Genomic DNA, 115,343 nt, shown 5'->3' with positions numbered 1-115,343 from the left:
CCAGGTAATTGCCGGTACCGTCCGGCGAAGAAGCCGTCTGATGATAAGCGTCATTGGCATTGGCATAGCCACTCAGACGGCACCAGGGTGCCTGTGGCAACTGCCCGGCTACTTTATCTGATACCAGGACTACATAACCAGCTCCTTCACCCAGATTCAGCCCTGTTCTGGTATCATCAAAAGGCCGGCAAGGCTGTGTATCCAGGATCATCAGGGTGTTGAACCCATTAAGGGTAAAACGGGTCAGGGAATCAGCTCCTCCGGCTATTACTACATCTGCCAGGTTATTACGTATCAGCCGTGATCCGTACATCAGCGCATTAGCTCCCGAAGAACAGGCCGTGCTGATGGTAGTCACCTGGTGCTTTACTCCCAGGGCATCTGCCACCAGTTCTGTAACGGTACCGCATTCATGCTGTACTACCTCCCGGAGATGACCTTTATGATGGTCGGGCAGGTAAGCACGGAAAAAATCTTCTGTTTTATCCATTCCCCCTACCGTGTTGCCGGAAACAAAACCCGCCCGGTATTGGGATATGTCTCCTAATCCCGTGCTTTCCCAGGCAGCTTTAGCAGCAATCATACTTAATAAAGCCGTCCGGCTGGTGGTAACAGGTAATCCGGCCTGTTGAGCCAAAGCCGCATTACCGGCCTTTACCTCTGCCACAGGAAAAGTAGCCCGGTGATTGGACGACAGGTATTGCATAGGCCCCATTCCCGGCTGCATGCTCCGGAATGCATCCAGACAAGCTTCCAGTTGCAGGCCAATTCCGCAAATAACACCGCCGCCGGCTACCCATACCTGTTCACTCATCCCTTCTTATTTTGATGCGCAGTAATGAATGTTGCCATCGTGCGCACAGAACGGAAAATCTCCGGCCCCTGTTCAGGATTGGTCAGCTTTATATTATAATGCTGCTGTAATAATACAATCAATTCCAGGGCATCAATGGAATCCAGTCCAAGCCCCTCTTTAAATAAGGCCTGATCATCCCCGATATCTGCTGGTTTTACTTCCTGTAAATTCAGCTGTTCTATGATCTGTGCTTTCAGATCGGCCATCAATTTTTCCATGTTATAATTACGTTCCTTTTATTTATATAATGCAGTCACCTGCTGCTCATTTAATTCCTTTGCTCCTGGCAGCTCCTGCTTTTCTACCAGGTACATCACCACTTCATAGGCCTGCTCCATTACTTCCACCCATCCGCATAAACAGGCCTGCAGCGGTGTGGTAGCCAGCAACTGTTGCACATAAGCGGTCATAAACGCTGCATTAAAGCTATCAGACACAAAAAACGTATGCTCCCCCTTAAATCCATGACGGATACAAATTTCTCCGATCACGATATTGGGGAGCGTATATACAAACAGTGCCGGGCTGGCAAATTCCTTTACCGTATCATAATAACGGAGGTCAGTATCCAGGCTGGCACTCCTGTTGGATAGTACCAGGCCCACCTCTTCCGGTGCGTAACTGGTCATATCACTTGTCTGCAGTAATACTTCTGCTGCCAGCCATCCCAGCTTACTGAGGGCATCCATTTTATGAAATTTGGGATACTGACCCGAAAACCGGTCGTATCCGCTACGCAGGAATTCCTGCAATTCCATATCCGTATTTGCCTCCCATATCCGCTGCCCGTTAAGGGTAACCCCATGCTCCCGGATAATACAACTGCCCGTTATATATGCTGCCGCCTGCTTCAATCCTATTGTTCCTTTAATTTTTCTGTCAATTCAATCGTTCTGGCCAGCCGCTTTAAAGCGGTATCATGGTTCTTCACAAATGGATTGCTCATATCCCATACATATCCTGCCAGTACTGAACAGATCTGCTGCTTGATGACAGGATCTGCGTCCTTTTTAAAGAAAATGGTATCCAGGGTCCCCTCATACCAGGCCATTACATAGGAACGGAAAGTATTTACGCCCTGCATGGTTGGTTCCATATATTCTTTTTCCCAGTCTACCGCTTCTCCTTTCAGTTTGCGAATGACCAGCTTGGCCGCAGTTTGACTGCTTACGCAGGCCAAAGTTACACCAGAAGAGAAAATCGGGTCCAGAAATTCTGTTACATTGCCTGTCAGCACAAAGCCATCTCCATAAAATTTATCGGTAGTGGCCGACCAGGACTGCAATATCCTGGGTTCAAATGCCATTTCCACATCTCTGAAACGCTCCCGGGTATAAGGTTCGGCTTCCATCAGTGCCCTGAGCTGCTGCTCCGGCGTGCCGGGATACTGGTCAAAAAAGGACGGATCCCCTACAAAACCCAGGGAAGTGATCCCGGTAGAAAATGGAATGATCCAGATCCATACGCCAGGCTGATGCACTACGGCCGTAATACGGTTTGGCTCATCCGCCATAGAGCGGCGCACATCTATCATATGTGAAAACAGCGCCTTGCGGGGCTGCAGGTTAGAATTACGCTCCAGGTTAAACAGCCGGGGTATCACCCTGCCATAACCACTTCCGTCCACAATAAAGCGGGCAGCTATTTCTTGCTGATTGCCATGCACATCTTCTACGGTGGTTACAGAATCTGATCCATCAAACCGTATAGCAGTAACGGTGCTTTCATAAGCTACCGGAACGCCCATACGTTCTACCTCATCGGCCAGTGTTTTATCAAAATCGGCCCGCTGTACCTGCCAGGTCCAGGTCCAGCCGGGAGTATACTGCTCTGCAAAAGTAAAGTCACAAAGGGCACCCTGTTTTACAAACTTGGCACCTGACTTTTGCTGAAATCCCTTTGCCTGAATAGCTTCAATGAAACCAGCTTCTTTAAGGGCTTCCATACTTCGGGGCAACAGGCTTTCACCTATTACAAAACGGGGAAATTTTTGTTTTTCAACAATTTTGACTTTAAAACCGGCCTGGTGAATAATCGATGCCGCTACGGTACCAGCTGGACCCGCACCAATTACCAACACATCCACTTGTTCAGTTTTCATAATCAGGGGATTTACAATTTATGTATGAGGTTATGCTTTTTTACATTTCAGGAGGGTATAGCTCAATCCCATCTGATCATTTTCTGCTACTATCTGCAACCCGGCATCCTGTATACATTTAAAAAAGTCGTCTGTATGGTACATCTGGCTGTTGCCATTTGCCATAGCCGTGAAGTACAGCGACGTTTGCTGCAGACAGAACGCGGCCGACTTAAACACCTGCCGGTTCCAGAAAGGTTCCAATATATAAATAGTCCCGTTTGCGGTCAATGCTTCCCGGCAACGTTTCAAAATAGACACAATTTCCGCTTCAGAAAAACAATCCAGGAACTGGCTCATCCAGATGGCATCAAAGTCTTTCGGAAAAGGCAGGCTCTCATCCAGGATATTGGCAGTGTGAAAAGATACTCGGTCGCTCACTCCCGCTTCTACCATCTTTTGCTGTGCCAGGGCGATCTCTCCCGGTAAATCAAAAAGGGTGACCTGCACTTCAGGATCATAAGCCGTACAGGCCAGTGTCCATTTACCGGTGTTACCACCGATGTCCAGTAACTTACGGGGTTTATTTTCAAATACGATAGGCAGGGCCTGTGGAAAAGCGAGATCAGAATAATAGTGATCAAAGTCAAACCAGCTTTTACCTACTTCCGGCGATAACAAAGGCAATCCTGGGTAGATGGTATCCCATGGACCCAGTTCCTTCAATCCGGCAGGTTTTCCTTCCCGCAGGCTCTCCTGCAGATGATACATGCCCTTATAACAGATATCCTGTGTAAAGTCCATGTTGATACGGGTGAGCTGATCATGCAAAATGAAGTACCCGGTTTTCGTAAGCGTATACTTTTTGTCGTTTACAATTACCAGGTCCATCCCCAAACCAGCTTCCAGCAATACCCTTACGGCATAGCGTGAGAGGGTTACTTTTTCCAGTATTTCTTCAATCGTAATACCATTGCTCCTGCTGTCGCTCACTGCCTGTAAAATGCCCATGTCACGCAGCGCACGGGTAGCCTGAAATGCAATAGGTGCAAATGCCAGTGCCAGCGCAGCTTCTTTCGCCTGTAATGCCGTTTTAGTTTCTTTATTAAAAAAATCCATTATTATTTTCTGATTACAAATGATCAATTGTTACTTAAGCTAAACACCATTGCAGCATTACATCCGCCAAATCCCGATACGGTTTTCAGGAAATGACGCATTTCCTTTTGCCGCAAAGTACCTGATACCTTTACCGGCATACTTACCCCCAGCGTTTCAAATCCCAGGGTAGGCAGTACTGTTTTTTGCTGCAAACAGGCCATACCAATAATGGCTTCTATCAATCCGGCAGCTCCCAGCGTGTGTCCGTAATTGCCTTTGAGGCTGTTTACCGGTACTTCCTGCAAAGCTGCCAGATGCAAGGCTTTCGCCTCCATTTCATCATTATATAAAGTGGCTGTACCATGTGCTGATACAAAACCAATGTCATATGGAGTCAGTCCGCTGCCTTTCATGGCCAGCTGCATAGCGGTACTTAGCTCAGCGCCTGTACGTGATGGCCCTGATATATGATTCGCATCATTGCTTACTGCTCCATTTCCCAACACTATCCTTTCCTTACCGGATACATGTGCCGGATCGTTGGTTAATATTACCGTAGCTGCACCCTCTCCCAGTGTAACGCCATTACGTGCCGCATCAAACGGGCGGCAGGGTGCATTGCTCACTGCCTGAAACGACTGAAACCCGGATAATACAAACTGGGTGACCACATCAGCTCCGGTAATCACTGCATGGTCATATAGCCCTGCATCAATTAAACGCTTACCGGTTAAAATAGCCAGCAGTCCGGAAATACAGGCATTGCTTACTACCAGCGGTGCATTGGCAGCATTAAAATGCCGGCCCAGTTGCTGAGCAGTATTAAATAGTTGCATAGTTGCCAGCGGGGGTGTTCCTCCTACCGCTTGCTGCTCCAGCAATTCTATATTCCCTTTTGTTGTAGAAACAATAAAAATGGTACGCTTATCTGCCAGGGTAATATCCGTTTGTGCCAATGCTCTTTTTACAGAAAGCATGATCAGCTGTTCAAACTTCGTATGCCCTTCCAGGTGATCTGCAGCTATGTATTCCGCCAGTTGCTGCTGATGCAACATAGCAGCATAAAACGGCGCTGCCGATAACGATGTATCGGCATGCCGGGTGATACCACTTTCGCCTGCGGCAACCCTGGTAAAGTTTTCCGCAGTAGTGTCACCTAATGGCGACACAATATTGTCTGCTGCTACAAACACCTCTTTCATAAAAAACGCCCGTTATAACACTCCCCATTGCTTTTTCCAATCTTCAAAAAATGGCGGGATGGTCAGCTGCAAAGTAGATGTTTCCTTATCCAGGAATACCTGCATGGATGACCCTTTCGCTACTATTTCTCCGGAAGCCGCATTATACAGGGTATATTCGAATTTTATTTTAGCTGCTGCGGTATCTATGTACCGTGTTTCTACAATGGCACGATCACCATAACGCAGCGACCGCTTATAATCACAGCTTACTTTTACTACCGGTACGGTATATCCGTATTTATAAATATCCAGGTAGCGTAAACCATATTTTTCGCCGAAAGCCTCTCTCCCGTCTTCAAAATACCTTACATAATGGCCATGCCAAACTATGCCCAGTGGATCTGCTTCATTAAATCTTACCAGTATATTGGCACGTTCGGTTAATTCCATATCTATCATTTACACGTTATACACACAGTGTGGTACTTACGCCTTTTTTGCTTTTTTACCCTTTGTTTTGTCAGCTGCTTTAGGTGCTGCCTGCTGCTGCGTTGCTTTTTCCGATGCTTTTTCTACTACCGGAGCTGGAGCAGGTTCTGGTTCTGCTTCTACATTACCATATGTACCTTTCCATTCTTTGTATTTACGTTTGTTAATGCTTTCCAGGCCTTTGTAAACCGTATAAGCCCAGTAGTTACGCCAGCTGAAGCCTTGTGCCTTACCGGTTATACGTTCTGTCATCAGCACTTTACGACGGCCCATATCTACCACGGTGGCATACATTGAACCTTCTTTTTCCGTTTTACTCATACCTTCCATTACAAATAATATCCCCAGGCCTTTTTTATCACCAAAATCAAAACCTTTTATCAGCTTAGCAATATCTTCCGGTTTCAGGTGTTGATAATCTGATGAATTATCAGATTTCATGGCATCAGTATTGGCCTTTTCATTCCGTTTATTTACCTCTGAGATATCTTTAGTCACATTCTTTTTATCAAATGCGTCGTCGATTTCGTATTTCTTGGGCTCATTTACGATTACCTGGTTAATACCGGTAAACTGGCGTTCGCGTACATCAGTCAGGTTCACATCTGCCATACCAATCATTTTTACCAGGGTAAAGTCTACCCCCAGCCAGGTTACAGGTACATCTGAAGAACCAAAGAATTCTTTAGGAGATTGTGCATTCACTATGCCGGAAAAGCATAATGCTACAGCAGATAAGGCAAACATTTTTTTCAGGTTCATGACAAAACAATATTTAGGGATTAATAAATATTTTCATTTCACATTGGGCCATCACGCGTCCTTCAAACAGCACTTTACCCGTTACCACTGTAGCGTTAAACACCTGGTGGGCTATGATGGTCTCCGTTTCTATAAATGCACCAGCAGGTGGCAATTCAAAAACTTCCAGATCCTTTACTGCACCAATAAAGCCAACCGGAACGGGTGTATTTTCCTGACGGGCAATATATCCCACTCTGGCGGCTGCGGTTTGTGCGATATTCTCCATTAATCCGGGTGTAGTAAACCGGCCATTTTCCACAAATATATTGTCAGCCGTAATCTGCAATCCTGTACGGGTGGCCTGCTCTTCTACTGCCAGTAAACCACCAATCATCACCATCGGTGGGCGCTGAGGAATATAATTGATGATATCGTCTTCCTGGATGAACATATTTTAAGTTTAAAAGCTGTTAGCCTTTAGCCTTTGGCTATTAGCCAGTTAAAGCGAATTATGGAAAGCGGTTAATTATTAGCTGCCCCTAAAGGACTACTAACCGCTAAAAGCTAATAGCTAACTGCTAATCGCTGTTTAACAGCTATTCCCAAAAATCATAATAATTAAACCACTGTTCCGGGTATTGTTTCACTTTTTCCTCCAGTGATGCCACAAAATCACTCACTGCCTCCTGCATTCCCTGGTTCCTGCGGCCCTGATATTGGCGCGGAGCAGTAGCATACAGATGGTAGTGCGTAGCAGATTCTTTAAAGGCGTATACCTGCGAAACCGGTACTTTAAAGGTAGCCGCCAGTAAAAACGGGCCTGCAGGAAACGATGCTTCCTGCCCTAAAAATGGTACCTGTAAGGTTTTATTCCCTTCTACAAACCGGTCGGCATGCATGCATACCAGTTCGTTGTTGTTCAGGGCGTCATTTATTGCGTAAATGTGCGATAAATCGTCCTTAATTACAATAATATTTACATTCCGCTTTCCTGTTACGGAAGCCAGATATGCTTTGATACGCTCATGCTCCCCATCAAACATCACTATATTGATACGGGTTTCGAGCCGCTTAAATAAATGCCCGGCCACTTCCCAGTTGCCCAGATGCGCACTCAGTAAAATCCCTCCCCGTTTACCCCCTGTTATCTCACGGAGATAATGTTCACCTTCAAAATGAAAGGTAAATTTATTATCCATATCGGCCATCACCACCACTTTATCAATGATAGTTTGCCCAAATACATAATAATTACGGTACAGGCTACACAACGCACGCCACCTGCTATACCCTAACTTCGTACGGAAGTACGAATAAATGGGTTTAGAGGAGCTATATGAAAACAAAAAATAATAAAATGCTACAAAACGCAACAGGAAATACGCCGGATACACACCTCCATACCGTAAAATACCGATAAAGATACTGTACCCTAGCTTGCTTCCTTTAGACTTTCCCTGCCAGGAAGGCATTATACCAGTTCTTTTTGCTTAACGCGGGTGGTCACATAATCGTAGAAATCCTGGAAGGTTACAATGGCCTGGAAATCTTCGGGTTTAACTTTAAAACCAAAACGGTCTTCTATCACTACCACCATATCAATATAGTCCAGGCTGTCCAGATCTAACGTGGCTTTGAGGTTAGCTTCAGGTGTAATCAATCCTGGCTCCGCTTCAAATTCTTCTACCAGGAACTTATTTGTGATGCTTATAATTTCTTTACTCTCCATAAAATGTGTAATCCAGATACAGGTTGATTGTGACTGTTAACTTTTATTAATAATGATTATAGATACCTTTTAAAGCCTAAATCTGTGCCACAAAGTTAAGAATATATCATTAGTTTGCTTCATGCCGGGGAGAATGGAATGCCCCGCCACCTCGTTGCAAGTTGACATTTTTTTATAAGTCTTTGAATGACAGCTATTTACCTTCCCACTTTTTGACAATCAGCGATGAATTGGTACCGCCAAAGCCAAAAGAATTAGACAAAAATATATTAAAATCTTTATTAATGGTATCTGCTACAATATTAAGTTTACTGGCATCCTCATCGGGGTTTTGCAGGTTGATATTGGGAGCAATGAACCCATGTTGCATCATCAGGGAAGAATATACAATTTCGCTGGCACCTGCCATCCAGCATTCATGGCCGGTCATTGACTTGGTAGAACTGACATAAGGCCTGGATCCCCCAAATACCTGGTGTATGGCACGGGCTTCACTGGCATCCCCTGCCGGTGTAGAAGTAGCATGTGCATTGATGTATCCCACATCTCCAGGTTGTAAACCCGCATCTTTCAGCGCTATTTCGAGCGACCTCACCGGGCCATCTACCGTAGGATTAGAAATATGGGCACCATTGGAAGAGAATCCGTATCCGATCACTTCTCCCAGAATAGTTGCGCCCCTGCGTTGGGCAGATTCCAGGCTTTCCAGGATCACAGTAGCTGCGCCCCCACTGGGTACCAGCCCATCCCGATCCCTGTCAAACGGCCGGGATGCCTTCGCAGGATCATCTTCCCGTGTGGAAAATGCGGCGATCGCATCAAAATTCCCCATCGCATAAATATTCACCTCCTGGGCGCCCCCACAGACCACACAGTCCTGCATCCCGTTTTTGATAAACATATACCCCAGCCCAATGGAATGTGATCCGCTGGCACAAGCTGCACTCACACTGAAATTTATCCCCCTCAGCTTAAAAATGGTGGCCAGATTCATATTTACGGTAGAATTCATTGTCTGAAATACAGAACCCGAACCTACCAGCATGGTATCTTTCTTTTCCCGCATAATATCGGTGGCTTCGATCACCGGTTTGGCAGAACTATCATTGCCAAACAAAAGCCCTACTGCTGTTTTATCAATATAGTCCGCATCAATACCCGCATGGGCCAATGCTTCTGTGGTAGACATAAAAGCAAACTCCGCCTGCTCCGGCATCATCAGCCGGGCCCTGCGGTCCAGCAGCCCTTTTAATTCCGGCCTTTCTACATAACCTGTCAATCCCGACCGGTAGCCAAACTCCTTCCTGTCCGTATCCAGCACAATACCAGAACGGCCCTTATATAATGAATCCCTCACCTCTTCCAGGTTTTTACCTATGCAGGAGTAGATTCCTAAACCAGTGATCACTACTCTGTTCATATTTAAGCTTTTAGCTGTTTGCTATTAGCCTTTAGTGATTTCCCGCTACAGGGTACCTAAAAACTAATCATTAGCAATTGATATTGAGCTATTAACAGTTCATCCATTTCGCTCCGGGCAGCTAAAAGCTAAGAGCTAAAGGCTAACTGCTTCCTACGTATGCAGCCCTCCATTAATCGACAACACCTCTCCGGTAATATACCCTGCTCCGGAGGAAGCAAAGAATGCAACAGCTTCCGCTACTTCTTCAGGTGTGCCAAAGCGGTTCATCGGCACCTGCGCTGCCAGCTCCTTTTCATTAAGTTCTGCTGTCATATCCGTTTTAATAAACCCAGGCGCTACTGCGTTGACAGTCACCCCGCGTTTAGCTACTTCCTGTGCCAGGGCTTTTGTAGCCCCTATTACCCCTGCCTTCGCAGCGGAATAGTTGGTTTGTCCAGGCAAACCTTTTATACCGGATAAAGATACGATGTTGATAATGCGGCCAAATCTTTTCAGCAACATCCCGTTCAATACTTGTTTGGTCACATTATAAAATCCGTTCAAACTGATATTCAATACATTATTCCATTGTGTACTAGTCATCCAGAATAACAGCGAATCTTCCCGGATCCCGGCATTGTTCACCAGTACAGCTATCTGCCTGTCTTTATTATTTTCTATCCAGCCTCCCAGTACAGTTTGCACTTCTGCCTCATCTCCCACATTAAACTGCAACAGCTCCCCATCACTTCCTGCGGCACGAACAGCTTCCAGTGTTTCATTGGCAGCCGCTTCATTGCCTTTATAATTGATTAATACATAATAGCCGGCTGCTGCCATTTTTAAACATATTGCCCTGCCTATTCCTCTTGACCCACCGGTTACTAAAGCACACTTCATGAATGATGTATTACGAATGATTAATGACGAATGTACCGCGTGTATTAAAACTTCACCGGTTCGTTTTTGATCAGGTATTCCTTGATTTTCTGAAGATCCTTGTACTTGGGTGTATCCTCAATAAATTTAGGAAAAATTGCCCTTACTTCCCGGTAGATCTTCTGTGAGCAAGTAGATAGCCGTGCTTCACAATCCAGATAATCTACTCCCTGCAACATGGTCATTACCTGTATAGCCAATACTTCAAAAGCATTTTCTATCACCCGGTTGGCCATTAAAGCGGCATTACAGCCCATGCTTACAATATCCTGGTTATCATTATTGTTAGGAATACTGTGTACATACATCGGGAATGACAATGTCTGGTTTTCTGCAACAGTTGAAGTAGCGGTAAACTGTACTCCCTGCATGCCAAAGTTGAAGCCTAGTTTACCCAGGTTCAGGAAGGGAGGGAACTTATGATTCAGCTTATCATTCAGCAAATAGTTCAGCTGCCTTTCCGACAACATGGAAAGTTTAGTGATCGCAATTTTCAGCTTATCCATCTCCAGAGATACATAATCGCCATGGAAGTTACCGCCATGGTATACGTTCTGATGATGATGGTCTACCACCGGATTATCACTCACCGAGTTCAGTTCCTGTACCACCAGCTTTTCAGCCTGTACCAACGTATCGTATATGGGTCCGAGTATTTGCGGTACACAACGCAGGGAGTAGTACTCCTGTACTTTATCTTTAAATATCTCTTCTTCCAGTTCTTTATATAGGTGATCCGGACGATGCCGTACCATCTTGCTGTCTTTCAGCATGTCACGCATGATGGCCGCCACTTTGTTCTGCCCCTCATGTTTTTTCACGATGTTCAGCTCGGCAGACAAATGATCATCAAATGCTTCCACAATTTCATTGATCATGGCCGACAGGGTGCAAGCCCATCCCAGCAACTTTTTAGCTTCTATCAGGTTTACCAGGCCTACCCCGGTCATGGCAGAAGTACCGTTAATAATGGCCAGGCCTTCCCTTACGTGAATGGATATAGGCTGAAGTCCCAACTCTGCAAATACTTCGGCGGTATCACGTATGGCGCCTTTATATAACACTTCCCCTTCTCCTATCAGCACCAGTGCCAGGTGTGCCAGCTGTACCAGGTCGCCACTCGCTCCCACACCACCATGCTCAAATACACAGGGATATACTTCCTTATTAATAAGATCGCACAACAAATGCACTACTTCCGGATGAATACCGGAACGGGCCTGCATAAAGCTGCTTAACCTTGCTATCATCAATCCCCTGGTCAATAAAGGGGGAAGCCATTTTCCTGAACCGGAACTATGGCTGCGGATAAGATTATATTGCAGCTGATGCGTGTCTGCATCACTGATCCGGTATTGTGCCATAGGGCCAAAACCAGTGTTAATGCCATAGATCAGTTTCTTTGCAGAGAACTTCTCCAGAAACAAAAAATTCTCGTTTACCTGTTGTAAGGCCGCTTGTTCCAATACCAGCTCTTCACCTCCAAACAATATCCGGTACACTTCATCCAGAGAGAGCGCCTTACTTCCTAATACCACCATCTTAATATTATATTAAATTAAATGTTCATTAGAAAAAACCTTCAAAAATAGCACAAAGATGCGTTTATCCTAATGCTTAAGGAAAAAATTTCTTTTGGAAAGCACTGCACAACAGTGCCGGCAGGTAATACCGGTAGGTTCGGTAGCCTCCCTGAAAGGATTATTGTGACATTCACATTTATTTTTCGGGATTAATGACAGTTATGTTTCATTTCCAGAAACGTTGCTTATGTGTTACAGGTGTTGTTCATTCTTCTGTTTCTTCTGCAGGTTTCACATATACCAGTACTTTGTCTATCCGGTGTGCATCCATATCTACAATCTCAAAGGTAAAGCCTCTCCACTCAAATTTTTCTCCTGTTTGGGGGATATGTTCCAGGTGGTGAAGGATAAAACCAGCCATGGTATCAAAGTCCTGTTCAAATTCGCTCATCCACTCCTCCCGGTCAAACTCGCTCAGGAAGTCATAAAACGGGATCTGGGCATCTACCAGAAAGGAACCATCTTCTCTTCTTACCATCTCATAATCATCCGTTTGGCCCGTTTCCGGCATATCTCCTACAATGGCTTCCAGAATATCATTCAAGGTGATCATTCCCAGGAAAGTGCCATACTCATCTACTATAAATGCAGCATGAATCTGCGTTACCTTAAATTTTTCCAGCACCTGGTAAGCGGAATTGTTTTCCGGTACAAACAAGGGCTTTTTAATGACCTGCTGCAGGGCTACTGTCTTTCCGGAAGCCGCATACAGGTCTTTGATAGAAACAAGTCCTTTGATACTGTCTATTTGCCCGTCACATACAGGATATACAGAGTGCAGGCTATCGTTGATCTTCGATTGATAAGAGCTAACCGGTTCATTTACATCCAGCCATACAATATCAGTACGGTGGGTCATCAAAGAGGTAATGTTACGGTCGCCCAGGTTAAACACCCGTTCAATGATCTCCTGTTCCGTTTCTTCAATGGCCCCGGAGGTGGTTCCCTCACTGATAATAGCTTTGATCTCTTCCTCCGTTACATGGGAATCAAACGGCTTAAGATTCAGTATCCGCATGATAACATTAGCGGAGGCGGTCAGTATCCAGATAAAAGGATAGGCAATACGGGTCAGTATATACATGGCGCCTGCCATCCTTTTGGCAATAGACTCCGGCTTGGCCGTACCTATACGCTTGGGCACCAGTTCGCCCAGTACCAGCGAAAAATAGGTGATCACCAGTACAATCAGAATAGTAGCAATGATGCTGCTATAAGGTTGTAAGAAGGGCACCTGATTAAGTAAAACAACTACTTCGGATTTAATGGTTTCACCGGCATAGATACCGGTTAAAATCCCTATCAATGTGATGCCTATCTGAACGGTAGACAGAAATGTTTCCGGATTATTGGCCAGCTTGAGGGCGGCCTTTGCTTTTTCATCCCCTTTATTTGCCATATTTTCCAACCGGCCCTTCCGTGCTGCACTAACAGCAGTTTCAGACATGGCAAAAATACCATTGAGCAAAATTAGGACGAGGATGATGACGACGACTTCCATGATTTAAAGACTAAAATATAAAATTATTCGAATAATAAGGTTAGAAAGGCCAAAACGATCCCTGCACCTATTGCCATTACCTTACGGCGGCTTAATTCATGGTGTTTGGTGCCACTTTCATAAAAGATGGTAGTGGAAATGTGTAAAAAAGCGCCTATTACCAGGGCGGTAACATATACCAGCGAATTAGTCACCACAGTAAACCGTTCTCCCAGTTGGGAAGCCAGTATAGCAGCGAATGGTGTTACACAGGCAAACAGCAGGATAATCCGCCATAGTTCCATCCGGCTCTTATTGGCATGCATCATAACAGTGATCAGTGTTAATGCCTCCGGGATCTTGTGTGCAGCCACCCCCAACATCAGGGAGGGTAAGGCAGAACGGTCTTCAAAATGAAAGCCCAGGGGAATCCCTTCCATAAAAGCATGAATAGATAACCCCAGCAATAATGGCGTTACGGCTATATGATGATGATGTTCAGAAGGTACATGAGTGTGCCCGTGCTCCATGCCATGCGATAGCTGCTGCAGGAATACCTGCAGGAAAAAGCCCAGTGCAATATAGATCCCGGCAGCATGGCCCAGCTCATGGTATACTTCCGGCAACAGGTGCATGATGGTTACCCCGAACAGGAAAGCCCCTGTGAATGCCAGTAAATAAATAGAAAAATTGGGGTGAATCCGCTTCACCGTCATGGGTATCACCCCACCGGCAATAGTCGCTGCCAGAATAAGTATTAAATAGCTCCAGTTCATGATATCAATTCAGACTCCAGTCTAATACGGCGTTGGAACACCCTTCCGGTCAGTAAGCCTATCAGTATTCCCAGTATAGCTCCTCCCGTAATATCCAACGGATAATGCACGCCTACATATATTTGTGCATATCCTATGATAGCTGCCCAGACGAGAAACAGCCAGGCATAACCCGGAATAATCTTTTTTAAAGTTAAGAAACAAAATGTACCCAGCGCAAAATGATTCGCGGCATGGGAAGAGGTAAAACTACCGCTTGATGGGCAGTACACCACCAATACCCGCACAAACTGGTTGATCAGCGGATCACGGCAAGGTCTTAACCTGCCCACCGCTTCCTTGATATACAGGCTGGCCTGATCTGCCAGGCCAAAACTGATCAGGAAAAAGAAAATCCAGAAAAGGCCTTTCCATCCATAGTTGATCGTTACAAATAATCCCAGAAACAGGTATAGGGGCGCCCAGAAAAAAGGCTCCCGCAGCATGGGCAGTATCACATCCAATGCGGCATTATGCCACTGGCCATTAATATGAAAAAACAATCTCAGATCAAAGCGGAGCAGGTTTTCAAGCATAGCTAGGCTTTTGTGGCTATTATAATCAACCGCGGCGATTGCTGCGCATCATAACCGTTAAAATGATAATCTCCAAAGATTTCCGTTATCTCCAGCCCCTGACGGGTAAACATGGCTTCAAAATCTTCCCTGGTGAAAGCATTCACGCTTTCCGTAAAATGAGCCCGCTGCATCTTATCCTTATCCAGGATATGAATGTCTTTCAGGAATTTCTTGTCCTTTGCCTCCCTGCGGATGTCAAACACTACATTGTCTTTTTCTTTCACTTCATCCACTATCAGGTGTTGGGCTACATAATTACTGTTCAGATAATCCAATACCAGCTTACCACCAGGCTTCAATGCATTTTTAAGGGTTCTCAGCGCATTGTCATTGTCCCGCTGACTATCAAAATATCCGAAGCTGGTAAAAAAGTTAAATACCACATCAAAGTAATTCACCCAGAAAGGCAGGCGCATATCATGCTGAAAAAAGCTCAGGCGTTCATTTTCCAGCTTCTTGGCAGCATTGATGCTTTCTATGGAAAGATCTATACCGGTTACGGTATACCCCTTATCCGCCAGGTAGCTGGCATGGCGCCCCTTCCCACAGGCCACATCCAGCATCAATGCATCTGCTGGTGGCTGCAGGTAAGCCAGCAGCTTATCTATAAATGCAGCCGCCTCCCGTTCATCACGGTTGCTATACAACAAATGATAATAGGGAGAATTAAACCAATCTTTAAACCAGAACTTTTCCGCTTCCATGTATATTCCGCTAATTAGCTATGAGCTGCGAGCTCGCAGCTCAATTCTTTTTATTATTGAACATCAAATATCGTGTGCTTTCATAAAACCCACGTGTTAAATTATCCATATATCTGGCGGTGTCCGGCTGTTGCAGCTGCACATCTTTCAACGGATCTCCCTGCAAATCATACAAGGCCGTACTCTTGCCATTATTATTTATTTCATACAGGTACCTTTTTCCATAAATGGCATAATAGCCCTGCTGATTACGCATATAGGTAATAAATGCATATTTCTCGGTACGGGTACTGTCAAACAGGTCGGTGCCCATTGTATAGTTTTTAAATGGCATACCCACCATTTTAGCTACCGTAGGATATATGTCCAGCAAACTGCCCGGCTCACTGATACGCTGTGGGGCCAGGTGCTTAGGGCTGTACATGAAGCAGGTAACCCGTACGCCTCCCGTGGCCATATCATATTCCGGCAGCGGAGTAAAGCTATAAGGGTTTAATATACAGTTATGGTCCCCAAACATCATAAAGATCGTATTATCCAGGTAACCATCCTTTTCTGCCATACTGATGAGGTGTCCTACATTATAATCCTCATAACGTAAAGCATTGAACTGGTCTATAGATACAAAACCGGATTGTTTGAACAGTTTCATATCAATATCTTTTTCTGTCAGCTTCTTAAAATCACCTGCCCCGGCGGTAGTGGTATAAGGAGGGTGATTGTCGGCCAGTTGCAGGAAAGCAACGAAAGGTTGTTTGTTATCGTTGGCCTTTTTAAAGATAGCACTGGCTTCGGTGATCAGGTCGTAATCAGATACGCCCCATACATCTGCCTTGGGTGATTTATAGTAACCTTCTTCAAAGATCTGTATGCTGTCTACGTTATTGGTAAATACAGCCCGGATATTCGCCCAGTTGGTATTTCCTCCCAGCATATAGTATTTCTGATACCCTTTGAACTGATCCATGATTACCCGTTGGTCTACCATTTTAGGATGCCTGCTGGCCGTTTTGGTACGGGCAATATCCGGCAGACCGGTAGTTACCGAATATACGGTGCGGGCAGTACTGATAGACGGTACAAAAAAGTCTTCAAACAATACCCCGTTTTTTGCCAGCCGTTGCATATTGGGCGTGGCCTGCATGGGGTTATTATACATACTCGTTACCGCTGCGCCGGTAGATTCCAGCATCACCAATATCACATTCAAACGGGGTTTATCCACACCGGGGACGGTGCGTACAAAGTTCAGCTGTTCCGCATTGGTGCTGTCTACTCCCAGGTATTTTGCGATATAGGGGTAATATTGTTTTGTTTTGGCAATATCGTAAGTATCTGATTGTACAGACAGGTTGGATACAAAATATAATACAGGATTCAATGCTAGACTGGAGACCCCATTATCCTTGGCAAACATGGCCTGGCTCCAGCGCAGGGGAAAATACGCCACATTCCCATATATACCCGCGGCGATCAATAATACCATCGACACCACATAAGCGGTGAAAGGCCAGTTCCTTAACTGCCGCCCCGGCTGCTGTGCAAAACGATTGAAAAGCAGGCGTTGCAGCCGGTATACCAGGTACATAAATACCAGGATGGCCAGGGTGCCCCGGATTACCGGATAACTTTGCCATACCATCTGCGCATTGGTCATCCGCTCGCCGGTAGCCAGAAAACGCATGATAGACGGGTCCAGCCGCAACCCCAGGTAATCATAATGCCCCAGATCCAGTATATAAACCAGGGTGAGTAACAGGTATACTATAAAGAAATACGTAAAGCTGATCTTACGGAAAACAGGCCGCGTGAAGAACCGGTCACGAAAAATAACCGCCAGTGCACCTATTGGCACGATTAATATTAAGGTAAGCCTCAGATCAAATTTTAATCCCAGATACCAGGCCTTGGTAATAATAGCCGGATCTGTAATGGTAGTCTTTATGAAGAAAAAGTAAAATATCAACCGGAACAATACCATTAAAAGAAAAAGGCATACTGTTTGAGCAAGCACATAACGGATATACCGGGGTACATTCCTCCAGGAGTACTTCATGTATACTTTAGCTGTTTTTTAAAAAGCGTAACCGCAAATATAGCATAAAAAACAGCTATGGAAATAGTGGGTGGTCAATCATATAAGGTCTTAGCCTCCATACTGTTACCATAACCGAAATAAAAATTACCGGGCAAAAGTGTTTTTTTTATATTTGCCTTCCTTTAAAAATTGAATCTTGTGGCACTGATCAAATCGATATCTGGTATTCGCGGTACTATTGGAGGTAAGCCTGGTGAGGGTCTTTCTCCGGTAGATGTAGTAAAATTCACAGCAGCTTACGGCACCTGGTTACTCCAGCAATCCCCTGACAACAAAAAAGTGGTGATTGGCCGTGATGGTCGTATTTCCGGTGAAATGGTAAAAAACCTGGTAGTATCCACCCTCAATGCTTTAGGCATCGATGTGGTAGACCTGGGACTTTCCACCACCCCCACTGTAGAACTCGCAGTTACAATGGAACAGGCTGCCGGCGGTATTATTCTTACTGCCAGCCATAATCCTAAAGAGTGGAACGCCCTCAAACTGCTCAACAGCGCAGGGGAATTCATCTCCGGAGAAGATGGCGCTACCCTGCTCGATATTGCTGCACGGGAAGATTTTAACTTTGTGGATGTTAGCAAACTGGGATCTTACCAACAGGATGACTCCTATCTGCAAAAACATATTGACCTCGTACTGAACTACCCCCTGGTAGATGTGCCTGCTATTAAAAAGCGCAACTTCAAAGTAGTGGTAGATGCGGTAAACTCTACCGGCTCCATGTTTGTTCCACCATTGCTGAAAGCGCTCGGTGTAGCAGAAGTGGAAGTACTGTTTGGAGAAGTAACCGGCAAGTTCAGCCATAACCCTGAGCCTCTTCCGGAAAACCTGACCGCCCTGTCCAATGAAGTGAATAAAAACAAATTTGACCTGGGTATAGCAGTAGATCCGGATGTAGACCGCCTTTGCTTTGTATGCGAGGATGGCAGCATGTTTGGCGAAGAATATACCCTGGTGGCAGTAGCAGACTATGTACTGAGCAAAAGAAAAGGTAATACCGTTTCCAACCTCTCCTCTACCCAGGCACTGAAAGATGTTACCCTTAAAAATGGTGGAGAATATCATCCTTCTGCGGTAGGTGAAGTGAACGTGGTGAGGAAAATGAAGGAAGTAAATGCGGTAATTGGTGGAGAAGGTAATGGCGGTATCATCGTTCCGGACCTGCACTACGGACGTGATGCCCTGATCGGTATCGGGTTATTCCTGAGCCACCTGGCCCACAGCCAAAAAAGCATCAAAGCACTGCGTAACAGCTACCCTGACTACTTTATCTCCAAAAATAAGATAGAACTGGACAAAGGAGTAGATGTAAAAACCATCTTTGAAAAAATTAAAGGCAAATACAAAAATCAGCCGCTGAATACAGAAGACGGTCTGAAAATCGAATTTGACAAGGATTGGGTACACCTCCGTACTTCCAATACCGAACCTATTATACGTATCTACGCTGAAAGTCAGAATGAAACTACAGCTGATAATATTGCCAAACGTATTATGCAGGATATCAAAGAATTCATGCACTAATATCGTAAGCATATCTTTTTAGGAGCCCCAAAAGGGTTATTACTCCCAAAAGTAAAAAAAGCCGTCTCAGATTGAGACGGCTTTTGTGTTTAATCCCCCATTTGGAATTGACTGATATTTTTTTAATCTTGTAGAAACAGATAGTACACAGAGGAGAATTAATGTTTAATTAACAACCAATATCTTTTTTAATTTGTCAACTTTGCTGCCAAAAGTAAAAGCTGTTCCGTGGAAAATATAACTGCATTAAAAGAGGGGGACGCAATTATATTTGAACAAGTATACGCAGCCTTCCACGAAAAATTATATTTCTATTTCCTGAAGCATACCCGTTCCCAGCAATTATCGGAGGAGCTGCTGCAGGCTACCTTTGTAAAGTTATGGTGCTACCGCAAAAACCTGTCTGACGACCATACCCTGTCAGAACAGTTGTTCCGGATAGCCAAAACTACTATGATAGATATGCTCCGCAAAAACAATAAACAACGGGCATTCCTGAAATCCTATACAGATAGCATCGGGCATACTTCACAGGTCACCGAACCCGCTACCCGGGACACGATGCACCATCTCCAATTGGAAATGGAAAAACTCCCCCCGGTACGCAAAAAAGTATTCATGCTCAGCCGCATTGACGGCCTGTCGCACAAGGAAATATCCCATCTGCTCTCCATTTCCCCTAAAACCGTAGAAGTTCATATCACCAAAGCACTAAAGCACCTGCGCCGTGTATTACTTACATTTTTCTACTGATCTTCCCCCCTATCTGTATCCCCATTGTAAATAAATTGTTACGGGTAAGGGATCATGTCATTTCAAACGTAGTATTCGTAAAGGCACCTGTTTTTATGGCTTTATCACCTGCATTATATCAACGCTTTATTAAAGGGCAATGTACCGAAGAGGAAGAAAGAGAGGTGCTATTATACTTTAAAGAACACCCGGAAGCGATGGAGGAATATCTCCAATGGCAGGACTGGGAAAATTTTGAACCGGAAGGCAAACTGCATCCCGTTGTTTCAGATAAAGTACTTCATAAAGTACAAAGTAAGATTTATGCCCGCTCCCGGATGTTTAAAGTACTCAGGCGGATAGCTGCTGCTGCAGTGCTTACCGGTAGTATAGTGCTGGTATGGGCACTGGCAGGCAACAGGCATCAGGTAGCGCCTCCCATCGGCATGGCATTACAGGCTGTCATTGCACCACTTTCAGATACACAGTATCATAAAAACAATGGACAAACAATCATAGCGCTGGTACTGGAAGATGGCTCTGCCGTACAATTACATCCTAACAGCCAGCTGCATTACCGGCGTCACTTTACTACCAGCAAAAGGGAGATCTGGCTAAACGGAACAGCCAGATTTGAAGTGGCACAGGACAGCAAACGCCCGCTCACTGTATATACCGCTTCCATCGGTACTACCGCCCTGGGTACAGCTTTTCTGGTAAAGGAAAATATCACCAACGGTAGCGTAACGGTAAAACTATTCAATGGTAAGGTGCGCATAGATCACCAGCAACAGCCCGGGCAACCCACTTTTGCGGCCCAATATCTGGTACCAGGAGATGAACTGAGCTATAACACCGGAGATGCCCGCCCGGTAATATGGAGTAAAAATAAACGGGTAAGTAAAACAATAGCGCCCAATGAGCAGCACACTACTGCCAATACAGGCCTGGTGTATTTTAAGCAGCCACTGCCTGCCGTGTTACAAACACTGGAACAACACTTTTCAACAACGATCAGCTACGATAAAAAAGCATTATCAAAAATTCGTGTAACCGCAGAATTTAGTTACAATGATTCTTTAGCGCAGATACTGGAAGTCATTGCCACACTGAATAACCTCCAGCTGACGCATACGGATAAAGGTTTTTCATTAACGAAATAATAAAGCATTAAACCAGCAAAAAATCAGGCTGCCCATGCGGCCAGGGAATGTATTGTCTAAAATTAACGCTATGATCAAACGCTTCGTCAACAAACACTCACTCCATAGTGCAGGGTTATTATTATTACTCTTTGCCCTCCGGCCTATCATCAGTCAGGCACAAAACAAGCCCGATGTAGCGGGGGTAGTACAAAGTCCGCAAGGCGAAAAAATGCCGGGCGTTTCCGTAAAAGCGGTACAGGTGGCTACCAACAAAATATCGTTCCAGGTAACCAACGAAAAAGGGCTATTTAAATTCGATAACCTGGTGGCTGGTGATAACTATGAATTTATTTTCTCCTCTGTAGGCTATAAAACACAACAACTGCAAGGATATACTATCAAGAAAGGAGAAACCATCAACCTGATTGTAAGAATGAAATTGCGTGATGACTCCCTGGCGCAGGTAGTGGTGGTAGGGTATGGTACCCAGAAGAAAGCCAATGTGACCGGTGCTATTTCACAGGTAGGATCAGAAGTATTTGAAGACCGCCCTATTACCAACATTGCCCAGGGGCTACAGGGGGCTATTCCTAACCTGAATATCACTTTTGGTGATGGCCGTATAGGAAGGGGTGGAGATTTTAATGTCAGAGGTATTACCTCCATTAATGGTGGTGGCCCATTGATCCTCATCGATGGCACACCTGGAGATATTAATATGATCAACCCCGAAGATGTGGCCAGTGTAACGGTATTGAAAGATGCGGCCTCTGCTGCCATCTACGGTGCACGGGCTGCTTTTGGTGTGATCCTCGTTACCACCCGCAAAGGCAAAACCGGTGCTCCCCAGGTACGCTATACCAATAGCTTCGGCTGGAGTAAACCTACCCGCCTGCCACATGTGGTAAATGATCCATTAGCTGCTGCCACGCTGCAAAATGAAGCCTATCGCGGTTATGCAGGTGGTGATCAGCCCGGTATGCCGGATGTGATCGCTTATCTTAAAAAACGCCAGGAAGATCCTTCTCTTCCCGAACTGGGAGTAGATGCTGCCGGTAACTTCATCCGGGGCGCCAACACCGACTGGTACCGCGAATTTTATAACGATCAGCAGCCTTTCAGTAAACATTATGTCAGCTTATCCGGTGGTAAAGGAAATACCAACTACTTTATCTCTGCCGGTTATATGAAACAACAAGGTGCCTTTCGTGTGGCTACGGATGACTATAAAAAATACAGCCTCCGCCTGAAACTCGACAACCAGGTAACCGATTGGCTGAAAATATATGATAATGTGGAAATGATCCAGGGCCTGTATGATGCACCCAACAAATTTGTGGCCAATGGATTTAATGTGTACCGCTACCTTTCCCTGTTTGCCAACCCTTATGAGGCAATCAAAACGCCCTCTGGAAATTATACACAGGCAGGGATGCTTACTTTCGGCCAGCTGGAAAAGGGAGGCCGCTCCCTGCAAAAGGATCAGCTCCTGAAAAATACACTGGGCTTCCAAACCAGTTTTTTAAACAACAAGCTGCGCTTTAATGGTGATTACACGGTGTTCGTTACCCAAAACCGGAACGATATTCAGAACATTCGCCTGAAATACGAAAACAAGCCCGGCAGTATCGCAGCTTATTCCAATCAGGACTACACCGCTGCTTCCATGGGTGAAACCCTCAACCAGGTAGTAAATCTGTACACTGAATATGAACAACGCATTGGGCAACACCATTTTAAAGGCCTGCTGGGTTTTAACCAGGAGCTGAATAAATATAGCTACTTTACTGCCCGCCGCGATGATAATATCACCCAGGAACAAAGCGCCCTGAACCTCACTTCCGGTGTGGCTACTGTAGGTGATAATAAAAGAGAATGGGCCATACGTGGTGTGTTTTATCGCCTCAACTATGATTTTAAAGACCGTTATCTGCTGGAACTGAATGGCCGTTATGATGGTACTTCCAAATTTGCAGACTCCAGCCGCTACGCTTTCTTCCCTTCTGTTTCAGCAGGGTGGATCATCTCAAAAGAACCTTTCTTCCAGCCTTTATCCAAAGCATTCAGCAACCTGAAAGTAAGGGCTTCTTATGGCTCATTGGGTAACCAATTGTCTTTATCAGAATATACCTACCTCAATACTCTGGGCGTGTATAAAACATCCGATATCCTGGATGGGGCACAGCCACTGGCAGTAGGTGCGCCGGGGTTGATGCCGGTAAATCTAACCTGGGAAACAGCTACTACGCTGGACTTCGGCCTGGACTTCACCGCGCTGCGCAACCGCCTGGATGTAGGATTCGACTGGTTTAACCGTACCACTACCCGCATGCTCACAAAAGGTAAGACCCTGCCTGCGGTATTAGGTGCAACAGAACCTAAACAAAATGCGGCCGACCTTTCTACCAAAGGCTGGGAGTTTTCTGTAAAATGGAACGACCGCAGCACCCTCTTTGGGAAGCCTTTCTCTTACAACTTCGGCGTAGTATTATCCGACAGCCGGTCTTTCATCACCAAATTTGATAATCCCAACAAGTTCCTGGGCGACTATTACGAAGGGATGGAATTAGGCGAAATATGGGGATATAAAACCCTGGGATTTTTTCAGACAGATGAAGAATACAAAACACACGTAGATCAGCGATTGGTACAGAGCCTGGCGTACAGCCTCAACGGACATCCAATGGCTGGTGATATCAAATTCGAGAACCGCAATGGGGATGATAAGATCAGTAATGGCAAAAACACGGTAGATGATCCGGGAGATATGTACAAGATTGGTAACGACCGCCCCCGCTATGCATATGGTGTGAGCGCCGGTGCCAATTGGAATGGCATTTCGCTTGATGTGTTCTTCCAGGGTATTGGTAAGCGTGACTTCTGGCCGGAAGCAGAGTCCGGTGTATTCTGGGGTTTCTACAACCGGTGGAACCAACCGGTATACGATCATATCTACAATAACTACTGGACGCCGGAAAATCCAAATGCCTACTTCCCACGTCCACGTGCCTACGATGCTTTTGATGCCAGCCGCCAGCTGGGTGTAAAACAAACACGTTACCTCCAGAATGCGGCCTATCTGCGGTTAAAGAACCTCACAGCGGGATACACCATTCCAGCTAAATGGACCACCCGTATTGGTATCGATAAGGCGCGGATTTTCTTCTCCGGTCAAAACCTGTTTGAATTTACCCGTATCTCCAAAGCATTTGACCCGGAAGGTATTAACGATGAAGTAGATGGGGGCACCAGCAACGGTAGAGGCTTTGTATATCCAATACAGCGCACCTATACATTTGGTATTGATGTGAATTTCTAAACCAGGTAACATTCTGGACCATAAAAAATTAACGGATGAAAAAGCAATTATTAGCATATACACTTTTAGTACTGGTAGCCATATCAGGTGCCTGTAAAAAAGACTTCCTGGAGCGTCGCCCACTCAGCGATATTGCACCACAGGATTTTTTCAACACCGAAAAGGACCTGGAAATATATACCAACAGCCTGTATGGCAACCTTCCCGGAACAGATATCTATTCGGCGGATAACACCAGCGACAATGTTGAAACGGCTTCTACCAACGAAGTAGTGGCAGGCCGTCATATAGTAAAAACAAGCGCTGGTGAAGCCGGCTGGAACTGGGGAGCACTGCGCAATATCAACTACTTTTTAAACAGCTATCAGAAAGCGGCTATTCCGGATTCTGTTAAAAATCACTATGCCGGTATTGCCCGCTTCTTCCGGGCACTCTTTTATCTGGAAAAAGTACAGCGCTTTGGTGATGTACCCTGGTACAGCTATCCGCTGGAAGCCAATAGCCCTGAACTATACAAAGCACGGGATTCACGTGTGCTGGTAATAGACTCCATCCTGGCAGACCTCGATTTTGCAGCGGCAAAGATCAAGGCCGGGAAAAACGTTTCCCGCATTACCAAATGGGCAGCGCTGGCACTGAAAGCACGGGTATGCCTCTTTGAAGGTACTTACCGCAAATACCATAGTGAGCTGGGATTAAGTGGTGCAGATGAATTGTTACAAAAAGCTGCTGATGCAGCAAAGGCTATTATGGATGGCGGCATGTATAAATTATACAGCACCGGCAAGCCGGAAACAGATTACCTCAACCTGTTTGCCGCCGATGCTGCCAATACGGATGAGGTTATCCTGGCCAGGGTATATGACCGCACCCTTAATAAAACCCATACAGCCAATGGTGCTTTTACCGTATCTACACTGGGCGCGCCTGGTCTTACCAAAGCACTCATCAATAGTTACCTCATGAAAGATGGTACACCTTTCTCTGCCGTACCTAACTATGCTACCATGCCTTACTGGGAAGAAGTAAAAAACCGTGATCCGCGCTTAGCCCAAACCATCCGCACGCCCGGTTACAAACGTATTGGCACCAACGTACCATTGGTACCTGATTACTCCGATGCCTTAACCGGCTACCAGGGTATTAAATTTGTAACAGGTACCGATCAGGATGGTTTTAACTCTAACAGCAATGACCTGCCTATCTTCCGTTATGCAGAAGTATTGCTGATCTACGCAGAGGCTAAAGCAGAACTCCACCAGCTTACACAGGGCGATGCAGATAAATCCGTAAATGTGATCCGTACACGGGCAGGCATGCCTTTCCTTATCCTGGCAGGGCTGACAGCTGATCCGGTGCTGGTGCAGCACAATCCTGGTGTTACAGATCCTGCCATCCTGGAAGTACGCCGCGAACGCCGTGTGGAACTGGCCATCGAAGGATTCCGCTACCAGGACCTGATGCGCTGGAAATTAGGTGCACTGCTGGCACAGCGTTTTCTGGGGGCTTACTTCCCTGGGAAAGGTGAGTTTGACCTGGATGGGGATGGTAAAAATGATATCGCCATCGTAGATGCCAGACCGGATAATCCGGTGAAAGGCTTACAATACTTTATCCTGAAACCAGACCGTGCATTAACAGAAGATACCAAAGGCAATATCATCGTACATCCGGTGGATATTAAAAAATTTGAGTCTCCCAAACATTACCTCTTTCCATTACCTTTAACGGAAATGTTGCTAAATAAAAACTTAACGCAAAACCCGGATTGGGAAAAATAAATCGGCGATGAATAAAAGACTGATCACACATACAGGTATCTTTCTGCTCTCTTGTCTGCTCACCCTTACAGCAGTAGCACAGGATACCCTGTTTCGCTTTGCATTGGTAACGGATACGCACATTGGTAATGAAAGCGGGCAGGAAGACCTGGAGCGTACAGTGGAAGATATTAATCATCAGAACGTGGCGTTTGTCATCTTCTCCGGCGATGTGACCGAATTTGGTACTGATGATGAATTAAAGCTGGCCAAAAGCATTATCAGCCGACTGAATAAACCCTGGTATATTGTGCCAGGCAATCATGACACCAAATGGTCCGAAAGCGGCTGTAATACTTTCCGCACCGTATTTGGGGATGAAACATTCAGTTTCGAGCACAAAGGATACTGGTTTATTGGTACCAACAGCGGCCCTAATATGCGTATGGGGCCTGGGCAAGTACCCAGGGAAAACATCGTATGGCTGGACAAACAGCTGCAAAAGAAATCCAACAAACAACAGCCCATTATTTACATCAATCATTACCCGCAGGATAGTTCGTTAAGCAACTGGTATGAAGTACTGGAACGCCTGCACGGACGCAATGTAAAGGCGATGATATGCGGGCATGGCCATACTAACCGCGCTTTTAACTTTGAAGGGATTCCGGGAATCATGTGCCGGTCCAACTTACGGGCGGGTGCCCCAATAGGTGGCTATAATATTGTTTCCATCGTGGGAGATTCCCTCCTGTTCAATGAGCGTACACCTGGTGTAGCTACCCTGGCCTCCTGGCATGGGGTACCTATCCCTACCGCCGATAAGCCGGTATGGATGGAACACCCTCCCCGGCCAGATTACAGCATGAATAAAGCCTTTCCTAACGTGCGGATAAAATGGGAAGTACAGGAATCCGGCGATATGGGCAGTGCTGTTGCGATTGCCGATGGTAAAGTGATCTACACCAATACCAACGGTGATATCAAAGCAGTAAATCAAAATACCGGAAAACTGATATGGAAATATACCACCAAAGGTAAAATATATGCTACGCCGTTAGTATACGAAAAGTATGTTGTGGTACCCGGTACAGACGGTAACGTATACTGCCTGGACCTTCGTAACGGTAAACGCTTATGGTCACAACCTACCGGCAAAGCTATTGTTTCCTCTGCAGCGCTATACAATAACCTGGCTATCATTGCCGGTTCTGACGGGCATTGCCGTGCCTGGGAAATCCCTACCGGCAAATTGCGCTGGGAGTATGCAGCTATACATGGGTTTGTAGAAACCCGGCCGCTGGTACAGGATGGCAAAGTGTACTTTGGCTCCTGGGGTAATAATTTCTATGCATTAGATGCCAGCACCGGCAAAGCTGCCTGGACCTGGACCAATGGGGCTACCAACCGGATGTTCTCTCCTGCTGCCTGCTGGCCCGTAATAAGTGGTAAACAGCTGTTCATGGTATCGCCCGACCGGTTTATGACCGTGCTCAACACCGACAATGGACAGGAAATATGGCGCTTTAAAGATGCAGACAACTGGGTGCGGGAATCAATGGGCATATCTGAAGACAATAACCGCGTATATGCCAAAACCATGCAGGGAAATATCCTGGCTTTCAATGCACGCAGCCAGCAAAGAGAACTGTTATGGCAATCGCCGGTACAATTGGGATATGATATCTGCCCTTCCCCTATCAATGAGCAAAAAGGAATTATTTACGTGCCCACCAATTCAGGGATCGTATATGCCTTATCTGCTAAGGATGGTGCATTATTATGGCAGCACAAGTTTTCCAACTGTCTTGTCAATACGGTACAGCCAATCGATGAAAGCACCGTTATCACATCTTCCACAGATGGCAAACTGCTTTGCCTTGAAATAAACAAGTAAGATAAATAGCTGATGGCCGGCGCTGTTTGTTCCTGGTAAACAGGCATGAATAGTGCCGGTCTTATTTCCCCTCACCTCTTCACGATAAGTTGTAGCATATTTTAGTTTATCAATACAAAAACATACAATATCATTGCGGTGTTTTTTATTTCCTACAATAATTTTTCTCCAGGATGAGTTCCCACATTATTACCAGGTTAATCCTTTGTCTTATTTTATCGGGCTGTACCTTCCTCATACAAATCATGGTGATATGGATGAGAAAGGTAATGCACAACAGCATGCTGAAATTAACCAGAATATTATACGTTTCTTAGACTTATAATGACAATGAAAAACTGGGTAGAAACAACTATTCTTCAATGGAAGACAGAGAATATAACATTAAGGCCGGGGGCGTCTCCAGCACAAATCAATGATACCGAAAAAATGTTGGGGTACCTATTCCCGGATGAATTCAAAACACTTTACTTACAAGTAAATGGATTTACAGACTTTGATTGGCGAAGTAATATGATTTCAATCTGGCCCCTTGACCGGATTATTAGTGAATATACCGATAGCCAGGATAAAAGCTTTATAGGCTTTGCTGACTACTTAATCAATAGTGCTACATATGGATTCCTGAAAAACGAAACAGGTGTATTTAAGCAAGTGGATCAATATGGGGCTCAGTTTCTGACATCGTCCTTCAAAAAAGCGATCGAACTAATTAATGCAGATAATAAGTTATTGTACTGATTACTTATTGCTCTACAAATTTATACTTTATCATTTCATCCGGGTCTCTTGCTACCCCGCATATGACTACCTCTGTCGATTATTCATTATCTTAACATTGCGTACAATATCTACTGGTTAAGCCTGTAGGCGCTTCTATTTCATCAAAAATGCTCAATAACCATGAAACAATTACTTAGAAAAGCCGAACAAAACAGGCAGTTTCTCTTGGGTTATTCTTTGGCTTTTGAAACAGCTTCCGGGAAAAAGAGTTGGAAAAAAATTGCTGCGCATTGGTATTCAGCCGCTGCCAGCGGGCATAAGAGAGCACAATTCTACTTAGGTACTTGTTATGATCATGGTAATGGCGTTCAGAAAGATGTTGGCGAAGCATTTAAATGGTATCTCAAAGCGGCCAACCAGGGGCATAGAGAAGCCCAATACAACATCGGCTTTTTCTACGCACATGGAGAATTCGTTGCCCTCGACTATAAGAAAGCTGTTAAATGGTATACATTATCTGCCAAACAAGGAGACACGGAAGCAGAAAGAGACCTGGGCTATTCTTACTTCTATGGTCATGGCGTTAAAGAAGATCATAAAAAAGCGATCCATTGGTATAAAAAAGCTGCACGCAAAAGCGATCCGAAAGCACTTTACAATCTTGGACTTTGTTTTAAATATGGAGATGGCGTATCTCAGTCAGACCGTTGGGCCAAACATTATTTTGAAAAAGCCAAAGCCCTGGGACACAAAGAAGCAAAAAAACAATTGAAGAAACATTAGCGATATCCCTCAATCCCACTCAAGATGATCTACATTCATTCTTTTTATCGAGAACTCGTCAAAATCACTATAGTATGTAGTAATTGGATATTTAGCTGAAATTTCAACTCCTTGTTTCCATGTCAAATGAACTACTGCAAAAGTAGGTGAAGACTCCTCTTTATTTGAAATATAAAATAGCACATCATCGTTAGGACCAAAACAGGCATATGCATGACGGGTAAACTGGGATAGTGTATGCTTTTCTGCGGACACATAAGTTTTATCCGCAATCGTTATACTTTTCCCCATTTCATTATCTAATTCAGCTTCATACCTTATCTTCTGGTCTATATCAATAGGATACCAAGGTTCTTTAAGAAAAGATAAGGGCTGTGATGAAAGGAAAAACACATCCATTGCATGTCGCTGAATTGCCACCACGGACAGGGATATTTCATCTGGAAACTCCACCAGGTCGTAAATAGAAAGCCCGCCCTCTGGAATTAAATAACATCTATTCTCCAGTTGAACAACAAGATTTAATGCTATTAGTTCATCCGTAAATAGCCCATTGGCACGACGAAAAATGGGCTGCATACCCAGGTAATGCTCATTGGGTCTCAGTATACCTCCTACCACATTCATAGATTCATCTTCGACTTTAAGCAATATAGTGCCAAGCGGTATATTATTAGAGAATAGTGTAGCATTCATTTTTCAATCCTTTGTGGAAAAAACTGATACATCTCAACATCAAGCGCAATTACCAGTTTAATAATAACCTCCTGATCCCTCCTAAGTGCTCTCTTTGTCATGGAAATTAATCTCCTTTTATGACACCGCCTCTTTCCCTATTACGGTCCAGTCGTCACTACCATGTCCTTTGGCTATCCAGCGGTCCATTTCGGCAGCTATCGCTGGCAATACAGCCAGGTGGGCGCCTCCTTTCTGGGCAGCAGCTATAAATAGTCCGGTATCCTTCCGCGCCATATTCAGCTCCCAGGAAGGTTCGATCTGTCCGCCGGCACTCATTCTTTGCAGCCGTTGTGCCAGCATATTACCAGGATTCCAGGAGGTAAATAAGGAAGCTACTTCCGGAATGGGGATTTCCATCGCTTTGGCCAGCGATAAAGTATCTGCCAGCCCTGCGGTAAGGCTCACCAGGAAAGAGTTGCCTATCAGCTTCATGCCTGCGGCCCGGCCCGTTTCCGGACCAAAATTGATCACCTTGCCTGTCATTTTTGACAAAGCTGGCTCCAATCGGGCAATCACTCCCTGATCACCAGATACCAGCATAAAGCCAGTGCTGGCCAGCGCATTTGGAGGACCCATAAACACAGGCGCATGCTGATAAGTAAATCCCCGCTGCTGCCATTCCCGGGTTCTTTGTATGGCCCCCTCCACCGAAGTGGTGGTATGATCTATAATAACAGCCCCCGGCTTTAATCCGGCTGCTGCCATCTCCAGCACTTCATTTACCGTGCCATCGTCTTTCAGGGTAAGATGCACCCTGTCGGCACCGCTCACTGCATCTACTATATTACTAAATGCTTTGGCCCCATCAGCTTCCAATGCTGTTGCTTTGGCTGCTGTACGGTTCCATACCTGCACTTCCTCCCCCTTGCTGATCATCGCCCTGACAAAATTGGAACCTAAGAGGCCCATGCCTAAAAATGCTATCCTCATGTCTTTTCTTTTGGATAAAGGTAAGACTTTCGGAAAAGTCAGTGCCAGACCAAGCGCCAATAACAAATCCGTAAACCAAATACAGGATTAAATCACCTGGTTGTAAACTACAATCAGGATTTATTAACAAAAGGTGTAAACCTATACCAGGACTAGACCCAATTTCTGCCATGGGCCTACGTTTGCATAGGGATATCCCGTATATGTCCCGTATATGTCCCGTATATATCCCGTAGATATCCCGACAATGTATCTGGTCGGGATATCTACGGGATATCTCCGGAATATGCATGGGATATATCTGGGTTTCTCTTAAAGTTTCTGGCGCTATTCCCCCTTTCATCATAGGATTATGACAGGTATTCCCTGATTTTGCCACTTTGAGCATATGCTGTAAATTGGGTACTTTAAGATTTTAACCCATTAACCCGAATGCTACATGAATCAGGAAAACGCCATTGAGCAATATTTACAGTCTTTAAAAGCCATGGGATTGAGTGAGGAAATGATCGCCATGTACCGGCAGCAGATGGCCCAATCCATGAATATGTCTAACGAATGGATGCAGCAGCTCAACCAGTTTGGGCAAAATATACAGCAGTTTAACCAGCTGTTTACCGGAGAAACCGGCGCTGACGAAGGCCATGAAGTACCGGAAGATATTGAACTGACCGACCCCAGCACACTCACTACCGAGGAGCAATGGGCCGTAGCCTGTGGGGCGGACCTGGCTTTCCAGAACGGGCAATATCTGAATGATCTGACCACCGGCCTCAGCAAACAGGACTGCCGGCAGCTGTTATCCACCTGGTGGGACATTGATAGTAAGGAAGAGCTGCTGGAAACCACTACCTGGCTGTTTAATGAAGGGCACCGCATTGCATATGATACCATCTGGCAGGCAATCAATACCGTTTCTATCAAGGAAAGCAAGGAATTTATCCGGGAATATGTGGCGGCCAACAAACTGGAAGAGGCAGATTATATGGAGAAACTCCGCAATATGCGTGATGCACTGGAGCTTTTCCGGGAAAAACAGGTGATTGACCAGGACACACAACCGGATATGCTGATCTGGGACTATGCCCGTGTGATCAACCTGGCCCGTGGCGGATTTGATGCCGGATATATCTCCCGGGAAGAAGCCCTCGCCCTGATCATGGCTTGTGTGCCCAATATCCGCAAAATGTATACCTCCTGGAAACAACTGTCTATCTCCTACCAGTTTGCCCGCTGTGTATGGAATGGTACAGATGGTACCGATTTAGATGCCATGCTGACAGGTATGCAGGTACTGCTCACCCACCCAAAAAGCCCGTGGATTACCTTACCATGGCATAGTTAAAGCCCTCTAAAGCTACTCAACCTTACAGCCTATAGGAATTGTGTAATATACGCCGGTGGCGGATTTACGCAATTCCTCTTTTATTTTTCGGAAAAAAAGCAGGACATTTGTGACGCTTTTAGCGCATCGTGATTTTTTTATATCAAAAACCAAACCTTCACATTGGAAAGAGTATATTTCGATAACGCAGCTACGACATCGCTGGACCCAGCCGTGCTGGATGCCATGATGCCCTACCTCACCGAAAAGTTCGGTAACCCATCCTCCATCTATTCTTACGGCCGGGAATCAAGATTAGGCATTGAAAATGCCCGCAAACTGGTAGCCAAAACATTAAATGCACATCCGGGAGAAATCTTCTTTACTTCCGGTGGTACAGAAAGCAGCAATACCGCTATTAATGCAGCGATTACTGACCTGGGATGCAAACACATCATCTCTTCACCCATTGAACACCACGCTACCCTGCATACGGTAGAACACCTGCATTGCAGCCAGGGTGTGGGACTGTCTTACGTAAGAATCCTGCCGGATGGTCACATAGATATGGAACACCTGCGTGAACTGCTGGCAAATGCAGGAGAGAAATGCCTGGTTACCCTAATGCATGCCAACAATGAAATCGGTAACCTCCTGGATATTTTTGCTGTGGGTAATCTGTGCAAGGAATTTGACGCCATTTTCCATTCCGATACCGTACAAACAGTAGGGCACTACCCTTTTGACCTGCGCAATACCCCTGTTCATTTTATTACCGGGGCGGGTCATAAGTTTCATGGTCCTAAAGGCGTAGGGATCCTGTACATCAATGAAAATGTAAAAATAAAACCATTCATCCAGGGAGGCAGCCAGGAACGCAACATGCGCGCCGGTACAGAAAACCTTTATGGTATTGTAGGCTTTGCCAAAGCTTTGGAACTGGCTACTACCCACCACGAAGCACACAGCAAACATATTAACGAAGTAAGGATGTACATGGCAGAACGGCTGGAAAAAGAAATTCCAGGCGTTACCTTCAATGGCGACCTCCACGGACGCAGCCTGTATACCGTACTCAACGTATCCTTCCCGAAATCGGAAAAGACTGAAATGATCCTGTTTAACATGGACATCAACGGTGTTTGCGCTTCCGGTGGCAGTGCGTGTACTTCCGGCGCTGATGCCGGCTCGCACGTTATCCGCGCCATCAACAGCAATCCTAACCAGATTGCCGTACGTTTCTCCTTCTGTAAAAATAATACCAAAGCAGAAGTAGATACCGTTATCGCCAAACTGAAAGAATTAATGTAATCACTATATACCAAAAAACTAAAGGGGGCCATCACCGATCAGGTGATGGCCCCCTTTTTTGAACATGGAGAAATGCTGTTGTCTGGTAAGGAAAGATTTTTTTTATTCCCCTATGGGGGTACCGTTTTTTGCGCACGTCATATAAATAACACCGCAGCAATGGAGGCTCTTTTACACGTTGCCGGTTAAAAATTATTTATATGGGACTTAAATATTTCGCCTTACTGCTCCTTGTATCCGCTGCCACCCGCACGGCTGTTGCCCAGGAAAAAATGACTGATCAAAACCCCGCCAGCCAGGAAAGCAGGCAGCACTATATGCTGCTCTCCGACTCCCTGACACAAACACATGGTACTACCGTACAGCAAACTTATAAAGCATATGACTTTTTGCAACTGAAGCAGGAGCGGAAAGACCAGCGCCGGGAATGGCGCCAGGAAAGACGTATGCAAAGAGCTGTCTTCGGGGATGCTCCTTATTACCGCCCTTACCACCGGTACGGATATGGCCGGTCGTATTACAGTGGATTTACCGGTACAGGATGGGTAGAATACCTGACACTGACCTCTGTAGCATTGGGTTTGTATAGCCTCTTTCATTAAGTATTTATCGCCATTCTAATCTCCCGGCAGGCCCCCCATTACGCCTGCCGGTTATACCATCACAACATTATTCAAAAAACAGGATTCATGTTAAATCTCAGAGCAACCGCTATTATCAGCGCTGTATGCGGTAGTTTGTTATTGGCCGGATGTGGCCGCCAGGTAACCAGGGTAAGCGAAAACGAACAAATAGATGTAAGTGGCCGGTGGAACAATACCGATTCCAGACTGGTAGCAGAAACCATGACTACCAATATATTGGCCGACAACTGGCTGAGTGCTTTTATGCAACGTCATTCCGATAAAAGACCGGTAGTGATCGTAGGCCTGGTAGCTAATAAAAGCCATGAGCACATTGATGCAGAAACTTTTGTAAAAGATGTGGAACGCTCTTTTATCGCATCTCAGAAAGTAAGGCTGGTACAGGGCGGCGCTAAACGGGAAGAACTTCGTGGAGAAAGAGGCGATCAGCAGAAAAATGCTTCCCTGTCTACCATGAAAAAATGGGGACTGGAAGTAGGGGCAGATTATATCCTGCAAGGCTCCATCAACTCCATTGTGGATTCTCACAAACGGCAGAAAGTAATGTACTACCAGGTAGACCTGGAGCTCACAGATATCCAAAGCAATGAAGTAGTATGGATAGGCAATAAAAAGATTGCCAAATATGTAAAGAACTAAGCACAGGCTTTAGACTAACAGAAGAACGGATGAACCAATATTTAAACAAAAAATGGGCATTGCTTATAACGGCAGTAATGTCCATTTTTGTTTCCTGCCAAACCTACAATAGCAAGATCTCCAGCTATTACACGCACCTGGCACAGGGCAGCTATGAAGCTGCTGATCGTGACCTGGACCATAACAAGTACCTGCAACGCAAGCGGAACAAATTGCTGTTCCTCCTGGAAAAAGGCCGCACCGCCTTTTTAATGGGCGACTATACTGCAAGTAACCAATACCTCAATGCGGCAGACTCCCTGCTGGAAAGCGGCTACCATCGTGTATGGGACCAGGCAGTAGGACTGCTCACCAACCCTGCCATGCAGCAATACCGGGGAGAGGATTTTGAAAAGCTGCTCATCCATTACTACAAGGCCATCAACTACCTGCACCTCCGACTGCCGGAAGATGCCGTAGTAGAAGCCCGGCGCATTACCCTCAGCAACAACGCACTCAATGATCAGCGCAACAATAACGCAAACAAGTATTCCAACGACGCTTTTTCCCTGATCCTGCAAGGGATCATCTATGAAAGCGCCCATCATATCAATGATGCATTTATTTCCTATCGCAATGCGGCTGATCTTTATCTTAAAAATAAAGACAACAGCTACTATGGTGTAAAACTTCCGGAGCAATTACAACAGGACCTGCTGCGCACGGCATATCTTAATGGCTTTCAATCTGAGCTGGCCTATTACGAACAACAATTTAACCGGACATATGTACCTGCTCCTGCTGCCCCTGGTGGAGAACTGTTGCTGTTCTGGGAAAACGGACTGGCGCCTGTAAAAGCGGAAAATAATATCTTCTTTACCCTCACCCAAAATGGCCCTGGCAGCTTTGGTTTTACGGATGAACAACATACGGTTTTTATCCCCTTTGATTTTAACCTGTTTCCCCGTGATTCTGCGCACCGGCTCAAGGGATTACAAACATTCCGGGTAGCCTTCCCTAAATACGTAGAACAGCCCCTTTACTTTACCCAGGCACAGGTAATGCCCGATAGCGCGCATGCAATTACTTTGGAAATGGTGGAAGATGTAAACAAACTGGCTTTCAAAACATTGCAGGAACGTTTCCTGAAGGAAATGGGGCTGGCACTGACCCGGCTGGCCATCAAAAAGCTGGCAGAACACGAGATCAAAAAAAAGGATGAAACAGCCGGACAGGTTTTTGACGCACTTTCTTTTCTGACGGAAAAAGCCGATACCCGCAACTGGCAAAGCCTGCCCTATGCGATCTACTATGCACGTATCCCCCTTAACCAGGGGAATAATGATATCAGCGTACAGTTGCGCAACATTCAGGGTACTACAAGTAAGGTAACGCTACAGGTAGAAGGAAAGGGGATTTTACAGACCCGCCATATTACCTCCCTGCAACGCTCCTGATACTTATGGCCTGCGTGATGAGGCAAGCCATCACGCAGGTACCATAAGTAACACTCCGGCAGTTACGCCTTAATGAAATAAAACGGCATCTGACAGCACTTCCCGTTCTCCTCCTTTTCGTTGTATATACAAATCAATGGACGGTGGCCGGCGCACATCGTAATACTGGATCTTTACAGGATGATATCCCTTTTTCAGCGCTATTTCCCCGCTTTTTTCAATATCCTGGTCATATTCTTCTATCAGCATTTGATCGTGTATAAAGAACTTCAGCCAGTTTTCCGCATGCCCGCTGAAGGTATATATACCATCTTCTGCCACGTATATATAACCAGTAAATTCAACACCCCATTCTTCTCCGCGGTGTACAATTTCTTTGAGGTCATAACTCTTTATCACTTTAGGTTCGCCAAAAGGTAGTTTTTCGAAACTGTCACGCTTACTTATTTTACCAGGTGCATAGCGGTATAACAAGCCCGGCGCAGGTGTTACTTTACTACCTTCAAACGGTGTCTGCAGCGTAAATTGTTTTTCCACCACATGGCTCTCGCCATCTTTAGTGAAGGCCATCGCCTTCACTAAAGTGGTTTTCTGCAGTAATAACGGACCGGTGTACCGTTGTTTTGGGGTGGATCCGTCTGTAGAATAACGTATATCCAGGCCCGGTAATGCCTTATCCAATGTTAGCTGCAGGGTATCTGTAAATACCGAGGAGGACGCACGGAACATAGGTGCGGGCGGCATTTTACGTGCCAGGGCAGGATCATGCCAGGAGATATTTTTGGTGATTTCAAAGGCATCGAACACCTGCCCGTTATCATCTATGGCCTGAAACTGCAACACGTTCCCGGCAATACGGGCATAACCGAAACAGAAACCGGTTCTCACTTTATTGGTGAACCATGAGCGGTTAGGTGCAGAATGTTCCACAGTGCCTCCGCTGCCACCGATATTGATATAACGTACTCCCTTATCACCATATGCCTTTCCATTCAGGAGGGGCCAGCTACGTTCATAGGTATGAATATGACCATAGAAAACAACATCCACGCCATATTTGTCGTACAGCGGCGGAAGGTCCTGCAGATCAGGATCACCCAATATGGAACGTGCTTTGTCCGTTTCTCCGAAGTCATCATTATCAGATGAATAAGAAGGACGATGATGCATCACTATTTTCCAGGGAGCCTTAGAGCGTGCCAGCTCCCATTCCAGCCAATCATACACTTCCGTGCCGCGGGTTACATCGTGGTCTGTATCAAACAGAAAGAACTGTGTATTTCCGTAGGTAAAGGTGTAATAATATTCCGGTGCCGGATTACTGAGATACTGATAGTAATAAGGCGCTCCATGTTCGTGATTACCCATAATCGTATACATGGGATAAGTGCGCATGAAGGGATATGCCGGAGCAAAAAACTCTTCCACCCAATTGCGTTTTACATAGCCATAATCGACCAGGTCGCCGCCATGAATGGCAAAGTTGGGACGCTCTTTCGCTGCCAGGTTCGTCAGCGTGCCCCACACGGGGGCATTTTGCTGGGAATCACTGAATACAGCAAATGCAATAGGCGTTCCTTCCTTTACTGCTGTTTTAAAAGTAGACACCTCGCTGAATAACGTATCCCCACCAGGCATGATACTAACGGTCCGGTAAAAATAGTCCGTTTCTGCTTCCAGTCCCTCCAATGCTACTTCCTGCATCGCCCGCACGTCTTTTGCCATGGCCTTCTGAGATAGATTCGGCTGCACCGCATCGTATTGTGCTGCGCCATATTCTACCCAGGACCTGCCCGCTTCGGAGGTTTCCCAGAGAATGCGCATACTGTGCTGTGTCGCAAATTGCAGATAAGGCCTTATGACGAAATAAGGTTTTTCACGCATAGCACTCCCACCTGCCCATAACAGCAGCAATAAAATAATTCTTTGCATACTTTCTTTTTAGTCTTTAAGAATCCACATAAGGGCATTTACATTATCACTTCCATACTGACGCTGAATGGCTTTATTGACTTCCACGCCGTTGTAGTCCAGTTCCTTTTGCGGATACATCCAGCGTACCGGTATCCTGTCTGAAGGAATGTTCATATTAGAAGCCGGATTTATCGGGAAAACAGGGTATCCCACACGCCTGTACTCAAAGTAGGCATTAAAGGGATGCTGCAGGAAATTGGAAAGATATTGTTGCAGGAAGATCTGTTTTAAACGCTGATCTGTATTCGTAGCAAAAACCACTGCCGGTTGCTTCAGATAAACATTACGCACATAGTCATCTGTAATAGGCATGTTATGGTGATACGCCGGATCATTGATGGTATTGTCTACTGTAAATTTCATAGCAGCTATAATAGCATCGTTGTAATAGTCGGCAGCATTACCGGTGACCCATCCCCGCACAGCAGCTTCCGCCAGCATAAACTTCATCTCCGCATAACTCAGCAAAAAAACAGGTTCGCCGGAAGGCAGTTCCAGGTAACGGTCGTTAATGGTGGAATAGTCACGGCTGCCTGCTACCTGTGAAATAACGGAATAAGATGCCGATGGATTAGGCGCCGTATAAGCGTTCCAGTCAGACACCAGCATGCCGCCTTGTATTTTCACCGGAGAAGGTTTGCCATAGTAAAACAACCGGCGGTCTTTCAGCGTTTTCAACGAATCGATGATCACGCTGCTCAGCATGATATATACGTAAGACTGGTTGTTTTCTTTATAGAACGGATATTTTTCACCTGTTTTATCATAAAACCGCAGCTGAAAGTTATCATCATTGCTTTGCATGATGGGCATGCTGCTGACAATCTTTTGAAAACGGCTCTTCACATTCAGATCAGTGTCGGCAGTTTTACGGAACAGGTTAGTCAGCACTTTCAGTTGGAAGGTGTTTACCATTTTCCGCCATTGCGTCACTTTTCCTCCGTAAATAGGATCTCCGGCAAAGTCTACTCCCTTGCCAAACAGCTCATCCGCTTTATCCAGTTCGGAAAGAATGCCCAGAAAAACATCCTTCTGAGAATCGTAGGCTGGTTTAATAATGTGGCTGTCTTCCCCTTTGATCGCCTGGGAATAGGGAACATCCCCCACCTGCATGGTGAGCTCAAAAAAGCGCCAGGCGCGTACCAGATGCCCAAGCGCAGTGTAAGAATTCTTCAACTCTTCACTGGTAGCAAGCGCTATCATTTTATCGATATTATTTAATACTACCAGGCGGTCAAAATATTCGGTACGGCTCAGGCGGTTATATTGTTCATCGTTCGCACTGGACGACCAACAGGTGTATTTCGCCAGCATGTTTGGACGCATGAAGTCCGTGTTGGTTTTAAAGGTAGTCCTGGTCATATCCAGCAACAATGTAGTAGCTAACATGGCAGAAGTAACCTTGGTGGTACGGGTAGGATCGGTATTGATCTCGTCAAATTTCGAGCAGCTGGCAAGCAGCAGTACGGTCAGGAATATACTTATATATTGTCTATACATGATGAAAGCATTAGAAGGTGAGCTTGATGTTAACGCCTATGTAACGGTTGGCGGGCGAGTTCAGGTCATCTTTTCCTTTATCAGGATCGGCATATTTAAATGCCTTGCGCCAGATAGCCACATTTTGACCAGTAAGCGCTACAGAAGCTGCGCTGGCACCGATGGCACGGTATATGTTCGCCGGCAGGCTATACAGCAGCGATACTTCACGGAGTTTGACAAAGGTGGGATTGAGCGCACCAGCTGGTACTCCACCTCTGAATTCCCGGGAGTAGGCTTCGTAGGAAACAGGGATATCATTCTTCGCAAATACACGGGTATCTTCAATAATACGACCGTATTTATCCTGTTTCATTTCTCCTGAAACCACTTTTACACCATTACCAACATAATTCACCAGGTGATTCACTACCTCATCATAACGCCACTGGTTATCGCTTTCAGGATGCGCCCCGGTATCCCACATTTTACTGTTCATGTATTCAAACATCAAACCGCCTACCCTGCCATCGAAACTGAAGCTAAGGGTAAAGTGATCATAAGTGAAGCTGTTTGTGAAACCAAAGATCCAGCTGGGGTCTGAAAAGCCAATCCGTGATTGATACTGGCTTTCCAAAGGCAGGCCGTTATCCTGGTGCACAATATTGCCGTTTGGATCTTTTTCCCAGGGTTCGGCAACATAAGCATCGCGGCGTTCTCCAATTTTTGTCCACAGGTTATCCGAAGAATAATTGGAATCCAGTGTTTTGAAGTATTCATGGGAGGTAGACCAGTTAAAGGCGGCGTCCCATCTGAATTTCCCCGTATTCACCGGTGTGCCGCTTACGGTGATCTCCACACCACGGCGCACATAGGATTCATTGGTATTTACCAGTGAGGAGGTAAATCCGGAAGCGGGTGAAATTTCCGCATTGATCTGCTGGTTATAACTATACTTATTATAGTAAGTCACATCCAGTTGCAGACGGTTTTTGAGGAACCAGGCCATGGTACCGATTTCCCAGGTACGGGCAGTCTTAGGTTTGATACTTCCGTCAAAAATGTTGGTAGGATAAGTACCGGTATTCAGGCCTTCCCATACGCCCAGCTCTGTGCTATAGGTGCGGTTGGTAGCGTAAACGTCGAGATCTCCTTTAGAAAGCGCCCAGGAACCACGTACCTTCCAGAAGTCCATCCAGTTGGGTAACTTAAACAGCTCTGACAATACTGTACTTCCACCTATAGAAGGATAAAAGTAAGAACGGGTAGCTTTTGGTAGTGTAGAGCTCCAGTCATTACGACCGGTTATGTCCACAAAGAAAGCGCTCTTCCAGCTAAGAGAGAGTCTGCCGAACAAAGAGTTCACCTGCTTGGCGCTGTGGCCGGTAAACACTTCCGGACGCTCCACCGATGCCGCCAGGGAATATAATTCCGGAACCGTTAACCCACCACGTGTTTTGCCGAGTAATGAATTGTTGCTAAAGTAATAAATGGTACCTCCCGCCAGTCCATCTATACCAAAATTGCCCACCTTTTTATTAATGGTGAAAATCAGATCGTTGTTGGTACTGAAACCGGTAGCTTGTTGTTGCTGATATAGCCCTTTGGACTCAAAACCACCACGGGTGGAGTTGATATTGATAGGGTTGCGTTTTATGTCTTCATTTCCATAATAATCTATTCCACTACGCAATTGTAAGCGTGCATCTTTGAACAGGGTATATCCTGCGGAGAGCATAGCATTGTAGGTATTCTGGTCTACTGCGTTCAGCTTTTCATAGGCAATGAGATATGGGTTGTCATACCATGTTGCGTACATCCAGTTCTGTTCAACCCCGGGTGTTACCCAGTAATCGCGAAACTTGGTCACATCATATTCTGGGCCGGTCCACATCAACAGGTTATAAATATATCCCTGGTTGTCATAGCCACTTCCCCATATCTGAGGTGATTTACGTTTGTTATATCCTACTGTGGCTTCCAACTTGAAACGATCTCCAAGTTTCATCTCGCCGCCTACGGAGAAGTTAATCATATTGGCTTTGGCATTGGGATACTGGCCTTTATTATAGGTATCCGTAAAGGACACCCGGAAGCTGCCATTTTCGCCGGATTGTGCTACGCTGATGTTGTTATTTGTAATGAAACTGGATTCCAGGAAATTCCTGAAATTATCCTTTCCCTGGGAGGTCAGCTCGGCTTCTTCCATTTTTTTAGTGACAGGGTTCCATTGCTGTGCTTTTCTGCCTATATCAAGGCGGTCACCCCAGATATAGTCTGTGGCGCTGTAGGTACCACCAAGGCCCGCGCTGTAATTATGCTGCACTTTGGGCAGGGTCAGAAACCCGGCATTGAACATGGTGTTGCTGTTGATAGAAACAGTCACTCCTTTTTTGCCACCTTTTTTAGTGGTGATAATGATCACCCCCTCCCCGCCGCGTTGTCCGTAAAGTGCCGCTGCTGTGGAGCCTTTCAGGACATCCATGCTTTCAATATCATCCGGGCTGATATCGCGCAGTGTCATATTACCGTAAGGCACACCATTGATTACCAGCAAGGGGGTACCACCTCTTAAAGAAATGTTAGGCGCTTCAAAAAACTCGGTACTGTTCCGGATCTGCAGACCGGCCACTTTACCAGTCAGGGAAGTGGCAATATCCACCCCTTTGACCCGCTGTACTTCTTCACCGGATACCCGTTGTATGGCATACCCTAATGCCTTTTCATCACGTTTGATACCCAGGGCCGTTACAACTACCTGTTGCAACCGGCGCTGATCCGGCGACAAAGTAATATTGATGACTGATTGATTATTTACAGGCACCTCCTTGTTGACAAAACCAATAAAGCTGATCACCAGGGTGGCATCTGCTTTTGCGCGGATGGAATAAGCACCATTTTCTCCGGTAGTAGTACCGCCATCACCGTCTTTTACACGTACGGTGGCACCTATTATGGGCTCGCCGGTTTCAGCATCTGTAATAGTCCCCTTACGTATGTCAGATTGCTGTACGCGGGCTGGTTTAGGAGCAGCATAGCGCATGGATACCGTTTTGCCGTCCAGCATGTATTCCAGTCCATAGGGCTGGAGCTGATCGAGTGCGTCTTTGAATTTTGCTGCCGAAAGCCGGACATGGTCCAGTTTGACCCTTTCCAGTGATTCCCGCTGGTAGGAAAATTCATATTCCGGTGCCTGTTGCTGAACAGCATCTACTACCCGGGCAAGATCGGTACGGGTAAGGTTTATCCGGATGTTTTGAGCGCTTACAAGTTGCGCCCAGCAGAGGGATAATGGTAACAGGCCCCATACCTTCCCAAACGGGCGCCTGTTTTTTGCAGACAACTTACTTTTTAGATTTTTTGTCATAGCTTCGTTGTTAGACGTTTTATTTTTTTAGATAAAGCACTTCCATGAGCGCTGTCCTGGCCGACAGCGCTTTATTTTTTTAGTGCAGGTGAGTGAATTAATTTTTATCTTACATCAATGCTGTCGCCATGTTGCCTAAAATGAATATTCCATACAAAAGAAATATGCTGTAATACTTTTTCCAATGGTGCACCATCGAATGTGGCAGTGATTGTTTTATCGCCCAAACTATTGTCATAGCGGAAATGAACATCATACCGCTGCTCCAGTTGCAAGAACACATCATTTACCGGTGTTTTATAGAACACCAGTTTACCGGTAGTCCATGCTTCAACCTTATCCGGCGTCTGGTTTTCTATAGATGCCGTGTTGTTGCTTTTATTATAGATCAGCAACTGGCCGGGCACCAGCATTTTCTCCGGTGCAGTATGTGATGTATCGTAGGAGACTCCTATACTTCCCCGTTGAAGCCCTACCCTCAGCTGGCCCGAAGCGGGATAGGCCGTTATACTAAAAGCGGTGCCATATACCCGTGTTTCCACCTGTCCTGCCTTCACTATAAAAGGCCGCGCTTTATCATGCGTTACTTCAAAAAAGGCTTCTCCCGTTAGTTCAACGGTCCTGTTTTTCTTATTATAGGTGGAGGCGTATCGTATTTGCGAATGCTCGTTCAGTATTACGACACTACCATCCGGCAATGTATCTTTCAGTATCTGGTGCCCCGTACCTTCATTGCTGACGATGTGCCATTCCGGCGCCGGAGGGCGTTGTACCAGCTTCCACCACCAATAACCTGCGGCGGCCAACAGGAATACAGCGGCAACTTTTAAGAGATTGATCCATTTGATGGACCGTTCCCTGTCCGGAAGATGCAGCAATACTTTTTCCTTCATATTTTCCTTTTGCCCGGGAGCAGCAGGAAACTCCACATTGTCCCAATGCTCCTGCATATAAGCATCCACCCAGCCTTCTCCCTGACTGGCAATCCAATCCTTCACTTGCTGCTGCTCGCTGTCGCTGAGACGTCCACGGAAAAAATTATCCAATTTTTCTTTATCCATATGTATATAACACGTACGGGAAATAATTTACCCGTACAGGGTAGGTGCACTTAATAATTTGTTAACCTTTACTATCTTTGCCCGCCCAACACCTATCATAACACGGACGGGAAATAATTTACCTGTACAGGCTGGCCGCACTCAATAATTTGTTAACCTTTGTTATCTTTCCTTTGTTATCTTTGATACAAATCGCCTAAATCTTGCAGAAACAGCACGAAAACAGGTTAAAAAGGATCATTGATGACACACATGACAAACTGTATTCGGTACTGTTTGGGATGTGTGCAGACCCACATTTATGTGAGGATATCATACAAGAAACCTACATCCGGCTATGGCAGCACCTACCTGCAGTAAAAGATGATCATGCCATACTGGCATTGCTACGCCAATACGCACGCAACCTGTTCCTGGATGAAATGCGAAAGCGGGTGAGGCAAAAAGAAATGCTCATGAAGATCTCCAGCCGGGAGCGCCTGGTTCATCCATCCGCAGATAAAAAGGTGCTGGACGAAGAGCGGCAGCTGGAGATACAGCGGGCTATCAGCAAGCTACCACAACAGCAGCAGCTTATTTTCAGAATGCATAAAGAGCATGATATGAGCTACCGGGAGATAGCTGCAACATTAGAGATCGCTACCGGAACTATTGAAAAACAAATGACGAGAGCACTACGGTCTATTCGTCACCACCTGAAAGGTAAAGATGACCTTGTCCATCTCTCCTAGCCTGTTATTTTTCTTTTCCCGCTGCTAAGAATTCCTGTTTATCACGTCATAAAATCTATCCCGGTACCCATCGCTGATAGGAATGGGCTGATTGGCAATCATCACGGTATTCTTTTCCACCGAGTTGATCTTATTCAGCGATACCAGGTACGAGCGGTGTACACGGATAAATTTGTCGGCGGGTAATTTTGTTTCAAATGATTTTAAACTACGCAGGGTAAGAACCGGCTGGAAAGGAGTATAAATTTTCGTATAGTCTTTCAGTGCTTCAATGAATAAAATATCTTCCAGATTGATTTTGATGATCTTGTATTCTGTTTTGATAAAGATGTAGTCGGCCACACTTCTGGCGTCCATGGTTTTCTGTTGATTAGCCAGCAGGTATTCATGGGCTTTGGAGGCCGCTTTCAGGAAGCGGTCAAACGGTACCGGCTTCAGCAGATAATCCACCACATCCAGGTCAAATCCATCCAGCGCATACTCTCCGTAAGCCGTAGTAAAGACTACCAGTGGCGGATACTTCAACGATTTCAGGAATTCAATACCCGTAATATCCGGCATTTTAATATCCAGGAATACGAGGTCTACCGGCTCATCCTGCAAAAACCGCAATGCCTTTGCCGCATTTTCAAACTTGCCTGCCAGCGTGAGGAAAGGGACTTTCTTAATAAAGTCTTCGATGATTTCCAGCGCCAGTGGTTCATCATCCACTGCTATACACTTTATCATTTTTTCAACACAATTTTTAGATCAACAATAAATTCATGTTCCAATTCTGTTATATCAATGACATGTTCATTTTCATATAATAGGTCCAGTCTTTTTAATACATTCTGTAAACCTATACCACCACGTTCTGCTACACGCTGTTTAAACAGGCTGTTTTTTACCATTAATCTTATCATATTATCCGCTATCGTTACTTTTATTGCTATAAATGAATGTTCTGTATAGCTGATCCCATGCTTGAAGGCATTCTCTACAAAAGGTACCAGCAGCATGGGCTCAATAGTTAAACCAGCTGCATCACCACTTACTTCACAATCAATATTTACGTTATTAGACAACCGTAATCTTTGTATATCTATATAGTCTTTCAGATAATCTATCTCCTGTTGCAGCTGTACACGGGCTTCATTTGACTCATAGATCATATAGCGCATAATAGTAGACAGCTTCAGTATAGCATGTTCTGTTTCTCCCGAGTTTTTATGCGCCAGGGAATAGATGGTATTGAGACAATTAAACAAAAAATGAGGATTGATCTGCGATTTAAGGAACTTTAACTCTGCATTCAGTTTTTCTACTTTTAATGCTTCTCTTTGTTTTTCGCTTTTAAACCATTCAAAAGCTATTTTAATAAATCCGCTCATGAACAACATCAGCAAGGCGAAGAATCCTGACCTCCGTAATACTTCCGGAAAAAACAGGTACCGCCAGTAAGAAGCCCCGTCCATCATTGCAATGCGAGGCCCCGGTGCCAGCCGGGGAATTACCCTGCTTTCCAGCACAGAATCCCTGCCTTCCTTATGGATATAAGGAAAAGGGATGGCCGGAATAACGGGCGCCGCCTGCGTAAGCGTAACAGGCATTACCGGTGCAAGGGAAAGGTCATTTACCATTACGGGTAATGCTTCTTCTTCCGGATGACGCCATCTTTTATATCGTGTAAACGGACCAGGGGGTCTTTCTGTTACTTCTTTGAACACCATTTTTTTGTCGGCACTAATGGTAACAGCTGTACCGGTGGGTAAAAAGGTTTTGAAAAAATAATAGTCCATGAATGCTTGCTGCATGGTAATAAATGCGACCAGCAACAATATGCTGGCAAAATAAAGCGCAATCTTCTTACCTGTAAATAGCCGGGGAATCAATACATAGATATTGAGATAAAAAATCCCGATCAGGAAAAGATTATCTATCAGCTCTTTTATAAAAAAGGCTTTATGTAATATCTGTATGCGATAAAGAAAAAAAGGAAAGAATAAAAAGCATGACCATCCCAGTATGTGCAGGATAATGATAAGCGGACGATTAGCAGACAGTTTCTTAAAGTTTACCATGGAGATTATTCGCACGATAAACTTACGGTCATGGAGGTTAAGCGGGTGTTAAAATTTGTTAATAGTTTTAAAGCTTATGTTAAAATTTAGCTCAGGCGAATACTGTTTATATAGCAAAACAATTCCTGTGCTAAGAATTGTTAACAACTCCTAACACCGTGTTAATATTTCTATAAAAGCATCCCTACTTCATAGCTGCCGTTATTTTCATAGCTATTAATTCTTCCCTGCTCACTGCAGGTATTTCCTGCTGTTTTAATTTCTCTGCCACTTTCAGCCCTACCCGCAATGCGTCTTCCCTGGAAGAAAAGGAGATATTCCCCGGCAATCCCGGAATAATATCCTGATTAATAAAGGGCTTTCCACCTATGCTCACTTTATATCCCCATCCACTACCCGTTTGAAACGGAGTTACCGCAATAGCATCTGCCATTGCGGTAACCTTTTTTGCAGTGTCCAAACGGCGGTATTGTACACAGACAATACACAACACCACCATCAAACACAGCCCCGTTATGATAACCTTATTACGCTTAATCATTTTTATTATAAGTAGCTAAAGGATCAAACTCAAACATGTTGTCAAACGGCAGATTGGAACTACTGCCCAGCATCACATACCCCCGGTTCTTTATACTGAATCCCACCGCATCTGTACGGGCTGCCCCTTCAAAGTCACGGCGTTGTGTCCAGCTATCATTTACCGGATCATATTCCCATACGGCTGTAGACAAGCTGCCACTTCCTTTTAAGCCGGTACAGATGTATCCTTTGTTATTCATCGCAAATGCAGCTGCATTACTTCCTTTGAAGTTGTAATTATCATCATAGGTTTCATCGCTTACATTATCAATTTTGCGCAGCTCTTTCCACTTGGTGGTAACAGGATCAAACTCGTAAAAGTCGGTTACATAACTATTGTTATTGGTGCCCATACATACATAAGCTTTATCGTTGATCACAAAAGCGCTCGCATTGGTTCGTTTGCCGCTGTTAAATGTATTTTCCTCTGTCCACTTGTCCGTATCGGGATCATATTTCCACATATCTATCAGGTAATTACCATCATTACCCGTACCCACATAACCTTTATCCAGCACAGAAAATGCAACAGCCCCTATTCTGGCGCTGCCCCCAAAGGGCGCTCTGGGTGTCCAGGCGTTCGTTGCCGGATCATATTCCAGGAAATCCTTTAATTTTTTAGTCCCATCATAACCTGTCCCTACATATCCTTTCCCTTTTATCGCCATCCCTATCGCATTAGTACGTGCAGCACCTGTAAAGTCGGCTATTTGTTTCCACTGGTTATCTGCCTGGGTATACACAAAGAAGTCCTGTAAACGTTTTTCTCCGTCATAGCCGGTACCTACATAAGCTTTATCATCAATCACAAATGCTACGGCAGCGCTCCGCGCCACACCTCTGAATTCAGCCCTTGACATCCAGTTACCTGCCAGTTCTGTTGTAGTACTTCCTTTTGAACAGGCAGCCATGGAAGCTACCAGTAGTATGCAATAACCCTTTAAATAACGCATTATCAATTCAGTTTTTACTGTGACCAAAATTATCCGTGGAAGCATTCCCACAAACTGGAAATAGATACACCCCCCTTTTTACAGGATAAAGACCTGTTTTTCATCTGCCAGTTCCTTTGTTTGCCCTCCCACCGCCCAAAGCCCCCTCCGGGAGCCATAAAGAGCAGATAAACTGTTTCGTCGATAAAATATTGCCATTGGCATATTAAACCGGCAGAAAGTATCTAACCTGTCTAAAATTGCGCACCATGAACAGTACCATGCACCGATTAATGAATACCATCTATACTCACCGGCGCAGCAGATACCTGCTATACGCCTTGCTGGCCACTACTGCCACTTCCTGCGAAAAAAAGGGCTTTACTTATGATAATATTATAGCAACACCAGACGAAACCAATTATACGATTACGGATACGCTTACCGTAGATATGCGTACCATACAGCTCGACTCAGTGATCACCTCCAACCAGGCCACCCTGCTGATAGGACAAAAGCAGGATCCCTCTTTCGGAAAAATTACTGCCGGTACTTTCTTCCAGCTGAAGCTGCCGGCTAATACCCTGGAAACCAAAGCCCTGTATGATTCCCTGGAACTGTTGATAAAACCTAATGGGTTTGTCTATGGCGACTCTACTACTACCCAGGAGATCCAGGTGTTTCCGGTATTGGAAAAAATACAGCCCAGTACGGATAATTATTATCTCTACAACACCAGCAACTTTGCTACCGGTAGTACCACCTTAGGTACTTTCAATGGCATAATACGCCCTAACGTAGATACGCTGCTGCATATAAAAATGTCTGACGCTAAAGGCGCTGAGATTTTTGACCTGTTTAAAAACAAGGCTGACGAAGTATCCAGCCAGAATAATTTCCAGGAATACCTCCAGGGGCTTGCACTGCAGGCCGGTACCAACAGTACCCTGGTAAATGGATTTCAGGGTAGCGAAAGCACGGTGATCATGCGGCTGCATTATCACCTCGATGGACTGGATGTAGAAAAAAAATACATTGATTTCACCTTGTACAATCCGCAGGTACAATTCAACAGGATACAGGCAGACCGTACCGGTACAGCCTTATCATCCCTTGCTCCCGGCGTGGATGGACTTTTATCCGATGCAACCGGCAACAGCACTTTTATACAAGCCATTACAGGTGTAGTAACACGGATAGACATTCCCTACCTCAAATCATTACCTGCTGTCAGCAAGTATTTTAAGCTGATACAGGCATCGCTGGTAGTGGCACCCATTGCAGGTACCTACAATGATTATCAGCTGCCTTACCGGCTCACCTTATGTGCAGCCAATAATAAAAACATGGTAACGGATACTTTGCCGGACCCTGTGAACGGCTATGCACAATACGGCAACCTGGTGATAGATAATATGCTGCATGAAAAAACAGCCTACACCTACGACATTACACGGTATTGCATCAACGAAATAAACAGTACCAATTATACCACCCGTGGTTTGGTACTGATCCCTTCCGCCTATGATGCCCGTACCCGGCTGGACCGGACCATTATAGGCGACCAGAAGAATAAAACCAACAGGATAAAGATCCAGGTGTATTACCTGTCGTATAAATAATTGTAATGAAGGAATCATTTAACATGCGGATAAAGTTATACACCGGTTTATGCAGCGGTTACCTGCTGCTAATGATAGGGCAAACCGCATATGCACAGCAGGGTATTAATTCCCTATATTCTGCTTATGGCATTGGCGACCTGGAAGAAAGAGATTACGGCCGTAATTTTGGCACCGGTGGCGCCGGTATTGCCCGGAAATCACTTGGCTACCTGAATGAATTAAATCCAGCTTCCTACGCAGCTATACCCAGACAGAACTTTTTACTGGACCTGGCACTGCGCGGACAAACGGTACAATATACCGGCAGTAATATGTCACAACAGGCAGGTGATATCAACTTTAAAAAACTGGCAATCGGGTTCAGGGTTAATAACTGGTGGGGAGCCAGTGCAGGGGTAACACCATTTAGCACGGTAGACTACAAGCTCCTCTCCAACAAATATATTGCAGGTACCCCTACTGCCGTTACAGGTACTACAGAGGGCAATGGTGGCATAAACCGGGCGTTTATTTCCAATGGATTTAAGTTGTCCAAAAACTTTTCCGCCGGTGTTTCTACCGCTTTTTTATTTGGCCCGATCAACAGTACAGAGAACTTTGGATCAGATACATTATTCACCGATTTCAACAAATATACCTTTAACACCAATTTTACAGCTGGGCTGCAATACAGCGGTAAGATAAAAGACTGGCAGTTGGGGTTGGGGCTTACCTACCGTTTCAATACAAACCTGCAGCTGCAGCAAACTATCAATATCCGGAATGATCAGGACATCTCCTCCTACAAGGAAGATCTTCCCAGGGAAAAATTCCAGTTGCCCGCCCAGATAGGATTAGGGCTATCCCTCAACAACGGGCCTATTACCTGGGTAGCAGATTACCGGCGGCAGCAATGGAGCGGACTGAACAACAAAACGTCAGGATATACCGTAACAGATGGGGAACGGTTTTCCGGAGGTGTGGAGTATACTTTTCAACGATATTATTACAACATGCCTATGGATGGCGTATCCTTACAGGCAGGATTCAGTTATAATAAATCTTACCTGGTGATCAAAAACAACCAGATCAAAGATATTTCAGGCACAATAGGAGCATCTGTTCCCAATCGTTCCGGCAGGATCAATTATTATGTTGGGCTGGAAGTGGGCCAACGGGGTACCAACGCTGCCGGGCTGGTCAAAGAAAATTATGTAAATGCAATTTTCCATTTCACCCTGCGTGATATCTGGTTTATTAAAAAACAATATGACTAATGGTTACCGGGAAAAGTTATTGATTGTACCACCATCCAAAAAGAAAAGCGGCTGTCATCCCTGGCAGCCGCTTTTATATTATTTACCCATCTCAATTTTCGTCCGGGTATTAATTACCTTTTCCGAAATCCGGTGCGGTTTTATCATACCAGATCCGTTCCTTACTCAGGGTAGGCACATCCTGTGCGTTAGGTGTAAATCCTTGGTCTTGTAAGGCTTTGGCCCAGTTGGCACGATTTACTTCTCCGGGATCATCCAGCCAGAAACGCCTAGGGATGACTTCATTAAACACTTCCCGTGCATAATAAGCAGAGCCCAGTTTAGGATAGCCTGTACGGCGGCAAAATACGAAGGCTTCATTACCCAGCCTGTAAAAGTTCAGGTATTGCTGGATATAGATACGCTCCAGGTCATTGGTACCGTTCAGCGCCACAGCCGGATTAGTCAGGTAAGCATTAATCTCGGTACTGCCATCTGTAGCAAAACCTGCTGTTGTGGATTTGGCAGCAATTGCTATTTCATTCATGGTTAAAATAGAAGAGGTAATCCCTTTCTTATACCAGTCGGCTGCAGAGCCCTTGGTATCCACGCCTCCCGCATATCCTTTCTGAATAAACTCTGCTATATAAAAGCAGGTTTCAGCGTAGGTTACTTCTACCGCCAGGAAATTATCCGTAGCACCATTTAGTTTAGGTGAAAAGAACTTTCTGTTGATAGGCGACATCAGGAAATAGTTCGTCACTTTATTACCAGCATTGGTATTTCCCACCTGGAACGCATTACTGAAATAAGCTGCTACGGTAGGATTGGTGGTCCAGTCGGCCGGACCTCCCTGGTACATGATCAGCGGATCAGCCGGGTTAATAAATGCCGGCAGTGTAGCTCCATATTTAGTCAGAGTATCTTTATAGGTACCTATCAGATCGTTCTTATCAAAATAGATGGGTAACCTGGGGTCCTTTACGGACTTGAGGAATTTCATGATAGAAGCGGTAGCAAACCTGCGGCTGCGATAGTCGATGTCTCCACCACCACCAAAGGCAGAATAAGTGGGGTTCATGAACTTTACCTGTCCGTTATCGCTGCTGATAGCCCCGGTAGGATTTTGCATCACCTGCTGGAAGATCTGCTTACATTTTGCATTATCCACAATTTCCAGCCGGGCAGCGATACGCAGTTTCAGCGTATTGGCCAGGCCTATCCATTTGGCCCAGTTGCTGCTGTAAAATATATCTGCGTCCCCATAGGTTTGTTCCAAAGGCACATCTGCAGCAGATAACATATTAATAGCGAGGTCCAGTTGTGCCAGACAGGTATCCAGCAGGGCCTGTTGCGGATCATATACCGGGCTGTAATTTTTCTCATAACGTCCCTGATCAGCTTCTGTATAAGGTATTGACCCATTCATATCTGTTACCTTGATCCCATTCATCACCTGCAATACATAAGTCACCGCTTTCATTTTCTGGTATTTGTCCTTATCCGTTCTGGCATCTATCTGTCTTCTTATCTCCAACAGATTGGGCAATACATTCATATAAAAGTTACGGTACCGGGCATTTACGTTACTTGTGATTTCGTAAGGGCTGGAGGTAACATGCTGGGTAAAACGAAATAGTTGTTCCATGGATTCATACACCCACTCTCCTCCCTGATAGGTGACCATTTTATCCTCTGAATAACTCAGGAGGAATTTAATATCCGGCGTTACTACCACGCTGGGGCTGGTATTGATATCCCCAAAGTTTTTGGTACAGGAGGCAGTACCCAGTAACAGGATCACCGGCAGGATGCGTATATATTGATGCAGTAGTTTTTTCATGATGCTTCTTTTTTATTTACACTAAAAATTCCGTTCAGGTGCTTGTTTAGAATGCAACGCGGATAGTACCCGCAATGGAGCGTGTCATAGGCAGGAAACCTTCCTCCCCTGAGTAAGCCGTGTTATTGGAATTATTAGATGCAGGATTGTAATTATATGGCAGGGTGTTGTACAAATAAAGTAAGTCGCGTCCTACTACCCCAATACTGAGTGCATTCAGTTTTAGTTTATTGCAGATAGCTGCAGGGAAACGATAACTCAGCGATACCTGTCTTAAAGATATCCAGGAATTTTCCTTGATCCAGAAATCAGCTACGCCGGTAGAAGAAGAGCCATAGCGGTAGTAATATTGCGGTGCATGTGAAGGCTCTACATAACCTGCTTTATAAGCATCCGCATAACTCATTCCCCCTACATCTACCTGTGTATTGTCTGGTTGTGTGATTTTGGTGCCGGGTGCAAATACACCATCCGGGATCACCCCATCATCATAAGTGCCGCCATCATTCGGATACTTGCTGGTCCAGGTAATACCGCCATGGTCAGCATCCCTGCCTGCCAGCGTGTTAGGAAATACCCCGGTGTGGGTACCGTAACGATAAGTGAGCAATACGAAGTCGCCACCTATTTTTGCATCCAGCAAGACATTTAGTGAAAATCCTTTATAGGTAAAAGTATTACCCCATCCACCACGGAACCTGGCATTGATATCCCCTACATCCTGGAGCACATTACTACGGGCCGGGAATCCTGTTCTGCCATCATCCCGCCATGCCAACAATGGTTTTCCGTTATTGGGATCTGCTATGGGTTTTCCGTTGGCATCCACCGCCTGGTAAGGGCTGGAATGAATACGCGTACGTAAGGTACCGTATGATTTACCCACGATAGCCCAGGTGCTGATCTCACCGATGTTGGCTCCCAGATCAAATTCTGTTCTGCCCGGATAGAGATCTACAATCAGGTTACGGTTGCGGGAATAATTAAGGTTGGTGCTCCATTCAAAGTTTTTGGTTTTTACCGGAGTAGCATCCACCATGATCTCAATACCCTTGTTCTGTATATTACCTGCGTTGATCAGGATACCATCCAGTCCGGATTCCTGAGGAGTGGTAATATCCAGGATCTGGTTACGGGTATTATCCTGGTACACGGATACATCAAGACCCAAACGGCTCTTCAGGAAGCGCATTTCCAATCCTACTTCCTTGGCTATTTTCCTTTCCGGTTTGAGATTGGCATTCAGCCCGATGAACTTTCCATTGATAGGATCCAGGTACCGGCTATAAGTGGAATAAGGCAGGTCACGGCCATTACCATATGTATACCCGCTGAATTGAAATCCGGGATTAATACTGAATGGATCTGTATCCTTACCCAATGCAGCGATGTTTCCTCTCAATTTACCATAAGAGATCCATTCCGGCATTTTAAAGGTTTCAGAGAACAACCAGGATAAGCTGACTGCCGGATAGTTATAAAAATTATTACCGCTACCATCAGAATAAGTAAGTGCAGAAGACCAGTCGCCACGGAAAGTAGCCTGCAGGAAGAGCTGGCCTTTATAAGCCAGGTCTGCACTTGCATAGAGGGAATTAAATACCTTTCTGTATTTAAGTCCGCCTTCTGTAAACGGCTTATCAATAGAGTTCGCGATGAAATAGTTGCCCGGATAACTTAGCCCTCCCCTGGTTTCACTATAGTTATAGGTAGTCCGGTAGTTTTGTGTTTCACCACCTATATACCCATTGAGTTCCAGATCACGGTTGATCGTTTTATTCATCATGAGCATCCATTTCATGAAATAACTTTCCTTACTGGTATGCCCCAGACCATACAACCCACCTTTGAAATCGGCCAGTTGTCCCAGTTCTTTATTTTCATTCTTGGTATATACATTATTAATGTTTCCTTCCAGCTGCAATTTGGCCCAGCTGGTAAGAGTAGCTGTTAATGCAATACGGCCACGCACCATTTGTTCGCGCTGGATGTAATTGTTTTCAAACAGATTAAACCAGAAACGGGACTCCGGAACCAGGTTTGTTTCATTGGGATTGTTTACATCAGGTACACCACCAAACTGACTGGTGTATTTATCTTTTTGCATCCAGTATTTAGTATCATAGTTACGTGGTAACAGCCAGGTAAAGAGCTTACCAAAATTATAGGAAGCAAAAGCATCCAGTCCGCCCAGTCTTGGCGGATTCTTTCCTTCAAAAGAAGTATAGTCTGCACTTACATCCGCACTTAAAAAGCTGTTCAGCGTATGTGTAACCCGCAGGCTAAACCCATTTTTCAGCAGGTTGTTGTTGTATACCACCCCTGTACTCTGATCGCGGGTATAAGACAACCGGAAGGTAGAGCGGTCGTTGCCACCATCCATAGATACGTTGGTAATAGTAGCATGTCCGTTTCTGAAAGCATCCAGGAAGTTATTGGGTTGTGCTACGTACCTGGTCGGGGTACCATCATAGTTGATCACTTCCTGTCCTGCAAAGCGGGGCCCCCAGTTTTCCAGTTCCCTTCCCTTTTGCCGGTCTATATAGGGCTTTCCGGTAGCAGGGTCTGTTGGAAATACTTTGGTCCTCCAGCGCTCGTTGGACTTATAGTTAGGATCACGAAAATCGGTATAGAAATCGCCTACGGTTCCACCGCCATATTCGTTTTGAAAGTCTGGACCGGAATAAGGCTGGAATACGCTGAAGGTTTGATTAACGTTTACGCCTATTCCTTTTTGTGCACGTCCTTTTTTGGTGGTGATCAGTATTACCCCGTTGATAGCCCTCGAACCATATAAGGCCGCAGCAGCAGATCCTTTCAGCACGGATACACTTTCAAAGTCTTCCATGTTGAGGTTTTTCAGGTCATTACCAAAATCGCGTCCGGTACCGTTGAAGGTATTGTTGTCCATGATCACTCCGTCAATTACAAAAATGGGCTGGTTGTTGTTGCCCAGGGTAGAGTTACCACGGATCAATATCTTGCTGCTACCAAACAAACCGCCGGCGCCCTGGTCAATTTGCACGCCAGCCACCTTGCCCTGTAAGGCATTGATGGGGTTTACTTCATTGGTGACTGCCAGGTCGGAGCCTTTTAAATCAGTGATGGAATACCCCAGTTGTTTCTTTTCTTTTTTGACTCCCAGTGCCGTTACTACTACTTCGCCCAATTGTTTGTTGTCTTCTTCTAATACGGCATTAATGGTGGTTTGGTTGTTTACGGCTATTTCTTTTTTCAGGTACCCGATGAAAGTGAAAACCAGGGTACCATTGCCGGGTACATTAATGGAATAATTACCCAGCTGGTCTGAGGCTGTCCCCGTAGTGGTGCCCTTTACCAATACAGATACGCCTGGTAAAGGAGCGCCTCCGGCTGTTACACGGCCGGTAACCTTTACGTTTTGTGCTAATGCTGTGCCACAGCAACACATTAGCAGGAACAGGGATAATGTCCTCCTGAAGGATGGATTTTTTGACCACATACATCTTAAGTTTTACTTTAGAATAACAATAAATAATTGGTTGATGTTAATTGGTTGCTCAAGCTCAAATGCCGGCTAATAAAATGATAGCGTCTTGAAAAAATGATCTGCTCTTCTCATTTGCTCTAAACGATTTAGCAATAGCCTTTCCTAAAGTTAACAACATATTAACACAAATGTTCATAGCCGTTTCACTATCACTGATGTTTTTTTACCTAAGTGCGTTTACAATTCGTTTACAACAATCGATTGTGTTTGTTGGGGAGAAGTGGGGGTTGGTTAACGGTTACCTTCACACGAAAAGTTGGCGAAGACTAAGGGAGTATTTTAAATACCATTTAACAGCTTCCGGAACCAATAGCCGGAGGCTTTAATAATCCTTTGCTGAGTTTCAAAATTCACATGTACCAGGCCAAAGCGGGCGCGATATCCCTCGGCCCATTCAAAATTATCCGTTAGTGTCCAGGCAAAATAACCATCTACGGGCACTCCTTCCTTTTTGGCTTTTAAAACCGCCCCTATGTATTCCTGGAAATAGCTGATCCGGTCGGTATCATTTATTTGCCCGTTTTCCAGCATATCATTAAAGGCTGCTCCACTTTCGGTAACAATCAGCTTTTTCACACCCGGATACGCTGCAAACTGCCTGATGATATGATACATCCCCTCTCCGCTTATTTCCCATCCCAGGCTGGTCATGGGTACATTCCGGTATTTTGCTTTTACTTCTGTTACCTTTAAAACAGGCATAAAAGCATTGTGGCGTACTACTAAGGGGAAATAATTCTGTACGCCAATAAAGTCAAAATTAAAAGGCAGCTTATCCCAGTCGCGCCACAGTGCATAACGGCGTTCAATTCTTTTTAGCAGGGGAAAGTCATCTACCGGATATCCCATCCCCAGGGATGGCTCAATAAACATACGGTTAAACAGAGCATCTGCCCGGCGGGCTGCCCGCATATCCTGTTCATTGCGGGTATAGGGGATGATTTGTGAGCAGGAAAAAGTAGTCCCTACATTCGCACCACTCACCTCCTCCCGTATTACCCGGCCGCCTTCCGCCTGTGCCAGCACTACATGATGTACCGCGGGTAAGAAATAGGAAAGGCCAAATTTCCCCGGTGCATGTACTCCCAGCATATAGCCCAATGCCGTGAAGCCAAAAGGCTCATTTAATACTATCCAGTTCTTTACTTTATTCCCATATTCCCGGGCACAGACACTTACATATTCAGCAAAAGCAAAGACGGTTCCCCGGTGACACCATCCGCCTTTTGCCTCCAGCGATTGTGGCAGATCCCAATGATATAGGGTGATAAAGGGTTCAAGCCCCAGTTCAAGACAGGCGTCAATGATCCGGTGGTAATAGGCCAGGCCGGCAGGATTAACCGCTCCTGTACCTGTGGGCATAATCCTCGCCCATGAAATAGAAAAGCGAAATACGGTAAAGCCCATTAGCTTCGCCAGCAGGATATCCTGTGTATAGCGGTTGTAAAAGTCGCAGGCCACCCGGGCATGACTTTTATCTTTTATTTTTCCTTTACGGCTGGTAAAAACATCCCAGATAGAGGCGCCTTTGCCATCGTGCTCAGCAGCCCCTTCATTCTGAAAGGCAGAGATAGTGATCCCCCATAAAAAATCGTCCCCGAAATCCTCCCGGGTAAAGGGTGGTGTATATGCCATGCCCTGCAGTTTACAATACTTTGATTGAACTATCTATTATGAAATTGTTAAGATGCAGGACCAGTACCTGTATATTTCCTGTTGCGCCCAAAGAAGCATTATAAAACGCCTTATTTTATTGTTATTTTTGGTACTGCTATTAAACCGAGGGTAAAGATAATGATAGGATTTAAACAAATTATTAATATATGTGTATGGAGCAGTTTTGCTGCTTTATATGCCTGCCAGGGTACCGGCACCAAGAGCCAGCCACCTGCCACCGACAGTATTCCGGCAGACACCGGTAATAAGATGGTACTCATTCCCGGAGGAAGTTTTCAGATGGGCGGAGATGATAGTACCGGACAGCCAGATGAGTACCCTAAACACCTGGTACAGGTGGATACCTTCTGGATGGATGAACATGAAGTTACCAATGCTGAATTTGCAGCTTTCGTGGCAGCTACAAAATATATTACTACTGCCGAAAGACCCATTTCCAAAGAGGAGCTGATGCAACAATTGCCTGCCGGCTCACCGGAGCCAGACAGCAGTATGCTCCAGCCCGGTTCCCTGGTATTCACACCTCCCGATCATGCGGTAGATTTACAGGATGTATCCCAGTGGTGGGCTTTTGTACCCGGCGCCAGCTGGCAGCATCCGGAAGGACCGGGTAGTAATATCACTGGTAGGGAGCAATACCCGGTTATTCACATTTCCTGGCATGATGCACAGGCTTATGCCAGTTGGGCGGGCAAACGGCTGCCTACCGAAGCAGAATGGGAATATGCTGCACGTGGAGGCCTTTCCAACCAGCTGTATCCCTGGGGTGATGAACCATTAACCACCGGTAAAGCAAAAGCCAATACCTGGAATGGTAATTTTCCCTGGCGTAATACTAAAACAGATGGCTTTTATGATACGGCTCCTGTAAAATCCTATGCACCCAATGGCTATCAGCTCTATGATATGTCGGGTAATGTATGGGAATGGTGTGCCGACTGGTACGATGCCAATTATTACCAGGAAGGCAATAAACAAACTAAAAACCCTGCAGGACCTGCCCATGGCTTTGACCCCGCTGATCCGGGCACGCCCAAACATGTTATCCGGGGAGGTTCTTTTATGTGCAGTGATGAATATTGCCGGGGATATAGGGTATCTGCCCGTATGAAAACAACACCGGAATCAGGTTTGTCTAACCTGGGATTCCGGTGCGTAAAAGATAAATAGTACCGTATTATTTCCAGCAAGTGTTTTTTAGGGCACTACATCTACCGGCGTCATGGTATGTGTAGTGTCTTTGTTTTTATTGACTTTGGTAGTGACCAGGATGACCCCGTGTTTCCCTCCTGAGCCATATAGGGAAGTAGCACTTTCTCCTTTCAATACATTCATTGACTCAATTGTTGAATGGTCCATTCTGTCTATCTCAGTTTTACTGGCTTTAACGCCATCGATAATGAATAAGACACTGTCCAGGGAATTATCCTGCCCCAGGACATTATTCCTGCGAAGTGTGATGGTGGGTTTAGTTTTTTGTGCTTCAATTTGTGCAGCGGCTTTTTTTGTAACAATTATCACCACACCATTTTTAGCATCCTTATACTGTTTCCTCATTTCATCGGTATCCTTGAATACAGACACACTTTGAATTTCATCCGGATTCATCTTTTCCATCATCTCATAAGGCTGCTCTTTGCCATCGATGATAATCATCGGGCGCGGTGTTCCTTTTTTTAACTTCATACCAATACCCATTGCAGATGGCGCCTTCGGTGCTGGTGGAGCTGGTGGTGGTGGAGCTGGAGCCGGAGCAGGTGGTGGAGGTGGAGGTGGGGACGGCGGCATGATCACACCCGGAATGGTATCCGCGCCTACTGCCGGGATATTCCCGAAGGCCACACCAGCCTTGCTGTAATTGAGTGATAACACAATTCCTCCCACTATCATCCCCGATACTACATAGCGCAGCAGGTGATATCTGGAAGAGTGTTTTTTGTTCATCATCATGATCCTGTTTTTTAAGTGAGAGAAATTGAAGTTGTTTGCGATGGCCGTCGCATATGGGATCCCACTTACTTTTATTAAACTGTACTGATACATTTTTTTGTCTACGCCCTGTTGCAGCATGTAGCGGTCTGTGATAAACTCCAGGTTTTCGCGGATAGCCAGCTTCATCAGCCATGCTCCGGGATTAAACCAATAGAAAATATTGTTCAGCTCCGCCAGCAATACATCCGCGGTATGCCACTGCCTGACATGCACCTGCTCATGACGCAGAATTGCCCGTAAGTCTTCCGGACTATGCAGAGAGGGGTTAATATAGATGAATCTGAAAAAGGAAAAAGGGTTTACCGGCTTACTCATCACCTTTACCGTTTGATCAGCAATCACACGGGTTTCTGTTTTGCGGTGTATCTTCAGCAATGATAGCAACTGCATCCCCAACCGGAAAGCCATCATCAATACTCCTGTCCAGAAAATGTAGATGAGCAGATGCCATATGGTAAAAGTGGTGCCTACCTGCGCTTTCAAGGCTTCAAAGTCGGGCACATAAGTCTCCACCGTACCTGAAAGCTGTTCATGTTTTTCCACAAATGTGGTGATATCTATTAAGGGGAACAGGGAAGAAAATATAATCCCTCCCAGTAAGAAGAACCTGTTTAAGGTATAAAAGGTAAGCCGACGCAATACCAGGCGATAAGCGATATAGAACAATGCAAGTGCTATATTCGCCTTTAGCAGATATATGAGAATAGCAGGAACCATGGCTATAACAGATTATAAAACACGTAATAAAAACCTATCCCTTTTCGATCATGCGGATGATTTCCTTTAGCTCTTCCGGGCTGATATTTTTCTCTTTAGCAAAAAAAGTAACCAGCTCTTTATAAGAGTTTTCGAAATAATCTTTTACGAATCCATGCATAAACCGCTTTTTATACTCTTCTTCCACAATGACCGGTGTATACTCATAAACATTACCAATTTTCCGGCTTTCTACGTATCCCTTTTTCTCCAGGTTCTTAATAGTAGAGGCAAGGGTGGTATAAGGCGGTACCGGAGCAGCATGTGCTTCCAGGAAATCTTTTACCAGCCCTTTTCCTGCTTTCCAGATGGCCAGCATTGCCGCTTCTTCCTGTTGCGTTAACTTTTCCATGATCAATACAGTTTAGCATTACGATTGTTTCATAAATCTACGAACATTTCGTAACAATGCAAATTTATTTTTAAAACACAAAAAAAAGCCGCTCCGGTTTTATCCGGAACGGCATTTTTCATTTTATTAACCCAGTTATTTTATTTCATTAATTCTTCCAACTTTTCTTCCAGCTTTTCTCCACGCAGGTTTTTAGCAATGATCTTTCCCTTTGGATCGATCAGCACATTCTGGGGGATAGCACGTACACCGTAAAGGTCGGCCGCTGCATTTTTCCAGCCTTTCAGGTCAGAAACATGTGTCCAGGCAAGCTTATCAGCTTCTACTGCTTTCAGCCACTTGTCTTTATTATCATCCAGGGAAACACCCAGGATATCAAAACCTCTGTCTTTAAACTTCTCGTAAGCCTTTACCACGTTAGGGTTTTCCTGACGGCAGGGACCGCACCAGCTGGCCCAGAAATCTACCAGCAGGTATTTACCACGGAAAGCATCCAGGCCCACCATTTTACCCTCTGGGGTAGCTTGCGAAAATGCAAGTGCCGGTTGTCCTACTGCAGTTTTCTTTGCAGATTGCAGTCTTTTGGCAAATTCTTTACCAGAAGGAGAATTTCTGGCTTCTTTGCTCAATTTCTTGAAAGTTGGCTCTATTTCGGAAGGAACGATATCATAACCGGCCACCTGATTGATAACATACATCCCGATAGGTGTTCCAGGCGCCTTTTTCAGATAATCCTTCATGATTGCTTTCTGCTCATTGTCCAGCTCATCAAACTTAGCTTCCAGCTTCTTCATGCCCTCTTCATCTTTTGCCTGATACAGCTCACGGTATTCTTTCTGTAAAGCACTTGCTTTTTCATTCACCTCTTTCAGCTGGGTATTTAATGCCAGGTAAGCATCATTGGCCGGAGAACCTTTTACAGTAGCTTTGCTGATAGAATCCTGTGTAGTAATACTGATAGTACCTTTATCCAGGTAAACCGCCAGCATATCCCTTTTCATGGATACGGTCTTGGCAGCTTCCTGCTCTACCATCATCAGGCTGGCCAGGGTTGGCTCCTCGAGGGTACCGGAAAAAGTGAATTTACCATCTTTAACAAACGCGCTGTCTATCACATTCTCTCCACCCTTGCGCATTCTTAAAAAAACTTTAGCTGGCTTTTGTTCATGTGTCACGGTACCTTGTATGGTAAAAGGCTTACCTGCCTTTTTATCCTGTGCAAACAGGACTGCGGGAACTAAAAGTGCCGCAGCCAGGATTGATCTCTTCATTGGTTTTTATTTTTACGAATAACAAAATTGGTGAAATGCCGGGTTAATATCAATAGGAATGTGATAAACGGCTATTTCAACAACTGCGCCAGTTTTTCCTCCAGCGCCTTGCCCCTGAGATTACGGGCCACAATATTTCCCTTGGGATCTACCAGAAAATTGGCTGGAATAGACTGTACCCCATACTGTTGTGCTACCTCATTTCCCCATCCCCGCAGATCAGATACATGTGTCCAGGAGAGCTTATCCTGGTCAATAGCCCGCAGCCACCGGGATTTATCCTCATCCAGGGATACCCCCAGGATGGTAAAGTTCTTATCCTTGAATTTGTTATAAGCCTGTACTACATTGGGGTTTTCCTGACGGCAGGGACCGCACCAGCTGGCCCAGAAATCTACCAGCACATATTTACCCCGGAAAGAAGACAATTTTACCAGTTTTCCATTTACATCTTCCTGTACAAAATCGCCGGCAGCAATGCCCAGGGCGTTCGCTCTTGTACTTTTCAGGTATTCACCGGCCATTTTGCCATACTTGCCCTGTTGCATGGACTTATCCATTGATCCCAGCAGCTGCTCAAACTCTGCCGGATCTACCCTTGTCCGTAGTTCATTGATCAACAGCCAGAGGCTGGCAATATTACCCGGATGTTGTTTGATAAAATCTTTTCCCGTTTTCACTACCGCATCACTGAAGGTATCTGCCTTTTTACGGAAAGCCCCCTTCGCAGCCTCATCATCTCCCTGTATGCCAGCAGCCTCTGCATTCAGGGCAATAGCTTGTTTTATCAAAGGATCAAATGCCTTCTGATAAGCCTGCATTGCCTTAGTGTCTTCGTTACCCTTCACTGCCTCTGCCATAGGGAAAGAGGCTACTGCAGTAGTAAAAGTGATAGGTTCCTTACCGGATACAAACAACATGGGATAGTTCACATCCTGCAGGATGAGAGCATATACAGCCGGAGATTTGTCATTTTTCAACGTAAAACTGAACTGATCGTTCTTAATTACGACAGAATCATCAGGCAGGTTGTCTTCATCATCAAACAAATAAAGCGTTTTGCCACTAGCGCCTTTAATAGTGCCAGATACCTGTTGTGCCCATAAGTTTGCTGATAAGCATATACTTATCATCCATAAAAATAAATACTTCATGATATTCACTTTAGTGTAGGATCCTTTATTTATGTCTGCCTTCCAGCACCTTGATTACATCCGCCAGCTGATAACCTTTGGCCTGCAACAGGATAAGATAGTGGAATAATAAATCCGCAGATTCATTCAAAAACAAGGATTCATTGTTGTCTTTTGCTTCAATGACTACTTCCACCGCTTCTTCTCCCACTTTTTGTGCTACTTTATTAATGCCTTTGGCAAACAGCTGGGAGGTATAGGATTTTTCAGAAGGATTATTTTTGCGTTCGGCAATAATACTTTCCAGTTTGGCCAGAAAATCATTGCTTACATTTTTCTCATCCCAGCAAGTATCCGCACCGGTATGACAAACCGGACCCACCGGATTAGCCCTGATCAGCAGGGTATCTTTATCACAATCCACCTTAATATCCTGTACCAGCAGGAAATTTCCGCTCTCCTCCCCTTTGGTCCATAAACGGTTTTTAGACCGGCTAAAGAAGGTCACTTTCTTCTCTGCGATGGTCTTATCCAGGGCTTCCCGGTTCATATAACCCAGCATCAATACTTTAAGGGTAGCTGCATCCTGTATTACTGCCGGCACCAGTCCATCCGCCGATTTTTCAAAATCTATCTGCATATGCTTTATTAGTTTAGCGCAACAGCCTGCCTGTTGCGCCCGCTTTAATGATATTTATGCCGGCTATTTTTCAGATAGCCGGTAGTTGATTTAAAACCGGATATTTACTCCTTTATGATAAAGATAGGTTTTGAGTGCCGGTATTTCAATTTCCTTGTAATGGAAAATGCTTGCTGCCAGTGCCGCATCTGCCTGCGCTTTGTCGAATACTTCCACAAAATGCTCCATTGTACCTGCACCACCGGATGCAATTACCGGCACATTCAGATTTTGTGACAATAAAGCGGTGATATCCAGGGCAAATCCTTTTTTAGTACCATCATTATTCATAGAAGTAAGCAAAATTTCTCCTGCTCCACGGTTCACGGCTTCTTTAGCCCAGTCGTATGCCTTAATTGCTGTTTTCACTCTTCCTCCATTCAGGTATACATACCAATCATCATTCTCAAAACGGGTATCGATGGCCAATACCACACACTGACTGCCAAATTCGCGGGATAACTCGTCCAGTAATTCCGGACGCTTAAAGGCGGAAGTATTTACAGAAATCTTATCTGCCCCCGATTGCAATAAAATATTGACATCCTCTACTGAGGCAATACCGCCGCCTACTGTAAATGGAATATTCACATGACGGGCAATACGGCTCACCAGGTCCGACAGGGTTTTTCTCCGTTCATTGGTAGCGGTAATATCCAGAAATACCAGTTCATCCGCGCCCTGCTGTGCATATAAAGCACCCAGTTCTATAGGATCCCCGGCATCACGGATATTCTCAAAATTCACCCCTTTTACAGTTCTGCCATCCTTAATATCCAAACAGGGTATAATGCGTTTTGTGAGCATATAATTATTTTTACAAATAAGGCTTTAATTCTTCCAAAGCAAGGTGTCCTTCATAAATAGCTTTACCAATGATCACCCCACTGCAACCTGCTTCGTGCAAAGCTACCACATCCTCAATATTACTCACCCCGCCGCTGGCAATAAAATGAATATCCGCAAAGCGTTCCAGGATCTTTTTATATAATGGGATGGATGGTCCCTGCAATAACCCATCCTTGGCAATATCTGTACAGAAAATGTTACGTACTCCCTGTTCAATATTTGCTTCCAGGAAATCAAATACAGACAGTCCGGTAGTTTCGAGCCATCCTCCTACCGCAATTTTCTCCTCTTTTACATCTGCGCCCAGGAATATTTTATCCGGGCCATATTGTTTTACCCAGCTAAAGAACAGCGCAGGATCTTTTACTGCAATGCTACCTATGGTAGCTAATGCGGCACCACATTCAAATACAATCTCCAGGTCTTTTCCTGTTTTAATGCCGCCTCCGAAATCTACCGTCATACCGGTTTTGCCGGCAATATTTTCCAGCACGTTCCAGTTAACTACGGCCCCCTTTTTAGCGCCATCCAGGTCTACCAGATGCAAACGCTTCACCCCTATCGCTTCAAACGCTTTGGCTACTTCCAGCGGATGTTCGTTATATACTTTCTTTTGCTCATAATCGCCCTGTGTAAGCCGCACACATTTACCACCGATAATATCTATCGCGGGGATGATTTCAAAAGTTTTGGCGGCCATATTCTCTTTTACCTGTAATTCCATTCTACAAAAAATAATACCGTCTTTCTGAAAATAGTCGCCTGTTTTCCGAAAGCCCAGTTTGATATAAAAACTTTCCGCAGTATCGCGGGCATTGCACCATAAAATACCAATACGCTCCTTCCGGCAAAATTGTACCAGGTGCGCCAGCATACTACTGCCATATCCTTTTCCCTGACAAGCAGATGTAGTAGCCAGCTTCCGGAACTGGGCGCTGCCATTACCGGGAAACAGGGATACTACTGTCACCAAATGGTCCTGCTCATACAATCCGAAATGCAGGCCATCCTCATCATGTGCTACACGTACGCCATCCAGTGTTAATTGCGGATACAAAACATCCCTGCGCAAGGGCAGGGTATCTTCTACATTAATCCTTCTTATTGCCACTCCTGCCTGCATCCTTTATAGTTTCAAAAAGTTTTCAATAATACGCTGCCCGGCTTCTGCTGACTTTTCCGGGTGAAACTGCACTGCATAAAAATTATCCTTTTGCAATGCTGCACTGTAATTGATGACATAATTGGTAGTAGCTACCGTATCCGTACCTAATGCGGCATAATAGCTATGCACAAAGTACATGTAGCTGTTTTCCGGTACATGCTCAAATACAACACTATGTAAGCCCGTGATATTATTCCAGCCAATCTGAGGTATCTTCAAAGCATTTTCTACAGGCGATTCAAAACGTTTTACCGCCACATCAAAAACGCCCAGACAATCTGTATTATTCTCTTCAGAATGTTTGCATAACAATTGCATCCCCAGACAAATACCCAGCACGGGCTGCTGCAGGTTTACAATCAATTCATCCAACTTTCTTTCCTTCAGGTATTTCATGGCGGTACTGGCCTCCCCCACCCCGGGAAAGATCACTTTATCTGCTGCCTTTATCTCAGCAGCATCGTCTGTAACAATTCCCTGTACACCTATCCGCTCCAATGCAAACAATACAGAACGGATGTTGCCTGCGTTGTATTTTATGATGACCGTTTTCATGAATGATGAATTATCAATGATCAATGATGAATGACTTATCTCCCGGCCTTTACTTATACGGTGGGTACCGGCTGGCCAATAATACTTTTCACAAATCCTTTTACCGCCGCTTCCAGGTCAGGTCCCTGTTCCAGTGCCTTGATAAAAGCGGTACCAATAATAGCACCATTACTATATTGACAGGCATTGTCAAAAGTAGCTTTATCCTTAATACCAAAACCAATGAGTACAGGATTCTTCAGCTTTAAGTCCTGCAAACGCCGGAAATACGCCTGCTGGTCGTTCATGTTCTTATCTTTCCCGGTTGTAGAAGAAGAAGATACCGCATACACAAAGCCTTTACTTAATGCATCTATTTTCTGCATACGGGCATCACTGGTTTCAGGCGTTACCAGAAAAATGAGGTGTACATTATATTTTTCAAATATAGCTTTATACTCCGCTTCATATTCCCACATAGGTAAATCCGGTACGATGATCCCATCTACTCCTACCGCTGCGCATCTTTCGCAAAATGCCTCCACCCCAAACTGTAATACCGGATTGAAATATCCCATTAAAACAACAGGTACCTGGATTGTTTTCCGGAACCCTTCCAGTTGTGCAAACAAGGTATGAATACTCATCCCATTTTTCAGGGCTTTTGTGCTGCTGTCCTGGATAACCGGGCCATCCGCCAGTGGATCGGAAAATGGCATTCCCAGCTCTATCAGGTCGGCACCGGATTCCTGTAATGCAGTCATTATCCGCACGGTATCATTCAGTTCAGGAAATCCTGCTGTACAATATATATTTAAAACGCCCTGTTTTTTGTTAGCGAATAACTGATCTATACGATTTTGCATAACAATATTTTAAAGTTCTTTATCCGGATAGCTGTTACGTATATACGCGCCGGCATCTCCGGTTTCCTTTTTACCACGATGATTAATCGTGCCGTTTCATATTGCGGATATAGGTATCCAGGTCTTTATCTCCACGGCCCGACAAGCAAACGACCACTACATCATCCGGATTCAGGGGCAGGTCTTTCAACTTAGCCAGTGCATGTGCCGATTCCATAGCCGGGATAATCCCTTCCAGGAGGCTCAGTTCATAACCCGCCGCCAGCGCCTCCTCATCTGTAGCACTCAGGAATTGTGCCCGTCCGGTTTCATATAAATGTGCATGCAACGGACCGATACCGGGATAATCCAGACCAGCGGATATAGAATAGGGCTCTACAATCTGCCCGTCTTCCGTTTGCATTAACAAAGTTTTGCTGGCATGAATAATACCTATTTTGCCCAGCTGGGTAGTAGCAGCAGAATGACCGCTATGTACGCCTTTACCGGCAGCTTCTACCGCTACCAGCTTCACATCCGGTTCATCCAGGTAGTGGAAAAATGCACCCGCTGCATTACTGCCTCCGCCAATACAGGCTACTATATAATCAGGGTTGGCACTGCCTGTTTTAGCCAGCAACTGTTTTTTCATTTCTTCGCTGATCACCGACTGAAAGCGGGACACCATATCGGGATATGGATGCATCCCGGCAGCTGTGCCCAGGATGTAATGGGTATCTACCGGATTATTGATCCAGTCGCGGATAGCTTCATTACAGGCATCCTTTAAAGTTCTGCTGCCACTCAATGCCGGTACTACTGTAGCACCCAGCATTTTCATACGGGCCACATTAGGCGCCTGTCTTTCAATATCAATACTGCCCATATACACTACACATTCCAGTCCCATCAAAGCACACACCGTAGCAGTAGCCACCCCATGCTGACCGGCACCTGTTTCTGCAATAATGCGCTTTTTACCCAGGCGTTTGGCCAGCAGAATCTGACCTATTGTATTATTTACCTTATGGGCACCTGTATGATTCAGGTCCTCCCTTTTTAGATAAATATTTGCTTTATATTTTTCAGACAAACGTTTAGCCAGGTACAAAGGAGAAGGCCGGCCTACATAATCTCTCAGTAAGTCTTCAAACTCCTGTTGAAAAGCAGGGTCACTTAAGATCTCCATGTAGCGTTCCTGTAATTCTTCCACGTTGGGATACAGCATTTCCGGGGTATACGCTCCACCAAACCGTCCATAGTAGCCTTTTTCATCTACATGATATTTGGAGCCACTGGTATTCATCGCAATATCCATTGCCGTTTATTTTAAATATGATAAATGAATCTGTTTTACAAATTGTGTTACCTTTTGCAGGTCCTTCACGCCGGGACCCGTCTCAAATTTACTATTCACATCTACAGCATACAAGGCTGGCAGTTGTAATTTTTCTATGGCTGCGGCATCATCAGGACCAATGCCACCACTCAGAAAAAAAGGATGTGAAAAAGGATAGGTATTCAGCAGCTCCCAGTTAAACTGTTTTCCTGTACCACCATATAAGTGAACGGAAGCCGTATCAAACAGGAAATAATCTGTTACAGGGATGTAAGGGGCGACCTCTTTCTCCCAGTTTACGTTAGCTCCTATACGAAATGCTTTCATCACGGGTATTATCGCTTTCATACTGGCACAATATTCCGGTGTTTCATCACCATGCAACTGTACCATACTAAGCTGGTAGTCAGCGACCGTACGCTGTACCAATTGTATATCCGCATTGACGAATACGCCTACTTTCTTAATCCCGGAAGTTTCCCGTACCGTTCTGGCATCCAGCTTATTACCCACAAAGCGGGGGGATTTTTCATGAAAGATAAATCCAGCATAGTCTACCTGGTTATTCACCAGTTCATTCAGATCATCCGCCCTGGTAATACCACATACTTTTATTTTCATACCGCCGCCAGTTTTTGATGGAGCACCTGTACAAAGTTTTCAAATGCACGTGCAGGATCTTCTTGTTTCATAAAGTGCTCTCCGATCAAAAAGCCCTGGAAGCCGGCTTGTTTAAGCGTAACGATAGCAGCCGGATCATTGATGCCGCTTTCTGCTACTTTGCATTTGCCGGCAGGAATTTTAGGTGCCAGCTCGCAGGATCTGTTAAAATCCACTTCAAAAGTGATCAGGTCGCGGTTATTGACCCCTACAAGGTGCACATGATCAGTTACCTTTTCCAGCTGCGCTTCACTATGTACTTCCAGGAGTACTTCCAGTCCCAGGTTATGTGCAAAGGCAGCCAGGTGTGCCACTTCTGCTGCAGTAAGACATTCTGCAATCAATAAAATAACATCTGCCCCAATGGCTTTGGCTTCCAGGATCTGGTATTCATCGATTACAAAATCTTTCCGCAAAATGGGGATCTCATTATAGGTACGCGCCTGCTGCAAGTCATCTACGGATCCTCCGAAATATTTTTCATCCGTCAGCACAGACAAGCCTGAAGCTCCATAGCGGGTATAGGCAGTAGTTACCTGCTGCACCGTAACATTGCCATTGATCACTCCTTTGGAAGGGGAACGCCGTTTGAATTCGGCAATGATGCCTGTTTTAGCGGGTTGCTGTAAAAAATTGCACAGTGATAATGCACTTCGTTTAAACCAGGGCGCCTGTTCCAGCTCCTGTATGCTGCGCTGCTGTTTTTTAGCGGCTACTTCAATATGTTTATGCGCGACTATTTCGGCCAGAATATTTTTCATTTTACCTGTTTGCGGTGTTTTTAATTGTAGCAATCATCCTGTTCAGATTTTACTGCAATTCAATCAGTTTCTTAAAAGCGTTATGTGCAGCACCGGATTCCAGAGAGGTAACGGCTGCCTGAAAACAATCTGTATAGTCCTTGTACTGCCCCATCGCATATAAACCCATCGCGGCATTAGCAAATACTACAGAATTTTGTGCCCAGGTACCTTCACCCTTCAATATTTTCATAAATATCTTCGCTGCGTCTTCCACAGAATTACCGCCATAAATATCTTCCGGATGCACCTTTCTTTTACCCAGCTCTTCCGGAGTCCAGTCTTTTTCTCCCTTGTTGGTAATAATCCGGGTATCTGCCGTCAGGGATATTTCATCATATCCATCCAGGCTGTGCACAATAGCGTACTGCTTATCGGTTTGCTGGAACAGGTAATTATATACCCTCGCCATTTCCAGGCTGTATACCCCTATCAGCTGTGACTTAGCCAATGCAGGATTTACCAGGGGCCCCAGCATGTTAAAGAAAGTACGGATCCCCAACTGCCGCCTTACCCCGGCCACATGCTTTAATGCCGGATGGAATAAAGGTGCATGCAGGAAACATACGCCGGCAACATCCAGCTCTGACTGCAGCTTGGCATCGTCATTTTTAAACTTGTATCCTACGGACTCCATCAGATTGGAAGCTCCGCTGATGGAAGATACCCCATAGTTACCATGCTTGGCCACTTTTGCCCCTGTACCAGCTACCACAAAGCACGACAAGGTAGAAATATTGAACGTATTTTTTGCATCCCCGCCGGTACCTACGATGTCCAGCACATCGTAACCATTCAGGTTCACCGGAATACACAATTCCAGTAAAGCATCCCGGAAACCCAGTAATTCGTCAATGGTGATACTGCGCATGAGGAAAACGGTCATAAAGGCTGCCAGTTCACTTTCGTTGTAGATGCCCTTCGAAATGTTCACCAACATATCTTTGGCGGCACTCCGGCTGAATGTTTTATGTTCAAAAAGATAATTGAGTATTTTTTTCATGGTGTGTTGTTTTAGCTATTAGCAGTTAGCTTTTAGCCTTTAGCTGCGAAGATGGTGTTATAATTGCCAGGTAATACTTTCTTACTGTTGTTTCTCTGCGGTACTATTGTTTTAATTAAAGCTAATAGCTAACCGCCAACAGCTGATAGCTACTTTCCCAGCCAATTCCTCATAATCTTTTCTCCTTCCGGAGTAAGTACACTTTCCGGATGGAATTGTACCCCGCTTACATCGTATTTCTTATGCTGCAGTGCCATAATATAGCCATGTTCATCTTTAGCGGTAACGAGCAGTTCTTCCGGTAAGGTACTTTCGTCCACTACCCAGGAGTGATAACGGCCTACTTCCAGCTGTCTGGGCAGGTTTTTAAACAAGCGGCCTTCTTCCGCAATAATATTGATATTGGTAGCTACCCCGTGATATACTTCTTTAAGGTTGGTTAAGCTGGCACCAAACGCCTGCCCTATCGCCTGTTGCCCAAGGCACACGCCAAAAATTGATTTAGTGGGGGCATATTCCTTGATAAGGGGCAATAACAAGCCAGCCTCTTCGGGAATCCCAGGACCTGGTGATAAGATGATTTTATCAAAATCATTTACTTTTTCTAACGGAATTTCATCATTGCGGAATACCGTTACTTTACCATCAATGATTTTTTCTACCAGGTGAACCAGGTTATAGGTAAAGGAGTCGTAATTATCGAAAACCAGAATGTTCATGTCAGATTTTTTGTGCCAGCAGAATGGCCTGTTTTAATGCATTTAATTTATTACCTACTTCGTCCAGTTCGGAAGAGGCGACCGATTGCGCCACAACACCGGCTCCTGCCTGATAGTAGAGCGTATTATCCTTGCTAAGGATAGAGCGGATCATGATGGCATGATTAAAATCGCCGTTAAATCCTACAAACCCAATACATCCACCATAGAAGCCACGTGCAGTAGGCTCATATTGATCGATGATTTCCATAGCCCTGTATTTAGGTGCTCCGGACAGTGTACCTGCCGGGAAGGTATCCGCCAATATGGTAAATGGATTGATATCCTTTGGTATTTGTCCCGTTACCTCACTTACCAGGTGGATAACGTGTGAGTAGTATTGGATCTTACGATAAGAATCTACCTGCACTTTACTGGCGTGGCGGCTAAGGTCGTTACGCGCCAGGTCTACCAGCATTACATGCTCTGCATTTTCCTTCGGGTCCTGCAATAATTTATCAGCCAGGATTTTATCCTGTTCATCATTGCCTGTACGGCGGAAAGTGCCGGCTATCGGGTGCATGGTTACCTTGCCATTCCGGATCACCAGCTGTGCTTCCGGAGAAGAACCCATTAATTTATAATCGCCGTAATCAAAGTAAAAGAGGTAAGGAGAAGGGTTAATAGAGCGAAGGGCACGGTATACATTAAATTCATCACCCCGGTAATCCTGCTGGAAAGCGCGGGAAAGTACTACCTGGAAAACATCTCCGCGGAAGCAATGTTTTTTTCCCAGCTCCACCATTTGCATATATTCCGCATCGCTCATATTGCTTCGTTCTTCTCCCAGGGCTTCAAAAGGGTAACCGGGAGAATCTTTGTGCCGGATCAGTGACTCTACCAGTTCAAACTCACTATCCATCCCCTCTACCTGGTTTTCACATAAATACAGCTCATCTTTAAAATGGTTGATGGCAATTACATACTGATAAAAACGGTACCGCATCAACGGGATCGTATTGCCTTGCTGCTTATCTTTATTAAATGCTACGGTTTCAAAGAATTGTACCGAGTCAAAAGTGCTGTAGCCAAAGAGTCCTTCTATGCCCGGTACCGGCGACTTTCCCGTAAAGGAAAACCCTTTGATAAACTGCTGCATTTCATCCAGCACACTTTGGCGGTTTTTTAATTGCTTCTTTTCTACAGGAAGATTAGGGTATTTGAATTCAAACTCGCTGGTAGAAGTTACCTCAATACCTGCAATCGGCTTGATACATATAAAAGAAAAGCTGTTTGCACTGGCACGGGAGTCTGTGCTTTCCAGCAAAACAGCACCGGGGAACTTATCTCTCAGACGCAGATAAATGCCCACCGGCGTGAATATGTCCGCCAGCATTTGTTTGGATCTCGTTTTTACTTGAATAGTACGCATGATCTATATTAAATTTCCTGTGAGCTTGATTAAAAGTTGAAAAGTAAGGTGTAAAAAAACAAAAGGCCCGCTGTAACAGCGAGCCTTCCAAATATATTTCTAAACGAAACATGGTTATGCAACACTGCAATCAGGATCTGATTCCGTGCCACCACCACATTTTATTTATCATGCTATTTTTCATATCGAAAGCAAATATCCGAGGTTTTTTTTCAAAATGCAAATTTTTTATTTTCTATCTTATCGAAAATTTTTGAACGTGTCTACTCCCCTTTTACCTGTTACCGACAATAAAACCAAGCTGCAACGCTTGTTGTCATTGGATTTTCTGCGTGGCTTTATCATGGTGCTGCTTGCTTTTGAAGCAGCCGGATTATACAAGCGGCTCAAGAATGTGACTGATAATTCCTTTTTACAAGGAGTTTTAGAACAATTTGAACACCATCCCTGGCATGGTTTACGCATGTGGGACCTGGTACAACCGGCCTTTATGTTTATGGCTGGTACTGCCATGGCTTTTTCATTGACCCGCCAGGATAGCCAGGGTGTGCCCTGGGGACAGCAAGCCAGGAAAACACTGACCCGCTCCTTCTGGCTGTTTTTCTGGGGAGTACTGGATTACGCAGTACGCGGAGAAAACCTCTCTTTTGAGCTATGGGATGTGCTTACCCAATTGTCTTTTACCACGCTGGTAGCTTTTCTGATATTCCGCTGGAATTTTAGTGCACAGATTGTTTTCAGCCTCGGACTATTATTATTAACAGAGTGCCTGTACCGGTTTACCAACATTCCGGGCTTTGACCAACCTTTTACCAATCAGCATAACTTCGGGAATTACATGGATCAGGTGCTGATGGGCAAAATCAATCGTGGTGGCTGGGTGGCTATTAACTGCCTGCCTACAGCTGCACATACCATCTGGGGGGTATTAGCGGGTAAATTATTACTACAGGACCGGCCTGCCCGGCAAAAACTCCAATACCTGTTTCTGGCAGGGGCTGGCTGTTTTATAATGGGTTATGGTCTTGACTGGCTGAATATTACGCCTATTATCAAACGGATCGCCACCTCTTCCTTTACCCTGGCATCCGGTGCCTGGTGCCTCTGGGCATTACTGGCCTCCTATGCCTGGATTGATGTGCTGAAACATCCCCGCTACCTCAGTTTCTTTACGGTGATAGGTATGAACTCCATTTTTATCTACCTGTTTTTTGAAATTGTGGGCCACCGGTGGTTTAATGAATATGTGGGCGTAATCGTAAACGGTTTGTTACAACCGCTTTCCATGAGCGAAAACTGGATAAAGGTAGTAGCCGCCCTCGTCATATTTGGCCTGGAATGGGGTATGTGCTACTGGCTGTATAAGAAGAAGATATTCTTCAGGGCATAAAATTTATCTCATTTACATAAAACAAAAAGCTGATCAGGTAATACTGATCAGCTTTTTGTTTTCTATATACAATTATATTAAAGCACGCCTTTGGTACTGGGCAATTGCATATGCATAGGATCTCTGCGCACCGCCATTTTAATAGCTTTGGCAAAAACCTTGAAGATGGCTTCTATTTTATGATGTTCATTCTGGCCGGTAGCCTGGATATTCAGGTTGCATTTGGCGGCATCGGAAAATGATTTAAAGAAATGGTAAAACATTTCTGTAGGCATTTCCCCTATTTTCTCCCGGTTGAAGGTAGCCTCCCAAACAATCCAGTTACGTCCGCCAAAATCAATGGCAGCCTGTGCCAAACAGTCATCCATAGGCAGGCAGAAACCGTAGCGTTCCATACCTCTCTTATCTGCCAGCCCCAAAGCCATTGCTTCGCCCAGTGTAATACCCACATCTTCTATAGTATGATGCTCATCAATATGCAGATCTCCCTTAGCTTTGATCGTCAGATCAATACCCCCATGACGGGCAATCTGATCCAGCATATGATCAAAAAAACCAAGACCGGTATCAATATCCGCCTTGCCGGTACCATCCAGGTTCAGTGATACAACAATATCCGTTTCCTTCGTTTTGCGTGTATGTGTTACCGTACGCAATCCCAGCTTCAGGAATTCATATATTTTGGCCCAGTCGGTAGACTCCAGCGCAATTACCGGCCGGAGCGCCGCAGCGTCATCTTTTATTTCTGTATTTCCCAATCCTGTACCTTCATTGATCCATATTGCTTTTGCACCCAGGTTCTTAGCCAGCTGCACATCTGTAATACGGTCCCCTATTACAAAAGAATTGGCGAGGTCATAATCGGGAGAGAAGTACTTTGTTAGCATCCCTGTACCTGGTTTGCGCGTAGGCGCATTATCAGCAGGAAAGCTACGGTCGATGAATACCTCTTTAAAAACCACGCCCTCATTCTCAAACGCCCTGATTATGAATTCCTGTGCCGGCCAGAAAGTATCTTCCGGAAAAGCAGCAGTACCCAACCCATCCTGGTTGGTTACCATCACCAGTTCGTAATCAAGTTCCGCAGCTATTTTAGCCATATAGGTAAAAGCTTTCGGATAAAATTCTACTTTTTCCAGGCTATCAATCTGATAAGTAGGAGGTACTTCTTTAATCAGGGTACCATCACGATCTATAAAGAGAACACGCTTCATTCAATTATTATTTTTAGTTGTGATCTTCCTTTTTACGAAATAAACCAAATACAGTTAATGCTGCAATAGTTAAAAACCCTACTACCAGGAGTGAAATGATATTTTCACTGGTCAGTGCCTGTTTACGTATCCCGAAATTAATCAGTGCACCGAACAACAACCAGATCACGTAGCCGATAACAAAGAGTTTATAATTAATACTTAACAAAAACTTTTTCATATTAAAGGTGGATGGTTTTTAAGATAATACCAATTGTTGCATTGCTGACAGCAATTCGATATTTTCGGTTGGTGTGCCTACCGTTATACGCAGGCATCCTGCGCACAGCTCTACTTTGGAGCGGTCACGTACAATAATCCCCTGCTCCACCAGTTGATTGTATATTCCTTTGGCATCCGTGGTTTTCACCAGGATGAAGTTCGCATCACTGGGATATACTTTTACTACCTGTGGCAATTGCGCAAATCCGGCAGCCAGTTTATCTCTTTCAATCACAATTTCCCGGATCCATTCATTTACACTGCTGATATTATCCAGTGCCTGCAAGGCCAGTTCCTGGGCGGCCTGATTAATGTTGTAAGGTGGTTTTACCTTATTGATAACATTAATAATCTCTTCGCTGGCAAATGCCATCCCTACACGCAGGGCGGCTAATCCCCAGGCTTTTGACAGGGTTTGTAATACTACCAGGTTAGGATACTCTGTTAATTCCTGGATAAATGTTTTCTGACGGGCAAAGTTGATATACGCTTCATCAATAACCACGATGCCATCAAAATTATTCAGCAGCATCTCGATATCTTCCCGGTGAATGGAATTACCGGTAGGGTTATTGGGGGAGCAGATAAAGATCATTTTAGTGTGCTCATCAATGGCCTGCTGCAAAGGAGGGAAATCCAGCTGAAAATCAGGAGTAAGGCTCACCTTGCGGATCACCACATCATTGATATTGGCACTTACCTCATACATGCCATAAGTAGGCGGACATAAGATCACATTATCCACCCCTGGATTACAAAAGGCACGGTACAATACATCAATCGCTTCATCACTGCCATTCCCTAAAAATATGTTTTGCGGCGGCACTCCCTTTATTTCAGCCAGTTTATATTTTAGTTTCCACTGCATAGGATCCGGGTAACGGTTATAAGCCACCGGTAACGGAGACCCGAAACTATTTTCATTGGCATCCAGGTAAATGCTTGCCTCTCCCTTAAATTCATCCCGGGCAGAGGAATAAGGCACCAGTCGTTTAATATTTTCGCGTAGTAAATTATCTAAGTTAAACATGCACGTTTGGTTTAATAAGCCGCAGGCATTGCGCCGCAGGCCATGAGCGATGTATTTTCAGCAGATATATAACGCAGCTTTGTCTGCAGCACTATCTATCCGGTTATTTCAATCGGATGGTCACGGCATTTTTATGCGCATCCAGCCCTTCTGCCGCTGCCATGATCTCAATAGTACTGCCTATCTGTGCCAGTCCTTCGCGGGTAATCCGCTGAAAGGTGATCTTTTTCACAAAACTATCCAAGGATACACCACTGTATGCCTTAGCATATCCATTGGTGGGTAGTGTATGATTGGTACCAGAGGCATAATCACCCGCACTTTCCGGCGTATAATTGCCCAGGAATACAGAGCCGGCATTAGTAATACTATCCGCGATGTTAATATCATCTTTACACGCCACGATTAAGTGCTCCGGTGCATAAGTATTCAACAGGGCTGTGGCAGTCGTCATGTTATCAACAAGGATCAGTTTGCTATTTGCCAGTGCCTTTGCCGCCAGCTCCTTACGTGGCAATAGTGCCAGCTGAGCAGCTACTTCTTTTTCAACAGCTGTGATCACCGTAGCAGAGGTCGTAATCAGGATCACCTGACTATCAGCGCCATGTTCTGCCTGCGATAACAAATCGGCGGCAACGAAAGCCGGCTCGCAGCTATCATCTGCCAATACCGCCACTTCAGAAGGGCCGGCCGGCATGTCTATCGCTACGCCTGCTTTATTGATCAGCTGTTTGGCACAGGTAACATACTGATTGCCCGGCCCAAAAATCTTATATACCTGGGGCACCGTTTCCGTTCCATAGGCCATTGCTGCTATAGCCTGTACCCCTCCAATCTTAAATACTTTATTAACACCTACCAGCTGAGCGGCATATAAAATGGCGGGATGCACCTGCCCTGCGGCATTGGAAGGAGTACATAGTATCACTTCCTTACATCCGGCTATCGCTGCAGGAATACCCAGCATGAGGATAGTGGAAAACAAAGGGGCTGATCCTCCAGGGATATATAATCCCACTTTATCGATCGCCACGGCGCGGCGCCAGCATTCTACCCCTGGCATCGTAGCAATCACTTTACTTTGTTCCTGCTGTGCACGGTGAAATGTAGTGATATTTTCTGCTGCCTGCTGGATAGCCCTCTTTAAAGCCGGATCCAGTGAAGCTGCGGCAGCTTCAAACTCAGCCGGTGCCGCAATAAAATCCGTTAGTGCTACTTTATCAAACTGCTGTGCATATTTACGTACAGCAGCATCCCCATTTTGTTGTACATCCTGCAAAATACCGGTAACCGTGTTTTCCAGCGCAGTAGTATCCATTGCCGGACGCCGGAGTATTTCCTGCCACGTACCTTTATCAGGATATTGAATTGTTTGCATAGTGCAAAGTGAATTACAATTGATCAATTACTAGTAAAAAAGCGAATGCCTGTTTTAAACATTCTCCGCAGCACATCAGATGACCATCTTTTCAATAGGTACTACCAGGATCCCTTGTGCTCCGGCAGCCTTCAGGCTTTCAATAATATCCCAGAAATCATTTTCATTCAGTACAGAATGTACAGAACTCCAGCCTTCTTCAGCTAATGGTAGTACGGTAGGGCTTTTCATACCCGGTAATAAACTGATGATCTCTTTCAGGTTATTATTAGGGGCATTTAATAAGATGTATTTATTGTTCTTTGCTTTTCTTACCGCCTGTATGCGGAATAACAGTTTCTGCAACAACAGTTGCTGTGCCTCCTGCAATCCTTCATTCGCAATCAATACTGCTTCTGACTTCAATACCGTTTCCACTTCTTTCAACCCATTCATGAACAAGGTAGAACCGCTGCTTACCAGATCACAGATAGCCGCTGCCAATCCTATACCTGGTGCTATCTCAACAGATCCGCTGATTTCATGAATATCTGCGGTAACACCATTATTCTTCAAAAAATCTCCCAAAATAACCGGGTAGCTGGTAGCAATCTTCAGATTATGCAGATCCTTTACATTATTATAATCCATCGCCTTAGGTACGGCCATTGACAAGCGGCATTTGCCAAAGCCCAGCTTTTCTACTACACGCACCTGCTTCTTTTTTTCCAACACTACATTTTCGCCTACCACCCCAATATCAGCCACGCCGTCTTCTATGTATTGCGGAATATCATCATCACGGAGAAAAAATACTTCCAGCGGGAAGTTGGTAGCTTCTGTTTTCAGTTTATTCACACCATTGTTGATGTCAATACCGCATTCCTTCAACAGTTTGATGGAATCTTCGTGCAGGCGCCCGGACTTTTGAATAGCAATTTTCAGTTTCATGATTGAATTTTATACTCCCTTACCTGCCAGGATCAGGGGAAAATAAAAAAGGCCTACCGTTCCGGTAAGCCTCTGATAATGATCATTAATATATTTTAATACATAATATCATACCTGCCTACCGGTGTGGTAAGAATGATGGTGATGATGTGTATGTACGTTTGTATTCATAATATCGGGTACAAAAGTAATAACTATTGTGAAATAACAAAGCATTTTTTTAAAAGCGCCTCTTAATATCGCAAAAATGGCCAGTTATTCTCATTTCTGACCGCAACCTGGCTTTTTCTCCTGCCTCATTGCAAAGTAAAATCTGCCGACTGCACATCGCGGCTGTTGGTACCAACAAATACGGTAAAACTGCCAGGCTCGGTTGTCCAGTGCAATTCTTTGTCATAAAATTTCAGGTCGGCGGCGCCTAACTCAAAAACGATGTCCCTGCTTTCTCCTTTTTTGAGGAAAATTTTCTTAAATCCTTTTAATTCTTTCACGGGCCTGGTTATGCTCCCCTGATGATCCCGGATATATAGCTGCACCACTTCTTCTCCGTCATAGTTGCCTTCATTCGCAACCTTTACCATTATACGTAATTTGCTTGTTGAAGACAACTGTTTTTTATCCAGAGAAACAGGACTATAGGTAAACCTGGTATAGCTTAATCCGAAGCCAAAGGGGAACAACGGCTCATTGCTCACATCCAGATATTTGGAAGAGTATTTATTATTGGGATCTAATGGGCGGCCTGTATTTTTATAGTTATAATAAATGGGGATCTGCCCTACGTTCCGGGAAAAGGTCATTGTAATTTTTCCGGAAGGGTTATAGTCGCCAAACAGCACATCTGCGATAGCATCCCCTGCCGTTGTACCCAGGAACCAGGTTTCCAGGATAGCGGGAACATGTTCATTTTCCCATTCCAGGGTAAGGGGGCGGCCATTCATCAATACCAGCACCACGGGTTTTCCGGTAGCCATAATTGCCTTCAGCAGTGAACGCTGCCCCGGTGGAATACTGATATCCGACCGGCTCGCCGCTTCTCCGGTCATCCCTTGAGATTCTCCCAATGCCATCACCACTATATCCGCTTTCTTCGCCTGTTCTAATGCAGTGGCCAGCATTTGCGCACTATTCGCCGTATCGGATTGCTTTAGCTGCGGTTGCTGCCATGCTTTACTCAGCAGGTTGGCATCTGTAGTAATATGTCCTCCCGGCGCGTACAACACAGTAGCTCCCTGGCCCAATTTGTTTTTGATCCCCTCCAGCAGAGTCACCGCCCTGGCTGCATCCCCGGCAGCCGACCAGTTGCCTATCATATCCCGCTTGCTATCTGCCAGTGGCCCTATCACCGCTATAGTACCCTGCTTCTTTAATGGCAATAGCTGTCCTTCGTTTTTCAGTAATACAATAGAGCGCTGTGCTATTTCCCTTGCTGCCTGCAGATGTGCCGCCGACAGGATTACCTGCTGTGCCCTGGTGGTATCACAATACCTGAACGGATCACTGAAAAGCCCCAGGTTATACTTCGCCTCAAGCACGCGGTATACTGCTGCATCTATCTGCTGCAATGTTATTTTTTTATCCTGCAGCAACTGCTTTAGTTGGGTAACGTATATGCTTCCCTGCATATCCATATCCACCCCGGCATTCATTGCCAGTCCGCCAGCTTCATATTCATTTTTAGCCACCCCATGCGGAATCATTTCATTCATAGATGTGTAATCGGTTACCACAAAACCTTTGAATCCCCATTGTTTACGCAGCAAATCTGTCAGCAACCATCTGTTGCCCGTAGCGGGTATGCCATCTACTTCATTAAAAGCAGTCATCACCGTAGCTACTCCTGCATCAATAGCGGCTTTGTAGGGAGGCATATATACCTCAAACATCTGGTGCCGGCTCATATCTACGGTATTATAATCACGCCCGGCTTCCACTGCGCCATAGAGTGCAAAATGTTTTACACAGGCCAATATCGTATTGTTGGCAGACAGGTCCGTTCCCTGATAACCTTTCACCTTGGCTTTGGCTACCTGCACACCATACCAGGTATCTTCTCCCACGCCTTCTGCTACACGGCCCCAGCGGGGATCCCTGGCAATATCCACCATCGGGGAAAAAGTCCAGTGTAAACCATCCGCACTGGCTTCCTCTGCAGCAATACGGGCACTCTTCTCCAGCAGTGCCATATCCCAGGTACAAGCTTCTCCTAGCGGAATAGGGAAAATGGTCTTGTGTCCATGAATCACATCATAACCAAAAAGCAGGGGAATTTTTAACCTTGTTTTCATGGCAATCTCCTGCAACTGGCGCGTATAACGGGGAGTATAAGCATTAAAAATGGCCCCGCACAAACCAGATGCTATCTCTTTTTTATAGTCCTCCTTCATAAATGGACCGGTTACATCCATATCGCTGGTGAGCAGGTTTAGCTGGCCAATCTTTTCATCCAGTGTCATCTGTTTCATCAGCCGCTGAATGAATTGCTGCCGGGGTAGCTGCTGGGCAATCACGGGTAAAGCAGCCATATATAATCCCATGAGCCATAATCCTGTAATTACATGCGCTTTTTTCATAGTCGCTGTTTTTAAGGTTACATCCTGAAGTTACGAAGGTTTGGGGAACTGCCTTAAACGGACGAAGGAACTACAGCGGCATGTAGTTCCTTCGTTTACCAATTTATTTTGTTGTGTATCCGGATTGCTGCTAGTGGATGGCTACAGCAGGGACTTCATTTTTTGCGTTGGGGATGATAGGTACTTTGGCCGGCTGCTTCTTTTTCTTTCGTTTGCCCCACCAAACCAAAAAACCTGTCACTGGCAATGTAGCTCCGATCAGGCTGGCAAAAAAGGCCAGGAACTTACCTGGCAATCCCAGAATGCTGCCCACATGTATATCATAGTTCATACGCCTGAGTTTGGTTCCAAAAGATGCTTCTGCATAACTTTCTTCATATAGTTTATTCCCTTTCAATTCGGCCAGTGTATGCTGATCAAAAGCATAGCGCTGATTATTGTAATACTGGCCTTTACTTGGATAAACAATAATATTGATGATGGCTTTGGGACGTGCCGTATCCGGGAACGCGATATAAAAACCTTTGGCAGCAGCATGTTTGGCAGTTACCTTGTTCCATGCAAGATCGGCTGCCTGGGCAGGTGTGTAATGTTTATTGGCCTGCAGGGAATCCGATTTCAGTTCTACAAATTCCGGCAATGGCTTTCCTCCTGCTGTAACCCAGTAAAGTCCTTTGCTATACCATTCAATCCCCCATACCATACCTGTTAAGGCAATCATCAGCAGCAACAGTAAACTATAGAACCCGAACACATTATGCAGGTCATAATTCACACGCTTGAAGCTGGCGCCCCATTTAATCTTAAAGCTTTGCTGCCGGGTGTTTTTGTTCCACTTTTTGGGCCACCACAGCACTAGTCCGCTGATCAATGTAATCACACAAATCAGGGTACTGTAGTTAACAATAGGCCGGCCAATCTGATAAGGCAGCCAAAGGAAACGGTGGCCGTTTAATATCCATCTGAAAAAACTGGTCTCTCCTTCCTTACGTTCTATCTTACTGATCACTTCACCTGAGTACGGATTTATATGCAGCGTAGAGCCACCTTTTCTGCCCCCCATGCTTACTTCAATAGTTTTCCCCTGCTTATATATAGCATATCCGGGCCTTTTACCCGGGTATTCCTTTTCCACTACCGCCATGATCTGGGAGGGTTTAAGGATTGCTTTATGCTGGGGTGCTACATTTGTTTCCGGTTGCAGCAGGCCGGTAATTTCTTCATTAAATACCCATATACAACCGGTGATACAAATGATCACTACAATAATTCCGGAAATCAATCCCAGCCATAGATGCAACCATGCGGATATCCGGTAAAACAGAGAACGGGATCCGGGTTTCTTTTGCGATTTGTTTTTAGTGTTTGCAGCCATTATCAATTAAAAGATGCTGTGAAAATCAATATACCATTATGGCAATAGGAAGCCTGGCACGGGTACCCCATGCTGGTTTCATCAGTTTTTAAAGAATATATTATTTGTGTAACCTTACTATAAAAGGCAGATTAGTCAGGTATTTACAGCCAATAATACAGGTATCAAGCTAATGGCAAAAGTATTTCAATAGTATATCAATGGTTTACTATATCCGGAATTTATTAACGGATATATTTTTCCCAATTGGAGTAAATAACGGGATAATGATAAGGTGGCTGTTTTTTTACGATCCTACTATTGTATTTTTAGCCGGGCCAGCCGGGCATATATTTCCAGCATCCCTGCCTGCGCCAGCAGTTCTTTTTCCGGCTTACGTCCCACGAGGTGCTGTTCATTCCGCTCCTTTTCCCATACATGGTCCGCATACTCCTGCATGGCTTTCAGATATTTGTTGTTTTTATCTATCTGGTATAGTGCTTCATATCCTCTTAATAGTACCGCATTAAACCAGTAGGCGGTACCTAGTTTACCGGTTTTGATAAAATGATCATAGCTGCCTGCTGCTATCCGCTGTGCTTCCCGTAGATAGCGTTTTTCTTTTGTTAGGCGATACAGTTTTACATTAGCTTCCAGCATAGTACCCGTGTTATAGGTATACGTCGCCGAATCTATCCGGTGTTGCAAAGGTTTGATAGCATCCCAGTATACACCGTTTCCGGCCTGCAAATGCCGGTTGGTCCAGGTATACAGTAATAGTGCAGTATCCAGATACCCTTTTTGTTGGGTGGCTGCATACAGTTGCAGGGCCAGCAAAATACCAGGGCCATTGGAACAGGTGTTTTTGGTGGTAAGATCCTTTTCCCGCCAGTATAGCCCACCACCGGAAACAGTATCATACCCTGTCATCATAAAAGTGTAGATCATCCTGCCGCCATCCAGGTAAGCGGGTTGTTTATTACGACGGTAGGCATCCATATAAGCAATACCAATCCATTGATTATCGTCGTAATACCTATCTTCCTGCCTTTCCTTCATCACATAAGAAGCAAATCCAGGTGCAGGAGGAGCAGGATCATAGTACTGGTCAATCGCCTTTACTACAGGCGGCATATATGCCTGGGCAGGGTCCAGGGCCTCCATCTCATTGGCGGCCTGTATCATGGCACATAGTCCCCAAAGATCAGCATGCAGATTATGATTTTTGGCAGGCACATTGGTTTGAATAAACAGCTGTGTGCTGCTATTATATAAATGCTTATAAATAGCCTCCTGTAAGGCCTTTGCCCGCTGTTCATTGGTAACAGCCTGGGATTGTGCTTTTGTGTATGGTATCCACAACAAGAGGAATACCGGGAATAACAAGATATTTTTTTCCATCTTCCTGTATATCAGAACAGGAAGATGGAAAAAAATCCGCGTAAGTTTCTAAATAAATTATGGATGGGGTGAAAAGGGTTAGAATTTAATCCAGGCAACAAACGCCCTTTTACTATTGCCGTTATTTTCCAGCATAATGGTAGCAAAGGTTTTCTGGTCAGGACTTCTTGCCGATCCCTCCAGAATAACAAAGCGGGACACTTCTTTTTCACCTGGATCACCAAACAGATAGAATTTCTCTACCTGGTTATTTTTTTTCTGATAACAGATGGTATTGGTCCCACTCACAAAACGCATCGTCTTTTTACTTTTGGAGGTTTCTTTTCCCTCCGTATTTTTAACGTAGTCATTGAACAGCACATATTCAGCATCTCCACTGTGTACATATTCGTAAGAGAAGAAAGATTTATTACTGATTCCGGTGGTAAAAAATATGCTCCCTGTACGAAAAGACCATGCACCATGATTTTTACGGTATATATAGAGGGGCTCTACTATCCCCGTCACCTGTTGCTTTTTAGCTACCGCAAAGCCGCCAACTTCCTGTCCTAATTTATCATATCTGGAAATGCCAATATCTCCAAGGTCTGTGGTCGTACTGGAAGTATTACCGGAGCTCGTGGTAGTTTGAACGATCTCTTCCGACATCACCGTAATAGAATGGTCCGGGTTAATTACAAAATTTTGCGGAATGCCGGTGTAGGAATGCTTATATCCTAGTTTTTCCTGTGCATAGGAGGAGGCATAGGTATTTTCCAGGAAATGCTTATGTTTTACGGTAAGCTTTGCCGGATCAATAAAATGAAGCATCGTGGCATAGGTATTCCTCGCATTCTTTCCCTTAAGCTCCTTTATCCTTTCCACCGTTGTAAGCGTTAGCATTTGTACTGTTCTTTCGGTAGTATCATACTGGAGGGCCGCTTCCACATGACTGAAATCGTCTGTATAGTCCAATAGCTGGTGATCAAATTTAGTGGCCCCTTTATCCAGCCGGGAGATGATGATACGACTGTCTTTTCCCCCTGAAGTAGCGGTATTATATCCAAATGAGCTAATAAATACGAACTCATCCCGATGCACATACATTGCCAATGGATCTATATATTTATACGTACCATTGGGAGAATCATAAAAGGCACGGTTAATTTCCTGGTGGGTACCATCATAGTGCACTATTTCCAGACGTTTACTACGATCAGAGGAAAAACTATTTAAAACACAGATCGCATAATAATCCGATTCGGGATCTTTTTCCACCCTGATTTCCGGCATAGCCACCCCTCCGAAGAACATAGCATATCCTTTAAAGATGTTATACTTAAAGGACGCGGCCAGATTATCTTCCTGCTTTACCGCAGCTGTTTGAGGATCTATCACTATCCGTATAAGTGAAAGCCGTTTCTTTACCATCTGTACCAGGAATATCACTGCATTGCCGTTAATTTCATACAGGCCACCCAGTGTACCTTTTGCCAGATCATCCGCATCCCATTCTTTACCGGTGAGTATTTTAGTTCTCTTCTGTTTTCCGGTGCTGTCATAAACAGCTACCTTGATGCCTCCTTTAGGCATAAAGTGGAAGAACAGCGTATTGCCGTTTTTCATCATCAGCAGTCTGGTATTTCCATCTACTGGTTCTGCAAAAGATTTGCTCAGTTTTACTTCAGGGCCGGGGCCAGCTGCACTTAACAGGCCGGGTATGGCACAGATAAGGCTAACAAATAAGAGTATTGCTTTCATATTGGCATAAGGGATTAAAAATATCCTGCAAATATAAATAACAAAGTATATAAAATACTAACGGCCCACAATAAAAGCCCGAGAGGCCGGGTAAGCAGCAACCTGCTTTTACCCGACCTCTTTTGAGTCTTATTCCTACTTCCCCCTAGTTCCCTACTTCTGCCAATGGTAAAGGCAGCTGAGGCCATACATCATCATTGGGCCTGTCAATGGGCAGTGTAGCCAGCCGGTTATATCTTCTCATATCTACCCAGCGATGTCCTTCCCCATAAAGGGAGAACCGTCGTTGCGTCAACATTTCCGTGATTAATGGGGCCTGATCCAACGCCCCTCCGTATGGTGCCAGGTTATGAGCTTTCCGGATCCTGTCTATAGCCGTTTTGCCATCAGGCAACTGGTTCAACTGTATTTTCGCTTCCGCATAAATTAGAATCAGTTCTTCATTGCGGATAATTGCGGCAGGAGCAGTTTCTGAGCGATAGATCCAGAAATCCCGGTCACTGGTAAGCCCATCTTTTGTAGCCGGATCATCTCTCAGGGCAGTTTTGTCAATACGGTCATCCCCCGGCGCTATTTGCGCCGCATAGGATGGATGTGCCAGTCTGATATCTCCGGATTCATTACGCTCATAAAATGCAGGGTTGGTGATATCGTGCGCCGCAGTGGAAAAGATATGATAGGCACCAGTATTCAAATCGCCTGCCAGGTCCAGGAATGATCCCTGCAGGTCAGTCAGTGCTTCTGCCCACTGCTTGCGGTATATGGCTACACGTGCCGCCAATGCATAATTAAACTTCGTAAATCCGGCGATATCTTTGAAGCCGGTAAACCCGTCGGATAACTCAAACAGGAATTCCCCATCTGCCAGATCCTCCCTGGCCGCTTTCAGCATGGCAGCTATATCTGTAAGTGCCTGTTCTTCTTTCACAATAGGACCTAATTTGCGGAAGTCCTTCACATCTGTTCTGATACCATTGGCATACGTTAGGTTCAGATTCAGCAACAACTGATAAGCAATGATGGTTTTGGCGAAACCATAATATCCCTTCTTCTGCTTTTCATTGGTAATGTAGGTAGAGTTTTGCGTACCTTCTATGAGCAGATAGGCATTCCTTACCACATTATATCTGTACAGCCAGCTATTATTGGCATAAAAGGAAGTATTGTCCAGCTGAGAGTTGCCGGCACCCATCATCTCCTGAGTATAGCGTGGCTCGGAAGCCGCAAAACGATAAATCTCCCGGCCAAAAATGCCGGTGATCTCCGTATAAAAATCCAGCCCTTTACGCATACCGGATTCTGTACCAACTACCAGGTTGTTCAGCTCATTTACGGTTGGATTTTTAATGATCTCATCCATAGTAGGAGCATTGGGATTAAGTATGGGCTCATTCTTACAAGCACCAAGCAGACAGGCGGTGAGCACCAGCAAAAGCATCATATTTATGTTCGGTTTCATGCGTTTCATTTTTTAACAGTCAGATTAGAAATTCAATGCCAGGTGGAATTGTACACGTTTAGACGATGGAAACGGTGCCACATCTACCCCTGTTGAAAAACCTGCGCCGAAATTGGATACCTCGGGATCATATCCTTTGTATTTGGTCCATGTGAAATAATTATTCGCAGAAGCTCCTACCGTAATGCTTTCCATAAACTTCATTTTTACCGGGATACGGTAGTAAAGCCCTATTTCGCGTATGCGTACATAACTTGCATCCTGCACATAACTATGGAACCCCAATAAACGCCCTTCTCCCAGCTTGCCATCTCCTGCTGCCTCATCATAATCCGGGCTGGTACCTCCTCCATCAAACAACAACTGCGAGAGGTTAACATTATCTCCTCCTTTTTTCCAATGTATCAGAAAACGAAGGCTGAGGTTTTTAAATAACGTGAGGTCATTAAAGAAGTTCATCTGAAAATCGGGTTCCGTATCTCCTACTTTAGCAGTAGTACCTGCGTCATCTACCACTGCCACTATCTGGGTAGCAGTAGCATTATTTTGCACAAAGAAAGTACCGTAGGTAGCACCGAACGAGCCTCCCGGATCAAATGCAGGAACAGTAAGTGCGGATACTTCTGAACGGTTTTTCCAGAAATTGATGTTAGAGGACCACCTCACCTGCGCATTATTTACTGGTACAGTTCTTAATCCCAGTTCTAAACCGGTATTGCGCAGCTGGCCTCCGTTAACCCATTTTGTACCAAAACCCGTAGCGCCCTGGTAATCACTCAGCAACAAAAGGTCCTTGATCACCTTGTTGTAATAAGTAGCTTCCAGCCCTATCTTACCTCCCAGGAAACTAACGTCCACGCCTCCTTCCAGCTCGGTCTGACGTTCCGGCATAATATCAGGATTGCCCAGCACGATATTAATCAGGGAACCACTTTTTCCACCTATGTTATCAATAGGTAATGTGGTAAAACGGCTGCTAAAAGTAGGCAGGCTGTTCCCTTCACCATAAGCCACCCGCAGTTTCAGATCGCTGACGGTTTCATTTTCCCATTGCCCCATTTTAGAGATATTCCAGGCAATATTTGCTTTAGGATAGGCAATAAACTGCCGGTACTTTCCATTGTTGGTAGATTTATCAAAACGAACCCCTGCGGTAAAATTCAGGAACTCTTTAAAAGCGATTTCTTCCTGCACAAAAATGCCATCATTACGGGAGCTGTTGCGTGTTTGTGTAATGTCCAGTGCGGCGGCCTGATCGCTGCTGGTTTGTGTACCTACCAACTGTGTGGCCAGCGTAAGTATCTGGTCAAAGCTGGCATATTCATGGGTGAGTCCTGCACTGGTGGTGAAGGATAAATTAGTATTAGGGGTAAAAGTATTTACCAGGAAACCGGCCCAGTTAGTAAAGGTATTATTGGCATTTCCCTGTATGTTATGCCCTCTTTTCACACGTTCAAACTGTAGGGAAGCTGGGAATAATACCTTTGTTTTGAAGTTGTAAAAATCTACACCTCCTCTGGCTATAAATTTTGTGGTAGCTATTTCCGACTGCTGTAAAGTAGCTTCCAGGTTTACTCCACTGATCACCCGATTGGTCAGTTCATTGTTTGTCATCTTATCGCGTGTTTCTATCGGATTAGAGCTGGCCATCGGGTTCCGGGGATAATTTCCACTTGCATCCTGGTGTAATTCTATGAAGCTGGGCGTTCCGGATAATGCAGATCCAAAAGACACCCCAGTATTATCATTATTTGTCAATCCTCTGTCTGCAGAAGAATTAATAAAAGCAGTACTTACTCCAATTTTTATCCTGTCTGAAATACGATGATCTACATTCAGTCGCAGGTTGTTATTAGCATAACCGGTACGTAAAATAATACCGTCTTCCTTACGCATACCTGCGCTGAACATGAAAGTTGTCCGGTCACTGCCGCCACTCATGGAAACAGTAGTATTACGCAAAAACCCTTTTTCTCCGTACATCTCTTTTTCATAATCATATATTTTCCCTGCAGCAACAGCCGCTTTATAACGGGTGAGGCCGGAAGGCCCCCATGTTTCTTCCACAATAGTTTCATTCAGCTGCCGTACTCCCATTAATTTCCTGGCAGTTTGTATCCCTATATCTTGTGTAACCGTGATCTTTGTTTTGCCTGCCTTTCCTCTTTTAGTAGTAATTACCACCACGCCGGCTGCTGCCTGCGATCCATAGATGGCTGCTGCTGAAGCGCCTTTCAGGATTTCAATATTCTCTATATCTGCGGGATTAATATCTGCGATTCTGTTGGACCCGTTATCCTGTGTAGAAGTATTTGTTCCGCCACTCTCTGCTGCAGTAACCGCATTCATCCCACCGGAAATAGTTTTATTATTTACAATCACCCCATCTACTACATACAAGGGTTCTGTATTACCATAAATGGTTGTTACTCCTCTTAGTTTAACAGAAATACCCCCACCAGGTGCACCGGAGTTGGCCACGATATTGGCACCCGTTATTTTGCCGTTCAGTGCAGCATCAAAAGTCTGGGCGGGAGAAATCCCTGCCAGCTCACTGGCAGAAACAGTAGCGACAGCATTGGCTGAATTCCTGCGTTTTACCGTAGTAGCAAGCCCCGTTACAATCACTTCATCCAAACGCGCCACATCCTCTTCCAGTATAATGTTCAGCGGATCGGTGCCGGCGGTTACCTTTATAGTATTTGTTTTATAGCCCGTGTAGTAAACGGTAAGCCTGGCATCCGGGGGAACAGCTATTTCAAATTTCCCGGCGGCATTTGTCACCACCCCCTGCCGGCCATTCAGGATGGCAATACTTGCACCAGGCAAGGGAGTGCCATTACGATCTGTCACCTTTCCGGTAACTGTTTTTTGCTGGGCTTGTATCATCAATGGTAGTAAAAAACATATCATCGCCAATACAGCGGATAACATTTTCTTCATGTTGTTATTTTTAATTGTGTAATTCAATTCATAGATAAGTATTGAAATGCTGTAGCACAGCGCTGCATACATTGGCATTGTGTATGATCTTGTTATTGATCCTGGCTGATAAATTGCTGTTTCAGGGTATACAATTATTCCTTACAAAACTAGGTAGTGAAGGGGTTGCAGGATTGTAGGTTTTCACGCATTCTCACAACTCAGTAGTAGTACGTAACGAAAAAAGGGCATAAAAAAAGGCCACCGGATAACCGGTGGCCAGGACGCATCTGCGTCAAACAGCTATTTTTAATGGAGCAACCCTGTTAGGCGAAACTAACTGTTGGTGTCCATGTACATACTGTAGATTCCATGAATACCTCCTTTTCTTTGATGAAGAATGAATGTACGGAAAATTTTGGTATTAACTCCAGGGCCAATAAGTAACAATGATGTATGACAATACCATGAAAAAGGGGGATCACATAAAATAATTTTTTATTATAACGATAGCATCTTTACGCCAGGCAAGCCATTTCATAAAAATTAAGCAAAAATTAACATAATTTTTGTGTAATGGAAAAACATTCCTTAAGTTTGGCTCCTCAAAAATTTATTAGGTCAATTTTCACTTGTTATTAGAAGATCACTTGTTATAGGAAATACTTATTAACGGAAACACTTGTTATTTGGGAATGCTTGTTATTTAATATCTCTACCTGAATTAACGGAACCATGATGTAAACAACCGGAAACGGTGTTTTTTTTATAACAATTGCTAAATCGTTTTACTTTATTTACTTAACCTGTATGCGAACCTGGTTAACCAGGCTTAGCTATACATAATTATTTACAGAGATATGCCGCGATATGACAGGGTTCCAATGCTTTCTACTACTCAACAAATAATACAAAAACAGTAATTACCAATTTAAAACAGTGTATAATGAAAAGATCAGTAATCTTTTTGTCACTATTCCTATCTGCATGCCTGATGGCCTTTGCGCAGGATAAAAAAATAGTGTCAGGAAATGTAAAGGATGCCGAAGGAAATCCTGTTCCTGGGATCAGCGTTCAGGAAAAAGGTACCAAAAACGGTGCTATCACCGACGGCACAGGGAACTTCAAATTGAGTATGGCTCCTGACGGTACGCTGTTACTTTCCGGCATAGGCTTTCTGAGTCAGGAAATTAGTGTTGCAGGCAAAACCGCTATTAATGTAACACTGGCTGCCGATAACAAGAATCTGGGAGAAGTGGTAGTCACCGCCCTCGGTATTAAAAGAGAAAAGAAATCCCTGGGTTATGCATTACAGGAAGTATCCGGTGAATCATTGACCAGTGCCCGCGAAACGAATGTAACCAATGCCTTATCCGGTAAAGTAGCCGGGTTGCAGGTGATGCGTTCCAGTAACGGTCCTGCAGGTTCTTCCAAGATTGTACTGCGTGGTAACAATTCCCTTACCGGATCCAATCAGCCGCTGATTGTTGTAGATGGTATCCCAATGGACAACGTTACAGGTGCAGACAATAACGATTACTGGAACCCTTCCAAAGACATGGGTAATGGCCTGTCTGATATTAATCCGGACGACATTGAAAGCATGTCTGTATTAAAAGGTGGTTCTGCTGCCGTATTATACGGCTCCCGTGCCGGTAATGGTGTTATTCTCATCACTACCAAAAGCGGTAAAAAACAAAAAGGCCTTGGTATTACCTATACTTCTACTGTTGGGCTTTCTACCATTTTTACTTCCCCTGAAAGACAACGCACTTTTGGTCAGGGTACTGACGGCGCATATGATGAACGTTCCGACCTGAGCTGGGGACCTGAAATTGCCGGCCAGACAGTAAAAAACTGGGAAGGGAAAGAAGTTAAAATGGGGTCTTACAACAACCTTAAAAATTATTTCAATACCGGAATCAATTTTAAAAACAGTATCTCATTTCAACAACAAATCAATTCTACCGCCATCTATTCATCCGTTACCCGCTTAACTGATGAAGGTATCATTCCGGGAAGCAAATTAACCCGTACCAACCTGTTAGCCCGCGCAGTTTCTCAATTTGGAGAAGGCAAACGCTGGACTACTGATACCAAGATCCAGTATATCAATTCCAATGCGGTAAACCGGCCTCAGGGCGGTGCAAATGCATCCAACCCATTTAACACCATTTACTCTTTACCAGCAAACATCAACATCCGTGATTTCAGCAATCCTAAAGATGCTGACGGAAAAATGACCTGGTACAAGTATGATAAAATGGTGAACCCTTACTGGAATGAGCAATACAACCTTAATCAGGATATCAGGGACCGTTTCTTAATGAACGGATCATTGAAATATGAATTTACTTCCTGGCTGAATGCAGAGATCAAAGGAGGTGCGGATATGTATACTACTGAAACAGAATCCAAACTCTATGCAGGTAGCCCGATAGAAGTACGCGGTAGCTATGGTACCGGCAAGGAAACTTTCCGTGAAACCAACTACAGCACCTTAATTACTGCCAAAAAAGACCAGGTGTTTGGCAAATTAGGAGGTGCTATCACCTTAGGAGGTAATCTGATGAAACAGAGAAGAAGCAGTATGAACATTAATGTTCCCAAACTGCAGATTCCGGATTTGTTCTCTATACAAAATGGTACCAGCAACCCAAGCATCAGTGAGATCTATACAGAAAAGAAGATCAACTCTGCCTATGGTACCATTGGTCTGAACTGGGATGCATACTGGTTTATAGATGCTACCTTCCGGAATGACTGGTCATCTGCCCTGAGCCAAAGTAACCGTTCCTATTTCTATCCTTCTGTAAGTACCTCCCTGATTGTAACAGATATGATTGAAAGAATGGGCGGCAGTGCCCCACGCTGGGTATCCTACGGTAAAGTAAGAGCGTCTTATGCACAGGTTGGTAATGACCTGGCGCCTTACAACCTGTACAATACCTATGAAGTGGCTAAAGACCCTAATGGTAATACTACTGTTAAGCGCAAGAAAGTATTATATGATCCTAACGTAAGAAGTGAGCTGATTAAATCCCTGGAAGTAGGTGCTGAAGCACGCTTATTCAACAATCGCCTGGGTATAGACTTTGCCTGGTATAAATCAAATGCTACCCGTCAGCTGATCGATCTGCCCATGGATCCGCTCAGTGGATATGAGAAAAAGAAAATTAATGCCGGCAATATAGAAAACAAGGGTATTGAATTAATGTTGAATGCCCGCATCCTGGACAAAGCAGTAGCCTGGGATATGAATGTGAATTTCTCCACCAACAAGAACACAGTAAAGGAAATTGCGCCGGGCATTGATTATTATCCTTTAGGTGGGTATGACAACATACAGATCTATGCTGCTGCCGGTCAGAAATATGGCGAAATCTGGGGTACTGCCTATCAGAGAGTAACAGATGAAAAGAGCCCTTACTTCGGTAAGCTGCTGCTGAGTGAAACAGGTTTACCACTGGTTACCAGTGAAAAAGTAAGGCTGGGTAATCAGCAGGCAAATGGCTTACTGGGTGTAAGCAATACTTTTACTTATAAAGGTGTGTCATTAGGCTTCCTGATAGATGCACGCTTTGGTGGAAAAATGTTTTCCGGAACCACAGTAGCGATGCAGAAATCCGGTACAGCTGCCGAAACAGTGGTAAATGGAAAACGTGACAAATTTGTAGTGGACGGGGTTATCTTAAATCCTAATACCAACCAGTACGAACCTAGTACCATCGCAGTAAAACCTCAGGATTACTGGGAAGCAGTAGGTGTTAATAACATCGGGATTGCAGAGGCCAACCTGTATGATGCATCCAATGTACGTTTAAGAAATGTACAGCTGTCTTACAACCTGCCAGCCAAACTCTTTTCCAGAACACCTATCCAGCGGGCAAGCATCGGTTTTTCCTGCAACAATGTATGGCTGATCTCCAGCCATATCAAGGGTATTGATCCGGAATCTGTTTATGCAACAGGAACAAATGCAACAGGATTTGAAAGTGGTAGTGCTCCTACCTCCCGCAACTACCTGTTTAACTTATCTGTTAGTTTCTAATTATTGAAAAAGCATTTTATGAAAAGTATTATAAAAAGCGCATGTGTTGTGATAGGCGGAAGCCTGATGATGCAGGCCTGCTCCAAATTTGAACAAACAAATTTTGATCCCAAGTCTGCCAATGAAGAACAGCTTCAGGTAGAATATGCACTTAATGGATCTATTACCGGTGCACAGATGAACCCTGATATTGCAGAGCGTTCTTTTGTATTATATTGGAAAACAGCCGGGCACCAGCACCGCCAGGGTGGCTTATCCAGTGGTGGTTATAATGATGACTGGACTACAGCCTATTACAATGGAGTATCCGGCTGGCTGAATGCCGCTAACCTGGCTATAGAACTGGCTGAAAAAAGGATCGCCGCCAATAACGCGCAGCCTCACACCAAAAATCTGCTGCAGATAGGACGTATATGGCGTGCTTACCTAATGAGTGAAATGAGCGATAACTTTGGCCCCATTCCCATCAAAGCCTTTCAAGGTGTGAACCCGGAATTTTCCCAGGTAAAAGATGTGTATTATTACCTCCTTAACGAATTGAAAGAAGCGGAAGCTGCCATTGATGAAAATGTAGCCAATCCTCAAACGCTGAAGGATTTTGATCCGGCTTATGGTTTCAACTACAACAGGTGGAAAAGATACGCCAATTCCCTGCGTATGCGTTTAGCCATGCGCTTATCTGAAGTAGATCCGGATAAAGCGAAAACTGAATTTGAAGCAGCAGTGGCTACCAAACTGCTGATCACAGATATGGCTGATGCCTTCAAAGTAAAAGAGAAAGACGGATGGGACGACCTGACTGGTGTCATGAGCCGTTCCTGGAATTCGCAGCTGATATCAGCCAGCCTGAACAACTTGTATGTTGGCTTGGGTGGGGTTACTTCTGATGTGCAGTTAGATGCCTCTTTCCACACGGCTATCAAGCCTGCCGACTGGATGGGGCTTAAATTTGCCAACCATTTTTCCAGCAAAACCAATGACCCTGCTGCAGGCTACTGGCTGGATGGTTTGCCAAAAATAATTGACCCCCGCGCTTACAAAGCATTTATTATTCCCGGAGATTTTACCAACCCTGATTTTTCCCCTTTCCCCGATGCCAGCGTTACAAAGGATACCAAAAGAAACCTGGAAGATGCTACTGGTAAGGTGGTAAAGGAAATTGATGCCAAATATACCTGGAATGCATCCGCTACGGGCGACTGGGCTGAAAAGGGTGCGATGAATAAAGTATATACCTATGAAGGTACAATGCCGCGTATGTCTCATAAATTCCGGACCAGTACTTCAGAGCGTATTTTCTTTGCTCCCTGGGAAACCTACTTCCTGCTGGCAGAAGCCAGTGTAAGAGGCTGGGCTACTTCCATCGGGGCCAAAGAAGCCTATGAAGCAGGCATACAGTCCAGTTTCCAATACTGGGGTGTAACGGCTCATCTCGCAGCTTACCTTACTTCTCAGGATTACAACAGGGTAGGTACTTCCGTGAGCTGGAACCATACTGCCGAACCTCCTGCCTTCCGTACTATGAACTTTAAAGATGGTTATACCAATACAGCGGGTACTGTTAATATCAGCTACCCCAGCAATACCCTTTACAAAAACGGTAGTGTAAAGAATGATCTTCTGACTAAAATCATCACCCAAAAGTTCATTGCGCAATGCCCCTGGCTGCCACTGGAAACCTGGAACGATCAGAGAAGATTAGGATTGCCTTTCTTTGAAAATCCGGTGATTGAAAAAGCATTGCCCAACTTACCGGCATTGAACAATAGTAACTATACTACCAGCAATATCAAATTTTTCCCGCAAAGGTTAAGATATCCTGCCAGCCTGCAGAACAACAGTGCTAAAGGCTATCAACAGGCTGTATCTTTCCTGAACGGACCTGATGCAGTACTGACACCACTCTGGTGGGCAAAGCACTAAAAGAGGCTTAAAACAGCTTAAATGAAGCGTGGCCGTATTAAAAGTAAATACTTTTAATACGGCCACTTTGCTTTAGGAATAAATTATTAAATACTACCTTAATATCGTTACCCCCTTAGGCGCATTGATCTCTGACTTTATCTTGCCGTCTTTTCCTTTGGTATGCTTCACTTTCAAAATACCATAAGGGGTAGGGAAAGTACCTTCTGCAAAGGTAAGATCTCCCAGATGAGGTGTTATTTTGATCACTTTACAGCCCGGCGCTTTGACCTGTATGCCCAGTACATGTTCCGTAAGCCAGGGAGTAGGACCAGATGCCCACCCATGACATAAGCTATGCCGGAAGCCCTTATAGCAGTAGCCTCCGTAGTCACCATGAATGTCTTTCTGACCGGGTTTTACCAGCTCATCTATCCTGCCGGCATTATTTAACCAATCCAGGTTAAAATCTTCCCAGAAAGTAGTAGCTCCTATACTCAGCATTCCTCCCCAGTAAGTACGGATAGCATCCAGTGCTCCTTCATAATTACCGGCTTTAGCTTTGGCCTGCAACATATAGTATCCGTAAAAAGTAGAAAATTCTTTTGCACCGCCTACATTGATTACCTGATCATCCATTTCTTTTGCGGATGCCAGACCAGACAGGGCCATCAGTGCTGCTGCCTGTTTGGAATTGTTATGATCCGGTACATGTTTTTTCAACCGGGCTACTGCCGCTTCACATTCCTGTGCGGCGGCCGGCTCCTGTAATATTTTACATAACTCGGCACCTGCCTGCAAAGACAGGACCATCATAGCCTGTAAACCGGCATGTATACCTTGGGGATTTTCGCTGGAAGGCCAGTCTAAAAAACGTGTGCCATCCAATTTTTCACTATTGTTCTCATCTATCATCTGTGAAATCCGGCGGAGTAAAGGCAACAGATACGCTTTCTGTTGACGCAGATAAGGCAGGTTCCCATTGTGATAATACCAGTCGCGGTGGATGATAATCCACCACATGGAATAAGTACTGATTCCGTTCATCCATTCAGACAACGGGGTGATATCCCTCACCAGGTCCAGGCTATGGGGTACTACCTCATTGTATCCAAACAGGGTGCTGATAGTAGATGTTTCGGGATGCATATCCCCTACCCATACCAGCCGGTCGCGCTTAATACCATCCCAGAGATAATCCTGCATATTTAAATGCACCGTATAAGCGCCTGTCAGCCAGATCTTGTTCAGCAAAGTATCACTGCTATTGAAAGACCCCAGATAAGGAAGATCCCGGAAATTAAAAATGGCACGCACTTCTTTCAGCATTACTTCCGGTACATCCTCTACCACATCGATTCTGACAAACCGGAATCCTGTATTACCCACTTCGAGTTTACCCAGCCAGGGTACTTCTACCATCATATCCCGGATGGCATGATCATTAGTAGCATTCTTTTCCGGTTCTATGTTGCTCATAGCTTCACTCACTGACTCTCCGAAACGAATGCGCAATTTCACGGGTTTATTGCCTCCCCACATCCCGGTTACGATCTGCAATCCACCATGCAATTCCCTGCCAAAATCCAGTAATATAGCTGGTTTTACATTACCCGCAGGTTTCAGGATACACATGTTTTTATTGGAAAGATCAGCCTGTCCGTTGCCCGGCTGCATTAATCCTGATACGCCCTGCAGGTTGCCTTCCTGCCATACAATACGCACAGGAGGCAGGTATTTGCGGGTAGTTGGCGTACCGGTAGCATTAGCGGCCGTTTGTTTATCAAATACGGGAGGCAACTGTGCCTGCACACTACCATACATCAATGGCAATAACAGTGCTGCTGTGACAAAAAATTTTCTCATTTTTAAATAGGCTGTTATAATGCTTTAAATACGTGTACACCTTTTTTGTTGCCGGTGATAATATCCGGACGACCATCCTTATTGATATCTTCTACCACCACGTGAAGTCCTACTCCTGAATTATTATCTATCTCATGTGGTATCCAGGCAGGTGTTTTTCCCGGAACAAATTCAAACCAATACAATACCGCAGGCTCATATTCTCCGGGGTCGTGACCGTTGTGTGCAAAAAAACGTTTACCCGTTACCAGGTCCGGATGACCATCCCCATTAACATCTACCAGGGCAAGGCCATGCGATTGGGAAAACTCCTTATGGATAACATGATGAATCCATTTGGCATTGCCCTGTTCATCTTTTACCTGTTCGTGCCACCATATACCATAGTTATGCGCGGAGGCACTGATAATATCTACATCCCCGTCTCCATCCAGATCCTGGATATACATCTGGGAACATTCTTCGCTCAGTGCTACCGGATGAAATGTCCAATCAGGTTGTTTAGGATCTGCCGGCGCTTCCCACCAGCCATCTTTTATCACCACATCCTTACGTCCATCTCCGTTCATATCCCCAAACCCCAGTCCATGAGTATACATATGTGTTCCGGGGATATCCTTTCTTTCGCTGATCACAAACTTTTCCCACTTCGTATCTCCTTTTTTAAATGGTGCCCGTACCCAGATGATCTGTTTTGTTTTCGGATCATTACATAAAAGGTCCAGCCTGCCATCGCCATCCACATCTACAAACTGCGGGGACTCATTCCCTACATTGGGATATATCATATGCATTTTCCAATGCCCCGGCTTGTTCTTGTTATTTTCATACCATACTGCCGATTCACCGGGCGTATCAATACGAACAATATCCAGCCAGCCGTCCTGGTTTACATCCATACAAAAATTCAGGAAAGAATTACTGTATCCACCATTTACAATAAAAGAATCTGCTTTTGCGATTTCATGCTGCTTCCAGCCTGGCGCTTCAAACCAATAGGCGCCTGCCATCACATCTATTTTTCCATCCCGGTTTATATCACCCACTGCCACTCCTTCAGCAATAAATTTTTTTGTAAGGGTCTCTTTGCTGAATTTCACAGCAGTTCCTTTTCTTGCCCTGGTTTGAGCATTTGCTACATGAGCTGTTAACAGTAACAGCTGGATGTAGCAGATCAGTTTTAAATAGCCTGTTGTCATAAGGTGGTATTTAGTATGCGATATTGGTATGACTACTTTGTTGAATGCAATGGATGATAAATATACCGGTAGCTGAATCTGGCATTCGGAGCGGTATCTCCTTTATCCAGCCAATGCATCACGTCTCCATCCAGCGGAGCATTATCCGCCCATTTAAAGTCGATTTCAAATCCTTCTTTGCTGCTTATCCCCAGCTGCGTTACCGGTAGCTGCAGCTCCATTTCATTTCCTTTCACGGCATACCGGACATCCGCTATTTTCTTCCAGTTCCATCCACCCGTACAGGCTTCCAGGGTAGTGGTATTGGCATTCACTGCCTGCCGGTTAACAAGATAATTAAATCCTTTCCAGTCTGGCGCATCCGCATCTTTTACGCGGATAAAAAGGTTCATCCAGGCGCTATCTTTCCAGGAAGTAAGTGTGGCAGCTGTTTTAACATAGAAAGAGATATACTTCTTGTTTACCGCCACCCGGGCTGCAATAATATCATTGCGGCCGGTACTGTTTTCATACCGCTGGATACGCCCCCACCCCGGATGATCCCGGTGAAAGATATCCCCTTTATCATCTTCAAAAGCAGGAATTACATTTTTCCAGTCATGGAATGCACCGTCTATTTTCACAGCTGCTACTGCATTGGCTACTGGTACAGGCCGGGTACCTTTATACCGGCGGATACCATCTATCAGCTGATAATAATAATTATCCCCAAAACCGCCCTTCACCGGCTCTGCATCCCGGCTATACTCTTCGTTATACAGGTCTACAAAAAAGGTTTCCCCCTTTTTGATGGGTTTGCCCAGAAAAGAAGCCGGCTCATTACCTGCCGCAAAACGCATGGCCACCCATTCATTCCAACCAGTAATAAACACAAATTCAGGATCTACTTCCAGGGCGCGTTTCCATTGTTCCGCAAAATTGAGCCCCTCACCCGACCGGAAACCAGAGGAATCCGGTTGATGGCCCTGGTGAAAGCTCCGGCCAATATTGGTGGCAGGATGCTGGGCGATATTTACACTGATCTGCTCCGGCTTATCGGGGGCCGTGTGCCAGCCATATGCCTGGGGAGTATTGTCCAGCCATGTCCATTTATCTTTCCCATTGCCAAACCACCCTTCTGCATTACTCCATGCCCAGGATTGGCGTATGGTAAAGAAACGCGATATTTCGGGCGTTACTGCCTCCGGAGGACATAATAACAGTGGTTTGCCCTTCCAGTAAAACCACAGGTCACTGTATAATTGTTTTTTATAGATGTTTTCATACAGCCGGCCAACCGTTTTCTCCGGTACACTGTTTACAATAAAAGCGATCTGAGGGGTAGATAAACCGTTTTTCCGCATGTCGCGGTATACCGCTGCTATTTTGGCCACCTGAGGTTGATAAATGGCTGCATTGGTCACATCCAGGACAATTACATCCACTCCTGCATCCGACAGCATTTGTGCATGTTTACGGATAATCCATTCGTCGTCCGGTAAATAATACCCAAAGTACGGTTGTCCCCAGTAATGAAAGGCATGCATAGGCCCATATTGCGGGTTTTGCGGATTGGCTTTCAACAACTGGCTGATATCATAAGGACTGGCCGTATCCCCAGGTGTTTTCTCCATAACAGACTCTGTTGCATTTCCACTGCTATGCCGGTCGTATCCATGTGCCCCCTGCCATATAAAATAGAATATCCCGGCAAAACGATCCTTACGGATATTGCCGGTCACTTCATTGGTAGGCGTACTACGCCCCAGATCATCTGTGGCTACCCAGGTATCTGCCTTTGAAGAAGACAGCAGCTGAGGGGAAGACTGCTGTTGCGCCATCCCTTTTTCACTACCCCAACCTGTTATTACTGCAACCATAAAAGATGACCGTACCAGCCATAAGGCATACCTGTGCAGATACTTGTAACTAAAGGACATCATCATACATGTAGATCGTGGAATATTGCCTGAAAATAGCCATATACCATAGGAACAGTGTCCCATAGTATCCTATGTTACTTTTCCCCCATACTATTGAAATAGCTATGAAGTATCCATATAGTATCCCTTATAGGGGTACTATATGGATACTTTAAGGATGCTTTAAGGGTACTTTAAGGGTACTTTAAGGGTACCTTAACCCTGGGGAAAGGTAGGCCGGAACATCCGGTATTAGCATGATAAAACAGCCTGAAATGATTAATATGGCCTTGGGTTAGTAACAGTACTACAAGCTGCTGCTTTTGTGGGCCCTATGCGCCATTGTTCAATGTGTAACCGGATACCCGGGATTTCTGCAATTGGGCGTATTGTTTTACCCGGGTCGCTGATTCAATTATGGCTGCAGTGCTCCTCCCTTTCGTGCAATTATTATTTTAAAATCTGTATTTTAGTACACATATAACCTCATTTCATGTTGCAGGCACAAAAAATAAAGGAAGGTGACAGTAATGCCTTCAGGTCTTTTTATGAAACCTGCTGGCAGGAACTGTTTCTTCAGGCCACTTATTTGCTAAGGTCGGAGGAGCTGGCAAAAGACTTTGTACAGGATGCCTTTGTAAAACTTTGGAGAAACAGGGAACAAATAGACCCATCACAACGACTGGAAGCCTATCTCTATACTATCCTTAAAAATAATGTTATCAATCATATAAAGCGGGAACAGGTATGGGCCAGTAAGCAGCGGGAGGTGGCAGCAAAAACGGATCAGCCTGGCCTCACCCCCTCTGATTATCTGCAGGCCAAAGAGCTGGATAATATCATACAGGAACGGGTACGCCGGATGCCGGAGAAAATGCGGGATATCTGGCTGATGAGCCGGCAACAACAACTGAGCATACATGAAATTGCATCAAAACTGGCTATATCTCCCCTCACCGTAAAAAAACAGCTTTCAAATGCATTAACCGTATTACGGGTGGAATTAAAGCAGCACTCCCGGGATTAAAGTCAATTTTTTTTTCTTTCATCTACTCCCTCTACTACTTTTCTTTGTAATTAATAGGACGAACGACATGGACAAGGATCTGAATGAATTTAATGAGTACCTGGGGCGTTTAAACCGCAGGTTGGCCGAACCGTTGTCTGCCGAAGAAGAACAACTGTTGCGGGATTGGGTGACACAACATCCATTGCAACAGAATACTGCAAACAACGACCCGGACCAGCTGGCGGCAAAGGGGGCCGGTATCTATAACAATATAGACCGGGAAGTTAACAGCACGCTCAACCTTAACAGACGTCCCCTCCTTCGCCTGTTAAAGATAGCAGCTGTTGTGGCCGGGATATGTATGCTGGGGGCCATCACTTACTGGAACAGTCATCGTCATAGCTCCCGGAAGTTTGCTATACTACGGAATGATACAAAGATGCCCAGGAAATTTGTGTTGCCCGACGGATCTGTTATCTGGCTAAACCAACAAACCCGTATCCGTACGGATGAATACTTTGGACGGAACAACCGGGAACTATACCTGGAAGAAGGGGAGGCATTTGTTGATGTTAAACAAAATGAAACATTGCCATTCCTGGTAAAAACAGGTGAAGTAAGTATTGCTGTACTGGGAACATCTTTTAACGTGAAAGCATATGCGGCAACACCTGTTATTAAAATAACCGTACTAACCGGAAAGGTGCGTGTAGATAAAAACAGCCAGCAGCTGCAACAGTTGAATCAGGATGATGAACTGGTGTATAATACAGCATATTCCTCTTTTTCAACACATAAAGCAGAGGCCCGCAAGGTAAGCGGGTGGAAAGATGGTGGTCTTTACCTGGAAGATGTGCCTTTTCCTGAATTTGTAAAAGCACTACAGGAACGTTATGGTGTATCTATCAATTATCCGGAACAACTGCAACAGCAAAAAATACATATCTATATTCTGCATCATCAACCATTGCAGGATGTGATGGAAATGATAGGAAGTATTTACAATATACAATACAGTACAAACGGGAAAAATGTGACTATCTCCCTGAACGGGACCCGTTAATGTGATCAGAAAAAATATTCAGCTAAAATAAAGTTACCGCGCTGCTGCAGCAGCGTACAGGAGAAGTAATGTACAGCACGAAGGGATGTCCGCCTGTTTTCCGGAGAATAGGCAGGCATCAGCAAAAACAAGTAATACCATTCAACCAGGGAACGCAAATTCCACAAAAAAATAAATCGTCAAAACATGATGCAACTTTCTTTAAGATGCCGGCAATGGCATCCCCGTAAGCCTTATTGCTGGCTTATACTGCTCATATGCGTACTGTTGCCTATACGCATCTATCCACTGCCGGCTCCTGCACAGAGTAATCTTGAAATGCGCATAAGCATCCGGTTTGAAAAACAACCCCTGCACGAAGCTATTAAAAAACTGGAGCGGGAAAGCCGGGTACGGTTCGCCTTTAATTCAAACGACCTGCGTGGATTCCAGGTAGCTGCTGCCAGTTTTACAGATAAGCCGCTGGGGCATATCATAGCGGAACTGATGAAAGACACCAATCTCACTGCCAGTGATATTAATAACAGCGTGGTTATTCACAAAAAAGAAGCCGGTCTCCCCCCTGCGGATGCTCCACCGAAAGCAGCAGACCGAATCACTATTACAGGCAAAATAACGGATGAACGTAAGATGGCCATTCCCGGTGTAAGCGTCAGTGTAAAAGGCACCAAGAGAGGTACGCTGGCAGATGCAGAGGGGCACTTTAAAATTGATGCGGAGAAAGGAGAAATACTGTTATTTTCTTTTATAGGATATGAACAACAGGAAGTAATTGTAGGCGACCGCAGCTCCCTGGAGGTGATACTAAAACAATCAACAAAATCACTTGGAGAAGTGGTAGTAACTGCTTTGGGTATTGTAAAGAATAGTAAAACGCTGACTTATGCAGCCCAGAAAATCAATGGTGCACAACTCAATGAAGTACGGGATGCCAGTTTCATGAGTGCATTATCCGGCAAGATTGCCGGTGCAGTAGTAAACCAGGCCGCTGCAGGTCCTGGCAGTGCAGTGCGGGTGGTATTAAGGGGTAACCGCTCTATCAGTGGTAATAACAACGCCCTCATTGTGGTAGATGGTGTGCCGGTAGACAACTCCACACCACAGGGACAGATAGACAGCGACCGGGGTGGTTACAACGGCAGTGATGGTGCAGCCAATATTAATCCGGATGATGTGGAATCAGTAAATGTGCTGAAAGGAGCTGCTGCCACTGCGCTTTACGGTAGCCGGGCGGCCAATGGAGCTATCATTATTACTACAAAAAAAGGTACTGCAGGTAAACTCTCCGTAAATTATAATGGCGGCATTTCTGCCGATAAGGCCTGGCTGATGCTGCCATTCCAGAACGTTTATGGCCGGGGCAATGGCGGAAAAACAGTAGATGGTACTGCTGCCAGCTGGGGAGGTAAAACACAAACCTATCCAGATAATGTGAAGGACTTTTTTCACACCGCCATTTCTGTAAACAATGCAGTAAGTGCGGCTACTGGTTCTGAAAAGATACAAGCTTATACTTCCTACGCTAACAACTATGCTGAAGGGATTATTCCAGGAAATAAACTTTACCGGAATACGCTTAGCCTGCGCATCAATACCCAGCTAACCAGTAAACTGTCTACCGATGCTAAAATTTCCTATGTAAACCAGGAAATAAAAAACAAACCCGTTACCGGGGAAATTGGCGGCACTTCCCTGATGACCTACATTATGCCCCGCGATATGAGTAGTGCGGAACTGAAGGATTATGAAACAATTAATGAAGGTGGGCAGCCGGTGTCTAAATACTGGACTACCTCTTCTGTATACACCAACCCATACTGGAATATAAACCGTACTTCCTATAATGAGCGCAGAGATCGTGTTACCTTGCTCGGCTCCGTGAAATATGAGTTTACTCCATGGCTTAACGTACAGGCACGATATAGTCTTGACCGGTACAATGATAAAATCAAAGGTTCCTATTATGGCGGCACTATCGGGATTCTGCCAGTAACCCCCAAAGGAGGACGTTACTTTGAAACCAACGGATATGTATCTGAAAGAAATATTGATGTACTGGTTTCAGGTAATAACAAACTGACTCAGGATGTAGGCATAACCTATAATATAGGCGGCAATATCCTGAGACGGCAATATGAAACCAGTACCACTTCTGCCAATGGCTTGCAGGTACCCAATAAGTTCAATCTTATTTATGCCACTGCCCTGGATGCTACTACTCAGTTTACCAAACGGGAGCTGCAATCTGTTTATGGTAGTGTGCAATTCGATTTCCGGAAATACCTGTTCCTGGATGTCAGTGCCCGTAACGACTGGTCTTCCACCCTGCCTTCCCCCTATGCTTATTTTTATCCGTCAGTAGGCTTATCTGCATTAATATCTGATATGACCCAATTGCCCTCCTGGATCTCCTTTGCCAAAGTGAGAGCATCGTATACCCGTGTGGGTAATGACGCTATTCCTTATCTGCTGATACAGCCCTACTCCTATGCACCAGGTGCTGCCAATGGTTTTATCAGCCGGGATGCCACCAAGGCTATCAGCGATCTGAAACCGGAACTTACCAGCTCCTGGGAATTTGGGATAGACTGGCGTTTTCTGGATGGACGGATAGGTATTGACGGAACTTTCTATAAAACCAACACCATTAACCAGCTTTTATTCCTGGCATTACCACCTGCCAGTGGTTTCAGCAATCAATATATCAATGCCGGCAATATTGAAAACAGAGGGATAGAAATCACATTGACAGCAGACCCTGTACGTGCAAAAAAATTCAACTGGAATACTACAGTTAATTTTTCCCGGAATATAAATAAGGTGCTGGAACTTAGTCCGGACGTAAAAGAGGCCAGCCTCACCGGTAGCAAGCGTCTGGCAGATGTGGTAGTAAAGGAAGGTGGCTCTTATGGGGATATGTACGGGTCCGGATGGGCCACCGATCCCAAAACCGGGGTACACCTGGTAAATGCCAAAGGGCTGCCTGAAATGAATGAACTGCAATACCTGGGCAATTTCAATCCTGATTTCAGCCTGGGATGGTCCAACACTTTTACCTATGGTCCTCTAAGTTTGTCCTTCTTACTGGACGGGCGTGTAGGAGGTACCGTTATTTCCGGCACAGATGCCAACCTTGCTTTTTATGGCCTGGGGGATTATACACTGCCTTACCGCGAAGGAGGATGGGTATTGCCAGGTGTATATAGTGATGGCCGCAATAATACCACAGACATAAAAGCGGAAGATTTCTGGACCACGGTATCCGGTGGGCGCTATGCCTGGGGGCAGTTCTTTGCATACGATGCTACTAACTTCCGGTTGCGCGAAGTGGCCCTTGGATACGAAATTCCAATGCATAGCAAATTTATTAAACATGCAAAGATCTCTCTCACTGGCAGGAATCTCTTCTTCCTTTACCGTGGCAGATCCCGCATGGATATCCCCGGTATAGGCAAGCGAAAAATTCCGTTTGATCCTGATATGACACTCGGCGCAGGTAATTTCCAGGGAATTGAATCAGGTAACCCTCCTGCCCTGAAAAGCTTTGGTGTGAACGTAAAATTATCCTTCTAAATGATGGCACGTAAAAACGAAATAATTATGAACAAATATATTTTCACCAGATGGTGCACTGTACTGACAATCACCTGTCTGTTATGGACTTCCTGCACTAAGGACTTTAAAGAGGTGAATGTGGACCCTGCCAAGCTAACAAGTGTTGGTGAGCGGGAACTCCCTTTTCTTTTTTCCAAAGCAGAGTCAGCAGCGTCTTATACCTCTTATGCTTACCAGGTTGCACAGAATCTTTTTGCCGACCTGTATGCTCAATACTTTGCCACCACGGTTACTTATTTCCCGTCAGACCGTTATGTGATGCGATACGACTGGTTGGCTACACATTGGTCCATGCCCTATACACAGGTGGTGCCACAATTGCAATCTATTTTTGAGTTTTCAAAACCGGAATCACCGGAATATGCGCTGGCCAATATTATCTGGGTGTATACCTTTCACCGCCTCACAGACTACTATGGCCCCGTGCCTTATTTTCATGCAGGAGCAACACAGAAAACAATCGATTATGATGCACAGGATAAAATATACGAAGACTTCTTTAAACGCCTGGCTGCGGCAGTAAATACACTGAAAACTACAGATAAACAGAATATCTTTGGGAGTTATGATCTCATCTACGGTGGCAGCCGGGAAAAATGGCTGCGGTTTGCCAATACCCTGCGGTTACGGCTGGCATTGCGTATATCAAAAGTAAACGCTACCAAAGCCAGGCAGGAAGCTGAAGCGGCAGTGGCAGATGGAGTTATGACAGAACTGGCACATGATGCTTATATGATAAAATCTGTAAAGGGAACGGATATCAATGGGTTGGCAGGGATCAGCGAATGGAATGAATTTAGCATGAGCGCCGCCATGGAGTCTATGCTGAAAGGTTATAAGGATCCCCGTTTAGCTGTCTTTTTTCAGCCAGCCGCCAATACCGGAAAATTTTCAGGTATACGCAACGGTGTGCCCACCACAGCCATCACTACCAATGAAAAGAACAAACAGAAAAATCTTTCCAACATAGGTACCCGTTGGGTAGCTATTGTAGATGGGCAGTGGGTATCCAATCAAACCGTTTCTCAGGACATTATGCATGCAGCGGAAGCTTATTTCCTGCGGGCAGAAGGTGCGCTGAATGGATGGAATATGAATGGAACTCCTAAAGACCTGTATGAAAAAGGTATTGAAATGAGCATGCTGCAATGGAAAATAGAAGACCCTGCGGTGATCAGTGCCTATATACAATCTGAAGGGAAACCGGTAGCGCTGGACGATTACCTGCAATCCCCTCCTGTAAATCAGACAGTAGTAAAATGGGGCAGCAATACAGCCACCCAGCGCATGCAGATAGGTACCCAAAAATGGCTGGCACTTTATCCGGATGGTATGGAAGCCTGGGCAGAAGTAAGACGCAGTGGGTATCCGGTGCTTTATCCCCTCGTAAGTTCTGACAATAGCGATCTGCCGGTGGGCACTCCTATTAAACGTATTCCATTCATAGACCTGGAAAAACAAACCAATGCAGCAGCAGTACAAAAGGCCATCCCGTTACTGAATGGCCCCGACAAAGCATCTACCCGCCTATGGTGGGATGTGGATTGAGTACTTACATTTTCTAATGCAATATCAGACGAATGAAGCATACATTATACAGATTGTTGTTACTAATATTAACGCCGTTACTGACACAGGCTCAAAAAACGGCTTCCATACGTGAGTACGATAAAACATACAAAACATATCCTTTCTCAGACCCTGATCCTGTGCCGGCACAGCGTATTTACCCGTATTTCAGATACGATGGTTTTACTGACAAACCGGTCAGCCAGCAATGGAAAGTGGTAGAACTGGAAAACGATTTTATTAAAGTAATGATCCTCCCGCAAATAGGTGGAAAGATCTGGACAGCTATTGATAAAAAAACAGGGAAACCCTTCCTTTATGACAATGGAGTGGTAAAATTCCGGGATATTGCGATGCGTGGCCCCTGGACCAGCGGAGGTATAGAAGCCAACTACGGCATCATTGGACACACGCCCAACTGTGCTACCCCGGTAGATTACCTGCTGCGTAAAAATGCAGATAACAGTGTGAGTTGTTTTATCAGCACCCTGGACCTGCTAACAAGAACCAAGTGGACGCTGGAGATCAATTTGCCAGCAGACAAAGCATATTTTATTACCCGCTCTTTCTGGCATAACAGTACCCCGGTGGTGCAGCCTTACTATTCCTGGATGAACCTGGGCATTAAAACCGGAGCTGATCTGCGATTCCTCTATCCCGGCACCAATTATATCGGACATGACGGAAAACCCAGTCCCTGGCCCACTGACATTGAACATAATAAAAACCTGTCGTACTACGCGCAGAATGATTTTGGGGCGGATAAATCCTTTCACGTGCTGGGCAAACATAGTAATTACCTGGGGGCCTACTGGCAGCAGGAAGACTTTGGTATGATCCGTTATGCCAACCGGGAAGACAAACTGGGAAAAAAAGTTTTTCTCTGGGCGCTATCCAACCAGGGCAAAATATGGGAGCAACTGCTGACAGATAGTAGCGGCCAGTATTGCGAAATACAAAGCGGCCGCCTCTTTAACCAGAACGCAGAGAACAGCAGTCTTACCCCTTTCCGGCAGGTGGGTTTTCAGCCCTACGCATCGGATATCTGGGAAGAATACTGGTTTCCATTCCGGGAAACCGGCGGCTTTACAGATGCCAGTTTGCATGCGGTTATTTATGCCCGGCAAACAGCCAATTCCCTGGCAGTAGCACTTTCTCCGCTGGAAACCATGACTGATAGCCTGAAAGTGTATGATGCCGCCGGACAAGTCCTTTACAGCAAACAGGTGCAGCTGCAACCACTCACAGCAGCCCGTTATACCATCCCGCTTAAAACAGGGGAACAGGCTGCAAAGATCGTATTAGGAGATGCCATTACCTTACTGGACACAGCTACAACTATAAAAGATCTTGCCCGACCACTTACAGGGCCGGCTACTTTCCATCAGGATGGGGCTTATGGTTTGTATATGATGGGGCGTGATCTTTTACGCTTCCGGGACTATGGCGCCGGAGAAAAGAAAATCCGGGCAGCATTAGCTGTTGACCCGGCCTTTGTGCCTGCACTGGTGGAAATGGCGTTTATCCAGTACCGGAAGATGCAGTATGATTCTTCCTTTTACTTTGCAAGGTATGCACTAGGTATAGACACTTATGATCCCGGCGCCAATTATTATTATGGGCTGGCAGCTGCAAAACTGGGTCGCTACTATGATGCACTGGACGGACTAGAAGTGGCCACACTTACCCCTGCTTTCCGGAGTGCCGCTTATACAGAGCTGTCCAGATTATATTTAAAACAGCAGGATTTTGCAAAAGGATATGCTTATGCTGTTAAAAGCTGCCTGGATAACCAGGGCAATATCAACGGCTGGTTACAACAAGCCATTGCCTGCCGCTTATCCGGCAAAGTACCGGAAGCTGCCAGGGCGCGGGAAAAAATCCTGAAAATGGACCCTTTGAACCATTTTGCACAGTTTGAACAATACCTGCAACAAAAAAATGAAGCAGATAAAAAGGCATTCCAGTCGATGATCAGAAATGAGCTGCCGCAGGAAACCTATCTTGAAATGGCTGCCTGGTATCATACAATAGGCCAGATAACAGCCGCGCAGGAAATACTGGATCTCGCGCCGGCTAATGCAGAAATTGCTTATTGGAAAGCCTACCTGCATCGCCAGGATGCCGACAGCGCCGCTTATATCAATGCTGCCGGCAATGCCAGTCCGGACATGGTGTTCCCCTTCCGGGAAGAAAGCGCACCAGTAATGCAGTGGGCCATGGAAACAACACAGCAGTGGCAACCCCGTTATTACCTGGCGCTGATATATCTGTTCCGTAATGATAGTGCAAAGGGGCGGGCATTGCTGGAGGATATCCCGGCAACAGTCACTTTTGCACCACTGTATAGTTTAAAGGCACGTTTATACAATGCTACAGAAAAAGATCAGCAGCTGGCAAACCTTACCCGCGCAGCTACACTTAATCCGAAAGAATGGCGCTATGGTAAGATGCTGACAGAACACCTGGTAGCAGAAAAGTCATACCAGGCGGCGCTGAAAACCATTACACCTTATCAACAAAGCGCACCACAGCACTATATTACCGGTATGCTCTATATCCGGTGTCTCATACTCAATAACCAATATACTGCTGCGGAAAAAGCACTCAGGGATATACATATCCTCCCTTATGAAGGGGCAACGGACGGACGACAGCTTTACAGGAAAGTGAAACTGATGCTGGCTATGGAAGCGCTGCAGCAGCAACGCTACAAAGTAGCCCTGGAAAAAGTAGCCGAAGCCAGGCGCTGGCCCCTTAACCTGGGCGCAGGAGAACCCTATGCAGCCAATAAGCACGAACAGCTGGAAGACGCCGTTGTGGCGCTTATTAACGAGCGCAACAGGCATACTAATGAAACGGCCACAAAGGCACTGCTAGCGCAAATCAACAACCTGTAAATACCTGAATCGCAATAAAAGTGCTAACGTTTTTGCTAACGTTTGAGAAAAAACTACACACCTATAGAAGAAAAAAAAAGGTCAAAAGTGGCTAGTATGCTACTTTTGACCTTTGTTACCCGACCTGGATTCGAACCAAGACAAACAGAACCAGAATCTGTGGTACTACCATTATACTATCGGGCAATTCAAATTGGGGTACAAAGGTAATATTATTTTTCATTTTTCAAAAAAATATCTCCTTCATAAAGACAAGTGATAAAAAACGGAGATGCAATAGAATAGGTTTATCGCTTCATTAATTCACGGCATAACGTACAAAGAAAAATGCTTTCAGGAACCAAACAAATTTGAATCACCATACAAATAGTTGCATCATATCTTATCAAAACAGTGTGATTTTTTTCTGACAGTAAATCTATAAAATCACCTTTCAACTATAACTGAAATGTCATTGTTCTTTTATGAATATAGTATCAGAAAAATATTTTCAATTATTTCTTAAAATACTTGCAATATTAGATTTGACTTATTAGATTTGTAAGAATCACTTGTGCAATAGTGGTTTTGTCATGATGACAATAAATACAATCAACATACATAGTAGTATTCCACGTTAGTATAGTGCAACCTGAAAAACCCTGTTGATTGTTTTTTCAACCAAATTTAAAAAGAACAGTGATAGTATTTAAACCCAAACCAATTGTATTATAACCAATATCTAAAATCACATAGTAATTTCTTAATTGATTTAAAATCCACGTAACACAAAAATTGACAGGCGTCAATAAAAAACCTGTCAGTACCATTTCAAACTTACAGCTCACGTCCGTCAGCACTTTACGCCCGGATTGACTTTAGCATGGCCATTCTACAAAATGGAAGAAGACGTTATTGCCCTATTATTTTTCACCAAAATCGGAACAAATGATGTAAGGAATACTTATCCACTTCAGTTTATTCTAACAGCAAACAGGGATCACCGTTTATGCTCCTGAACAAGGAACATGACTACCATTTATGCACAAATGGTCACATCCCCGTTTGTCTCTTTTGCTTTTTTTCTGTACGTAAATACAGCAGGGAATGTTATGCCTTTTCCGGCACAGCAGCCTTGCTGTGTAATGGCAATTTATTGCCTGCATTATTCTAAATCCAGATTTAGTCAGTTCTTAAAAATTTACGTTTATGCGTTCATTAGTACGTGTGGCCATAACGTGCCTGTTCATTCACTTTTATTCGTTGGTATATGCACGTGATACTGCATATCCATTCCTGCAACAGACACCACGGCCTGACACTACCGCTCCGGATGATACCCAAAAGGCTTCCACTGCCGGTACTGCCGATTCCCTCCCACTTGTTGTTGGTACAGACACCATGTATCGCAGTGATGTAAATGCAGACCGCTTAAGTATGTATCCGAACCCTTCCCTGCAGGAAGCATTAAAAGGGAATGTTGCCGGCCTCTATGTACAACAACCCAGCGGAGAGCCTGGCTCAGAAATGAATATGTATATCAGAGGCAGTGCGGTTCCTTATGTCAATCATAAAGACATATTTGAAACCCAGCCTTTAATACTGGTTGATGGCATTCCATTAATTATGGTACATCCATTTGCCTATGACATCCGCAAATATGATTTTAATCGTATCGGCACAGCCACCAATCTGCTAAATGCCATCAACCTCAATAATGTAGCATCTATCCGGGTATTGAAAGACGCTTCGGAAACGGCCATATACGGACCAAGGGCTATCAATGGTGTCATAGACATTCGAACAAAAACACCTGAAACCGGTAAACATGTGATCAGTTTCAATACCTATTTTGGGGTTGTACAACGGCCAGCTACTGCTACCATAAATGCAGATTTTGAGAATAAATTCCGTAGGCCGTTTTATGATAAATATGCTACTCCTGCCAATGAGGAAAAATATCCTTCTTTCCTCCGGGATTCTACTAATCCGGCCTACTATGGCCCATCTAACTGGACGGATGTGTATTATAAAAACAGTACCGTTCATGCCGTAGATGCCAGCCTGGCAGGTGGTTCCAAACGTGCCAACTTCCGGATGGGAATAGGAAAAATGCGCAACAGCAGTGTGGTAGATGGCGTAAACCTGGACCGCTATAATGCCATTTTCCTCATCAACATGATGCCATTACGCTGGTTGCAGGTATCCACCATGATAAATGCCACCCGGCTGGAACGTAATCGTAACAACAACTTACGCGACCGGTTTGCGGAAGTGCAATACCTCCCCGATCTGACCAATCCATTACCTCCCAACAAAGATTTTTATAACGGCTATCTTACCC

Annotated in this window: 87 protein-coding genes and 1 tRNA gene (2 of these 88 running past the window's edge); 26 read left to right on the top strand and 62 right to left on the bottom strand. The window is 45.0% G+C overall.

Annotated features, from left to right (window positions below; translation table 11 throughout):
- The 19 genes from ABR189_RS25900 to ABR189_RS25810 form a co-directional block, all read right to left on the bottom strand.
- Positions 1–814: the 5' portion of a beta-ketoacyl-[acyl-carrier-protein] synthase family protein gene (locus ABR189_RS25900; RefSeq protein ID WP_354663396.1), read on the bottom strand. The gene continues 386 nt to the left of window position 1, outside the view; 814 of the gene's 1,200 nt are visible here — the first part of the coding sequence; its start codon is at positions 812–814; its stop codon lies beyond the left edge, outside the window.
- Entirely contained in the window at positions 811–1,074 is a 264-nt protein-coding gene (locus ABR189_RS25895; protein ID WP_354663395.1) for a phosphopantetheine-binding protein, read from the bottom strand. The genes ABR189_RS25900 and ABR189_RS25895 overlap by 4 nt, the downstream gene beginning before the upstream one ends.
- Before the next feature lie 18 nt (positions 1,075–1,092).
- The gene (locus ABR189_RS25890) at positions 1,093–1,710 is read right to left on the bottom strand and encodes a hypothetical protein (RefSeq protein WP_354663394.1); all 618 of its coding nucleotides are present in this window, start codon (positions 1,708–1,710) and stop codon (positions 1,093–1,095) included.
- Positions 1,711–1,712: 2 nt separating this feature from the next.
- The gene (locus ABR189_RS25885) at positions 1,713–2,957 is read right to left on the bottom strand and encodes an NAD(P)/FAD-dependent oxidoreductase (protein WP_354663393.1); all 1,245 of its coding nucleotides are present in this window, start codon (positions 2,955–2,957) and stop codon (positions 1,713–1,715) included.
- 30 nt (positions 2,958–2,987) lie between these two features.
- The gene (locus tag ABR189_RS25880) at positions 2,988–4,055 is read right to left on the bottom strand and encodes a methyltransferase (RefSeq protein ID WP_354663392.1); all 1,068 of its coding nucleotides are present in this window, start codon (positions 4,053–4,055) and stop codon (positions 2,988–2,990) included.
- 23 nt (positions 4,056–4,078) lie between these two features.
- Complete coding sequence (locus ABR189_RS25875) at positions 4,079–5,239, bottom strand: beta-ketoacyl-[acyl-carrier-protein] synthase family protein (protein WP_354663391.1); 1,161 nt, start codon at positions 5,237–5,239, stop codon at positions 4,079–4,081.
- Positions 5,240–5,251: 12 nt separating this feature from the next.
- A complete protein-coding gene (locus ABR189_RS25870; RefSeq protein WP_354663390.1) occupies positions 5,252–5,671 on the bottom strand; it encodes an acyl-CoA thioesterase in 420 nt (139 codons plus the stop codon).
- 36 nt (positions 5,672–5,707) lie between these two features.
- Positions 5,708–6,472 carry a hypothetical protein gene (locus tag ABR189_RS25865; RefSeq protein ID WP_354663389.1) on the bottom strand — a complete coding sequence of 255 codons (765 nt, stop codon included), beginning with the start codon at positions 6,470–6,472 and terminating at the stop codon, positions 5,708–5,710.
- A gap of 13 nt (positions 6,473–6,485) precedes the next feature.
- On the bottom strand, positions 6,486–6,905 hold the full coding sequence (locus ABR189_RS25860; RefSeq protein WP_354663388.1) for a hotdog family protein: 420 nt from the start codon (positions 6,903–6,905) through the stop codon (positions 6,486–6,488).
- A 145-nt stretch (positions 6,906–7,050) separates the two neighbouring features.
- Positions 7,051–7,926, bottom strand: a complete 876-nt coding sequence (locus tag ABR189_RS25855; protein ID WP_354663387.1) for a lysophospholipid acyltransferase family protein — start codon at positions 7,924–7,926, stop codon at positions 7,051–7,053.
- The gene (locus tag ABR189_RS25850; protein ID WP_354663386.1) at positions 7,926–8,183 is read right to left on the bottom strand and encodes an acyl carrier protein; all 258 of its coding nucleotides are present in this window, start codon (positions 8,181–8,183) and stop codon (positions 7,926–7,928) included. The genes ABR189_RS25855 and ABR189_RS25850 overlap by 1 nt, the downstream gene beginning before the upstream one ends.
- 193 nt (positions 8,184–8,376) lie before the next feature.
- Positions 8,377–9,603, bottom strand: a complete 1,227-nt coding sequence (locus ABR189_RS25845) for a beta-ketoacyl-[acyl-carrier-protein] synthase family protein (RefSeq protein WP_354663385.1) — start codon at positions 9,601–9,603, stop codon at positions 8,377–8,379.
- Positions 9,604–9,756: 153 nt separating this feature from the next.
- Complete coding sequence (gene flxB, locus ABR189_RS25840; RefSeq protein ID WP_354663384.1) at positions 9,757–10,485, bottom strand: flexirubin biosynthesis SDR family reductase FlxB; 729 nt, start codon at positions 10,483–10,485, stop codon at positions 9,757–9,759.
- Positions 10,486–10,529: 44 nt separating this feature from the next.
- A complete protein-coding gene (gene flxA / locus ABR189_RS25835; protein WP_354663383.1) occupies positions 10,530–12,065 on the bottom strand; it encodes a flexirubin biosynthesis tyrosine ammonia-lyase FlxA in 1,536 nt (511 codons plus the stop codon).
- A 247-nt stretch (positions 12,066–12,312) separates the two neighbouring features.
- Positions 12,313–13,608, bottom strand: a complete 1,296-nt coding sequence (locus ABR189_RS25830) for a hemolysin family protein (RefSeq protein ID WP_354663382.1) — start codon at positions 13,606–13,608, stop codon at positions 12,313–12,315.
- 23 nt (positions 13,609–13,631) lie between these two features.
- Positions 13,632–14,363, bottom strand: coding sequence for a ZIP family metal transporter (locus ABR189_RS25825; protein ID WP_354663381.1), 732 nt, complete (start codon positions 14,361–14,363; stop codon positions 13,632–13,634).
- Entirely contained in the window at positions 14,360–14,938 is a 579-nt protein-coding gene (locus ABR189_RS25820; RefSeq protein ID WP_354663380.1) for a phosphatase PAP2 family protein, read from the bottom strand. The genes ABR189_RS25825 and ABR189_RS25820 overlap by 4 nt, the downstream gene beginning before the upstream one ends.
- Positions 14,939–14,940: 2 nt before the next feature.
- Positions 14,941–15,684 carry a class I SAM-dependent methyltransferase gene (locus ABR189_RS25815; RefSeq protein WP_354663379.1) on the bottom strand — a complete coding sequence of 248 codons (744 nt, stop codon included), beginning with the start codon at positions 15,682–15,684 and terminating at the stop codon, positions 14,941–14,943.
- A gap of 40 nt (positions 15,685–15,724) precedes the next feature.
- On the bottom strand, positions 15,725–17,740 hold the full coding sequence (locus ABR189_RS25810; RefSeq protein WP_354663378.1) for an LTA synthase family protein: 2,016 nt from the start codon (positions 17,738–17,740) through the stop codon (positions 15,725–15,727).
- Positions 17,741–17,920: 180 nt separating this feature from the next.
- Here ABR189_RS25810 and glmM point away from each other — a divergent pair, with 180 nt between their 5' ends.
- The 8 genes from glmM to ABR189_RS25770 all read left to right on the top strand — a co-directional run bounded on the left by glmM (position 17,921) and on the right by ABR189_RS25770 (position 29,665).
- Entirely contained in the window at positions 17,921–19,306 is a 1,386-nt protein-coding gene (gene glmM, locus ABR189_RS25805; RefSeq protein ID WP_354663377.1) for a phosphoglucosamine mutase, read from the top strand.
- A 228-nt stretch (positions 19,307–19,534) separates the two neighbouring features.
- Positions 19,535–20,059: an RNA polymerase sigma factor gene (locus ABR189_RS25800; RefSeq protein WP_354663376.1), complete on the top strand. Its 525-nt coding sequence runs from the start codon at positions 19,535–19,537 to the stop codon at positions 20,057–20,059.
- 95 nt (positions 20,060–20,154) lie between these two features.
- Positions 20,155–21,201: a FecR family protein gene (locus ABR189_RS25795; protein WP_354663375.1), complete on the top strand. Its 1,047-nt coding sequence runs from the start codon at positions 20,155–20,157 to the stop codon at positions 21,199–21,201.
- A 70-nt stretch (positions 21,202–21,271) separates the two neighbouring features.
- Positions 21,272–24,502 (top strand): SusC/RagA family TonB-linked outer membrane protein, encoded by a 3,231-nt coding sequence (locus ABR189_RS25790; protein WP_354663374.1) that lies wholly within the window; start codon positions 21,272–21,274, stop codon positions 24,500–24,502.
- A gap of 35 nt (positions 24,503–24,537) precedes the next feature.
- Complete coding sequence (locus ABR189_RS25785; protein ID WP_354663373.1) at positions 24,538–26,283, top strand: RagB/SusD family nutrient uptake outer membrane protein; 1,746 nt, start codon at positions 24,538–24,540, stop codon at positions 26,281–26,283.
- Between the two features lie 7 nt (positions 26,284–26,290).
- Complete coding sequence (locus ABR189_RS25780) at positions 26,291–28,159, top strand: outer membrane protein assembly factor BamB family protein (RefSeq protein ID WP_354663372.1); 1,869 nt, start codon at positions 26,291–26,293, stop codon at positions 28,157–28,159.
- A 330-nt stretch (positions 28,160–28,489) separates the two neighbouring features.
- Positions 28,490–28,900: an SMI1/KNR4 family protein gene (locus ABR189_RS25775; RefSeq protein WP_354663371.1), complete on the top strand. Its 411-nt coding sequence runs from the start codon at positions 28,490–28,492 to the stop codon at positions 28,898–28,900.
- Positions 28,901–29,062: 162 nt separating this feature from the next.
- Complete coding sequence (locus tag ABR189_RS25770) at positions 29,063–29,665, top strand: tetratricopeptide repeat protein (RefSeq protein WP_354663370.1); 603 nt, start codon at positions 29,063–29,065, stop codon at positions 29,663–29,665.
- Between the two features lie 9 nt (positions 29,666–29,674).
- On the opposite strand, the gene ABR189_RS25765 is transcribed toward ABR189_RS25770, so the two are convergent.
- A complete protein-coding gene (locus ABR189_RS25765; RefSeq protein WP_354663369.1) occupies positions 29,675–30,361 on the bottom strand; it encodes a hypothetical protein in 687 nt (228 codons plus the stop codon).
- A gap of 117 nt (positions 30,362–30,478) precedes the next feature.
- Positions 30,479–31,333 (bottom strand): NAD(P)-dependent oxidoreductase, encoded by an 855-nt coding sequence (locus ABR189_RS25760; protein ID WP_354663368.1) that lies wholly within the window; start codon positions 31,331–31,333, stop codon positions 30,479–30,481.
- 439 nt (positions 31,334–31,772) lie between these two features.
- On the opposite strand from ABR189_RS25760, the gene ABR189_RS25755 reads away from it, so the two are divergent.
- The 5 genes from ABR189_RS25755 (at position 31,773) to ABR189_RS25735 (ending at position 36,687) form a co-directional block, all read left to right on the top strand.
- A complete protein-coding gene (locus ABR189_RS25755; protein WP_354663367.1) occupies positions 31,773–32,678 on the top strand; it encodes a DUF1266 domain-containing protein in 906 nt (301 codons plus the stop codon).
- A 162-nt stretch (positions 32,679–32,840) separates the two neighbouring features.
- On the top strand, positions 32,841–33,968 hold the full coding sequence (locus ABR189_RS25750; RefSeq protein WP_354663366.1) for a cysteine desulfurase family protein: 1,128 nt from the start codon (positions 32,841–32,843) through the stop codon (positions 33,966–33,968).
- Positions 33,969–34,168: 200 nt separating this feature from the next.
- Positions 34,169–34,570, top strand: coding sequence for a hypothetical protein (locus ABR189_RS25745; RefSeq protein ID WP_354663365.1), 402 nt, complete (start codon positions 34,169–34,171; stop codon positions 34,568–34,570).
- A gap of 87 nt (positions 34,571–34,657) precedes the next feature.
- Positions 34,658–35,251 carry a penicillin-binding protein activator LpoB gene (locus ABR189_RS25740; protein ID WP_354663364.1) on the top strand — a complete coding sequence of 198 codons (594 nt, stop codon included), beginning with the start codon at positions 34,658–34,660 and terminating at the stop codon, positions 35,249–35,251.
- A 29-nt stretch (positions 35,252–35,280) separates the two neighbouring features.
- A complete protein-coding gene (locus ABR189_RS25735; RefSeq protein ID WP_354663363.1) occupies positions 35,281–36,687 on the top strand; it encodes a COG3014 family protein in 1,407 nt (468 codons plus the stop codon).
- A 69-nt stretch (positions 36,688–36,756) separates the two neighbouring features.
- Here the strand turns inward: ABR189_RS25735 and ABR189_RS25730 are convergent, their stop codons facing one another.
- The 4 genes from ABR189_RS25730 to ABR189_RS25715 all read right to left on the bottom strand — a co-directional run bounded on the left by ABR189_RS25730 (position 36,757) and on the right by ABR189_RS25715 (position 44,568).
- Positions 36,757–38,619, bottom strand: coding sequence for a metallophosphoesterase (locus ABR189_RS25730; protein WP_354663362.1), 1,863 nt, complete (start codon positions 38,617–38,619; stop codon positions 36,757–36,759).
- A 9-nt stretch (positions 38,620–38,628) separates the two neighbouring features.
- A complete protein-coding gene (locus tag ABR189_RS25725; RefSeq protein ID WP_354663361.1) occupies positions 38,629–40,161 on the bottom strand; it encodes a SusD/RagB family nutrient-binding outer membrane lipoprotein in 1,533 nt (510 codons plus the stop codon).
- Between the two features lie 10 nt (positions 40,162–40,171).
- On the bottom strand, positions 40,172–43,507 hold the full coding sequence (locus ABR189_RS25720; protein ID WP_354663360.1) for a SusC/RagA family TonB-linked outer membrane protein: 3,336 nt from the start codon (positions 43,505–43,507) through the stop codon (positions 40,172–40,174).
- Between the two features lie 104 nt (positions 43,508–43,611).
- Positions 43,612–44,568, bottom strand: a complete 957-nt coding sequence (locus tag ABR189_RS25715) for a FecR family protein (protein WP_354663359.1) — start codon at positions 44,566–44,568, stop codon at positions 43,612–43,614.
- 203 nt (positions 44,569–44,771) lie between these two features.
- On the opposite strand from ABR189_RS25715, the gene ABR189_RS25710 reads away from it, so the two are divergent.
- Positions 44,772–45,299, top strand: a complete 528-nt coding sequence (locus ABR189_RS25710; RefSeq protein WP_354663358.1) for an RNA polymerase sigma factor — start codon at positions 44,772–44,774, stop codon at positions 45,297–45,299.
- Between the two features lie 24 nt (positions 45,300–45,323).
- On the opposite strand, the gene ABR189_RS25705 is transcribed toward ABR189_RS25710, so the two are convergent.
- From ABR189_RS25705 to ABR189_RS25690, 4 genes are all read right to left on the bottom strand, one after another.
- Positions 45,324–46,028, bottom strand: coding sequence for a LytR/AlgR family response regulator transcription factor (locus ABR189_RS25705; protein ID WP_354663357.1), 705 nt, complete (start codon positions 46,026–46,028; stop codon positions 45,324–45,326).
- Positions 46,025–47,362: a sensor histidine kinase gene (locus ABR189_RS25700; RefSeq protein ID WP_354663356.1), complete on the bottom strand. Its 1,338-nt coding sequence runs from the start codon at positions 47,360–47,362 to the stop codon at positions 46,025–46,027. The genes ABR189_RS25705 and ABR189_RS25700 overlap by 4 nt, the downstream gene beginning before the upstream one ends.
- Before the next feature lie 184 nt (positions 47,363–47,546).
- Positions 47,547–47,822, bottom strand: coding sequence for a DUF4907 domain-containing protein (locus tag ABR189_RS25695; RefSeq protein ID WP_354663355.1), 276 nt, complete (start codon positions 47,820–47,822; stop codon positions 47,547–47,549).
- Between the two features lie 73 nt (positions 47,823–47,895).
- Positions 47,896–48,897, bottom strand: coding sequence for a Kelch repeat-containing protein (locus tag ABR189_RS25690; protein WP_354663354.1), 1,002 nt, complete (start codon positions 48,895–48,897; stop codon positions 47,896–47,898).
- A 248-nt stretch (positions 48,898–49,145) separates the two neighbouring features.
- Here ABR189_RS25690 and ABR189_RS25685 point away from each other — a divergent pair, with 248 nt between their 5' ends.
- Both ABR189_RS25685 and bamG read left to right on the top strand, forming a co-directional pair.
- A complete protein-coding gene (locus ABR189_RS25685; RefSeq protein WP_354663353.1) occupies positions 49,146–50,498 on the top strand; it encodes a DUF4270 family protein in 1,353 nt (450 codons plus the stop codon).
- A gap of 5 nt (positions 50,499–50,503) precedes the next feature.
- Complete coding sequence (gene bamG, locus ABR189_RS25680; RefSeq protein WP_354663352.1) at positions 50,504–51,757, top strand: BamG family beta-barrel-assembly machinery protein; 1,254 nt, start codon at positions 50,504–50,506, stop codon at positions 51,755–51,757.
- Positions 51,758–51,866: 109 nt separating this feature from the next.
- On the opposite strand, the gene ABR189_RS25675 is transcribed toward bamG, so the two are convergent.
- From ABR189_RS25675 to ABR189_RS25665, 3 genes are all read right to left on the bottom strand, one after another.
- Positions 51,867–53,579 carry a SusD/RagB family nutrient-binding outer membrane lipoprotein gene (locus tag ABR189_RS25675; protein WP_354663351.1) on the bottom strand — a complete coding sequence of 571 codons (1,713 nt, stop codon included), beginning with the start codon at positions 53,577–53,579 and terminating at the stop codon, positions 51,867–51,869.
- A gap of 46 nt (positions 53,580–53,625) precedes the next feature.
- Complete coding sequence (locus tag ABR189_RS25670; RefSeq protein WP_354663350.1) at positions 53,626–57,060, bottom strand: SusC/RagA family TonB-linked outer membrane protein; 3,435 nt, start codon at positions 57,058–57,060, stop codon at positions 53,626–53,628.
- Between the two features lie 327 nt (positions 57,061–57,387).
- Entirely contained in the window at positions 57,388–58,743 is a 1,356-nt protein-coding gene (locus tag ABR189_RS25665) for a GH1 family beta-glucosidase (protein ID WP_354663349.1), read from the bottom strand.
- A 159-nt stretch (positions 58,744–58,902) separates the two neighbouring features.
- Between ABR189_RS25665 and ABR189_RS25660 the strand changes: the two genes are divergently transcribed.
- A complete protein-coding gene (locus ABR189_RS25660; RefSeq protein WP_354663348.1) occupies positions 58,903–59,955 on the top strand; it encodes a formylglycine-generating enzyme family protein in 1,053 nt (350 codons plus the stop codon).
- Positions 59,956–59,982: 27 nt separating this feature from the next.
- Here ABR189_RS25660 and ABR189_RS25655 read toward each other — a convergent pair whose 3' ends face one another.
- The 15 genes from ABR189_RS25655 to ABR189_RS25585 all read right to left on the bottom strand — a co-directional run bounded on the left by ABR189_RS25655 (position 59,983) and on the right by ABR189_RS25585 (position 74,293).
- Positions 59,983–61,494 carry a M56 family metallopeptidase gene (locus ABR189_RS25655; RefSeq protein WP_354663347.1) on the bottom strand — a complete coding sequence of 504 codons (1,512 nt, stop codon included), beginning with the start codon at positions 61,492–61,494 and terminating at the stop codon, positions 59,983–59,985.
- 34 nt (positions 61,495–61,528) lie between these two features.
- The gene (locus ABR189_RS25650; RefSeq protein ID WP_354663346.1) at positions 61,529–61,885 is read right to left on the bottom strand and encodes a BlaI/MecI/CopY family transcriptional regulator; all 357 of its coding nucleotides are present in this window, start codon (positions 61,883–61,885) and stop codon (positions 61,529–61,531) included.
- 140 nt (positions 61,886–62,025) lie between these two features.
- On the bottom strand, positions 62,026–63,156 hold the full coding sequence (locus tag ABR189_RS25645) for a redoxin domain-containing protein (protein ID WP_354663345.1): 1,131 nt from the start codon (positions 63,154–63,156) through the stop codon (positions 62,026–62,028).
- Positions 63,157–63,227: 71 nt separating this feature from the next.
- Positions 63,228–64,310 (bottom strand): redoxin domain-containing protein, encoded by a 1,083-nt coding sequence (locus tag ABR189_RS25640; RefSeq protein WP_354663344.1) that lies wholly within the window; start codon positions 64,308–64,310, stop codon positions 63,228–63,230.
- A 25-nt stretch (positions 64,311–64,335) separates the two neighbouring features.
- The gene (hisIE, locus tag ABR189_RS25635; protein ID WP_354663343.1) at positions 64,336–64,929 is read right to left on the bottom strand and encodes a bifunctional phosphoribosyl-AMP cyclohydrolase/phosphoribosyl-ATP diphosphatase HisIE; all 594 of its coding nucleotides are present in this window, start codon (positions 64,927–64,929) and stop codon (positions 64,336–64,338) included.
- Positions 64,930–65,019: 90 nt separating this feature from the next.
- Positions 65,020–65,775: an imidazole glycerol phosphate synthase subunit HisF gene (gene hisF / locus ABR189_RS25630; RefSeq protein ID WP_354663342.1), complete on the bottom strand. Its 756-nt coding sequence runs from the start codon at positions 65,773–65,775 to the stop codon at positions 65,020–65,022.
- A 10-nt stretch (positions 65,776–65,785) separates the two neighbouring features.
- Positions 65,786–66,940: a 1-(5-phosphoribosyl)-5-[(5-phosphoribosylamino)methylideneamino]imidazole-4-carboxamide isomerase gene (gene hisA / locus ABR189_RS25625; RefSeq protein ID WP_354663341.1), complete on the bottom strand. Its 1,155-nt coding sequence runs from the start codon at positions 66,938–66,940 to the stop codon at positions 65,786–65,788.
- 3 nt (positions 66,941–66,943) lie between these two features.
- Positions 66,944–67,537 carry an imidazole glycerol phosphate synthase subunit HisH gene (hisH, locus tag ABR189_RS25620; RefSeq protein ID WP_354663340.1) on the bottom strand — a complete coding sequence of 198 codons (594 nt, stop codon included), beginning with the start codon at positions 67,535–67,537 and terminating at the stop codon, positions 66,944–66,946.
- A gap of 53 nt (positions 67,538–67,590) precedes the next feature.
- Positions 67,591–68,382, bottom strand: a complete 792-nt coding sequence (gene trpA, locus ABR189_RS25615; protein ID WP_354663339.1) for a tryptophan synthase subunit alpha — start codon at positions 68,380–68,382, stop codon at positions 67,591–67,593.
- A gap of 82 nt (positions 68,383–68,464) precedes the next feature.
- The gene (gene trpB / locus ABR189_RS25610; RefSeq protein ID WP_354663338.1) at positions 68,465–69,679 is read right to left on the bottom strand and encodes a tryptophan synthase subunit beta; all 1,215 of its coding nucleotides are present in this window, start codon (positions 69,677–69,679) and stop codon (positions 68,465–68,467) included.
- A 6-nt stretch (positions 69,680–69,685) separates the two neighbouring features.
- Positions 69,686–70,321, bottom strand: a complete 636-nt coding sequence (locus ABR189_RS25605; RefSeq protein ID WP_354663337.1) for a phosphoribosylanthranilate isomerase — start codon at positions 70,319–70,321, stop codon at positions 69,686–69,688.
- On the bottom strand, positions 70,318–71,121 hold the full coding sequence (trpC, locus tag ABR189_RS25600) for an indole-3-glycerol phosphate synthase TrpC (protein WP_354663336.1): 804 nt from the start codon (positions 71,119–71,121) through the stop codon (positions 70,318–70,320). The genes ABR189_RS25605 and trpC overlap by 4 nt, the downstream gene beginning before the upstream one ends.
- A gap of 49 nt (positions 71,122–71,170) precedes the next feature.
- A complete protein-coding gene (trpD, locus tag ABR189_RS25595; protein ID WP_354663335.1) occupies positions 71,171–72,163 on the bottom strand; it encodes an anthranilate phosphoribosyltransferase in 993 nt (330 codons plus the stop codon).
- Between the two features lie 149 nt (positions 72,164–72,312).
- On the bottom strand, positions 72,313–72,882 hold the full coding sequence (locus ABR189_RS25590) for an anthranilate synthase component II (protein ID WP_354663334.1): 570 nt from the start codon (positions 72,880–72,882) through the stop codon (positions 72,313–72,315).
- Position 72,883: 1 nt separating this feature from the next.
- A complete protein-coding gene (locus ABR189_RS25585; RefSeq protein WP_354663333.1) occupies positions 72,884–74,293 on the bottom strand; it encodes an anthranilate synthase component I family protein in 1,410 nt (469 codons plus the stop codon).
- 259 nt (positions 74,294–74,552) lie between these two features.
- Between ABR189_RS25585 and ABR189_RS25580 the strand changes: the two genes are divergently transcribed.
- On the top strand, positions 74,553–75,683 hold the full coding sequence (locus tag ABR189_RS25580; RefSeq protein ID WP_354663332.1) for an acyltransferase family protein: 1,131 nt from the start codon (positions 74,553–74,555) through the stop codon (positions 75,681–75,683).
- A 77-nt stretch (positions 75,684–75,760) separates the two neighbouring features.
- Here ABR189_RS25580 and hisB read toward each other — a convergent pair whose 3' ends face one another.
- From hisB to ABR189_RS25525, 11 genes are all read right to left on the bottom strand, one after another.
- Complete coding sequence (hisB, locus tag ABR189_RS25575; protein ID WP_354663331.1) at positions 75,761–76,897, bottom strand: bifunctional histidinol-phosphatase/imidazoleglycerol-phosphate dehydratase HisB; 1,137 nt, start codon at positions 76,895–76,897, stop codon at positions 75,761–75,763.
- Between the two features lie 13 nt (positions 76,898–76,910).
- On the bottom strand, positions 76,911–77,117 hold the full coding sequence (locus tag ABR189_RS25570) for a hypothetical protein (RefSeq protein WP_354663330.1): 207 nt from the start codon (positions 77,115–77,117) through the stop codon (positions 76,911–76,913).
- Between the two features lie 18 nt (positions 77,118–77,135).
- Positions 77,136–78,188: a histidinol-phosphate transaminase gene (hisC, locus tag ABR189_RS25565; RefSeq protein WP_354663329.1), complete on the bottom strand. Its 1,053-nt coding sequence runs from the start codon at positions 78,186–78,188 to the stop codon at positions 77,136–77,138.
- A 103-nt stretch (positions 78,189–78,291) separates the two neighbouring features.
- Positions 78,292–79,566, bottom strand: a complete 1,275-nt coding sequence (hisD, locus tag ABR189_RS25560; protein ID WP_354663328.1) for a histidinol dehydrogenase — start codon at positions 79,564–79,566, stop codon at positions 78,292–78,294.
- 75 nt (positions 79,567–79,641) lie between these two features.
- Positions 79,642–80,496, bottom strand: coding sequence for an ATP phosphoribosyltransferase (hisG, locus tag ABR189_RS25555; RefSeq protein ID WP_354663327.1), 855 nt, complete (start codon positions 80,494–80,496; stop codon positions 79,642–79,644).
- A 296-nt stretch (positions 80,497–80,792) separates the two neighbouring features.
- Positions 80,793–83,069 (bottom strand): beta-glucosidase BglX, encoded by a 2,277-nt coding sequence (bglX, locus tag ABR189_RS25550; RefSeq protein WP_354663326.1) that lies wholly within the window; start codon positions 83,067–83,069, stop codon positions 80,793–80,795.
- A gap of 130 nt (positions 83,070–83,199) precedes the next feature.
- Positions 83,200–84,444, bottom strand: a complete 1,245-nt coding sequence (locus ABR189_RS25545; RefSeq protein WP_354663325.1) for a PepSY-associated TM helix domain-containing protein — start codon at positions 84,442–84,444, stop codon at positions 83,200–83,202.
- 297 nt (positions 84,445–84,741) lie between these two features.
- Positions 84,742–85,824: a glycoside hydrolase family 76 protein gene (locus ABR189_RS25540; protein ID WP_354663324.1), complete on the bottom strand. Its 1,083-nt coding sequence runs from the start codon at positions 85,822–85,824 to the stop codon at positions 84,742–84,744.
- Between the two features lie 78 nt (positions 85,825–85,902).
- A complete protein-coding gene (locus ABR189_RS25535; protein WP_354663323.1) occupies positions 85,903–87,564 on the bottom strand; it encodes a hypothetical protein in 1,662 nt (553 codons plus the stop codon).
- Positions 87,565–87,709: 145 nt separating this feature from the next.
- Positions 87,710–89,023, bottom strand: a complete 1,314-nt coding sequence (locus tag ABR189_RS25530; RefSeq protein ID WP_354663322.1) for a RagB/SusD family nutrient uptake outer membrane protein — start codon at positions 89,021–89,023, stop codon at positions 87,710–87,712.
- A 24-nt stretch (positions 89,024–89,047) separates the two neighbouring features.
- Complete coding sequence (locus tag ABR189_RS25525) at positions 89,048–91,966, bottom strand: SusC/RagA family TonB-linked outer membrane protein (RefSeq protein WP_354663321.1); 2,919 nt, start codon at positions 91,964–91,966, stop codon at positions 89,048–89,050.
- 925 nt (positions 91,967–92,891) lie between these two features.
- Here ABR189_RS25525 and ABR189_RS25520 point away from each other — a divergent pair.
- Both ABR189_RS25520 and ABR189_RS25515 read left to right on the top strand, forming a co-directional pair.
- Positions 92,892–95,996: a SusC/RagA family TonB-linked outer membrane protein gene (locus tag ABR189_RS25520; protein ID WP_354663320.1), complete on the top strand. Its 3,105-nt coding sequence runs from the start codon at positions 92,892–92,894 to the stop codon at positions 95,994–95,996.
- Between the two features lie 18 nt (positions 95,997–96,014).
- Positions 96,015–97,919, top strand: coding sequence for a SusD/RagB family nutrient-binding outer membrane lipoprotein (locus tag ABR189_RS25515; RefSeq protein ID WP_354663319.1), 1,905 nt, complete (start codon positions 96,015–96,017; stop codon positions 97,917–97,919).
- 93 nt (positions 97,920–98,012) lie between these two features.
- On the opposite strand, the gene ABR189_RS25510 is transcribed toward ABR189_RS25515, so the two are convergent.
- From ABR189_RS25510 to ABR189_RS25500, 3 genes are read right to left on the bottom strand one after another with little or no spacing between them, the layout of a single operon-like run.
- Positions 98,013–99,764, bottom strand: a complete 1,752-nt coding sequence (locus ABR189_RS25510; protein WP_354663318.1) for an alpha-L-rhamnosidase-related protein — start codon at positions 99,762–99,764, stop codon at positions 98,013–98,015.
- A gap of 14 nt (positions 99,765–99,778) precedes the next feature.
- The gene (locus ABR189_RS25505; protein ID WP_354663317.1) at positions 99,779–100,963 is read right to left on the bottom strand and encodes an FG-GAP repeat domain-containing protein; all 1,185 of its coding nucleotides are present in this window, start codon (positions 100,961–100,963) and stop codon (positions 99,779–99,781) included.
- 32 nt (positions 100,964–100,995) lie between these two features.
- Positions 100,996–102,888, bottom strand: a complete 1,893-nt coding sequence (locus tag ABR189_RS25500) for a glycoside hydrolase family 71/99 protein (RefSeq protein ID WP_354663316.1) — start codon at positions 102,886–102,888, stop codon at positions 100,996–100,998.
- A 469-nt stretch (positions 102,889–103,357) separates the two neighbouring features.
- Here ABR189_RS25500 and ABR189_RS25495 point away from each other — a divergent pair, with 469 nt between their 5' ends.
- The 5 genes from ABR189_RS25495 (at position 103,358) to ABR189_RS25475 (ending at position 113,020) form a co-directional block, all read left to right on the top strand.
- The gene (locus ABR189_RS25495) at positions 103,358–103,891 is read left to right on the top strand and encodes an RNA polymerase sigma-70 factor (RefSeq protein WP_354663315.1); all 534 of its coding nucleotides are present in this window, start codon (positions 103,358–103,360) and stop codon (positions 103,889–103,891) included.
- A gap of 67 nt (positions 103,892–103,958) precedes the next feature.
- Positions 103,959–104,936 (top strand): FecR family protein, encoded by a 978-nt coding sequence (locus ABR189_RS25490; RefSeq protein WP_354663314.1) that lies wholly within the window; start codon positions 103,959–103,961, stop codon positions 104,934–104,936.
- A gap of 186 nt (positions 104,937–105,122) precedes the next feature.
- Positions 105,123–108,509 (top strand): SusC/RagA family TonB-linked outer membrane protein, encoded by a 3,387-nt coding sequence (locus tag ABR189_RS25485; protein WP_354663313.1) that lies wholly within the window; start codon positions 105,123–105,125, stop codon positions 108,507–108,509.
- A gap of 27 nt (positions 108,510–108,536) precedes the next feature.
- On the top strand, positions 108,537–110,099 hold the full coding sequence (locus ABR189_RS25480) for a SusD/RagB family nutrient-binding outer membrane lipoprotein (protein WP_354663312.1): 1,563 nt from the start codon (positions 108,537–108,539) through the stop codon (positions 110,097–110,099).
- 32 nt (positions 110,100–110,131) lie between these two features.
- Entirely contained in the window at positions 110,132–113,020 is a 2,889-nt protein-coding gene (locus ABR189_RS25475) for a DUF5107 domain-containing protein (RefSeq protein WP_354663311.1), read from the top strand.
- 115 nt (positions 113,021–113,135) lie between these two features.
- On the opposite strand, the gene ABR189_RS25470 is transcribed toward ABR189_RS25475, so the two are convergent.
- Positions 113,136–113,206 (bottom strand) — tRNA-Gln (locus tag ABR189_RS25470).
- A 1,002-nt stretch (positions 113,207–114,208) separates the two neighbouring features.
- Here ABR189_RS25470 and ABR189_RS25465 point away from each other — a divergent pair.
- On the top strand, positions 114,209–115,343 hold the beginning of the coding sequence (locus tag ABR189_RS25465) for a SusC/RagA family TonB-linked outer membrane protein (RefSeq protein WP_354663310.1). Its footprint extends 1,853 nt past the window's final position; the window shows 1,135 of its 2,988 coding nt (coding positions 1–1,135); it begins with the start codon at positions 114,209–114,211; its stop codon lies beyond the right edge, outside the window.

The organism is Chitinophaga sp. H8, from assembly GCF_040567655.1.
Taxonomy (GTDB): Bacteria; Bacteroidota; Bacteroidia; order Chitinophagales; family Chitinophagaceae; genus Chitinophaga; species Chitinophaga defluvii.
The sequence above is the reverse complement of the archived record's forward strand: the minus strand, read 5'-3'. Positions and strand labels throughout refer to the sequence as shown.

What these genes read in the sequence shown, in the direction of transcription:
- ABR189_RS25895 (WP_354663395.1), bottom strand. Translation starts at nt 1,074, where the DNA reads ATGGAAAAATTGATGGCCGATCTGAAAGCACAGATCATAGAACAGCTG.
- ABR189_RS25885 (WP_354663393.1), bottom strand. Translation starts at nt 2,957, where the DNA reads ATGAAAACTGAACAAGTGGATGTGTTGGTAATTGGTGCGGGTCCAGCT.
- ABR189_RS25880 (WP_354663392.1), bottom strand. Translation starts at nt 4,055, where the DNA reads ATGGATTTTTTTAATAAAGAAACTAAAACGGCATTACAGGCGAAAGAA.
- ABR189_RS25875 (WP_354663391.1), bottom strand. Translation starts at nt 5,239, where the DNA reads ATGAAAGAGGTGTTTGTAGCAGCAGACAATATTGTGTCGCCATTAGGT.
- ABR189_RS25870 (WP_354663390.1), bottom strand. Translation starts at nt 5,671, where the DNA reads ATGGAATTAACCGAACGTGCCAATATACTGGTAAGATTTAATGAAGCA.
- ABR189_RS25865 (WP_354663389.1), bottom strand. Translation starts at nt 6,472, where the DNA reads ATGAACCTGAAAAAAATGTTTGCCTTATCTGCTGTAGCATTATGCTTT.
- ABR189_RS25860 (WP_354663388.1), bottom strand. Translation starts at nt 6,905, where the DNA reads ATGTTCATCCAGGAAGACGATATCATCAATTATATTCCTCAGCGCCCA.
- ABR189_RS25855 (WP_354663387.1), bottom strand. Translation starts at nt 7,926, where the DNA reads ATGCCTTCCTGGCAGGGAAAGTCTAAAGGAAGCAAGCTAGGGTACAGT.
- ABR189_RS25850 (WP_354663386.1), bottom strand. Translation starts at nt 8,183, where the DNA reads ATGGAGAGTAAAGAAATTATAAGCATCACAAATAAGTTCCTGGTAGAA.
- ABR189_RS25845 (WP_354663385.1), bottom strand. Translation starts at nt 9,603, where the DNA reads ATGAACAGAGTAGTGATCACTGGTTTAGGAATCTACTCCTGCATAGGT.
- flxB (WP_354663384.1), bottom strand. Translation starts at nt 10,485, where the DNA reads ATGAAGTGTGCTTTAGTAACCGGTGGGTCAAGAGGAATAGGCAGGGCA.
- flxA (WP_354663383.1), bottom strand. Translation starts at nt 12,065, where the DNA reads ATGGTGGTATTAGGAAGTAAGGCGCTCTCTCTGGATGAAGTGTACCGG.
- ABR189_RS25830 (WP_354663382.1), bottom strand. Translation starts at nt 13,608, where the DNA reads ATGGAAGTCGTCGTCATCATCCTCGTCCTAATTTTGCTCAATGGTATT.
- ABR189_RS25825 (WP_354663381.1), bottom strand. Translation starts at nt 14,363, where the DNA reads ATGAACTGGAGCTATTTAATACTTATTCTGGCAGCGACTATTGCCGGT.
- ABR189_RS25820 (WP_354663380.1), bottom strand. Translation starts at nt 14,938, where the DNA reads ATGCTTGAAAACCTGCTCCGCTTTGATCTGAGATTGTTTTTTCATATT.
- ABR189_RS25815 (WP_354663379.1), bottom strand. Translation starts at nt 15,684, where the DNA reads ATGGAAGCGGAAAAGTTCTGGTTTAAAGATTGGTTTAATTCTCCCTAT.
- ABR189_RS25810 (WP_354663378.1), bottom strand. Translation starts at nt 17,740, where the DNA reads ATGAAGTACTCCTGGAGGAATGTACCCCGGTATATCCGTTATGTGCTT.
- ABR189_RS25795 (WP_354663375.1), top strand. Translation starts at nt 20,155, where the DNA reads ATGGCTTTATCACCTGCATTATATCAACGCTTTATTAAAGGGCAATGT.
- ABR189_RS25790 (WP_354663374.1), top strand. Translation starts at nt 21,272, where the DNA reads ATGATCAAACGCTTCGTCAACAAACACTCACTCCATAGTGCAGGGTTA.
- ABR189_RS25785 (WP_354663373.1), top strand. Translation starts at nt 24,538, where the DNA reads ATGAAAAAGCAATTATTAGCATATACACTTTTAGTACTGGTAGCCATA.
- ABR189_RS25780 (WP_354663372.1), top strand. Translation starts at nt 26,291, where the DNA reads ATGAATAAAAGACTGATCACACATACAGGTATCTTTCTGCTCTCTTGT.
- ABR189_RS25775 (WP_354663371.1), top strand. Translation starts at nt 28,490, where the DNA reads ATGAAAAACTGGGTAGAAACAACTATTCTTCAATGGAAGACAGAGAAT.
- ABR189_RS25770 (WP_354663370.1), top strand. Translation starts at nt 29,063, where the DNA reads ATGAAACAATTACTTAGAAAAGCCGAACAAAACAGGCAGTTTCTCTTG.
- ABR189_RS25765 (WP_354663369.1), bottom strand. Translation starts at nt 30,361, where the DNA reads ATGAATGCTACACTATTCTCTAATAATATACCGCTTGGCACTATATTG.
- ABR189_RS25760 (WP_354663368.1), bottom strand. Translation starts at nt 31,333, where the DNA reads ATGAGGATAGCATTTTTAGGCATGGGCCTCTTAGGTTCCAATTTTGTC.
- ABR189_RS25755 (WP_354663367.1), top strand. Translation starts at nt 31,773, where the DNA reads ATGAATCAGGAAAACGCCATTGAGCAATATTTACAGTCTTTAAAAGCC.
- ABR189_RS25745 (WP_354663365.1), top strand. Translation starts at nt 34,169, where the DNA reads ATGGGACTTAAATATTTCGCCTTACTGCTCCTTGTATCCGCTGCCACC.
- ABR189_RS25740 (WP_354663364.1), top strand. Translation starts at nt 34,658, where the DNA reads ATGTTAAATCTCAGAGCAACCGCTATTATCAGCGCTGTATGCGGTAGT.
- ABR189_RS25735 (WP_354663363.1), top strand. Translation starts at nt 35,281, where the DNA reads ATGAACCAATATTTAAACAAAAAATGGGCATTGCTTATAACGGCAGTA.
- ABR189_RS25730 (WP_354663362.1), bottom strand. Translation starts at nt 38,619, where the DNA reads ATGCAAAGAATTATTTTATTGCTGCTGTTATGGGCAGGTGGGAGTGCT.
- ABR189_RS25725 (WP_354663361.1), bottom strand. Translation starts at nt 40,161, where the DNA reads ATGTATAGACAATATATAAGTATATTCCTGACCGTACTGCTGCTTGCC.
- ABR189_RS25720 (WP_354663360.1), bottom strand. Translation starts at nt 43,507, where the DNA reads ATGACAAAAAATCTAAAAAGTAAGTTGTCTGCAAAAAACAGGCGCCCG.
- ABR189_RS25715 (WP_354663359.1), bottom strand. Translation starts at nt 44,568, where the DNA reads ATGGATAAAGAAAAATTGGATAATTTTTTCCGTGGACGTCTCAGCGAC.
- ABR189_RS25705 (WP_354663357.1), bottom strand. Translation starts at nt 46,028, where the DNA reads ATGATAAAGTGTATAGCAGTGGATGATGAACCACTGGCGCTGGAAATC.
- ABR189_RS25700 (WP_354663356.1), bottom strand. Translation starts at nt 47,362, where the DNA reads ATGGTAAACTTTAAGAAACTGTCTGCTAATCGTCCGCTTATCATTATC.
- ABR189_RS25690 (WP_354663354.1), bottom strand. Translation starts at nt 48,897, where the DNA reads ATGCGTTATTTAAAGGGTTATTGCATACTACTGGTAGCTTCCATGGCT.
- ABR189_RS25685 (WP_354663353.1), top strand. Translation starts at nt 49,146, where the DNA reads ATGAACAGTACCATGCACCGATTAATGAATACCATCTATACTCACCGG.
- bamG (WP_354663352.1), top strand. Translation starts at nt 50,504, where the DNA reads ATGAAGGAATCATTTAACATGCGGATAAAGTTATACACCGGTTTATGC.
- ABR189_RS25675 (WP_354663351.1), bottom strand. Translation starts at nt 53,579, where the DNA reads ATGAAAAAACTACTGCATCAATATATACGCATCCTGCCGGTGATCCTG.
- ABR189_RS25670 (WP_354663350.1), bottom strand. Translation starts at nt 57,060, where the DNA reads ATGTGGTCAAAAAATCCATCCTTCAGGAGGACATTATCCCTGTTCCTG.
- ABR189_RS25665 (WP_354663349.1), bottom strand. Translation starts at nt 58,743, where the DNA reads ATGGCATATACACCACCCTTTACCCGGGAGGATTTCGGGGACGATTTT.
- ABR189_RS25660 (WP_354663348.1), top strand. Translation starts at nt 58,903, where the DNA reads ATGATAGGATTTAAACAAATTATTAATATATGTGTATGGAGCAGTTTT.
- ABR189_RS25655 (WP_354663347.1), bottom strand. Translation starts at nt 61,494, where the DNA reads ATGGTTCCTGCTATTCTCATATATCTGCTAAAGGCGAATATAGCACTT.
- ABR189_RS25650 (WP_354663346.1), bottom strand. Translation starts at nt 61,885, where the DNA reads ATGGAAAAGTTAACGCAACAGGAAGAAGCGGCAATGCTGGCCATCTGG.
- ABR189_RS25645 (WP_354663345.1), bottom strand. Translation starts at nt 63,156, where the DNA reads ATGAAGAGATCAATCCTGGCTGCGGCACTTTTAGTTCCCGCAGTCCTG.
- ABR189_RS25640 (WP_354663344.1), bottom strand. Translation starts at nt 64,310, where the DNA reads ATGAAGTATTTATTTTTATGGATGATAAGTATATGCTTATCAGCAAAC.
- hisIE (WP_354663343.1), bottom strand. Translation starts at nt 64,929, where the DNA reads ATGCAGATAGATTTTGAAAAATCGGCGGATGGACTGGTGCCGGCAGTA.
- hisF (WP_354663342.1), bottom strand. Translation starts at nt 65,775, where the DNA reads ATGCTCACAAAACGCATTATACCCTGTTTGGATATTAAGGATGGCAGA.
- hisA (WP_354663341.1), bottom strand. Translation starts at nt 66,940, where the DNA reads ATGCAGGCAGGAGTGGCAATAAGAAGGATTAATGTAGAAGATACCCTG.
- hisH (WP_354663340.1), bottom strand. Translation starts at nt 67,537, where the DNA reads ATGAAAACGGTCATCATAAAATACAACGCAGGCAACATCCGTTCTGTA.
- trpA (WP_354663339.1), bottom strand. Translation starts at nt 68,382, where the DNA reads ATGCAAAATCGTATAGATCAGTTATTCGCTAACAAAAAACAGGGCGTT.
- trpB (WP_354663338.1), bottom strand. Translation starts at nt 69,679, where the DNA reads ATGGATATTGCGATGAATACCAGTGGCTCCAAATATCATGTAGATGAA.
- ABR189_RS25605 (WP_354663337.1), bottom strand. Translation starts at nt 70,321, where the DNA reads ATGAAAATAAAAGTATGTGGTATTACCAGGGCGGATGATCTGAATGAA.
- trpC (WP_354663336.1), bottom strand. Translation starts at nt 71,121, where the DNA reads ATGAAAAATATTCTGGCCGAAATAGTCGCGCATAAACATATTGAAGTA.
- trpD (WP_354663335.1), bottom strand. Translation starts at nt 72,163, where the DNA reads ATGAAAAAAATACTCAATTATCTTTTTGAACATAAAACATTCAGCCGG.
- ABR189_RS25590 (WP_354663334.1), bottom strand. Translation starts at nt 72,882, where the DNA reads ATGAACATTCTGGTTTTCGATAATTACGACTCCTTTACCTATAACCTG.
- ABR189_RS25585 (WP_354663333.1), bottom strand. Translation starts at nt 74,293, where the DNA reads ATGCGTACTATTCAAGTAAAAACGAGATCCAAACAAATGCTGGCGGAC.
- hisB (WP_354663331.1), bottom strand. Translation starts at nt 76,897, where the DNA reads ATGAAGCGTGTTCTCTTTATAGATCGTGATGGTACCCTGATTAAAGAA.
- ABR189_RS25570 (WP_354663330.1), bottom strand. Translation starts at nt 77,117, where the DNA reads ATGAAAAAGTTTTTGTTAAGTATTAATTATAAACTCTTTGTTATCGGC.
- hisC (WP_354663329.1), bottom strand. Translation starts at nt 78,188, where the DNA reads ATGTTTAACTTAGATAATTTACTACGCGAAAATATTAAACGACTGGTG.
- hisD (WP_354663328.1), bottom strand. Translation starts at nt 79,566, where the DNA reads ATGCAAACAATTCAATATCCTGATAAAGGTACGTGGCAGGAAATACTC.
- hisG (WP_354663327.1), bottom strand. Translation starts at nt 80,496, where the DNA reads ATGAAACTGAAAATTGCTATTCAAAAGTCCGGGCGCCTGCACGAAGAT.
- bglX (WP_354663326.1), bottom strand. Translation starts at nt 83,069, where the DNA reads ATGAAAAAAGCGCATGTAATTACAGGATTATGGCTCATGGGATTATAT.
- ABR189_RS25545 (WP_354663325.1), bottom strand. Translation starts at nt 84,444, where the DNA reads ATGGCTGCAAACACTAAAAACAAATCGCAAAAGAAACCCGGATCCCGT.
- ABR189_RS25540 (WP_354663324.1), bottom strand. Translation starts at nt 85,824, where the DNA reads ATGGAAAAAAATATCTTGTTATTCCCGGTATTCCTCTTGTTGTGGATA.
- ABR189_RS25535 (WP_354663323.1), bottom strand. Translation starts at nt 87,564, where the DNA reads ATGAAAGCAATACTCTTATTTGTTAGCCTTATCTGTGCCATACCCGGC.
- ABR189_RS25530 (WP_354663322.1), bottom strand. Translation starts at nt 89,023, where the DNA reads ATGAAACCGAACATAAATATGATGCTTTTGCTGGTGCTCACCGCCTGT.
- ABR189_RS25525 (WP_354663321.1), bottom strand. Translation starts at nt 91,966, where the DNA reads ATGAAGAAAATGTTATCCGCTGTATTGGCGATGATATGTTTTTTACTA.
- ABR189_RS25520 (WP_354663320.1), top strand. Translation starts at nt 92,892, where the DNA reads ATGAAAAGATCAGTAATCTTTTTGTCACTATTCCTATCTGCATGCCTG.
- ABR189_RS25515 (WP_354663319.1), top strand. Translation starts at nt 96,015, where the DNA reads ATGAAAAGTATTATAAAAAGCGCATGTGTTGTGATAGGCGGAAGCCTG.
- ABR189_RS25510 (WP_354663318.1), bottom strand. Translation starts at nt 99,764, where the DNA reads ATGAGAAAATTTTTTGTCACAGCAGCACTGTTATTGCCATTGATGTAT.
- ABR189_RS25505 (WP_354663317.1), bottom strand. Translation starts at nt 100,963, where the DNA reads ATGACAACAGGCTATTTAAAACTGATCTGCTACATCCAGCTGTTACTG.
- ABR189_RS25500 (WP_354663316.1), bottom strand. Translation starts at nt 102,888, where the DNA reads ATGATGATGTCCTTTAGTTACAAGTATCTGCACAGGTATGCCTTATGG.
- ABR189_RS25495 (WP_354663315.1), top strand. Translation starts at nt 103,358, where the DNA reads ATGTTGCAGGCACAAAAAATAAAGGAAGGTGACAGTAATGCCTTCAGG.
- ABR189_RS25490 (WP_354663314.1), top strand. Translation starts at nt 103,959, where the DNA reads ATGGACAAGGATCTGAATGAATTTAATGAGTACCTGGGGCGTTTAAAC.
- ABR189_RS25485 (WP_354663313.1), top strand. Translation starts at nt 105,123, where the DNA reads ATGATGCAACTTTCTTTAAGATGCCGGCAATGGCATCCCCGTAAGCCT.
- ABR189_RS25480 (WP_354663312.1), top strand. Translation starts at nt 108,537, where the DNA reads ATGAACAAATATATTTTCACCAGATGGTGCACTGTACTGACAATCACC.
- ABR189_RS25475 (WP_354663311.1), top strand. Translation starts at nt 110,132, where the DNA reads ATGAAGCATACATTATACAGATTGTTGTTACTAATATTAACGCCGTTA.